Genomic DNA, 115,343 nt, shown 5'->3' with positions numbered 1-115,343 from the left:
CCGTGGACACCTTCACCCGCACCCTGGCCAAGACCCTCGGCGAGCGGGGCGTCACCGTCAACGCGGTCGCGCCCGGCATCATCGACACCGACCTCAACGCGCCCTGGCTGCGCGGGAACCCGGACGCCCAGCAGTACGCGTCCGGGTTCTCGGCGCTCGGACGGGTGGGCCTGCCCGACGACGTCGCCGACATCGTCGCCTTCCTCGCCTCCGACGCCGCCCGCTGGGTGACCGGGCAGGTCATCGACGCCACGGGCGGCTCGCACCTGTGAGTGGCCGGCCCGTGCCACCGGCCGCCCGTGGCCGGTGGCACGGGCGGCCGGCGCTCCTCAGCCCGCCGGCGTCACCCGCAGCGTCTCGGCGATCCGGTCCGCGGTCTCCACCAGGGCGTCACCCGCGGCCAGGGCGGTCCACGACACGAGGACGAGCACGGCCAGGTCGAAGCCGCGGGGCAGGACCCCGTACGTGAGGGTCTCCACCACGGGCCGTCCGCCGCCGGGGTACGCCTCCGCCCCCGCGAACCGTTGGCGCAGGCGCACCGCGGGCCCGGCCGGGAGCCTGGCGCTGAGGCTCTGCGCCGTCCCGAACTCGGGCGCGGTGAAGGCCTCCTCGAGCCACCGCAGGGTGATCTCGGGAACCGTGTCGTCGGGCTCGACGCTCGTCACCTCCAGGACCGCCAGGGCGTCGGGCAGGGCGTCCCGGTACAGCGCGAAGGCGTGGATCGGCGCCCGGGAACGGCTGTCCTCAGCCCGGCTCGCCAGGTCGTTCTCGAGCGCGCGGAGGAACTCGGGCTCCGGAGCGGCGTGACCGGCGAGCGCCGCGACGGCGGGCGCCTCGTGCCGCGCCCAGACCCACGGATCGACGTCCTCCGCCAGCGGCAGGGGGACCCAGTCCCGGGGGCAGGAGACACCGCAGTTCCACGAGCCGGCCACGACAGGTCTCACTCCTTCCAGCGCAACGACCCGGCAACGGCGTCGAACAGGTCAACCATGGCGTCGGCGAGCGCGTCCAGGGGCGTGGAGAACGACAGGAGCAGGAACGCGGTGCTCCTCGGCACGGGAACGTGGTAGTCGAGGCTCGTGACCGGAAGCGTGTTGCCCAGCACGGCGTCCCCGGCGTCCTCGGTGGGCACGGTCCGCAGCCGGGCGCGCACCGAAGGACCCGCGGGCAGGTCCTCGACGGTCACCTCGCGTTCCGAAGGGCCCTGCCGCTTCAGGTACTCGGCGAACGCGTCCACCGGCACGGCGGCCCCGCCGGGGTCCGGTGCCGCGAGCGTGACCACCAGGGACGCCGGGAGCGGCATGGGGCCGGCGGACTGCAGGCCCAGGTACAGCTCGATGCCCCCGCCGCGGTAGGCCTTCTCGGCGTGGGCGAGCATCTCCTCCCGCACCCGCTGCTTGACCAGGGGCGCGTCGTCCAGCCCGCGGAACTGCCGATCGACCAGTGCCCGCACCGACCGGTCCCGGCGGCCGGGCTCCAGGTCGATCCTGAACCAGTCCTCGGGGAGCAGCAGCCGGTAGTCGGTGGGCGGGCCCTGGACCGCGCCGTCCGTCATGGTGCCCCGACCTCCCTGGTGAGAGGCTGCTTGACGCCCAGCAGGTCGTCGAACACCTTCGCCTTGTCACCGATGTCCACCGCGGTGGCCGCCAGGGTGTTGCCGCCCCACACCACGGTCTGGCGCCGGATGGCGTCCATGTGCGTCCTGACCGCGTCGTCCGCGAACAGGGACGGGTTGATCCTCGCGAGGTCGTCGGCCTCCTTCAACAACCCGGAGTCCCCGACGAGGACGGAGGCACCGCGCCACGTCTCACCCTTGAACAGCGCGGGCACGTTCTTCAGGTCAGACAGGCCCCTGACCGACTGCCAGCTCTCCTTGGTGACCTCCACGGGGCTGAGGCCTGACCGGATGCTCGACCAGCCGGGGAAGAAACCCCTGGGGGACCTCGCCAGTGCCTCGGCCGCGTGCACCCCCCTGGGAGCGCCGGGCACCTGCCGGTTGGCGGCCCGCCACGACGCCTCCACCGCCCGGCGGTTGGCCGCGGTGCCCCGCCGCGCCGCCTGACCGGTGACACGCGACATGCCCCGCCCGAACGCTGCGCTCCTCGCGCTCGCCCTGGTGGCGGCGCTTGCCGCGCGAACCCCTCCCAGCGCCCCCCGGCCTATGCCGAACGTGGCCAGCGCCACGACGTCCAACCCGACGTCGAGCCAACTGCCCTCGCCCGCGAGGGCGAGCAGGAGATGAGCGCCGAGAGCCACCAGCGTCGCGATCAGCGCGATCGTTCCCAGGATGCCGGCGAGCGCCTGCCCGACCAACGGTATCCAGCCCACACACAGGGACAGGATTCCGCAGACGGTGGCGACCCACCCGGCGATATCGGCGATCTTCTTGATGAGATCGGCGTTGTCGTGGACCCATTTCTTGAACTTGTACCAACCGCCGTCCTTCAGGCCGTCGTGCGAGATCGCCTTTCGAATGGCGTCGGCGGCGGCCTTCGCGGCCTCCTCGTGGTGCTGCTTTGCGGCGAGCACCCGGTCGCGGGCTTCCGAGAGGACTTCCTGCGCGTTGTCCCGTTTGGTGGTGATCCTGCGGTACGCCGGGTCGTCGGAGGAGCCCTCCGGCAGGTGATCGAGCGCCTTGACCATCGACAGGTACTCGGCGTGGTGGTCCTTCGCGTCCTGCAACGCCTTGTCGGCCAGTCGCTGGGCCTCGTGGATTTCTCCGGCGTAGGCCTCCTCGACCCTGGTGCCGAGTGCCTTGGCCGCCGCGTCGTAACGGTGGAAGGCCTTGCGTAACTTGTCCGAGGCCTTCTCGGCCTGATCACGGAACTCGTCGGCGGCCTTGCCCTTCCAGGACTCGACGGACGCCATGGCCCTGAGTTCGTCCGCCTGCCTGACGATCGCGTCGGCCGTCCTGCGCAGCTTCGCGCCGAGGGCCGCGACCTGCATCGGGTCGCCGGGCACCGGGTCCGACGACTCGCCGACGACCTCCCAACCGGTCGGACGTGTCACGTTCGTCCTCCCTTGGCGCCGGCGTCGTTCCCGCGTAACGCGCGGGCCAGGTCAGAGTCGACCTTGTCGTAGGTCTCGGCTGCCTTCGCGGTGATGTCCGAGAGTTTCGCCAACTCCTCCTGGAGCCGTTCGCGGTGCGCCTTCCAGTTGTCGGCGAACTCCTCGAACGCGGAGGTGATCAGTGTGGAACCGAGTTCCGCGACGCCATAACCGCGAGTGGGCTCCGCGTTGTTCTTGAACTCGTCGTGGACGCGTTTCAGGTCGTCGGCGCACCGTCTGATGCGTGCGGTGTCCGCCTTGAGGTTGGGATCTCCCATCAAACCCCCCGTCTGATTTTCCTTCCCCTGACCCCACGAGCGGTTCGTACAGGGTAGCGGGAGCATGAAACAATCTGAACCCCGAACGGTCCCGCCCCTGGCCATCCGCTGTCCGGAGAAAAACAGAAGTGATCCGTGTCATCGCCGTCGCGCGTCCCACGGACCCACCGAGGTAACAGGAAAGCATTCGCGCCTCTCCCGTACCGTGGTCACCGCCGCACATCTGGGCCCACAGCGAATTCCACGCCCACCCGAAGGCCAGCGGGAACCGCTCCGTGGGACCCTCTGGGGAACGACGGACGCTCCCGGTTCCCGGGTCGCCGTTCCCGTCCCCGCTGACCCGCCAGAAGGACCCGCTGCCGTGCTCGTCGCCCGCTCCGTCACCCTGTTCGTCCTCGCCGCCCTGTTCGAGATCGGCGGGGCCTGGCTGGTCTGGCAGGGCGTTCGGGAAAACCGCGGCTGGATCTTGGTCGGTGCGGGAGCCGTCGCGCTCGGGCTGTACGGGTTCGTCGCCACCCTCCAGCCGCAGGGCGACTTCGGACGTATCCTCGCCGCCTACGGCGGGGTCTTCGTCGCCGGCTCGCTCGCCTGGGCCGCGGTCGCCGACGGCTACCGTCCCGACCGGTTCGACATCGCCGGGGCACTGGTCTGCCTCGTCGGGATGGCCGTCATCATGTACGCGCCGCGCGGGCACTGACCCCGGCAGGGGCACCGGGCCACCCGCCGCACCACCGGCCGACCCGGGGCCGCCGGCCCGCGACCGGGGGAGTGTCAGTGCCCGGTGGCAGACTCGCCCCATGGGAATGAGCGTGGCACTGCGAGCCGTGGTCGAGTCGGACCTGGAGCTGTTCTTCGAGCAGGAGCAGGACGAGGAGGCGGCCCGGCGCTCGCGGTTCACGCCCCGGGGCCGCGAGGCCTTCATGACCCACTGGACCACCCGCGTCCTCGGCGACCCCACCGTCCTGGTGCGCGCGGTGACGGTGGACGGCGAGCCGGCGGGGAACGTCGTGGCCTGGTGGGCCGGGGACCAGCGGTTCATCGGTTACTGGCTCGGTCGGAGCCACTGGGGGCGGGGGATAGGCACCGAGGCGCTCACCTTGTTCCTCCGGGAGGAGCGGACCCGCCCCCTGTACGCCGACCCCTTCGTCGGGAACACCGGCTCGGTCCGGCTGCTGGAGAAGCTCGGCTTCCAGCGCTCCGGCACCCTCCGGCACGGTGAGGACGACCACCTGCTGCTCGTCCTCAACGGCGACGGCGACGGCGACCGCTGAGACCCGGGACGGGTGGCCCGTTCCCGTCCCACCCGTCCCACGTCACCCGGTGAACGCCTCCACCACCGACCAGACGGCCAGGCCCGCCATGCACAGGCCGCCGAAGCGCTGCACCGTCCTCAACGGCACCCGCCTGGCGATGAACCGGCCCACCAGCAGGGCCAGTGCCGAGACGCTCATCAGCGCCGCGGCGGCGCCGACGGCCGTGGACGCCAGGCCGTTGGTGGCGGCGAGGTTGGCGGTGGTGATCTGGGTCAGGTCGCCCCACTCGCTGATGAAGACGGCCATGAAGGCGGTGGTGTAGACCGGCCAGAACCCCCTCGCCGCCCTGGCCCCCGCCTCCGCGCCCTTCTCGCCGTCCCCGTTCCGCAGCAGCATCACGGCGCCGAGGGCGAACAGGGCGGCGGAGACCAGCCGGACGGCCATGTGCGGCAGCAGGCCGATCAGGCTGCCCGCGCCCACGGCGATGCCCACGTGCAGCACGAACGCGGTCGAGGTGCCGAACCACACGTACAGCGGACGCATGCGGGTGCCCATGGCCAGCGACGCGAACATGGTCTTGTCCGGCAGTTCGGCGAGGAAGATCAGCCCGAAGGCGGTGGCCACTGCCAGGGGGTCGAGAGGCATTCCGGTGCTTTCTGTCTGAGGCCGGGCCTGGGGCCCTGCGCTCAGCACCCGCGACGGGCGACGGGCGACGGGAGGACCGTTCGGCCCGGCACGACGGACGGCACCCGCTGGAACGGGCACCGCTCATGCCATGGCCGAAGGTCTCGTCCACCGTCACTCGAGGGCGACGGCCCGGCGGCCGGGACGTCCGAGGACGTCCAGCATGTCGACCGACCGGTGTTTCGGGACTACTCCCCTTCGCTCGCCGCCCAGTGTAGCCGTCCCGCCGTGCCGGACGGCGGGCGCCCGCCGGCCCGCTCGCTGCCCCGTCCGCTCAGGACTGCGACTCCGGCGCGGTGGCAGCCGCGGCGGCCAACCACGAGGTGAGCTGGGACTCGGTGCTCGCCTTGTCGATTCCCAGACCTGTGAGCACCCCCTCGCCGTCCTCGAGTTCCAGCAGCGCGAGCAGGACGTGCTCGGTCCCGACGTAGTTGTGGCCCAGCCGCAGGGCCTCCCTGAAGGTGAGCTCCAGTGCCTTCTTGCCCCTTGGGTCATACGGGATCAGCTCGGGGACCTCCCCGGCCGCCGGCGGCAGCGTCGCGGCGGCGGCCTGCCGCACCTGGTCCAGCGAGACGCCCTGGACGACCAGGGCCCTGGCGGCGAGCGCCTCCGGCTCGCTGAGCAGCCCCAGCACCAGGTGTTCCGGGCCGATCCTGTCGTTCCCCGCGGCCCGGGCCTCGTTCTGCGACGCCATCACGACGTTCCGCGCCCGATGGGTGAATCGACCGAACCCCTGGCTGGGGTCCAGGTCAGGCGCCGCGCTGGACTCCTTGGTGACGAACCGCTTCTGCGCCGCCTGCCTGGTGACCCCCATGCTCTTGCCGATCTCCGTCCAGGAAGCGCCGGAGCGCCGGGCCTGGTCCACGAAGTGGCCGATCAGGTGGTCGGCGACCTCGCCGAGGTGCTCCGCGGCGATCACCGCGTCGGCGAGCTGGTCGAGGGCGTCCGGGCGCGCCTTCTTGATGGCGTCGATCAGGTCGTCGAGCCGGACGTGGTGGGACATCTGGATGGGTTCAACCATGCGTCAACCGTAGGTTGACGCTCCGGGACTGTCAACCGGAGGTTGACGAAAGTCCCGAGCAACGGCGACTCGGCATTCCGATGGTCGTGCCCACCGATCCGCGCGACGGTTCCTCGGTGGTCGAGGGGCAGACCATCGCCAGGCTGGATGCCCTCTCATCGCCGCCGACGACGGCCAAGTCGTGGACACCAGCGAGGGCCTGTCCGGCTCGCGGCGGACGATGTCACCCGGCCTCCCGATGAGCCGGCCTCACGGTCCACATCGCCGCCGGACATGGGTCCCCCCGTGACGGGCCCCAGGCTGTCACAGGGGGACCTGAACGTCACACCTGCCACTTCTCAATCAGGTAGTCGGCGCTGGACGCGAGAACACGATACGCTTTTTCGGAAACCATTTCACTCTGCCTCCGCTGGTCAAGCAGACGTTTGAAGAGCCTCATCTGCTCGACGGCTTTCTGCAGTTCTCCCTGCTTTTCGAAACCGCCGGCTACTGTCAGTATCGCCTCCAGGGAGCGAGCGCTGCCGTAGTTTCCGAATTCTCCCTCGCTGTCGTAACGTCCGATGAGTTCCTTCAGGGAGGTCACGTCGACGATGCGCTGGTCACTATTCCCGACGTAAAGCTCATTCACCTGGAGGTCGGAGTTGACTCCCCATTCCAGTTTGATCTCGGCGACCGGTGCATACTTGCGGAGATCAATGTTGTGATATGCGCCCGTGAATGTGCCAGCGTCGATCCACGCCGAATCCCCGGTCCCCGTCGCGTCGGCCTGCACGGACTTCCTGACCTTCAGTCCAACTTGCGACCCGCTATTCTTCATCAGGATCAGATTGGTCGCATCCGGAGTGTTGATGTTGTTGTAGGTCAGCTCGCCGCCGGTATTTCCAACGTCGACACCGCTGAAGATATCGAGGTCGAGCAACTTCTCCAGGCCGTCCAGGTCGCCCGAGAGAACGGAAGCGTCTTCCTTGACCGTAGTGTTGACCTTCACCTCGTGGATCTTGAGCCAGTTGCTCTGCACGCGGTCGGTCAGTTTCACATAGCGAGCTGATTTACCGCCGACATCCACAACATTGATGTTCCTCGCCCCAGCGAACGTGATTGGGTCGCGCCAGCTCACCCCGTCCGAACTCAACTCGATCTCACCGGAGGACAGGACGTCCTTGTCGGAGTTTATGAGCACGTCATAAACGGGGATCTCACTTCCCAGATCGAATATGAAATGCCTATTCCCACTCGATCCCTTGAGCCAGAGATATGTGGAGGAATCGCCGTCCACGATATTGCGCACACTCCCCGAGTAGACGCTGGCATTGTGAACAGTTGCCGACGGGGAAGTTGCACCGCCGAAGCTTACAGAAAGCTCCGCAAGTGCGAATTCCTTCGCTTCCTGAGAGGCATTTCGAACGCGAACGTACTTAGCCTCATTGACCTTTTGGTCCGACCAGGACATCGCGCTCCAGTTTCTCCCGTCTGCCGAGAACTCGGGGATCAGGAACTTGAGGCCATCGTCAATTCTCAGAGCGCGCGCGTTCTTCAGTCTATTGAATTGGAACCCGAAATAGTCGCCAGGTTCCAAGGTGATCTCAGCGACGTTCCGAAGTGCAGCGGAAGCGCCTTCGAACGTCAGCGTATGAGTCTTCAGCGTGGATACGTTGGTGTAGACCTCTGCGGGTTTTTCCACATTGACCTGAAACTCTTTGACCGACAGACCGCGATTCGGCGAGCCCGTGTTCTCGTCGGTGAACTCGTCAGTGGCACGGTAACGCAAGAACTGTGCGTCAATATTAAGTTCCTGCGCAGTGATCGTGCTCGTTTCGAATTCCGCAACCTTTGTCCAGGTGCGATTATCGACCGATGCTTCCAGCACGCCACTCTTATAGTACTTTGTGTCATCCATCGCGATGAGCAGGTTGTTGATATGCGTCTTCCTGCCCAGATTCACGCCGAAGTACGCGCCACGCGACACCACCGCGCCCGAGTCGGTCGCCGTCGCCATATCGCCATCCAGCATCCTCGTGTAGTCGAGCGTGGTACTGCCGAAACCGCGCATCTTGGGTGGCAGAGAGAGCCTTTCCATCAGCCGTATCTCAACCAGGGACAGGATCTCCTCGGTGAAGGGAACAATCTCCTTCTGTGCAACGACCCTACTCGAGGACGACACTGCAACCTTGAGCTCTGCTCTGCGCTCAGAGACCAGGTTCATGGCCGCCTGAACTGATGCCAGATCATCGGCGGAAATTTCTCCCAATCCCAATATGCCTTGCACAGTGTTCCTGCTCGCCTGCGCAATCTTCTTCATCTCGTCCAACCAAGGCGTGAGCTCTCTCGAGATACCATTCGTGCCCTGGTATGCCTTGAGCGTGTCCACGGCCTTGACGATGTCCTCGAATGATCGAGTCAGGGACGCGCCAGAGTCGGAAACGTCTTCGCCGGCTGCGAACTGCTGTTTGAAGGTTTCCAGCTGAGGCAGCAGGTAGAGGGATTCACCCGCGTCAAACGGGTTCAGGCCGTGCGACGCGTTCGCAGAGAAGGTACCCAACGCCTTTGCCGCCTGGGGATCATCCCGGATGACGTGGCCAAAAGAGTCGCGCCAGCTCTGCTCGTAATCATACTTGTCGGTGTTCCATGTGTAATCCGCGACACTGAACAGTGACACCTTGGATGCCTGTGCCTGGTTCATCGGGTTCGAGGCAAAACCCGACACGTTCTTCACGCCTGCCTGGAGCCCCCGGGACGGACCCATATGGACATAGTTTGCACGCCCCAGGTCATTTACCGGGTAGTTCCACCACACATAGACTGGCCTGTCGATATACTGGGTGACCCAGTCGATGACGCTCTGATTGACCGGCGAAACGACGTTATCGCCCGTCCACATGATTTGTACGTCCTTCGGGAACCTGCTGATATTCTTCAGGTAGTTGATCGTTGCCTGACTTCCACTGTCCTTGCGGTAATACTGTGGGCAGAAGATGATCGGCTTGACGTCGCCCTTGGGTTTTATGTACTCACTGTCCATCCGCGTGATGAAGTTCACAAGCTGGTCGTTGTTCGTTGCGGAGTCGTCAAAAAAGATTGCAAATTGTCTGACGCCGATTCCGTACATCTGGTCGAACTTGTTCTTGAGGGCCTGAACATCGGCTTCGGAGCCCAGGTCGATCTTGCCACCGACGTGGGCGGCCCAGACGAACTCGACGTTGGTTTCCAGACCCTTACCGACCAGCTCCTTCAGCTCGGCGAGCTTCTCGGCGGGATAGGGCTCGCGCCAGCGCGACGCATGATAGGGGTCATTCTTGGGTCCATACAGATAGGAATTCATCTTGTAGTCGCCGCCGAACGACATCAAGTCCTTGCGGTTCTCGTGCGACCAGGGTGTGCCGTAAAAACCTTCGATGAAGCCGCGGAATTTCACGTCTGCGTAGTCTTCGATCAGCGTGTCGGTCAAACCACCGTCCGCCTGCTCCAAGATCTGATCCAGCGTAGTGACCCCGTAGAACGCGCCGCTGTTGTCAGTGCCCATGATGGCGATGACCCTGTCCGCTGCGGAGATCCTGAGGGCATAGCCGTCATCTTTCTTCACCGAAATCGACGGCTCGAACTTTCCGTTCAGGTACTCGTGATCGGCACCTCTATTGTTATCGGTGCCGATCAGGACGTCGATATCGTCCCCTGACGTGTCCTGCGGAGCCTTCGTAACGGTGAAGCCGCGTTCCTCGAACAGTTTCTGCGCCTTGGCGGCGGTATTCTCGCCTATGCTGTCTTCCAGCACCAGATTGATTGTTCTCCCCGCGAGTTTCATCACCCGGTGTCCTGCGACGCAACTGTGAACCGCCGGGTACAGGGCGTACCCGCATTCGGCCTCTCCGTTCGTTGCAGAATCGGAAGTAGTCGTTTGGTGCTGCTCGGCAGACGCCACGTTCGCCGGTAGCATAGGTAGTATCAAAAAGGAGGCCAGCAAGGTTCCCAAGCTTGTTCTGCGTCTTGCGTTGATTCGCATTTCGCCTCTCCCGTCTGCTGTTTGAGCCAATATTTAGGGTCTTCTTGGCGAATCTGAGCTGGCCGGTGAAGCCTTCAAACCAATGAACAAGATGACGACCCAGCCGTGGTCCCAGACGCTCCGGTCGCAACGTGCTCGCTGGACTTGCGTTTCGGGGCGAGCCCTACGGACTCAGTCAGTGGGGCAGGACGTCCGTCCTCATTGAAGCGGTGGCCGGCAGTGGACTCGGAAGATCGTAGGAACACCGTCTTGGGGCACCTTCCGTGGGCTCCGCCTCGGTAGCCGCCGGCTGGCGTGTAGGTGGAACGGCGCCGAGAGGATCCCGGTCTAAAGACGTAACTCTCGCTGAACCTACGTGGAGGCTCGGAGCTGATGGAGCGAAGCTCCACACGCCATGGCGAATAGCTGAACCTGGGGGTGCGCGATCCCCCACGTCCGCAGATAGCTGTTCACTGCCGGTCGCCAGCTACGCACTCCGCTCGCTGAGCTCGGTGGCCTGCCCTTGGCCGGTACGGTCCGATCAGTGCTTGCGTGCCATATGTCGCTACGTGCGCACTTCCTCCTCGGGGGGAGATCGCGGGCCCTGCTCCTTACAGTGGTGTAGACCATAGGTCAGGAAGGCTTTGGCGTCGAGTACCTGTGAGCGCCCTGAATCAACCTCTATGCCTCCAGAGCCGCCTCGGGATCGGGTTTGATCTTGTTGTTGGCTCGGTGGGTGTCGGGGGTCGTAGCAGGTTCCGTCGCGCCAGCAGGCCCACATCACACGCAGCCAGGCGCGGGCGAGGATGCGGGCGGCGTAGCCGACGATGGCCAGCCGGGCGCGGTGGTTGGCCGCGTGGCGGTAGCTCACCACGCGGGACTTGCCCGAGGCCCGGGTCACGGGGACGACGCCGGTTCCGGCGGTGAACTGCTCGCTGGTGCGGGAGCGTTCCAGGATCGGTCCGATCTCGCCGGTGAGCTGCCCGAGGTTGATCGTGCCGATCCGGGGCGTGGTCGCGAGCAGCGGTGCGTAGGGGTGCGAGGCGACCGCGTCGGCGATGGCCGCATCCAGCGCCCGGATCGTCGCCCGGATGCTCGTGACCAGTTGGACCTGGACCACCGGGGCCTGACGGCGTCGCTCGACGAGGTCTACGGCCGGATGGTGTCCGTCCCCGGCCACCTGACCGAGTCGTATCTCCGGCAGCTCACCAAAAGGGCCACGCCGATGACACGCTCGGGACGCTGATCAGCAGCATGCTGGACTTCGCCCCCGACATCTCGGGGTGCGCAGTGTGGCTCAGCGGAACGGACTCCGTTTGATGGGCCCCCGCGGCCCCCCGCTGCGCCCGCGAGCGTGACCTGGGAAGGACGCCGACGATTACCTGGCTGGTAATCGCCTCCGCGGGACGACGCGGACATGCTGGAGGACATCCGAAGCGGCCCGGGTGACCAGGCCGAACCGATGGGAAGGGGAACGCCATGTCCGCGCACCAGGACGCCGTCCAGCGCTACTTCGCCGCCTGGAACGCCACGCCGGAGGAGCTGAACGAGGCGGTGGCCGCCGCGTTCACCGAGGACGCCACCTACACCGACCCGTTGATCGAGGTCAGCGGGCACGACCAGATCGCCGCCGCGATCGCCGGGGCCCAGCAGCAGTTCCCCGGGTTCGCGTTCACGCTGACCGGCACCCCTGACGCGCACCACGACCTGGCCCGGTTCACCTGGGACCTGGTCTCCAGGGCCGACGGCTCGGCCCCCGCCGCGGGGTTCGACGTGGTCACCCTGGCCGACGACGGGCGCATCCGCTCCGTCAGCGGCTTCCTGGACCGGCTGCCCGGCGCGTGAGGCCGCCCTCAGCCACGGGCCCTGAGGGCGGCGGCCGTCTCCGGGTCGGCGGGCAGGAAGGTCTCCACCGCCAGCTCGGAGACGGTGACGTCCATGGGTGTGTTGAACGTGGTGACGGTGGAGAGGAACGACAGCACCGCACCGCCCACCTCGATCCGCATCGGCAGCGCGTAGGGATGGGCGCCGGGTGACCGGTGCTCGCCCTCGCCCTGCCGGTCGGGCGCGGGGTAGGCGGAGACCTCGTCGTACAGCGCGCGCAACGCCACCGACGAGCGCAGGCTGGCCTGGTGCTCGATCCGCTCCAGCAGGTGCGCCCGCCACTCGGCGAGGTTGCGGATGCGGCCGGCGAGGCCCTGCGGGTGCAGGGTGAGACGGATGGCGTTCATCGGCGGGCGCAGCAGGTGGTCGGGCACGCCGTCGAGCAGCGCCAGGGCCCCGCGGTTGGCCGCGACGATGTCGTACAGGCCGTCCAGCACCAGCGCCGGGTTGGGCTCGTGGGCCTCGAGCAGTCGGTCGAGCACGGCGCTCAGGGCGGCCATGGACGGGTCCCGCAGCGGCGTCTCCCGGTAGGTGGGGGCGTATCCGGCCGCCACCAGCAGGGCGTTGCGGTCGCGCACCGGCACCTCGAGGTGCTCGGCGAGCCGGAGCACCATCTCCTGGCTCGGCCGGGAGCGGCCGGTTTCGATGAAGCTGATGTGGCGGGCGGAACTGTCCGCCTTCAATGCCAGGTCGAGCTGGCTGATACGCCGCTGCCTGCGCCAGTGGCGTATCAGGGTCCCCACCTGGACCTCGTCGGCCGTGTCAACGATGGCACTCGTCATGGCACCGACCCTATCTGGCCGAAGGCCCTGCTTCGCTGGAATTCGTAATGAACGGGACTAATCGGCTCTGTGATTCCGCTGGTCTCCCGTCCTAGGAAACCCCCTCGCCCGTCGAAGTGTTGAGTGCCATCATGCCCTCACCGGCTGAAGGAGCCGACAGAGGGGGGCAAGGGATTGACCGCGTCGAGGGCCGCACTGACCCGGGACGACCTGCGAGTGAGGATATCCGTGCAGCACGTGCGCCTGGGGGGCGTGGAGCACCGGGTGATCCGCCCGGCGCGCCCACTGCGGAACGGTGCCCTGTACCGGTCCCATTCCTTCTACGACATGTACGTGGACCGGGCTGATGGTCGCCGCATCGCCACCCTGTTCCTGCTGGCGGCACGGTCCCCGCGGTCCCTGGTCCACCTGCCCACGCGTGCCGCGCCGACCGCTCCCGACGTCGGCTGGCTGGGCGAGCAGCCGCTTGACTTGGTCCTGGCCCACCGGGCGACGCAGTTCCCGGTCACCCGCTGGAAGCGGTTGCGCGAGCGCCTGAACGCCGGTAACGCACCGCGTGAACTCCGCACCGCGCGGGTGCCGCTCGGCGATGTGCCGGCCGGGGAGGAGTCCTCGGGAACGCCGGTGGACGACCACTGGCGCAGGGACCCGCTGCGGCAGCACGTCCACGCCCGGACGCTGTTCCTCACCGGTGGCACGGGCGCGTTCCGGGAGGCGGCCCGGGACCTCCTCGACGTCACCAGGGAGGGTCCCCCCGCAGCCGCCACCAGGCTCTACATCCCCGGGAGCTGCAACTACCACGTGTGCCGGTTGCTCCACGCCTGGGAGGACCTTGACCACGGGCGGGAACAGTTCCACGTGGAGTTCTGCCCGACGTGGGCCAGGTGAGCCGGGCCTGAGGGAAGACGGCCACAGCGAATGGTGGGCGGACCAGTCAGGCGGTGTCGGACCTTCCGCCGGGCTGAGGCCCCGGCCGTTCCGTACGGGTTCCCGCCTATCCGCGGTGGTGCCTGCCTCCTCTTTGTACGGTCGTACGGACACTGTTCGGCGTCACCAGGAGCGCTCTCGTGGAACTCGAGGAAATTCCCGAGTGGTTCTGGGAGGTCCTGGACGCGACACGACCGCGTTTGTCGGCCCTTGCGTCCTGGCTGGAGTCGCAGCCACGGGAGGTCCTTGAGGCCTACGCCCTCGCGTACGGCGCCGCGATGTGTTCCCTGGCCGACTTCTCGCAGGGAGTGAGGGTCGATGGCGTGGTCTGGTCCGAGGACGACACCGAGGACCTGTGCGCCTGGGTGGTCGGCCAGGGCCGTGGCTTCTGGCACCCGACGGTGGCGGGGCAGCGGGACTTGGCAGAGGTCGCGCAGGCGTATCTGGGTCGGGTGTCGCCGTTCTCGGTAGAGGTGACACCGTGGGACACGGGCGTCTCGAACCCGGAGCACAGGGGCTACCAGTCTCCGGGAGCCATCGTCCAGGGTGTCTACCGGACGTGTTTCGCGCAGAGCCTGCACGACCGGCTTCCCGGCGTGCTCTGAGGCGTGTCTCCGAACTCCCGCGGGGCATGAGGGGTTTCGTCGGAACCACTGGGTTCCTGACGTGGCATTCGTGAGCACCCCGCACTCCTTCCCGTGATCGGAAGGCGCTGAGGGCGACGTCGGACGGCGTCGCCCTCTTCCGTCATGCGCTGCGGCGGTCCGAGCCCGTGCGCGGGCCGCCGCGGAGACCCTGGGACGTCCTCCCCCTCTTCCCGCTGGCTGACGAGGTGGCGGACGGTGCGAGGGAACCGGGGGAGAGGACCATCACATGGCAATGAAAATGATTATCGCTAGCATGTCGCAGGGCTCGCGCCGGCTGCTTCCCAGGTGAGGAGGCGTTGTCGGGCAGCCCTGGAGTCGTCGATCCCAAGCCCGGGAAGGGAAGCCGTGCCTCACCTGTCGGTGGCCGGGAGCCAGAGCGGTTCCGCGTTCCCCAGTGCCCTGCCCGGGCCAGGAGTCCAGCCGGGGGGAGGTGAACCGTGAGGCCCTGGCACGAGATGCGCCGTTTCCCCGTCGCGGTCCAACTCCTGCTGGTCAACCAGCTCGGCGTCAACACCGGCTTCTACCTCCTCGTCCCCTATCTCGCCACCCACCTCGGCGAGAACCTGGGCATGTCAGCCGTCGTCGTCGGCGTCGTCCTGGGCGTGCGCAACCTGAGCCAGCAGGGGCTGTTCGTCATCGGCGGCTCCGCGTCCGACCGGCTCGGGGCGCGCGGCGTCATCATCGCCGGTTGCGGCCTGCGCACCATCGGGTTCGCGCTGTTCGCGCTCGGTGACAACCTGGCCGTCCTCGTCGCGGCGTCCGTCCTCAGCGGCTTCGCCGGAGCGCTGTTCAACCCCGCCGTACGCGCCTACGTCGCCCAGGAGGCCGGCGAGCGCAAGGCCGAGGCGTTCGCCCTGTTCAACGTGTTCGCCACCGCCGGCGCGCTGATCGGCCCGTTGCTCGGCAGCGCACTGCTCCTGGTTGACTTCCGCACGTCCGCGCTGACCGCCGCGGGGATCTTCGCGGCCCTCACCGTCGCGCAGGCCCTGGTCCTGCCCGCGCGGAAGACGGAGCCGAGCGTGGGCACGGTGCTCGGGGACTGGCGGGAGGTCCTCGGCAACCGGGCCTTCCTGGCGTTCGCGCTCGCCATGGTCGGCATGTTCACCCTGGAGAACCAGCTCTACCTGCTGCTGCCCGACGGAGCGCGGCGGGCCACCGCGTGGGACGGCGCGACCGGACTCGTCTTCCTCGTGGGCACCCTCACCAACCTCGCCCTCCAGGTGCGGATCACCCGCGCCCTGAGGGAACACGGCGACAGGGCACGCTGGATCTCCACCGGACTCGGCCTGATGGCGCTGGCGTTCCTGCCGCCACTGGTGACGACCTCCTTCGACGCACCCCGCGGGACGGCCGACGCGGCACTGCGCCTCCTGCCCGTGCTGGCCGGGGCCCTGCTGCTCCACCTCGGGGTGATGGTCGCCCAGCCGTTCGTGATGGAACTCATCCCCGCGTTCGGCCGCCCCGAGCTGACCGGTACACACTTCGGGATCTTCTACATGGTCTCGGGCGTCGCCGCTGCCGTCGGCAACACCGCCGTCGGCTGGGCCATGGACACCGGGGAGCGCAACGGCGCCGGCTGGCTGCCCTGGGGGTGCTGCGCGCTGTTCGGCCTGCTCTCCGCCGCCGCGGTGGCCCGGCTGCGCCGACGGGGCTCGCTGCCGGCGACACCGGGGCCCACCCCGGTGGCAGCGGCCCGAGGGAAGGGCGCGACATGACCCCGCGATGACCGCAGGCACGCGGAACCAGGCGGTGGACTGCCCCGGCCCGGAGTTCCCCGATGCCTCCCCCACCCCTGACACCCCCCGACACCCCACGCACCACCACGACCTCAAGGGAACACCCCATGCACGACGACCCCTCCCGTCCCTTCTCCCGCCCGGACCGCCGCGGATTCCTCGCCGTCACGGGCGCTGTCACGGGCGCCGCCGCGTTCGGCGCCCTGGCACTGAGCGGCTGCGGTTCCCCGTCTCCCGACGCTCCAGGCAAGGGCGACGGCACGCCCAGACGCGGCGGGCGGCTGCGCGCCGCGTTCGCGGGCGGTGGCGCCAGCGAGACCCTCGACCCCCACCGGACCAACCTCTTCGCCGACGCCGCACGCGCCAAGGCGCTCTTCGACAAGCTCGCCGACCACGGCGCCGACCTGTCCGCCCAGCCCCGCCTCGCCTCGACGTGGGAGGCGAACCGGACGTTGGACCGCTGGCAGGTCACCCTGCGCGAGGCCACGTTCCACAACGGCGGGCCGGTGACCGCGCGGGACGTGCTGTACAGCTACCGGCGCATCGCCGACCCGAAGCAGACGTTCCGCGCCAAGGCGTCCCTCGAGCCGATCGACCTCGACGCCAGCCGCGCCACCGGCAACCGGACCATCGAGTTCGTCCTCAAACGCCCCACCGCCGAGTTCCCCAACGTCCTGGCGGCGTTCGGCGCCTACATCGTCCCCGAGGACTTCGGCGACGGCGACCCGGCCGCCTACGACAAGGAACCCGTCGGCTCCGGCCCGTTCCGCCTCGTCTCCTTCGCGCCCGGTCGCTCCACCGTCCTGCGCCGCCACGACGACCACTGGGACGGCGCCCCGCACCTCGACGAGTTGGAGATCGTCGTCGCCAACGAGGAGTCCGCCCGCGTCAACGCGCTCCTCGGCGGCCAGGTCGAGTACGCCCACGAACTCAACCCCACCACCGCCCGCGCCCACGAGGGCGGGGGACAGATCGAGATCGTGCGGCTGCGTCGCAGCGCCATGCAGGCGTTCGCCATGAAGACCGACCGGCCCCCCTTCGACGACCCGCGGGTGCGGCAGGCGTTCTTCCTCATCGCCGACCGCCAGGAACTCGTTGACGGTGCGCTCTCCGGCGCGGGCGAGATCGGCAACGACCTGTTCGGCAAGGGGTACGAGTACTACGCCGACGGCATCCCGCAGCGCGGGCAGGACCTCGCCCGTGCACGTTCCCTGCTGAGGCAGGCCGGCGCGGAGGGGCTCAGGGTCACTCTGAACACCTCGGCCGTCGCTGCCGGGTTCACCGAGGCCGCCAGCATCTTCCGCGACCAGGCGAAGGAGGCGGGAGTCACCATCGACATCACGATGGGCAGCAAGGACTCGTACTGGAGCGACATCCTCGACCACGGCACCCTGTGCTGCTACCGCTCCGGAGCCATGCCCATCGAGGCACACATCTCCCAGCGCCTGCTCACCGGATCGACCACCAACGCCACCAAGTGGCACCACGCGGACTTCGACGCCCTCTACCAGCAGGCCCAGTCCACCAGGGACACCAGCGGGCGCGCCGCCGTGTACGACCGCATGCAGCGCCGCCTGCACACCGAGGGCGGCTTCCTGGTGTGGGGCTTCGCGGACTGGATCATCGGTACCGCGCGCCGCGTCAGGGGAGTCGACCGCAAGGCACCCGCCAACACCCTCAACTGGGCCCGCTTCGACAAGGTGTGGCTGGCGTGAGCCAACTGTCCTTCGTCGCCCGGCGGCTGCTGCTCGGCGTCGCGCAGGTCGCAGCCGTGGTGCTGCTGGTCTTCGCGCTCACCGAGGCCCTGCCGGGCGACGCGGCGGTGGCCCTGGCCGGCGACCAGCCCGACCCCGCCCGGATCGAGGCCATCCGCGAGTCCCTCCGCCTCGACCAGCCCGCACACCAACGACTGGCGCACTGGGTGGCCGGGCTCTCCCACGGCGACCTCGGCACCTCCCTGGCCTCCGGCCGCCCCGTCAGCACCTACCTCGCCGACGGCGTCGGCCCCACCCTGCTGCTGGCCGCGCTCACCCTGGCGCTGCTCGTACCGGTCGGCTTCGGCCTCGGCGTGCTGGCCGCCCGCCACCAGGGGCGGCTCGTGGACCGCCTGGTGAGCTCCGCGACGCTCGCCGTGTACGCGGTCCCCGAGTTCGCCCTCGGTGTGCTGCTGATCACCGTCTTCGCGCTCGAACTGCGCTGGCTGCCACCGACCGCCATCGGCTACGGCCCCGACCTACTCGCCCACCCCACGGCGCTGGTCCTGCCCGTGCTGGTGCTGCTGGCCCGGCCGGCGTGCTCGCTGGCCCGGCTGGTCCGCGCCGGCATGGTCGAGGCGCTGGCCTCCCCGTACGTGGCGCAGGCCCGCCGCTACGGGGTGGCGGGCGCCCGCATCCGCTACGCCCACGCCCTGCCCAACGCCCTCGCCCCCGCCACCCAGCAACTCGCCCGCACCATCGACTGGCTGCTGTGCGGAGTGATCGTGGTGGAGGCCCTCTTCGTGATCCCCGGCCTCGGCACCGTGCTGCTGAACGCCGTCGCCGAACGCGACGTGCCCGTCGTCCAGGGCCTCGCCGTCGTGTTCGGCGTGCTGACCGTCGTCCTCAACCTCTGCGCGGACCTCGTCGTCCACCGACTGGCCCCCCGGGCGGGGGTGGCCGCGTGAGGACCGAGCCCGGCACCGGGCGACGCCCGGGCCGCTTCGCCCTCGGGCTGGCCGTCATCGCCCTGCCCCTGGCCCTCGCCCTGCTGGGCCCGGTGTTCGCGGGCGACTCGGGACCGCGAGCCGCGTCGTTCACCCCCGGCGACGGGCACTGGCTCGGCACCGACTTCGTGGGCCGCGACGTGTGGCACCAGGTGCTGCACGGAGGTCGCCCGGTGGTCCTGACCGCGCTCGCCGCCACCGCCCTGGCCTACCTCGTCGCCCTCCCCGCCGGCCTGGCCAGCGCGCTCACCCACCGCCGCTGGCTGGAGGAACTGCTCATGCGGCCCCAGGACGTGCTGCTCGCCGTCCCGTCCCTGCTGCTGATCCTCATGGTCGCCTCGGTGCTCTCACCCGGCGGCGTCGGCCTCGCCCTGCTGATCGCCCTGGTCAACGTGCCGGACGCGGCCCGCATCGTGCGCGCCGCCGCCGCGGAGACCGCGGCCCGTCCCGCGGTCGAGGCGCTGCGCATGCAGGGCGAGACCTGGTGGCGCGTCGCCGTCGGCTACGTCGGCCGTTGCCTGCTGCGCACCCTGGCCGCCGACGCCGGCACCCGACTGACCGGTGCGCTGTACCTGGTCTCCACGGCCGCGTTCCTCGGCGTCGGGGTCGCGCCGGACGCCGCGGACTGGGCGGTCATGGTGGACCGCAACCGCGCCGGTCTCCTCGTCCAGCCGTGGGCCGTGGTCGTCCCCGCGCTGCTGATCGTGGCCCTGACGATGGGCACCAACCTCCTGTTCGACGCCGCTCTGGACGACGGCCGCCGAAGCACCGGGACCCGCGCCTGGAGGCTCCGGAACACGACGACCAGGACCGCTCGACGCCGCGCGGAAGGTGGCGCACACCCGTGAGCACAGACGACGACCCCACGGAACGGAACGGCGCCGCGGCCCCCGTGGCCGAGGTCCGCGAACTGCGCGTCGAGATCGGCGGCAGGGCGATCGTTGACGGAGTGAGCCTCCGGGCCCTGCCCGGCAGGGTCACGGCCCTGGTGGGCGCCTCCGGAAGCGGCAAGACCACCACCGGCCTCGCCCTGCTCGGCGAGTACCCGCCCGGCGCCCGGGTCACCGGCGACGTGCGCGTGGGCGCCGGCGGCCCGGCCGGCTACGTCCCCCAGCACCCGGCGACCGTGCTCAACCCCGCCCGCCGGATCTCCGCCCTCCTGACCGACATCGCCCGCGCCCAGGTGCGGGACCTGCCGCGCGCCCGGCGCGGGACGGCGGCCCGCCAACGCGTCCTGCGGGCCCTCGCCGAGGCACAGATCCCCGACGGCGAAGCCCTGTTGCGGCGCTACCCGCACCAGCTCTCCGGCGGTCAGCAGCAACGCGTCGTGCTCGCCCAGGCCCTCCTGCTCGGCGCCCGCGTCATCGTCGCCGACGAACCCACCACCGGCCAGGACGCCCTGACCAAGAACCGCGTCGTCAACCAACTGGCGGACGTCGCGGAACGCGGGATCTCCGTCGTCCTCCTGAGCCACGACCTCGACGTCGTCCGAGCACTCGCCGACGAGGTCCACGTCATGCGCGCGGGCCGCGTCGTGGAGTCCGGCCCGGCCCCACGCCTGTGGCTGGCACCCCAGCAGCAGTGGACGCGGGAACTGCTCCGCGAACCGCCGGAGGTCCCGCGGCCCGGCGTCCCGGACGGCACCGGACTGCCCGTCCTGCGGGTCAGGAACCTCACCGCCCGACACCGCGACGGCACGCGCGGCACGGCGGTGGCGCTGCGCGTCCCCGCACTCGACCTGCGCACGGGCGAATGCCTCGCCGTCGTGGGCCGCTCGGGCAGCGGCAAGACCACCCTCGCCCGTTGCCTGGCCGGGCTCCACCGCGACCACGACGGAGAGGTCCTCCTCGACGGCAGCGCACTGCCCCGCAGTCTGCGCGGCCGCAGCCGTGCGGAGCTCGCGGCCGTGCAGTACGTCTTCCAGGACGCGCGTGCCGCCTTCGACGAACACCGCCCGGTCCTCGACCAGGTCGCCCGCACCGCGACACGCCTGCGCGGCGCCGCCCCGGAAACGGCCCGGCAGGAGGCCCTGGCGACCCTGGCCCGCCTCGGACTGCCGGAGGACCTGGCACACAGGGGCGTCCGGCAGCTCTCCGGCGGCGAACTCCAACGTGCCGCGCTCGCCCGCGCCCTGCTCGCCCGCCCCCGTGTCCTCATCTGCGACGAGATCACCTCCGGCCTCGACACGGTCGCCCGTCGCGGCGTCCTCGCCACCCTCAGGGGACTGCTCGGCGACCGCGACGGGCTGTCCCTGGTCCTGATCACCCACGACATGGACACGGCGCGCCTGGCCCACCGCGTGGCCGTCCTGGACGCCGGAGAACTCGTCGAGCAGGGGCCCACCCACCAGGTCCTGACCGAGCCGAGGCACCCGTCCAGCGTCTCGCTCGTGGCCGCGACGGCGAGCCCCGGACCGGGAGCCGTCCCCTGACGACCCGCTGGCGCCCCCGGGGCCGAGCCATGACATGGCGTCGGGGCCCGCCAGACCTCCCGATGCCGGGTGCCACGCCTGTGGAGCCGGTTCTTGCCCGCCTTCGGTTCCGGTACCTCGTTGAAGTGCGGAGCCAGGCCGCTCGGCAGCATGATCTCCGTTGAAGAGGCGGGCGCCATCGGGATTCCCAGTCCGGCATGGGCGTCGAACAGGGCCGGTCCACCGTTCGGCCTTCCGGAATACCGGGCCCGTTCGGCACCGAGCCCGGTTCGGCCGCTACCGCCGCCGTGGCCATCGACCCCGTGACCGCGGCTGGAGTACTCAGCCGACGAGGTGGTCGAACTCCCCGGCCTTCGCGGCGTGCAGGAACGCGGCGAGTTCGGCGTGGGTGTAGCGGAGCGGCTCGCGTTCGGGGCTCTTGGAGTCGCCGAGGGCCACGCCGCCGTCTATCGCCATCAGTTGGACACAGTCACCCCCGTTGCCCGCGCTGTGGGCAGATTTGATCCACTGGCCGTTCAGTGGCGCGAGATAGAGCTCTTCCTTCTCGTGCTTCATCACAACTCCCTCTTGATTTCTTCGATGCGGCGGACGCTCTCCTGTGGGCTCAACGCGTGTTCCGCGAGGTCTGCGAACTTGCGCCTTGCCTGCCGGACCTCGGCAGGAGCATCGCTAAGCACTTCGCCCGTAACCTTCTCCTGTGAGACGACGCTGTTGTTCTCTGGTCCGGGAAAGTCCACGATGGTGAAGGGGGAGCCGGAGGTGCTGGCGGCTCCGGCTGAGTAAGGGATGACTCGCAGGGTGACGTTGGGGCTCGCCGCCAAGCTGAGCAAGTACTCGAGCTGGTTACGCATCACCTGCAGTCCACCAACGAGTGCACGCAGCGCCGACTCCAGACACAGGGCGTCCAACAGGACGGGACGGCGTCTGGTCAGGATCGCCTTCCTCCGCATTCGAGACTCGGTGAACACCTCACGGCGCTCGGCACTCTCTTGTTTCTGCGCGAAGGCGGTGATGGCCTCCACGTACTCGCGCGTCTGGAGCAGCCCGGGAACATAGGTGCCTGAGTGGACGAACAATCGCTCGGCTGCATCTTCGATGTAGAAGTACCGGTAGGTGTCGCCATGGAAGTGCCTACGGAAACTCGCTTGTTCCCACCAGGCTCGGCCGTACGACTTACCTTGGTCGATCTTCGCTTGAACAGCAGCACGTTCCTCGACGCTCGCTTCGTACAGGGAGAGCAGCCTGGTGAGTTGCTGTTCTGTGGGGAATGCCCTGCCCCGTTCGATCTTGCTGACGGTGTATCGCGACACATTCAACATTGCGGCCGCGTCTTCCTGTCGCAGACCGGCGCGCGTTCGCATGCGTTGAAGTTCGTCTCCTACGTCGCGCATGGTGAAGATCGTGTTCGTGTTGATATTGACGGACACAACCCTCCCTCCCTGGTTGACGCGCTGCGGTACGCGGTCAGGGTAGCCCTCCTGTGCCCAACTACCCGGAGGATTACCACCTTCAGGGGGGCTTCTTCATCTGTGCTTGCGCGTGACTGGTCACGTGACCCATGCTGTGGATTGTACACACAGTGTCGCTGAGTGATTGCTGTGGGTGTATTCCTGATCGTGTCCGGTCGGACCCCGAGGTCCGTCCGTGCGGCTGGAGGGGCTGTTGATGGATGAGCGCAGGCACGTCCTGTTGGTCGGGAGGTATCCCCGCAGGGCCGAGGCGGTCGCCCGGGCCAGGCGTGGGGCGGCCCTGGCGTACGCCGCCTACCCGTGGATCGACGGCGACGTGGTGGAGCTGCTGGTCTCCGAGGTGGCGACCAACGCGGTGCGGCACGCGGACGGCAGCGGCTTCTACCTGCTGTGCCACTCGCCTTCACCGCTGGACGGGAGCGTCCAGGTGGAGGTGCACGACCGAGGGCCCGCGCTGCCGTGCCGGCCGCCCGTCGCGGAGCTGGCCGAGGGGGGCCGGGGGCTGGTGCTGCTCGACCGGTTGGCCCCCGGGTGGCGCACCGAGCGCACCGTGTCCGGCAAGAGCCTGGTCTTCACGCTGGACGGGGGTGGACGAACGGCGTGACGGTGCGCCCCTGCCGCCCAACCCCTGTGCGCGCCCCCGCCGGCCCCGCCGCGACGGACGCGGACCCGAACGGGAGGTCAGGCGCCCGACCCCGTGCGGAAGGCTCGGCGGTACTCGGTGGGGGTCGCGCCGACCTGGGCGGCGAAGTGGCGGCGGAGGTTGGCGGCCGAGCCGAGTCCGCTGCGGACGCCGACCTGGTCGATGGTCAGGTCGGTGGACTCCAGCAGGTGACGGGCGTGGCTGACGCGTTGGCCCAGCAGCCACCGCAGCGGGGTGGTGCCGGTGGTGGCGAGGAAGCGCCGGGCGAAGGTGCGGGGGCTCATCCGGGCCCGCCGGGCCAGGTCGGCGACGGTCAGGGGGCGGTCCAGGTGGGTGGTCGCCCAGTGCAGGACGGGTCCGAGGCCGGCGTCGTCGGTGCGCGGGACGGCGAGGTCCACGAACTGGGCCTGGCCACCGGGGCGGTGGGACGGGATGACCATGCGGCGGGCCACCTGGTTGGCGACGTCCGCGCCGAGGTCGCCGCGGACCAGGTGCAGGCACAGGTCGAGCGCCGCGCTGCGGCCGGCGCTGGTGAGCACCGTGCCCTCGTCGACGTACAGCACGGAGGCGTCCACCCGTACCCGGGGGTGCCGCCGGGCCAGGGCGTCGGCGTACATCCAGTGGGTGGCGGCGCGTCGGCCGTCGAGCAGGCCCGCGGCGGCCAGGGCGAAGGCCCCGCTGCACAGCGACACCATCCGGGCGCCGGCCCGGCCGGCCTCGACCAGCGCTTCGACCAGCGCCTGGGGGACCGGCTGTTCGGTCTCCACGTGGACGTACGGCAGCGCCGGAACGATGACGGTGTCGGCGCGCACCAGCTCGTCGAGGCCGTGCCGGGTGCCGATCGTGAAGCCGAACTCCGAGCGGGCGCCGTCGCCCGCCCGGTCGGCGCACAGGCGCAGCTCGTACCAGGGGTCGGCGAGGTCGGTGCGGCTGGGGCCGAAGACCTCGCAGACGATGCCCAGTTCGTACAGGGGCATGCCGTCGATCAGCGCGACGGCCACGGAGCCGGTCGTCATGGGCCCCAGGGTAGGTGGCAGGAACCGTGCGGGGATCGGCAGTCCCGCCACTCGTGGCCGGGGGACGGGGCTGCCAGGCTCACCGTGGCCCGTTCGACGCGCAGCGCGCTCGCCGGGCGCCGCCGGACCGGGATGCCGTGCCCGGCGGGGACGTCTCCGGAACGACCCACGGCGAGAACGGCAGGAGCACCACGATGAGTGACACGGCGCGGCGAACGACCAGGGAGCACTGGCCCGTGGTCGAGCTGAGGCAGTACACGCTCCACCCCGGTGCCCGGGAGACGCTGGTCGATCTCTTCGACCGCGAGTTCGTGGAGACGCAGGAGGACGTCGGCATGCGGGTCGTGGGCCAGTTCCGGGACGAGGAGGACCCGGACAGGTTCGTGTGGGTGCGCGCCTTCGCGGGCATGGAGGCCCGGGCGGCGGCGTTGACCGCCTTCTACCTGCGGGGTGCCGCCTGGGCGGCGCACCGCGCGGCGGCCAACGCCACCATGGTGGACTCCTCCGACGTGCTGCTGCTGCGGCCGGTGTCCCGGGGCTCCGGGTTCCCCCTGCCGGAGACCCGGCCGCCGGTGGGGACGGCGCGGGTGCCCGCCTCCCGCCTCACCGCGACGATCTGCCGCTGTGACCGGCCGGTGGACGACGACTTCGTCGCCTTCTTCCTGGAACGGGTCCGGCCGGTGTTGGCCGAGGCCGGCATCGTCCCGGTGGCCTGGTTCGAGACGGAGCCGGCCGAGAACACCTTCCCCCGGCTGCCGGTGCGGGAGGGGGAGCACGTCTTCGTCTGGTTCGCGGCGTTCCCCGACGCGGAACGGCGGCGGTCCGCCGAGGAGCGGTTGGCGCGGTGCGGACGGTGGAACGCGCAGGTGCTGCCGGCGCTGCGGGAACGCCTCGCCGCCCCGGTGGAGCGGCTGCTGCTGGCGCCGACGGCCCGTTCGCTGTTGCGCTGAGCGGTGCCGTGCCGACGGGCCGCCGTCACGGCCACCAGGTGCCGGCCGTTTCCTGTTCGGCGTCCCGGAGCGCCTGGTGCCGGTAGTCCCGCGGTGGGACCCCGTAGGCGGCGCGGAAGGCACGGCTGAAGTGGCCGGCGTCGGTGAAGCCCCAGCGGGCGGCGACGGCGTGGACGGGGCGCAGGCTCAGGCGGGGGTCGGCCAGGTCGTGGCGGCAGCGTTCCAGGCGGAGGTGGCGTATCCAGGCCGCGGGCGTGGTGCCCTCGTCGGCGAACAGTTGCTGGAGGGAGCGGACCGACACCCGGTGTGCCTCGGCGAGGGTGACGGGGGACAGGGAGGGGTCGCCGAGGTGCTGGCGGACGAAGTCGTGGACCTGCACCCGCAGGGTGCGTCTGCGGGACTGCGGGGTCATCGTCTCCCCGGTGTCGAGGTGACGGCCGAGCAGACTGGTGAGCAGGTCGGTGGTGATCGAGGCCAGGGTCGGGACGTTGGCCGGGGTGAACCCGCCGGCGTTGGCGGCGAGGTCGGCCAACCAGCGGTGGAACACCCCGCTCATGCCGTGGGTGGCGGGGATGGGAGTGGCGACCAGTCGCCGTACGGCCGTCCAGGGCAGGGGCAGCAGGGCGCGGGGAATCCGGGCGACCACCGTGGCGACGCGGTCCGGGGCGGCGTCGAGCCACACCCGGAACGGCCGGGAACTGTCCAGCAACACCAGGTCCCCGCTGCGGAACGTCGCCTCGTGCCCGTCCTGGGACATGCGGCCGCTGACCGCGAGGACGGAGTTGATCTCGTAGACCTCGGGATCGCCCTGGCGGATCAGTTTGGGTGTCCGCACGACTTCCAGGTGCGGATAGGTGAGTGCGGACACCTGGAGCTCCCCGAGTTCCAGTACGCGCATCCGGGCCCGGAAGTCGTCCTGCTGGTTGCTGCGCAGCACGGTGCGTATGTGCGACTGGGTGGCGAACGCCTCGAACGAGGCGAACCGGTCCCGTGGTGCCACGTCCCCGGTGCTGAACTCGGTCACCAGCACGGCCAGTCCTCCTGATGGGACTCCTGGGGTGGCACATGCTAGGCGCGGAGGGTCGCGTCGTCGAGGAAGACCTCAGTCGTGCCCCACCGGCCCGCGTCCGGGCCAGAAGCGGCCCTCGACGCGTCACCCCCGACGGGCGGTGCCCTCCCGCACCCGGGAAGTGCCCCCGCGAGCTGGCCGAACCGGCTCCTGGGGCGTTCGGGTGCGTGGAGGTCGGTAGGATCCGACCGCAACGGGAGGTCGGGGGCGACACGGGGGAGATGGCTGGATCTGATGAAGTCACGATCCGCGACCCGCACGCGTGCGGGTGACGTGGCGGGCTATCTCGTCGCCGTGGTGATCCTCGTCGCCGGGGGCGCGGTCTTCACCCGGAACATCCTGACCTTCAACCGGGGGCCGGCGGTGGCCGTGGCCGCGATCGTGCTGACGGGGTGGGTCGTGGACCGGGTGTGGGGGCGCCGCACGGGGCGGGACGAAGAGGACAGGGCGGGCCTTGACGGCCGGGAAGGCCAGGACACGTGAGTTGGGCGGCCCACGAGCTGGAGAGCTACATCCTCCACGGGCACACCAAGACCAAGGTCTCCTACCTGGCGATCCTGCTGGGCTGCTTCCTGCCCGACATGGGCACCAAGGGCACGGTCTACGGGTTCTCGATCTTCGGGTACTCCTTCAAGCCGGAGCACGCCTGGGACTACCACCGGGGGTGGCCCGGTGTCGGGTTCACCCACACCCCGATGTGGGGCGTGGTGCTGGCGCTGCTGGTGCTGTGGTTGTTCAAGAGCCGCGAGTGGGCGCTCGGGCTGCTGATCGGGCAGTGGGCGCACGCCCTCACCGACTGCTTCGACAGCGTCGGGGTGATGCTCTTCTTCCCGTTCACCACCCAGCACTACTCGACCGGCATGTGGGCCTACGCCGCCCAGGAGGGCCGGTACGGTGACGCGGCGGCGTACTACGGCAGCCTCGGTCTGGCCTGGGACCTGTTCTGGCTGGCGATGCTGCTGCTCAACTGGCGGACGCTGCGCCCGTCGTACTTCTTCGACAAGGTCTATCCCGCCGACCCGGCCTGGGGGTGGATGCGGCGTCGGCTGCGGATGTCCGACCGGTTCCTGGTGGCCCTGTACCACGCGTACTTCCTGTACGGCGCCTGCCGGATCTTCGCCTGGACCATCTGGGCGCAGACCTCCGAGGACGCGCCGATGGACTGGACCTGGGGCGGCCCCTACTGGGTGGACAAGGCGACGGTGGACCACCCGTCGGCGCTGGAGTTCGCCTCCAACACCCTCCTGGGGCTCACCGGGCTGCTCGTGCTGTGCTGGGTGACGTGGCTGGCCGTCGGCCGGCGGCTGTGGTGGAGGACACCGCCGTTCACGCAGGTGGAGGTCGTCGGCGTGCCCGCGGTGGAAGCCGGGCTCCCCGGGGACGGGGCGGGCCCGGACGGCGGGGCGGACCAGGACGGCGGGGCGGGCGTCGAGGGGGTTGTGCCGCTGGCCGCCGGGGAGGCCCCCGGGGCGAAGGCGCAGAGCGCGACGTGACGCCCCGCGCGGCGCCGGCTCGGCCCGCTCGTTCGCGTGGGGGCGTGCCTGGGGTGGGCGGGGTGTTTGCCAGACTGGCCCGCGGACCCACGGCGGACGACCGGGAGGCGAGTGGTGGCAGGGCAGAAGGAGCGGATGCTCGCCGGTGAGCTGTACATCGCCGACGACCCGGAGCTCGAGGCGGACGTGCGGCGGGCGACAATCCTCACCGACCGGTTCAACGCCTCGTCGATCGACGACCTGGACGCCCGGCGGGCGTTGCTCGCCGAGTTGTTGGGGGAGCTCGGCGAGGGCGTCGTGGTGCGGCCACCGTTGCGGGTGGACTACGGGTACCAGATCAGCATCGGCCCCCGGTCGTTCCTGAACTGCGGGGCGGTGCTGCTGGACGTCGCCAGGATCACCATCGGTGCGGACGCGCAGATCGGGCCGAACGTGCAGCTCCTCACCCCGACCCACCCGCTCGACCCGGAGTTGCGGCGCGCCAAGTGGGAGGGNGGCGAGCCGATCAGCATCGGCGACAACGTGTGGCTCGGCGGCGGGGTCATCGTCTGCCCCGGCGTGACGATCGGCGACAACACGGTCGTCGGGGCCGGCGCGGTGGTCACCAGGGACCTCCCGCCGAACGTGCTGGCGGTGGGCAACCCGGCCCGGGTGCTGCGGGAACTTTGACCCCCAACACCCCCAACACCCCAAACACCGCCAACACCCCCAACGCTGCCGACGGCCCGGCCCCGCTTCCCTCGCCCTGGCAGTGCCGGCAGGGGCGGGCGGGGCGGGCAGGGGCTGGGGCTCAGCCCCGGGCCAGGTGGCGGCTGATCACCAGCCGCTGGATCTGGTTGGTGCCCTCGAAGATCTGCATCACCTTGGCCTCGCGCATGTACCGCTCCACCGGGAAGTCCCGGGTGTAGCCGTAGCCGCCGAGCACCTGGACCGCGTCCGTGGTGACCCGCATCGCGGCGTCGGTGGCGACCAGCTTGGCGATGCTGGCCTGCTGCGAGAAGGGCAGCCCGGCGTCGCGGCGCCGGGCCGCGGACAGCACGGTGGCCCGCGCCGACTCCACCGCCGCCGCCATGTCGGCGAGCATGAAGCCCAGACCCTGGTGGTCGATGATGGCCTTGCCGAACTGCCGGCGCTGACCGGCGTAGGCCACCGCCTCGTCCAGCGCCGCCTGGGCCACCCCGACGGCCACCGCGCCGATGCCCAGGCGACCGGAGTCCAGGGCGCTCAGGGCGATCTGCATGCCCTGCCCCTCGGCGCCGACGAGGCGCTCTGTGGGCACCCGGACGCCGTCCCAGTTGACCGTGGTGGTGTGGGAGCCGTTGAGGCCCATCTTCCGTTCGGGGGCGCCGAAGGAGAGCCCGGACACGGCGGTGGGGTCCACCACGAAGCAGGACAGCCCGTGCCGGGGGTCGTCCGAGGTGCGGGCGAACAGGGTGTAGCTGTCGGCCTGCCCGCCGTGGCTGATCCACGCCTTGGTGCCGGTGACGGTGAAGCCCTCGGCGTCCTTCTCCGCCCGGGTCCTGATCGCGGAGACGTCGGAGCCGGCCTGGGGTTCGGACAGGCAGTAGGCGCCCAGCAGGTCGCCCTCGAGCAGCCGGGGCAGCAGCTCCCCGCGCTGCTCCTCGGTGCCGAACGCGGCGACCGGGTAGCAGGACAGGGCGTGCACGCTCATCCCCACGGCGACCCCGGCCCAGCGTGCCGCGACCTCCTCGAGGACCTGGAGGTACACCTCGTACGGCTGGCCGCCCCCGCCGTACTCCGGGTCGAACGGCAGGGACAGCAGTCCGGCCCTGCCCAGGGTGCGGAAGGCGTCCCGGGGGAACCGCCCGTCCGCCTCGTGCTCTGCGGCGACGGGTGCCAGCTCGCGATCGGCGATGTCGCGGGTCAGCTCGATCAGGTCGCGGGCTTCGGGGGTGGGAAGCAGGCGGTCGACCGGCAAGGGGGGCCTCCGTAGGGGGTGCCTGACGGGTGGGGAGTGCCTGACGGGTGGAGCGGCCGGGCGGTGATCAGGACCGGCGACAGTACTGTAGAACGTACGAGAGTACTGTCAAGCGTAGGCCAAAGGTTCACGTCCGGGCGGGGTCGAGCACGGGAACCGGTCGTTAAGGTGGCACCATGACCAGCATTTCCTGGGCTTCGGCCGAACGCTTCGGGGGACGCGGGCTGACCGGACGGCAATCCGAGTTGTTCGACCAGCTCGTCGCCCTGTTCCTCGCCAACGGATTTGCCGACTTCACCCTCGACGAGCTGGCCGGGAGGCTGCGCTGCTCGAAGTCCACGCTGTACGCGCTCGCCCGGAGCAAGGAACAGCTCTCGGTCGCCGTGGTGAAGCACTTCTTCCGCAGGTCCGCCGAGCGGGTGGAGGAGTGGACCGCCCGTGCGGTGGGGGCCAGGGACAGGGTCGGCGCCTACCTCACCGCGGTCGCCCGGGAGCTGCGGCCGGCGTCCGCGCGGTTCTACGCCGACCTCGCCGCGTTCCCCCCGGCGCTCGAGGTGTACGAGCGGAACACCCGCATCGCCGCGACCCGGGTGCGGGAGCTGGTGGACGAGGGGGTGCGCAGCGGCGCCTTCCGTGACGTGCACGCCGCCTTCGTGGCGGAGATCGTCAGCACCGCGATGGTCGCCATCCAGCGCGGGGAGATCACCGAACGGACCGGCCTGCCCGACGCCGACGCCTACCAGGAGCTCGCGACCCTGCTGCTGCACGGCATCGCGGCCCCGTGACGACCCCGGCGCCGAACGCCGCCGCCCGGGCCGGCGCGGGCTTCAACGCCCCAGGCAGTCCACGAACCTGACCTGGCCGGCCTCGGCGGCGCCGCTGAGCACCGCGAAGGAGTTCACCGGGTGGTTCCGGAACAGGCACATGTCGTAGCGGGCCACCGACCGTCCTGACGGGATCGGGTCGGCCACGGTGTACTGGTGCCGTCCGGTGAGCTGGCACGAGTCGTAGCGGACCAGGGGGCCGCGCGGACCGATCCGGTACCGGTGCGGACGGACGCCGTCGGAGAAGTCCTTGAACGCGTTCGCGGTGTCGTCGCAGTCGTTGAAGTGCACCGTGCCGCTGCCCCAGGCACAGTCGATCACCAGCACGTCGGGGTCGCGGACCTCGAAGCGGATGTCCTCGGCGTGGAAGCGCTGCACCGCGTCGAAGTGCCTGGTCCTCGGGAAACGGAAGAAGGTGCTGGTGCGGCCGTACTCCTCGGTGTCCGTCGGACGCCGCCCGGTGACGATGTAGGAGCCGCCCCGGCAGGTGATCGAACCGCCGTAGGGGAACTCCAGGAAGTTGCCCCACTCGTACTCGACCTTCATGTCGGTGAACCAGTAGTTGAGGAACTGGTCCTGCCGCTGCGGGTCCCGCGCCCGCTCCGACAGGCCCGAGTAGAGGAACGCCCTTCGGTACGCGCCGCCCACCCGGCAGGCCTCCCAGCGCATCTCGGAGTTGGTGTTGCTGCCGTCCAGGGCGAGGCCGTACGTCCACTCGCCGGTCCACTCGCACTCGGTGAACCGGTAGTCCTGGGCCTGGCCGGTGGAGTACGAGTGGAAGAACGAGGCCCCGGGCGTCGCCGAACGGAAGCGCAACTGCTCGAACATCAGGTTGGCCCACATGTCGTCGTTGCGGCACAGGTAGGCGTCCTTCGAGGTCGCCGGGGCGAACACGATCTCGGTCATCCGCTTGCCGGCGCCCCGGAACCGCAGGCCGTTCGCCTTGCGGTCCGGCTGGTCCCCGTCGAGCAGCGCCGCGGGGCGGCGGATGACGTAGCTGCCCGGCGGGATGTCCAGCACGGTGCGCCCCACGTGGTCCCACACCCGGGACGCCGCGTACCGGTACGCCCTGGAGAACGCCTCGCTGTCGTCGGTGCGCCCGTCGCCCCTGGCGCCGAAGTCGGTGACCACGTTCACCGTCCCCTCGCCGGCCGGCTGCCGTCCGCGGACGGCGGGTGCGGACGGGGCGTAGCTGGGGCGGTCGGTGGGCGCGGGCGCGGGACGGCCGCCGTCGCAGCCGGCGAGCAGACCGGTGGCGGCGAGCGCGGCGCCCCCCGCGAGCAGCGCCCTGCGGCCCCTGGCCGCCGTGGTGTCGCTGACGGCGGTGGCGTCGCGGACCCGTGTGCTCTTCCCGGACGGGCGTTGGGGACCTGCCATCATGATTCCCTTCGGGGCGGCGGGTGATCGGGAGGGGCGGGAGATGTCCGGGTTCGGCCAGACCCTCAGGGAACTGGCGGCGGCGCAGAAGTCGGGTAAGGGGGTGTCGTTCTACTCCCGTCTGGTCAACCGGCCGGCGGGCCGGGTGTTAGCCGCCGCCGCGCACCGGTTGGGGCTCACCCCCAACCAGGTGACGCTGGTCAGCGCCGGCTGCACCGGCGGGGCCATCGCCACCATCGCCGTTGCCTCCCCCACCCGCCCGGTGGCCGTCGGTGTGTTCGCCGCCCTGGTGGTCGGCTTCGCCCTGGACTCGGCGGACGGCCAGCTCGCCCGGCTGACCGGGACCCAGCACCCGTCGGGTGAGTGGCTGGACCACCTGGTGGACTGTGCCAAGCTGCTCTTCCTGCACATGGCGGTGCTGATCTCGTTCTACCGGTTCTTCGACCTGCCGGACACCGCGTTCCTGCTGGTCCCCATCGTCTTCCAGGGCGCTGCCGTGCTGGTCTTCTTCGGGGGAGTCCTCACCGAGCAGTTGAAGCGGGCCGCGGCGGCCAACGCGCCGGTGGCGCCGCCCCCCGCACCCCCCTCCACCCTGCGCTCCCTGGCCCTGCTGCCCGCCGACTACGGGCTGTTCTGCGCGGTCTTCCTGTTCCTCGGCGACCACGACGTGTTCCTCGTGCTGTACTGCGCGTTCCTCGCCGCCCAGGTGCTGTTCCTGGTGGCGTTCTGCGTGAAGTGGTTCCGGGAGCTGTCGCGGGTGTGACGCGGGACGGCGCCGCCCGCCCGGCCTGGCGCGGCCGGCCGGGCGGTGCCGCCGGGGTGCCGTCAGGCGCTGTCCAGGAGCTGGTGCAGCGCCCGGCGCAGCAGGGTGCTCGAGGTGTGCACGGTGTACGGCAGGTACACCACCTCCACCCCGACGGTGGCGAAGTCCCGTTCCAGCCGGTCGCCCTTCTCGGTGCCCCGCCAGTCGTCACCCTTGAAGATCACGTCGAACCGGACCTGCCGCCAGGTCTCGAGCTTGTCCGGCACCGTCTCGACGAACGCGGCGTCCACGAACCGCACGCTGCGGACGATCTCCAGCCGCTCCGGGAGCGGCACCACCGGCGCCCTGCCCTTGGCCAGGGCCGCCATCTCGTCGGAGACCACGCCCGCCACCAGGTGGTCGCAGCGGCTCCTGGCGTGCCGCAGGATGTTCAGGTGCCCGACGTGGAACAGGTCGTACACCCCCGGCGCGTACCCCACGCGTCGCGTCATGTCACCCCCTCACAGGTCAGCCCAGCGCGGTGACGTACACCGGGCCGTTGCGACCGGACATGTTCTCCCCGTCGGTGACCTCCAGGGAGTACCGGTGCTGGGAGCCGGGCGTGACGGTGTCGGTGTAGCTGATGGTCGGCCGGTCCCAGTACCGCGAACTGCGGCTCAGGGCCTTGAGGAACACCCCGTCCCGGTAGAGCCGGTAGGTGAGCGTCCCGTCGTCCCGGTCCCAGGATGCCTTCCAGGACAGGGTGATCTTCCCGGCTGCGGTGCTGGCCCCGCTGAGGATCGGCACCTGCGGGGCGCCGGTGTCGGGGGAGGCCGGGAACCGGGTCAACCCCTGCTGCGCCTTCCCGTTCACCGAGGTGAACTCGCCGCCGACCCAGAGGATCTCCCCGGTGGTCATGGTCATGGCCCGCGGGCCGATGCCCTCGCCGATGCCGTCGTTGGTGTCGGGGAACCACGGCAGGATCGTCTTGTCCGCGACGGACTGCGCCAGCAGGTGCTGCCGGTTGCTGTGCTCGGGGAAGCCCCCCGGCGTGGTTCCGCAGTTGTGCGCGTGGGAGACGCTGTACAGCACCCCCTTGTGCGGCAGCACCGCCTGGGTGGCGCCCAGGCAGGCGTCCCGCCACTTCATCGCCCCGGTGGAGAGCACCCCGGCGATCCGCCCGTCGAAGCTCCCGGTGCCCTCCGCCGCCAGGTAGAAGTAGGTGCCGTCGTTGGCCAGGCCCTTGACCGCGGACGCGCTCGGGAGCCAGTTGGGAAACGTCTTCTTGGTGGCGCCCGAGGTGGGGTCCAACGCCGCGAGCGCCCGCGACGAGGCGCCGTTGACCACGTTGAAGTCCCCTCCGACCAGCACCTTGCCGTGGGCCGGGGACGCGGTGATCGCCCGCACCGGGGCGTCCAGCGTGGCCCGGAACGGCAGCAGGGAGCCCGTGCCGGTCACCGCGGCCACCCGCTGCCTGGTCTGCCCCTGCACGGCGCCGAAGTCACCGCCGAGGTAGACCGTCGAGCCGGAGGACTCGATCGCCCGCACGGTGGCCGTGACCACCGGACGCCAGGACGTGGCCACGGTGCAGTCCGCGGTGTTCACCGCGGCGGCGTTGGAGACGCTGACCGTACCGGCCCGGCTGAACGAGCCGCCGACGTACAGCCGTTTCCCGTCGGGCGACACCTCCAGGGCCCGGACCGTGCCCGCGCCCCCGGTGAACGCAGGCGCGCAGTCCAGCAGCTTGCCGGTGGTCGCGTCGAACGCGGCGAAGTTGGTGCGGGCCACCTCGCTGGTGCCGGGCGCCGCGCCCGGCGGCCGGACCTTGCTGAAGGTGCCGCCCACGTAGACCACGCCGTTGGCGTGGGCCAGCGTCCACACCACGCCGTTGGTCTGCCAGGTGCTCATGGGGTCGGCGGTGATGGTGGGCTCCCCGGCCGCGGCGGCCGGTCCCGCGGCGGTGCTCAGGGCGGCGACGGCGAGGGTGGTCACCGCCACCGACGCGGCGGCGAGTCGTGGTCTTCGGCTGGTCACGGACACGGTTCCCCCCTGGGAAGCGGGACGGTGGAACGGGTGCGGTGCAGCTCGTGCGGTTGTGGGCGGTGCGGTGGAACGGTGGCGGGGGCGCGTGCGCGGCGTCCCAGGCGCACCGTCGTCACGGCAACTCCCGCGCGGGCCGCTGCCTCAGGGCACCCAGGAACTCCGCCGCCCCCAGCGCCTCACGATAGCGCCAGGTGCCCACCGCCACGGCGCCACAGGCCAAAACGGCGGCGGCCACCAGACCCGCCGGGCCGTCCCCGGCGAGCAACCGCGTCGGCAGCGCCACCGCCGCCACCCCGCACAGGCCGACCCCGGCGGCGGCGGCGTACCCCCGGTCCACCGTGGTGAAGCGCAGCCGCCGGCGGACCAGCAGCGCCGACGCCACGTTGTCCAGCACCATGGCCGCGGCGAACGCCAACGCCGCCCCCAGCACCCCGTGCCGCGGCACCAGCACCACCGCGCACCCCACCTGCACCACGGACGCGGCGCCGGCCACCGCCAGGTTCCAGGTGCTGCGCCCCGCCATCAGGATCACCGTCTGGGCGTTGCCCACCGCGACGTTGACCGCGCAGGCCACGCTGAGCACCGCGAGCGCCGTGGCGCCGGAGGCGAAACCGGCCCCGAAGATCCCCAGGGCGGTCCCCGGGAACGCCGCGAGCAGCACGAACAGCGGCCAGGAGAACAGCACGATCCACCGGGTGGACAGGCGGTGCAGGTGCTCCGCCCCGGCCAGGTCGCCGCCGGCCATGGTCCGGGAGATCTGCGGGGCCACCGCGAGGCGGACCGCGAGCTGGAGCAGTGTGCCGGCGGTCACCAGGCGCCCGATCGCCGTGTAGATCCCGGCCTCGGCGCTCCCGCTCACCGCGGACAGGACCAGCACCCCGATCCACACCGCGGCGATGTCGCACACCGACGACACCGCCCGCGGCCCGGAGAAGGCCCAGAACGCGCGGGACTGGCCGGGCGGGGTGGCCGGCCCCGGTCCCAGGGCCCGGGTGAGCCGGCGCACCGCGAGGGCGGCCGCCACCGCGCCGAGCAGCGACGGCAGCAGCCAGGCCGCGGAAAGACCCAGCACCCCGGGGGCGAGCACCGCCACGGGCAGCGCCAGCAGCACCCGCAGCACCGGCTTGCCCACCTGCTCCACCCCGACGAACGGCAGCACCGTGCCGTGGCCCCGGGTGGCGCCCAGCAGCACCAGGGACACCGTCGTCACCGGCCAGCACACCGCGAACATCCGCACCACCGACCGCGCCTGACCCGGGGAGAGCTCGGGCAGCAGCCCCGTCGCCAGGTCGGGCGCCGCCAACAGCACCACCGCTCCCACGGTGCTCAGCGCGGCGCCCGGCAGCACCGCGGTGCGCAGCAGCGCCGGGACCCCCGCCCCGCCGGTCGTCGCCAGGTCCCGGGAGACGAAGCGCACCAGACCGGTGTCCGCGCCCAACTTGCTGGCGTGCGTGGCCACCGTGAACGCCGCGACCCCGGTGAACACCGCGCCGGCCTGCGCCGCCCCCGCCGCCCTGGTGACCACGGTGACCAGCAGGAACCCGAAGACCGCGGTCACCGCGGAACCCAGGAAGCCGAACCAGCCGCCGCGCACCGTGCCGCGGACACCGCTGCGGTCCGTCCCGCCGCGCGTGCCGCGCCACGTGCCCGACCGGCTCAACGCCGGTACGCCAGCGGGCCGTCGTCGCCGTGCCACCCGGCGGCCCCGCCCCGGTGGGTGGAGGCGTCCGCCGGGCCCCGCCACGGGTCGCCGCCCCTGCGGGGCGTGTGCTGGGCCGGGCCCGCGTCCACCAGCCGGCGCAGCGGCCCCCGCCGGTCACCCGGGACCAGCACCGCCCCCAGCACCCGCCCGCCGGCCCCGGTGATCAGCTCGGCCATCCGGTCCAGGTCGTCCCGCCTGGTCTCGGTGAGGTCGCAGACCACCAGCACCCCGTTCACCCGTTTGGCCATCGCCAGTCCGTCGGCGTGGACGAGCAGCGGCCTGGTGACCACCACCACCGACTGCTCGGGGCCGGCCGGCGCCGCCAGCACCCGCCCCATCTGGGGGGAGGACAGGGCCCTCGCCACGTTGGGCACCCGGCGTCCGGGGATCAGGCCGAACCTGCCGGCCTCGCCCGCGTCCACCGGGAACGGCCGGGCCTGGGGCCAGGCCGCCACGTCCGGCGTCGGCGGCACCCCGATGACCGGGAGCTGGGTGGCGAGCCTCGGGTTGCGCAGGTCCGCCTCGACCAGCACCACCTCGTGGCCGATCTCGGTCAGCGCGCCGGAGAGGTTCACCGCCAGGGCCGCGGCGTCGCGGTTCTCCCGCAGGTCCCGCGGCGCGACCACCAGCAGGCTGCCCCGGCCGCCGAACCCCTGGTCGTGCGCGATGCGGAAGGCCACCGTGCGGTACGCCTCGGCGAGCCCGCTGTGCCGGGCGTGGCCGACCACCAGCAGGCCGGTCTCGCCGCGGTCCCTGGGCAGGACGCCCAGGACGGGCGCGTGCAGGATGCGTTGGACGTCGGTGACCGAGCGCACCCGGGGCTCCAGGACCGAGCGCACCCAGGCGAGCAGGAGCCCGGTGGCCAACCCCAGCACCCCGCCGACCAGCAGCAGCATCGCCAGTCCTGGCCCCGACGGGTAGGCCGGGGGCTCTCCCTCACGGACCACGTCCCCCGGCGTGGTGTCCAGGGACTTGAGGTTGGAGATGCGGTTCTGCACGCCGGTGATGTAGGTGACCAGGCTGCTCCGCTCGGCCTCGGCGGTGTCCTTGGCCGGCCCGTCGGAGGTTTCGGCGATCTTCCGGTCCAGTTCCTCGCGCTGCTCGACCAGGGGCCGCAGTTCGTCGTCGAGCTTGTCCACGGTGGTGTTGATCCGCCGCACCGCGGCGTCCTCGCGGTACTCCAGGTAGGAGTCGACGAAGGCGTTGACGAGTTCCGCCGCCCGTTCCGGGGAGGACGCGGTGTACTCGAACCGCAGGGTCTGGGTGTCCGGCGGGTTGCTCACCCGCAGTCCGCGGCGGAGCGCCGCCGGTCGCTCCCCGCCGCCGAGCCTGCGGGCGGCGCGGGAGGCCACGGTGGCGCTCTGGGCTATCCGTTTCTCGGTGCCCATGGAGAGCTGCTTGTCCGCTGACACCCCGCCGGTCTCGAACGGGGCCGTGCTGATCGCCTGCACCACCACCTCGCCGGTGGAGGTGTAGTCGTCCGAGCCCGTCACCGACACCGCGCCGGCACCGAGCAGCCCGAGCAGCAGGCCGAGCACCACAAGCCCTCGGTAGCGCAGGAGCTGCCGCAGTTGGTCGCGGAGCTGGTCCGGCTCCTCGTAGGCGTCGTCGAAGCGCGTGGCGCGGGTCACCGGGGTGGCCCTCCCCTCTCCTGTGAACCCCGGGCCGTGGGACCGGTCGCCGCGGGCCCCCGCCGCGGGACCGGGACCCTGGGGGTCGGACGGTGGGTCGGTTCGGAGGCGGCCGGCGGGGCCCGGTGGGACACCGCGGTGGACAGGCACAGCGGGATGAGCACCAGCAGCACCAGCGGCCCCATCGCCGCCATCAGGCTGCCGCGCAGCAGGATCAACTGGTAGAAGGCGAACGCCGGGACCAGCAGGGCGGCGAGGGTGCCGGGCCGCCCGCGGAGCCGTTCCCGCGCCCGGTCGATCCGCCGCCCCACCGCGCCGATCAGGGCGAACACCACCACCACCGCCGGGGTCCCGGCCCACAGGTAGCTCTCGATCCACAGCGGCGCGGAGAGGTTGTCGAACTCGTAGCCGGCGTGCCGGGCGATCAGCACCCCGGCGTCGCCCGGCTTGTCCGGCCACATCGCCCGTGGCACGAAGAACACCCAGGGGCCCAGGGCAGCGGACGGCGTGTGCCCCTCCTCCTGGACCTGGCTCAGCCCGGTCTGGATCTGCTGGTACGCGTCGTAGTCCCCGTTGGTGGTGAACTGCTCGGCCAGGGACACCACCCGCACCTGCTCGCGTTCGTCGTAGCGGAAGTAGTCGCTGTACGGGAAGACCGCGAGCACCGTCACCATCAGCGCGGCCGCGGCGTAGCGGAAGACCCGGGGGCGGCGCAGCGCCGGAGCGGCGAAGACCAGCGCGAGCAGCGCCGTCCCGGCCCAGAACCTGGGCTGGCTCACCGGGTTGTTGACCACGACGTTCAGGGCGAGCAGGGCCGGCAGCAGGAGGCGGCGCAGCCCCCGCAGCAGCCGGTCCCCGCGGTCCAGCCGGGGAACGTGGGCCAGGGCGAGTAACGCCCAGAACGCGGGCACGGACAGCCCCCAGGCGGCCAGGGCCCGACCGGGGGAGCCGCCGGCGCCCGCGGCCCCGCCGGCCTCGTTGGCGGCCTGCCGGCTGGCGAAGAACGTGCTGACGCCGCCCAGCCGCGGGACCAGCACCACGGCGAGCACCAGGGTCAGCCCGCACAGCAGCAGCACCCGCACCGGGGCCACCCGGCGGGCCAGCACCGGCTCGATCACCGTGGACCCCCGGTGCGCCCGCAGCGCCCCGAGGGCGGAGCCGGCGCTGTACGCCAGCAGGCCGGCCTCGACGACCGCGGTGGCGGTGAACGCGGTGCGGTCGTCCACGAGGAAGCCGCGCGGGTAGCTGTCGGTGGTGAGCATGGCCAACGGCGCCAGGCCCAGCCAGACGTAGGAGAACAGCCAGAAGCCGAACGCCACCAGACGGACCGTGGTGTCGGTGAGGACCCGGGCCAGGGCCGCGCCGCTGTGGGCGACCACCACGCACTGGAGGGCGAGGGCCGCCCCGAACCTGGCGTCCAGCGCGTGCAGGACCAGCGCGGGCAGCAGCACGACCAGCACCGTGCCCCAGCAGGCCACGGCCCCCACGCCGCGGACCTGATCGTGCTCCGTCACCACGCCCCGCCCCCGGCCTCCCGATCCGGCCCCGTGCCCGCCCCCCGGTGCCCCCGCTGCCGCGTCCGGCCCCCCGTCGCGAATCGCCGATCCGCCCCGCACGGGGACGATCCCGATCTAGTATGAGCCCGCTTCGCACATCCCTTGGCCGCTTCGTCGGGAGAAGCCAGCTCATGGTGGACGATCCGCTCGCCGGCCGGCGCGTGTTGCTGGTCTCGACCAACTACGCGCCGGAGCACGCGGGGATCGGCCCCTACTCCACGCAGATAGCCGAGCACCTCGCGGCCCTCGGCGCGCGGACCCACGTGCTCGCCGGGTTCCCGCACTACCCGGCGTGGTCCACGGACCCGGCGTACCGCGGGCGTTGGCGGATGCTGGAGCACCGCGGCGGCGTCGCCGTCCACCGCCGGCGGCACACCGTGCCGTCCCGGCAGACCGCGCCGCACCGGGCGCTGTACGAGGCGAGCTTCCTGGCGCACGGCGCGCTCGCGCCGCCCCGGGTCCGACCCGACCTGGTGCTCAGTCAGGTCCCCGGCCTCGCCGGTGGCCTGCTCGGGGCGCGGGTGGCCCGGCGGTACCGGGTGCCGCACGTGGTGGTGGTGCAGGACCTGATGGGTGCCGCCGCCGCCCAGAGCGGCATCCCGGGCGGGGGCGGGCTGGCCGCGTCCCTGGCCGGCCGGCTGGAGGGCCGGGTGCTGCGCGGCGCGGCCCTGGTGGGGGTGGTCCACGAGTCGTTCGCCGCCCGGGTGGTGGGGATGGGGGTGCCCGACACGGCCGTCAGGACGGTACCCAACTGGACGCACGTCGCCGCCCCCACGGCCGACCGCTCCGCCACCCGCGCCCGGCTCGGGTGGGCGCCGGACCAGACGGTGGTGCTGCACTCGGGGAACATGGGGCTCAAGCAGGGCCTCGAGGTCCTGGTCCGGGCCGCCGGGGCCGACCCCGGGGTGCGGTTCGTGCTGATGGGCGACGGCAACCAGCGCGAGTTCCTGCGGGCCGAGGCGGCCGGGTTGCCCAACGTGGACGTGCTGCCGCCGGCCCCGGACGCCGACTACCCGGACGTGTTGGCCGCGGCCGACGTCCTGGTGGTGACCCAACGCGCCTCGGTGCTGGACATGAGCCTGCCCTCGAAGCTCACCTCCTACTTCGCCGCCGGCCGGCCGGTGGTCGCCTCCGTGGCGGAGCACTGCGGCACCGCGGAGGAGGTCCGGCGCTCCGGGGCCGGCCTCGTGGTGCCGCCGCAGGACCCGCACGCGCTGCTCGCCGCGGTCCGTGCGCTGGCCGGCGACCCGCACCGGGCCGCGGAGTTGGCGGCGCGCGGACCGGTGTACGCCCGGGAGCGGCTCGGCCGGGAGGCGGGGCTCGCCAGGGTGGTGGGCGTGCTGCACGAGGCGTTGCGGGGCGTGCGCCGGTAGGGGCCGTCAGGCGCGCACGCCGGTGGCCTTCCGGGGAAGCGCCGCCCCCCCTCGGACAGGTGAGTGAACTTGGGCAAAACCGAGCGGAACTACGGTGTCGTGCCTTACCGTTCGGCCGAGACACACCCCTGCCGGTCGTTTGGGGAGACGGCGGTGGGGTCGACAGTTCCGGTCGAGCCAGCAGGGGGGTCCATGCGGCTGTTCGGGAACGCGGACGCGGGAACGCCCGGCACCGGCGTTCCATGGAAGAGATCGTTCCGCAGACGGGTTCCGGCGCCGGCGGGGGGCCAGCACCTCGCCGTCCACCGCCCGGACGGCTCACGGGTGAACCGCGAGCGGGCGAACCACCACCCGCAGCAACCCGGCCAGCGCGAAACCCAGCGCCCGTCAGGGCACCGGGGCGCCGGACAACAGGCGGCTGCGGGGCACCCGCACGGCACGTCGCGGACCGAAAGCCAGCCCCTCGTGCGCCCACCGGGCTCCGGAGCAGCCGGTCAGCCGGGGGCGGAACCGTGCTGCGCAGCGAACGGTCACGGGGGCGCCCCCTGCCGTGCCGGCGCGCCCCCGGCCGGGAAGGCCGTCCGCTCCGCCGGGGCCCGCCCCGCGGACCGGGTCAGGCACCGGCCGCCGGGCGGCCCCCACCCCCTCGCCGCGCCCGCCGTGGACGCGGCCGTGACCACGGCGTCGGTCGCCGCGGTCCTGCACGCGGCGGGCGGGGCCCACCCCTGGTGGTGCGCCCTGGTCGCCACCGGGGCGTGGTTACTGGTCCGCGCCGGCCGCGGCCGGTACACCAGCGACCCCTGGGGCCGGCGCGACGCCCCGGCCCGGGTGGCCCGGGACTGGCTCACCCTGATCGGGGTCCTCGCGGTGCTGCACGTGCTGCTGAGCCCCGCGGTGACCCCGGCCGTGGCGTTCGCCGCGCTGGTGCCGTCCGCCCTGGCCCCCCCGGCGTTCCGGTGGGCCGTGCGCAGGCCGCGGTCCGGCCCGCGCGCCGGGGCGGCGCGGCGGGTGCTGGTGGTCGCCGAGGCCGAGGCCGCGGACGACGTGGTGGCGCGCCTTGCCCGGCGCACCGACCACCCGTTCGCCGTCGTGGGCCTGTGCGTCCCCCGCGGAGGCCGCCCGGCGTGCGGGGTCCCGGTCCGCGCGGAGCTGGACCGGCCGGGCGCCGGCCCACCGCCGGGGGACGCGGACGCCGTGCTGGCCGCGGCCGGCGCCGTCGGCGCCGACCTGGTCTTCGTGGTGCCGGGCCGGTGGATGGCCGGCGACCGGCTGCGCCGGTTGTCCTGGGCGCTGTACGACACCGGACGTCCCCTGGTGGTGCTGCCCGGTCTGACCCAGGTGGCCCGGCGCAGGGTGCGGGTGTCCACCGCCGCGGGCCTCACCCTGGTCCTGGTGTCGCCGCCGGCCCGCGGGGGGCCTTCCGCGGTGGCGAAGGTGGTGATCGACCGGGTGGGCGCCGCGCTGCTGTTGGTGGCGCTGGCGCCGCTGCTCGCGGCGCTGGCCCTGGCGGTGCGGCTCAGCTCACCCGGTCCTGTCCTCCACCGGCAGGTCCGGATCGGTCAGCACCGCCGCCCGTTCCGCATGTGGAAGTTCCGCACCATGGTCCAGGACGCCGAACGGCTCAAGGCCGAGCTGGTCCCGGCCAACGAGCGGGAGGGCCCGATCTTCAAGATGCGCCGCGACCCACGGGTGACCCGGGTGGGCCGGCTGCTGCGCCGCTCCTCCCTCGACGAACTGCCGCAGCTCGTCAACGTGCTGGCCGGCCAGATGTCGCTGGTGGGCCCCCGCCCCCCGCTGCCCGAGGAGGTGGCCAGGTACACCGAGGTGGAGCTGCGCCGGCTGCTGGTCAAACCGGGGCTGACCGGGGTGTGGCAGGTCAGCGGCCGGTCGGAGCTGCCGTGGGACGAGACGGTGGCCCTGGACCTGGGCTACGTGGACAACTGGTCGTTGGGCTGGGACGCCGACCTGCTGGCCCGCACCGTGCGGGCGGTCATCGACGGCCGCGGCGCCTACTGAACCGGTCAGCGGCGCCGGCCCCGTCGGCCCCGCGGCGGGCGAGGGCACGGTCAGGTGGTCGCCACCAGCAGTTCCTCCGAGCTCGACGGCCGAAGGCCGTCCGTCCTGCCGGTGAAGTAGCGGTGGGCAAGGTCCACCGCGGACACCAGACGGGCCTTCTTGAACCCGGCTTCACGGGCCAGCGCCAGCATCTCCGACGGGGCGTAGAAGCTGACGAAGGGTGTCCCGGCTGCCCGCGCACCCTCCTCCGAGGCATGCCGGAGGGGGCGCTCGTCCGGTTCGACGGACTCCACCGGCAGCATGAACGTCATGGCCAGGGTGGAACCCGGGGCGAGCGCTGCGACATGGCGCAGCGTGGCCAGGACCGCGTCCCCGGTGAGGTACACGCTGACGCCGGTGGACGCCACGACCGCCGGCCGGCCCGCGTCGAAGCCGGCCGTCGCCAGCCGCTCCCACCAGGACCAGCCCGCCTCGAAGTCAACCGGCACGAGCCGCAGCCACTCCGGGATGCCGAAGCCGAGCTCGATCAGCCGCCGCTGTTTCCACGCCTGGGGCGCGGGCTGGTCGATCTCGAACACCCGCAGGCCGGAGGCGATCTCCGGCCTGCGCTGGGCGAAGGTGTCCAGGCCGGCTCCGAGGATGACGTACTGGCCGACGCCGTGGGCGCTCCGTTCCACGACCAGGTCCTCGATGAAGCGTGCACGGGCCACGATGGATGCCCGCGAACGGCTCGTCGCGTGCTCGTCCATGTCCGGACGGCGACGCCAGCCGTCGTCCGGGGCCGCGAGCCGCAGGCCGATCTCGTCCTGGAGGACGTGCGGCGGCGGATCAACCCGTACGTGCATGGCCCGCCACAGGGCGACCCGCTCCGCCGAGCTGTCCGGTGCGACGGTCCGCTGGTCAGTCATGGGACGCTCCGCTCCTTGGTGGTCAGTTCCCGGCCGGCGCCTGGAGGTTCCAGAGCCGCCCGTCGGGGTCGCGGACGGTCATCTCCCTGGTCCCGTAATGGGTGTCCTCGAACGGAGTGACCACCTCGACGGTGGGATCGGGGTGGAACGCCTCCGCGTCCGGCACCTTCAGAACGATCTGCGTCCGGGGCTCCCGGTCCTGGGGGACCTCGGCGATGAAGAGGTAAGGACCGTCGCCGTTGCGGAGCCGGCCGGAGTTGTGGTCGGTCGAAAACTCCAGTTCGAAGCCGAGCGCCTGGAAGAACTTCGCCGCCTTGCCCCAGTTGTGGGTCTCGAGGAACACGGCCTCGATTCCTTCGGTAGTCATGTCAGGTTTCCTTTCCGGACGGTTGCTGCCGCTTCGGGTGGGGGTCGTCGTCGAGATAGGCGCGCAGCGCGTCGGCGACCAACGCCGAAAGTGACAGCTCCGATTCGATGGCACGGTGCTTGACCTGCTTGATCAGCCCGATCGGCAGGTACACGTTGAACTGTTTGACGTCCTCATCGCCCACGAGAGGATGCTAGCAAGCTAACTGCCTAGCTGCTAGCCGCTAGCCATAGTCGCTACTCCTCGCCCCGTGGGAGCCGTGCGGACGGGCTGGGCACGTGTCACCGGGATTCCCGCGTGGGGTCCCCCCGCTCGGGCGGGGGAGGACGCCGTGGTCCGGCCTCCGGTGAGGTCGGTCGGTCGGTGGGCGGGGCGGCGGCGTCGGCACCGTCGGCCGGCCGTGGATGACGTTCGAGGGTGACCAGGGCGATGCCGCCGCAGCAGCAGGCGAGCAGCGCCGTCTCCGCGGCGGACGGCGCCGGAGCCGAGCCCAACGCCCAGTCGCCGAGCCGCACCGCGAACGGCACGGCCAACTGGACGGCGGCGGTGAGGACCGGTCCGCGCAGCAGGATCAGCCGGTGCTGCACCAGGTAGGCCGGCGCGTACACCACCGCGCCGAGTACCGCGACGCCGCCGCACTCGGCCGGTGTCGGCGGATCGGCGAGCACCTCGGGCAGCGCCACCGGCACCAAGGCGAGACTGGCCGCGCCGAGCAACACCGGCAGTGCCGCCAACGGCGCGACGTCGGCCAGGGCCCGGCGGTACAGGTGTCCGTAGCAGGCCAGGCCCAGCATCGCGGCGACGGCCAGCATGAGGCCCGGGCCGTCCGGGGTGCCGCCGTCCGCGGCGTAGCCCACGGCCGCCGCCGTGGCCACCCCGGCGCCGAGCACCGTCCGACGGGTCGGACGCCCGTCGGGGAGCAACGCGCCGAGCAGCACCGCGGCGCACGGCAGGAGCGCCACCACCAGGTTGGTCAACGAGGCGCCGATGCGGGGGATCGCCAGCAGGGTCCCCGTCGCGTAACCCCCGAACCCCAGCAACCCCAGGCCGACCGCCCGCCCCGGGCGCCGCACCACGGTGCGGACCTGGCGGCGCAGCTCGGCGGTGGTGGCGGCGAACCCGGCGAGGACCACGGCGCACACCACGGTGCGGCCCGCCGCGACGGTCAGCGGACCGGTGTCCTCGACCAGCGCCGCGGACACCAGCCAGGTCCCGGCGAGCAGCAGCACCAGGGCCACCGAGAGCAGGGGGACGGGGGTGGTGCCGCGACGGCGCCCCTCGGACCGGCGCACGGCCGTGGGTTGGTCCGTCAGCAGTCCCCGACCGCTCCCGCGAACAGCGCCGCGGCCTCGTCGAGCGCGGCGGTCAGCGCCTCCGGCTCCGGCGAGAGCCCGGCCAGGACGTCGTCCACGCCCCGCAACCCGGCACGCTCCAGCAGGGTCTTCTCGTTGGTGACCCACTGGCCCCTGGCGGCCATCACGGCGTGGGCCGTCTGGCAGGCCGCGGTGGCGATCGCCCCGGCGCAGTCGCCGAGGTGCCCCCGCTCGGCGTGGGCGGCCCGGGCGTAGGCCAGGGTGAGCCGGGCGTCGCCCCACCACCGTTCACGGGCGCTGCGGCGGAGCGCGTCGGGGTACTCGGGGCGGGGGAGCGCTCCGTGGAGGACCCGGTTGACGGCCAACTCCGCGACCACCAGGTACGTCGGGATGCCCGCCAGGTGGAACAGCAGCCGCTCGACCGAGAAGCGCCCCTGCCGCGCCTCGGCGACGTGGTGCTCGACGTCGTCCAGGTCCCGGTAGTGCAGATCGACGCGCCGGTCACCGACGTGCAGCCACGCCCCGCCGTTGAACACCCCGCCGCCCCAGTCGCCGATGCCGGAGACCTCTCCCGGCCAGCCCAGGGCCCGTACGCTCTCCACCGAGAACGCCCCGCGGTAGTAGACGGCGAAGTCCCAGTCGCTGTCGGGCCGGTGCGTCCCGGTCGCCCGGGAGCCCCCCAGCGCCACGGCCTCCACCCGGGGCAGCGCGGCGAGTCGCGACGTGACGTGGGCGAGGAACGATGTGTCGTCGTGCGGCGTCATGGGCGCCAGCGTAGGCGCGGGGGCCACCCGGGGCGGGCGCGGGTCCGTCAGCGGCCCTCAGCCCGTGCCAGTGGTCAGCCACCAGCGGTAGGTGTCCACGATCCCCTGGCGCAGCGGGATCTCCGGGGCCCAGCCGAGGGCGGTCATCCGGGAGACGTCGAGCAGCTTGCGGGGCGTCCCGTCCGGCCTGCTCGGGTCGAAGGTGATCCGCCCCCGGTAACCGACCGCCTCCGCCACGAGCTCGGCGAGCTCCCGGATGGTGAGGTCCTGCCCGCAGCCGACGTTCACCACCTCGTCGCCGTCGTAACGCCGCAACAGCGTCTCGCAGGCCACCGCCAGGTCGTCCACGTGCAGGAACTCCCGTCGCGGGGTGCCGCTGCCCCAGACCTCGACGACCTGCCGCCGCTCCTGGACCGCCTCGTGGAAACGCCGCACCAGCGCGGGCAGCACGTGCGCGGTGTGCGGGTCGAAGGTGTCGCCCGGGCCGTAGAGGTTGGTGGGCATGGCGGCCACGAAGGACGCCCCGAACTGCCGCCGGTAGGCCCTGAGCTGCACGATCCCGGCGATCTTCGCGATGGCGTACGCCTCGTTGGTGGGTTCGAGCGCACCGGTGAGCAGCGCCTCCTCGCGGATGGGCTGGGGCGCGAGCCGGGGGTAGATGCAACTGCTGCCCAGGAACAGCAGCCGGCGCACTCCGGCGCCGTGCGCCGCGGAGATGACGCTGAGCTGGATGCGCAGGTTGTCCTCGAGGAACTCCACCGGGCGGGTGCTGTTGGCCAGGATGCCACCGACCCTCGCCGCGGCGAGGACCACCGCGTCGGGCCGGGTCCCGCGCAGGTACGCCTCGGTGGCCGGTCCGTCCCGCAGGTCCAGCTCGGCCCGGGTGCGGGTGAGGACGTGGTAGCCGCGGTCGGTGAGCCGGCGGGCGACCGCCGACCCCACCAGGCCCCGGTGACCGGCGACGAACACCCGGGCGGGCGGCGGCAGCAGGTCCGTGTCCCCACCGACGCCCGTGTCCCCACCGACGCCCGTGTCCCCGGCGTCGGGGACGGCGCCCGGTGGGACGGCGCCGTGCCGACCGGTGGCGTCGGCGGGCGGGCCGTCGGGCCGGGAGCCCGGGCCGCCGGGCCGGTCGTCGCTCTCGGGGGGAGCCGGGTCGCCATCCGGGTGCATGGCGCGGATTCTGCCAGGGGAACGCTCCTCACGCGGCAGAAAACAGACATCGACCGACTGGAACGATCGCCGCCCGATAGCGTCCGGACGGGGGAGTTGGCCGGACCAGTTGGGGAACCGGGGGGAACAGCCGTGGAGACCACCCAGACCGCGCCCAGCGCGGGGAAGACCGCCGTCATCACCGGCATCACCGGCCAGGACGGCTCGTACCTCGCCGAGCTGCTGCTGGGCAAGGGCTATACCGTGCATGGCCTGATCAGGCGCTCGTCCAGCTTCAACACCGAACGCATCGACCACATCTACCAGGACCCGCAGACCCCCGGCCGCCGGCTGGTCCTGCACCACGCCGACCTCTCCGACGGGGTGGCCCTGGCCAACCTCCTGCGCGAGGTGCGGCCCGACGAGGTCTACAACCTGGGGGCGCAGTCGCACGTCCGGGTCTCGTTCGACGCGCCCCTCTACACCGGGGACATCACCGGGCTCGGCACCCTGCGGCTGCTCGAGGCCATCCGCGCCAGCGGCGTCGAGACCCGGCTGTACCAGGCGTCGTCCTCCGAGATGTTCGGCTCGAGCCCGCCGCCCCAGCACGAGGGCACGCCCTTCCGGCCGCGCAGCCCCTACGGCTGCGCCAAGGCGTACGCCTACTGGTCGACGGTGAACCACCGGGAGGCGTACGGGATGTTCGCCGTCAACGGCATCCTGTTCAACCACGAGAGCCCCCGGCGCGGAGAGACGTTCGTCACCCGCAAGATCAGCCGGGCCGTGGCCCGGATCCGGGCCGGCCTCCAGGACGAGCTCTTCCTCGGCAACCTCGACGCGGTGCGGGACTGGGGCTACGCCCCCGAGTACGTCGAGGCGATGTGGCGGATGCTCCAGCGGGACGAGCCCGACGACTACGTGGTGGCCACCGGCACCTCCGCCACCGTGCGGGACTTCCTGGAGGCCGCGTTCGGCTGCGCCGGGCTCGACTGGCGCCGGCACGTGCGCTTCGACGCCAAGTACCAGCGGCCCTCCGAGGTGGACGCGCTGATCGGGGACGCCTCCAAGGCCGAGGACCTGCTCGGGTGGGCCCCCCGGGTGCGCTACCGGGCGCTGGCCGAGATCATGGTGGAGGCGGACACCAGGCAGTTGGCCGACGAGCTGTCCGGGGCGCGGGTCAGGGTGGACCGGTGACCGCCCCCCGAGGCGCGGCGCGTTCCCTGCGCGGCTTCACCGGGGCCGGCTACCACCGGGGGCGGCCCCTGGCCGTGCAGGTGCTGTGGTTCGCCGCGCTCAACCTGCTCTTCGTGCGGTGGTGGTTCCCGGCGCGGCTGCGGCCCCCGCTGCTGCGCGCGTTCGGGGCGGAGGTGGGGCGGCGGGTGCTGATCCGGCACCGGGTGCGGGTGCACTGGCCGTGGAAGCTGCGGGTGGGCGACGACGTGTGGATCGGCGAGGGCGCCTGGCTGGTCAACCTCGAACCCATCACCATCGGGCACGACGTCTGCGTTTCCCAGGGGGCCCTGCTGTGCACCGGGAGCCACCAGCGGCGCTCACCGACCTTCGAGTTCGACAACGCCCCGGTCACCCTGGAACCCGGCTCCTGGGTCGCGGCCCGCGCCGTGGTGCTGCGCGGGGTCACCGTCGGCGCCGGGGCGGTCGTCGGCGCCGGCGCCGTGGCCCGCGCGGACGTGCCCCCCGGGGCGGTGCTCACCACCCCGACGGCGCTCACCACCCCGGACGGTTCCGGGGCCGTCGCGGCGCGGCGGACCGGTCCGCGGGACGGGGGCCGCCGGTGAGGATCGTCCACGTGGTGACGCTGGTCAGCGACGACGGCGCCTACGGCGGCCCGGTCAGCGTCGCCACCGGCCAGCTCACCGAACTGGCCGCGCGGGGACACCAGGTGCGTCTGGTGGCGCTGTGGCGGGGCCGTGGCCCCGCGCCCGACCGGGTCGCCGGGGTGCCGGCGCGGACCCGCCCGGCCAGGACCCTCGTCCCCGGCCAGGGCTTCCTCGGTCTGCTGCACCCCCGGCTGCCGTTGGACCTGTGGCGGCTCGCCGGGCGGGCTGACGTGCTCCACGTGCACGCCGGCCGGGACCTGGTGAGCCTGACCGCCCTGGCCGTGGCCGCGCTGCGCCGCCGTCACCTGGTCGTGCAGACCCACGGCATGGTCCAGCCCCGCCGGGCACCGCTGGCCCGGGTCTTCGACGCGGTGTACCGGCCCCTGCTGCGCCGCGCCTCGACCCTGTTGGCGCTCACCGACCGGGAGCGCGCCGACCTCGCCGAGGTCCTCGGCCCCCGCTGCCCCGCGGTGTGCGACGTGCCCAACGGGGTGCGCCCCGCACCGGAGCCGGCCAGCCCGCCCGAACCCGGCCCGCCCACCGTGCTGTTCCTGGCCCGCCTCCACCCCCGCAAACGCCCCGACGCCTTCGTGGAGGCCGCCGCGCTGCTCCACGCGGACCTGCCCGACCTGCGGTTCCTCCTGCACGGCCCGGACGAGGGCTGCCTGGGCCGGACGCGGGAGCTGGCCCGCCGGCTGGGGCTGGAGGGGGTGGTCGCCTTCGGCGGCGCCCTGGACCACGCCGGCGCCCTGCGGGCCCTGGCCGCCGCCGCGGTGTACGTGCTGCCCAGCGTGGACGAGCCGTTCCCGATGAGCGTGCTCGAGGCCCTGGCCACGGGCACCCCGGTGGTCTGCACCGACCGCTGCGGCATCGCCGCGGACCTGGCCGGCCGGGGCGCCGCCGTGGTCACCGACGGCACCCCGCGCGCCCTCGCCGACGCCGTCCGTGCCCTGGTGAGCGACCCCCGGCACCGCGCCGAGGTGGTCGCGGCCGGCCACCGCGCCGTCCGTGAGGTGTTCTCGGTGACCGCGGTGGCTGACCGGCTTGAGGAGCTGTACGGGGGCGCCGGCACCCGCGGTTGACCGGCCGCGCGACGCCCCCGGGCAGGGGCCGCGACCGGGCGGAAGGAGGCCCCGCGCCGGCCCGTGCGGACGCCCGGGTTCCCGGAACGGCCGTCGCCCACATGCCGGCCCGTCGATCCGGGGGCGTCCGAACCATGGAGATCCTTCCCGGCTGCCTCTACTCTCTCGGCCACCGTGCTCCCGGCCGCGTGCGACCTGTCACCCCGGGTGAACGGCCGCCCTGCGGTGCCCCGTTGCGGCGTTGTGGATGAGACGTGGAGGTCGGAGTGAGTGTCGAGCAGACCAGCAGACCCGGGACCGGGCGGGACAACCTGCTGGCCCGGGTCGCCCTGAGGTTCACCGCGTTCACCGAACGGTGGCTGCCCGACTCGTTCGGCTTCGTGCTGGTCGGCACGTTCGTGGTGCTGTTACTCGGGCTGGCCACGGGCGTGTCGCTCATCGGCAGCCCCGACGACCCGAAGGCGACGACCGGGTACGGGCTGGTCGATGCCTGGGGCGAGGGGTTCTGGTCGCTGATCCCCTTCACCCTCCAGATGACGATGATCATCATCGGTGGCTACGCCGTCGCGGTCTCGCGGCCCGTGGCCCGGCTGATCTCGCGGCTCGCCAGGGTGCCGAGCCACCCTCGGACCGCCATCGCCTTCACCGCCGCGATATCCATGGTCACGGCCTACCTGAACTGGGCGTTCAGCCTCGTGTTCACCGCCATCCTGGCCAAGGAGACCTCCCGGCTGGTGCGCGGCGTGGACTACCGGGCCATCGGGGCCATGGCGTTCCTCGGCCTGGGCACCGTGTGGGCGCAGGGGCTGTCGGGGTCGGCCGCGCTCCAGGTCGCGAGCGCCGAGGCCAGCCCGGAGGCGGTGCAGGAGGTGATCGCGGCCGGTCGGGGAACGGGTCTGATCCCGCTCACCGACACGATCTTCCTGTGGCAGGGCCTGGTGGCCACGGCCGTGGTGTTCGTGGTGGCCGTGACGCTCGCCTGGTTCCTCGCCCCTTCTCCCGAGCGCGCGAAGACCGCCGAGGACCTCGGCATAGCCCTCAAGCCGTTGCAGGTGGACAAGGACGAGACGCCGACCCGGCGGCGACCGGGTGACTGGCTCGAGCACAGCCCGGTGTTCGCGGTCGCGATCTTCCTGCTGGGCACCGGCTACCTGGTGCGCTACTTCGCGACGGCGGACGGCAACGTGCTCAACGCCCTGGACCTCAACACGATCAACCTGATCCTCATCCTGCTCGCGCTGATCCTGCACTGGAGGCCGGCCCGGCTCGTGGCAGCGGTGCGCGAGGGGACCGTGGCGGCCTCGGGGGTGCTGATCCAGTTCCCGCTGTACGGCGGGATCTTCGGCATGATCGCCTTCACCGGCCTGTCGTCCACCATCGCCGGCTGGCTCACCGACGTGTCCAACGAGTTCTTCTTCCCGCCCCTGATCGCCGTCTACTCCTGCGTCCTGGGGGTGTTCGTGCCCAGCGGCGGGAGCAAGTGGGTGATCGAGGCCCCCTACGTCATCGACGCGGCGAACCAACTCGGGGTGCACCAGGGCTGGATGGTGGTCGTCTACGACCTGGGGGAGGCGAGCGCGAACCTCCTACAGCCCTTCTGGATGCTGCCCACGCTGGCGATCCTCGGGCTGAAGGCCCGGGACATCATGGGCTACACGTTCGCGGTGTTCCTGGTGTGCTTCCCCACCGTCCTGGTGACCGTGACGCTGCTCGCGCAGACCCTGAGTCCCTGACGGCCGGGGCCGTGCTGGCCGGTCGGGTGCCGGCCAGCCGGAACATCGGTCAGCGCAGTTCGGCGGTGCAGCACTTCACGCTGCCGCCCGCCTTCAACAGCTCTGACAGGTCGAGGCCGATGGGCTCGAAGCCCAGCTCGCGCAGCCGGTCGGCGAGCGCGGTCGCGGCCTGGGGGAGCAGGACGTGACGTCCGTCGCTCACCGCGTTGAGGGCGAACAGCTCGGCGTCGGCCTCGGTGGCGATCAGGGCGTCGGGGAACAGGCTGCGCAGCACCGCCTGGCTCCCGGGGGAGAAGGCGGCCGGGTAGTACATCACCAGGTCGCCGTCGAGGACCGCCAGGGCGGTGTCGAGGTGGTAGTAGCGGGGGTTGACCAGTTCCAGGCTGATCGTGGGGCGCCCGAAGAACTCCTGGGCCTCGGCGGACGCCAGCGGGCTGTTGCGGAACCCCTGCCCGGACAGCAGCCAGGACCGGGTGACCACGAAGTCGCCCTCACCCTCGTTGACGTGCTCGGGCTCGTGGACCTGGGTGTAGCCGTGGTCGCGGTACCAGTCCAGGTGTGCCGGCGCCTCCCGCTGCCGCTGGGCGTTGGCGAAGCGCGCGCCGAGCACCCGGCCGTCGATGACCGTGGCGCCGTTGGCCGCGAAGACCATGTCCGGCAGGCCGGGCACCGGGTCGAGCAGGTGCACGGTGTGGCCGAGGGAGAGGTAGCGGTCCCGCAGGTCCTCCCACTGGGCGAGGGCGAGGTCGGGATCGACCGGCTTGCGGGGGTCCATCCAGGGGTTGATGGAGTAGGTGACCGTGAAGTGGGTCGGCCGGCACATCAGGTACCGCCGGGGTGTGGCGGTTCTGACGGGTGCATGCTGTGTGTGCAACGAAGGGCTCCTGTACGTCCTACGTGATGGTGGTCCGGGTGGGACACCGGTGCCCGCATGGTGGCGCCACGACCTCTAGAACGCATAGAGGGAAACCACGAAATCACCGCACGTCACGGGGCATGCGCCGGGGGTGCGGTCCGTGGCTGGCGCCGGCTGCGGTACCGCCCGTCAGTCTCACACGGCCCGCGGAACCGCTCGCGCCTCACCCCTTGACATCCCCATGTCAGTGCGGCCACGTTGTTCTCGCACGTTGACAACGTTGTCCAAGTCAGTTGCCTACCGGGTTCCCTGACCCCGATTGGAGAGGTGGGTATGGAGCGCAGAGTACGACGCAGACCCAGACGCGGACGTTCGGCCGCGCTGGTGTCGGCCGTCGCGATGGTGGTGACGGCGCAGGGCGTCGCGGTGGCCGCGCCCGCCGCCGCGGACACCCCGCAGCAGGAGTTCGCCTCCTCGTTCGAGACCAGTGATCCCCAGCCCACCTGGCGGAACACCGTGGAGACCGGCCCCGACGGCGCCACCAGGGCCTCGGGGATGGACGGCGCGGTGAGCGAGGGCATACCGGGCAACGTCACCGACCGGGTCACCGAGGTCCGGGCCAACGGGGAGTACCCGGCGTCCAACGAGGTCAAGGAGAACCTCGTTGACGGCGACCCCGGCAGCAAGTGGCTGGTGTTCGAGCCCACCGCCTGGCTGGAGTTCGACCTCGAGGAGCCGATCGCGGTCGTGCGGTACGCCCTCACCTCCGCCAACGACGCGGCCGAGCGCGACCCCAAGGACTGGAAGCTCCAGGGCTCCAACGACGGCACGACGTGGAACACCCTGGACACCCGCACCGGGGAGGTCTTCGAGCAGCGGTTCCAGACCCGGGAGTTCTCCTTCGAGAACACCACCGCCTACCGCCACTACCGCCTGGAGATCACCCGCAACGCGGGGGCCGGCCTCACCCAGCTCGCCGAGGTGCAGTTCTCCAACGGGGACACCACCCCGCCGCCGCCCTCCCCGATGCGCAGCCAGGTGGGCCGCGGCCCCGGCGGGTCCCCCACCGCCAAGAGCAACAAGGGCTTCACCGGCCAGCACGCCCTGCAGTACTCGGGCACCCACAAGCCCGAGGGGCGCGCCTACTCCTACAACAAGGTCTTCGACGTCGACGTGGCGGTGACGCCGAGGACCCGCCTGTCGTACCGGATCTTCCCCGCCATGGGCGAGACCGACCTGAAGTACCCGGCCACCTACACCTCGATCGACCTGGCGTTCACCGATGGCACGTACCTCAGCGACCTCAACGCCGTTGACCAGCACGGCGCCCGGCTCAGCCCGACCGGGCAGGGCGAGTCCAAGACGCTGTACGTCAACCAGTGGAACCACAAGGAGTCGTTGATCGGCGCGGTCGCCGCGGGCAAGACCATCGACCGGGTCCTGGTCGCCTACGACGCGCCCAAGGGACCGGCGAAGGTCCGCGGCTGGGTGGACGACGTCTCGATCGCCCCGGCCCCGGTGGAGAAGCCGGCCGAGCACCTGTCCGACTACGTCTCCACCGTGCGCGGCACCAACTCCAGCGGGAGCTTCTCCCGGGGGAACAACTTCCCGGCCACCGCGGTCCCGCACGGCTTCAACTTCTGGAGCCCGATGACCAACGCGGGTTCCACCTCCTGGCTGTACGAGTACGCCAAGTCCAACAACGACGACAACCTCCCCACCATCCAGGCGTTCACCGCGAGCCACGAGCCCAGCCCGTGGATGGGTGACCGGCAGACCTTCCAGGTGATGCCGTCCGCCGCGTCCGGCACCCCGGACGCCTCCCGGAGCGCCCGCGCCCTGCCGTTCCGGCACGAGAACGAGTCCGCGGGCCCGCACCGTTACGCGGTGACTTTCGAGAACGACCTGAAGGCGGCCGTCGCGCCCACCGACCACGCGGCGCTGATGCGGTTCACCTTCCCCGGCGACGACGCCTCGGTCATCTTCGACAACGTCAACGACAAGGGCGGACTGACCCTCGACCCGGACACCGGCACCTTCACCGGCTACTCCGACGTCAGGAGTGGCCTGTCCACCGGGGCGACCCGGCTGTACGTGTACGGCGAGTTCGACGCCCCGGTGACCGACAGCGGGATGCTCCCCGGCGGCGGGGGCAAGAACGTCACCGGCTACTACCGGTTCGACGCGGGCTCCGACCGCACCGTCAACCTGCGCATCGCCACCTCGCTGCTCGGCACCGAGCAGGCCAGGGCCAACCTGGAGCAGGAGATCTCCGCCTCGGACACCCTGGACTCGGTGGCCGCGCGGGCCCAGCGGGCCTGGGACGACACCCTCGACGTGATCGAGGTGGAGGGCGCCAGCCGGGACCAGCTCGTGACCCTCTACTCCAACCTGTACCGGCTGTTCCTGTACCCCAACTCGGGATTCGAGAACACCGGGACCAAGGACGCCCCGCGGTACCAGTACGCCAGCGCGTTCTCCCCGGCGACCGGCGAGACCACGCCCACCAGGACCGGGGCGAAGATCGTTGACGGCAAGGTCTACGTCAACAACGGGTTCTGGGACACCTACCGCACCACCTGGCCGGCGTACAGCCTGCTCAGCCCCAAGAAGGCCGGGGAGATGGTGGACGGCTTCGTCCAGCAGTACAAGGACGGCGGTTGGATCTCCCGCTGGTCCTCCCCGGGCTACGCCGACCTGATGACCGGCACCAGCTCCGACATCGCGTTCGCCGACGCCTACCTCAAGGGCGTGGACTTCGACGCCGAGGCCGCCTACCAGGCCGCGGTGAAGAACGCGACCGTCGCCCCGCCCAACTCCGGGGTGGGCCGCAAGGGCATGGACACCTCGGTCTTCCTCGGCTACACCAGCACCGACACCCACGAGGGCATGTCCTGGGCGCTCGAGGGCTACCTCAACGACTTCGGCATCGCCCAGATGGCGGAGAAGCTGTACCAGAAGACCCACAAGCACCAGTACAAGGAGGACGCCACCTACTTCCGCAACCGCGCCCAGAACTACGTCAACATGTTCGACGACTCCGTGGGCTTCTTCCAGGGCCGGGACAAGGCGGGCAACTGGCGCAAGTCCCCGGACGCGTACGACCCGCGGGTGTGGGGCTACGACTACACCGAGACCAACGGCTGGAACATGGCGTTCACCGTGCCCCAGGACACCGCGGGCATGGCCGCCCTGTACGGCGGACGGAAGAAGCTGGCCGAGAAGCTGGACGACTTCTTCGCCACCCCGGAGACCGCGTCCCCGGAGTTCAAGGGGTCCTACGGCGGCGTCATCCACGAGATGACCGAGGCCCGGGACGTGCGGATGGGCATGTACGGCCACAGCAACCAGCCCTCGCACCACATCCCCTACATGTACGACGCGGCCGGCCAGCCCTGGAAGACCCAGAAGCTGGTGCGCGAGGCGGTGTCCCGGCTCTACCTGGGCAGCGAGATCGGCCAGGGCTACGCGGGCGACGAGGACAACGGGGAGATGTCCGCCTGGTACGTCTTCAGCTCCCTCGGCTTCTACCCGCTGGTCATGGGATCGCCCGAGTACGCCATCGGCTCCCCGCTGTTCACCAAGGCGACGGTGCACCTGGAGAACGGCCGTGACCTGGTGGTCAAGGCACCGGAGAACAGCCGGGAGAACGTGTACGTGCAGGGCGTGCGGGTCAACGGCAGCAACTGGACGTCCACCGCGCTGCCGCACAGCGCGATCGCCAACGGCGGCACCATCGAGTTCACCATGGGCCCCGAGCCCTCGAGCTGGGGCAGCAACCGGGGGCCGAGCTCGCTGACCCAGGGCACCAAGCCCCCCACTCCGCTGGCCGACGCCACCGCGGCGGACACCACGGTCACGGTGGACCAGGACGGCGACGGCGCCGCGCTGGTGGACAACGCCTCGAAGACCGGCACCACCCTGAGCACGGCGCGGGTGGACCTGGGCGAGACGGCCCGGCCCACCTACTACACGCTCACCTCGTCCGACCGCGCGTCGGCGCCCACGGGTTGGGTGCTCAAGGGGTCGGTTGACGGCACCACCTGGCAGACGCTGGACAGCCGCTCCGGGCAGACGTTCACCTGGGACCGGCAGACCCGCGCCTTCCGGATCGACGAGGCCGGCGACTACTCCGCGTTCCGGCTGGAGCTCACCGGGGGACCGGCGTCCCTCGCCGAGCTGGAACTGCTCGAGTAGCGCCACCGGGTCCCGGGCCTGTCCGCCCGGGACCCGGTGCGTTCCGGGGGGACCGTCGGCCCGCGGGCCGACGGTCCCCTTCGGACGCCTCCGCCCCGACCCGGTCCGGAATCCGGGGGTTCGTGGCCGAACCGCCGGTACGGCTCGCTCATGTGTCCAGATGTCCCGGGGGTGGTGTCCCCGGGGACATAGGATGCGTGGTCACGGTCCGAGGGGGCCGTCCCGACGAACGGGCGAGCGGAGGCTGGCGTGCCGGACCTGCCGGAGGACACACCGGACTGGATGAAGCCCTGCGGAGGCCGGCGCAAACCCTTCGATCTACGCACCGAGGTGGCGCACACCGCGCGGGTGTACGACTACGTGCTCGGTGGCAAGACCAACTACGCCGCCGACCGCGAGGTGGCCAGCAAGCTCATGGCCATCGAGCCCGGGCCGCTCACCGCGATGCGGGAGAACCGCGCGTTCATGCACCGGGTGGTCCGCGAACTCGCCGGCCGCGGGGTGCGCCAGTTCCTGGACGTCGGCACCGGCATACCCACCTCCCCCAACCTGCACGAGGTGGCGCAGTCCGTGGCCCCCGAAGCCCGGGTGGTGTACGTGGACAACGACCCCATCGTGCTGGCCCACGCCCGGGCGCTGTTGGCCTCCGCCCCCCGGGGCAGGACCGCGTACCTCGAGGCCCCCGTCCAGGAACCCGAGCAGATCCTCAACTCCCCGATGCTCAAGGGCACCCTCGACCTGGACGAGCCGGTGGCGGTGACCCTGATCGCCATCCTGCACTTCCTGCCTCCCGACCCCGAGCCCCGGGAGATCGTCCGCCGGCTGCTGGAACCGCTGCCCGCGGGCAGCTACCTGGCGGTCAGCCACATGACCGCGGACTTCGCCCCGCGGGCGGTGCGGCGCGGGGCGCAGGTGTACAACAGCGCCGCCGAGGTCTCCCTGCACCCGGCGGACCGGGCCGAGATGGAGGCCTTCTTCGACGGCCTCGACCTGCTCGACCCCGGGGTGGTCCCGCTCCACCGGTGGCACCCGGACGGCCCGGTGACCGTCGAGGACGAGGTCATCTCGATGTACGGGGCGGTCGGCCGCAAGCCGTGACGCCCCCGGCCGGACCACCCGCCGGGGAGGGAACCACCCGCGGGGCCCGTCGGCCCGCCGGGGGAAAGGGGCCGCTGACGGGGTTGACCCCGGGTGCGGCGCGGGCCACGTCCCACGGCAGGATGAACAGAACGCCATCCGTGGTTTCCCCTTCGTGCGCCGTTCCGGCTCCGTACTGTGGACCACGGGGAGCGGCTGAGGAAAGGGGCTCGATGGAGCGCAGGAGCAAGGTGTCAGAGTGGTTCCGACGCCGCCGCCGGACGGACGGGGGCGAGGACGCGGCACACCGCGACCAACTGCTGCTCGACGCCGTCGCCGCCGCGTTCCCGGTGGCGCCCGCCGCCCACCCCTTCGAGTACGGCTGCTCCTGCGACCGGATCGGCTGCCCCTCACCGGGCATGCACCCCGTCTCCTTCGCCTGGCAGACCCAGGCCACCACCGACCCGGAGCAGGTGCGGCGCTGGCTGCGGGCCCAGCCGCAGGCCAACTTCGTCACCGCCACCGGCCGTTCGCACGACGTGCTGGACGTCCCGATGGGCGCCGGGGCGATCGCCCTGCGGATGCTGGAGGAGCGAGGACTGCCCGTGGGACCGGTCGCCGCCTGCGGCCCGGACCGGTGCCTGTTCTTCACCGCCACCCGCGGCACCCCGGCCGACGAGGACGAGTGGTGGCCCTGCGAGCTGGACTGCCATCCGGAGACGCTGGAGGACCACCCGGGCCTGCGCTGGCACTGCCGGGGCAGCTATGTGCTGCTGCCGCCGTCCCGGCACCCGGCGGGGGGAAGGGTGACCTGGATCAGCGGCCCCCAGGAGCCGTTGCCCGACCCGCTGCCACTGCTCGAGGTGCTCGCCGACGCCTGCGCCGCGGTGGCCGCCGCCGACAGCCCCAGCGAGCGGCTGCTCGGCAGGTGAACGGGCCGGGCACGCCCGGGTTGGCCGTCGCTCACTCGCCGCGGGCGGAGATCACGCCGGAGATGCGGTTGACGACCGTCACCGGACCCGAGCCCTTGGGCACCACCGCGGCCTGCTCGGCCAGCGCCGTCCGGGTCACCGACCGCTTCGGCGTCCCGGACATCAGGACCTTGGTGAAGTCGTCGGTCGGGGGCAGCGGAACGCCCTGGGCGTAGGTGATCTTCCAACTGTGCCGCGTGGTGAACATGACCAGCGCACCTCCGTCCGCGGTGCGCAGGGCCAGCGGGGCGAACCGCTCCTCGGTGACCGGCTGGTCCACGAACTGGGTCACGTACCGCGCCGTCTTCCTCTCCTTCTGCCGGGCCTCGCGCAGCTCGGAGGTGGCCGGCCCGTCCTCGAAGGTGTCCGGTGTCCGGTCGGCGGCCAGGTAGTCGGTGTAGGTCTCGCTGAGCCGGCCCGGTGCCACCGCGAGGCCGGTGGCGTTGACCGGGACCGCCTGGGCGAGACCGTCCTCGTCCAGCTCGAACTCCGGCATCTCGTCCTTCTCGAACGCCGTGAGGTACGTGGCCCGCCAGGGCTGGTCCTTGCCCTCCCGGACGAAGGCGAAGAGCCAGCGGTCGTCACCCCGGTTGTTGGCGGTGTCCGCCATGAACCACTTGGGCCAGTCCCCGCCGCGCAGTTCGGGCACCAGGTAGGTGGTGTCGGAGAGCTCCAACGGCTCGAACTCCGGGTCGCCCTCTGGCTTCTTGGACCGCCGGACCTTCAGGCTGGCCTCGTCGATGGCCGCGAGCACCCCGGCCTCCACGGTCGCGTTGAGCTCCGCGTCGAGGTCCCGGTTGACCCGGTTCGACGTGGTGGCGAAGTGCCGAACGACCTTCGCCGCCTCGGCCTTGTCCACCGCGGGCACCATGGCGTCCTCGCCGTGCACCGTCACGCATCCGGAGGCCATCAGCACCACCGGGGCAACCGAAACGGCGGCGCGGCGCAACAGCCGCCCCGCGCTCGTCGAACGAGCCCTCGCCATCGTCCTCGCCATTGTTCTGGGCCGCGTGGCTGCGCGGCCGGGAGCCGGGGGGTCACCCTACTGCGCGGTGTTCGCGCGGGGCGCCCCGGGGAGCGCGCCCGCCCCCTCGACGCCGGTCAGGGAAGGGTCAGCACCTCTGCCCCGGCCTCGGTGACCACCAGGGTGTGCTCGAACTGGGCGGTGCGCCTGCGGTCCTTGGTGACCACCGTCCAGCCGTCCTCCCAGATCTCGTACTCGTGGGTGCCCAGCGTCAGCATCGGCTCGATGGTGAAGGTCATCCCCGGGCGGATCACCTTGGTGGCGCGGGGGTCGTCGTAGTGCGGGATGATCAGCCCGGAGTGGAACGAGGTGTTGATGCCGTGTCCGGTGAAGCCGCGCACCACGCCGTAGTCGAACCGCTTGGCGTAGGACTCGATGACGCGACCGATGACGTTGATCTGCCGGCCGGGCCGGACCGCCCTGATCGCTCGGTTGAGCGACTCCCGGGTCCGCTCGATGAGCAACGACGACTCCTCGTCCACGGTGCCCACCGGGTAGGTGGCGTTGGTGTCACCGTGCACGCCGTGGATGAAGGCGGTGACGTCCAGGTTCACGATGTCGCCTTCGCGCAGCACCGTGGAGTCCGGAATGCCGTGGCAGATGACCTCGTTGACGGAGGTGCAGATCGACTTGGGGAAGCGCCGGTAGCCGAGGTCGGAGGGGTATGCCTGGTGGTCGCACAGGTACTCGTGGGCGATCCGGTCCAGCTCGTCGGTGGTGACACCGGGCGCGATGTGCTTCGCGGCCTCCTCCATCGCCCCGGCCGCGATCCGCGAGGCGATCCGCATCCGCTCGATGATCTCCTGGGGCTGCACCTCTGGGCCGTCGTACGGCGTGGGGGCGTCCTTCCCCACGTACTCCGGTCGCGGGATGCTCGCCGGCACCGAACGTGTGGGGGAAAGCTTGCCGGGAACCAGAACAGACATGCATCGGAGTGTAACCGCGGTGCCGCCGGCACCGACGGGGGACCAACGACGGGAGATGGGCGGCCCACCATGAAGCTGCGCCGGACCAGGGGAAAGCCGGGGGAGTGGTTCTACTGCCTGAGGCACCACACGGTGGAGGAGGGACCGGACTGCCCCGCGAAGAACCGCTTCGGACCCTACGCCAGCAGGGACGAGGCCGAGCACGCCATGGAGACCGCGGTGGAGCGGAACCTCGAGTGGGAGAACGACCCGCGCTGGCACGACACCGACCCGGCCCGGCGGGGGGACGGTGAGCACCCGGGCGACCAGCCGGGCGGGTAGGGGGCGGTCAGGGGGCGGACCCGGCCCCCTCGGCCCCGCGCCGGGCGCGCTCCCGCACCGCGTGCTCGTTGGTCCTGTCGTCGTACGACATCAGCGCGGGCAGCGCCGCGGACAGCGCGCCCGCACAGGTGACACAGGCGAGCCCTCCGAGCCACACCGAGGGCCGCAGCCCGGTCAGGGCCGCCATGCCGCCCACCCTGACCTGCCCCAGTTGGGGGCCGCCCGCGTAGCTGAGCATCTCGATCCCGGCGAGCCGGCCGCGCAGGTCGTCGGGGATGGTCTGGTTCCAGATGGTGGTGCGGAACAGGCCGCTCACCGCGTCGGCGCCCCCGGCGAGCAGCAGACACCCCAGGACCAGCCAGATGTTCCCCGCCCAGCCCGCACCGGCGATGGCCAGGCCCCACCCGGCGGAGGCGTACAGCACCAGTCGGCCGTGCCGGTGCACCCGGGACGTCCAGCCGCTGGTCACGTTGACCAGCAGGGAACCCGCGGGGATCGCCGCGTACATCAGCCCCAGCGCCCAGTCGGCGCCCAGGTCGTCGGCGAGGAAGGGGAACACCGCCAACGGGAAGGCGAACAGCATGGCGGCGATGTCCACCACGTAGGTGCCCAGCAACTCCGGCCGGCTCCAGGCGTAGCGGGCCCCCTGGGCGATCGCCCGCACCGAGGGTTTCTCCGCCTGCTCCCCGGGCGGCGACGGCCTCAGCTTCGCGACCAGGACCAGGGAGATAGCGAAGGAGAGCAGGTCCAGGGCGTAGGCGGGGCGCAGCCCGGCGACGGCGATGAGCAGCCCGGCCAGCGCCGGGCCGGCGATGGCGCCGAGCTGCCAGCACAGGCCCTTCAGCGCCGCCGCGGCGGTGAGCTGGTCGTGCGGCACGATCCTGGGCAGCAGGGCGTTGAGTGCGGGCCGCTGCATCCCGGTCAGGGCGCTGCTCAGCGCGGCCACCACGTACAACGGCCACAGCATGGGGTCAGGCAGCAGTGTGTTGAGCAACAGCAGCGCGGCCAGCACCGCCAGTGCGGCCTCCGTCCACAGGATCAGCGTCCGCCGGTCGAGGGCGTCGGCGAGCGCGCCGCCGTAGAGCCCGAAGACGATCAGCGGAACCAGCTCCACCACGCCGATCGCCCCGACCGCGAAGGCGGAACCGGTCAGCTCCTTGATCTGGACCGGCAGGGCCACGAAGGTCAGGAAGCTCCCCAGCATGGTGACCGCCCCCGACCACCACAGCAGCCGGAAGTCGCGCGAGGAGTGCCAGGGGCGGGTGTCCGGGAGCAGCGCCCGGCGCCGCGGGGGCGCCGTGGCCGGTTCCCCCACGGCGGGCGCCCCGGGCGCGGGTGACTCCACGGCGGGCGGGTCGGCGTCCGTGCTCCGCGGCACGGGCCCTGACCCGCCGGCCGCACCGTCAGGACCGCGGGTCCGCGACGGTGCCCCCGTCGTCCCCTGGTCCCCCACCCCCACCGGGGGGCCGGCTTCTGCGGCGTGGTCGTCGAGCGGCGCGGAGGACGGCATGGACGCGGAGCCTGCGCCCTGGCGGCCCGGTGGCGCAACCGGTTTTCCGTCCGACCCGGCGGTGACCGGCCACCCCGGCGGGGGCGGGCCCGTGGGTCAGCCGGCGAGCAGCCCGCCCTCGACCAGCGCGGTCCGCACCCGCTCGACCGCGGACGCGTCCAGCGGCACCTGCGGTGCGGCGGTCGCCGGGCAGTCGATGACGCCCAGCAGGTGCAGCGCGGCCTTGAACGCCCCGAGGGCCGAGGAGCCGCGTCCCATGGCGGCGGGGTCCCCCGCGTCGGTGAGCGCGAACAGCGCGGCCAGCCGGTCCTGCTCCTGGGCCGCGGCCGACCAGACGCCCTCGCGGGCCGCCCGGAAGAGCCGCAGGTAACCGTCGGGATCGACGTTGCCGAGGCCGGGCACCACCCCGTGCGCCCCGGCGAGCAGGGCCCCGTCCACGGCCAGTTCCGAGCCGGTGAGCACGCTGAACGAGGAGTCGAGGCCGCGTCGGCGCAGGGCGACCAACAGCCGCCGCAACGAGCCCTCGTCGCCGCTGCTGTCCTTCAGGCCGGCGAGGGTTCCGTCGGCGGCGAGGTCGAGCACCGTGGCGCGGTCCAGCTTGGTGTGCACGGTCGCCGGGTTGTCGTAGGCGAACACCGGGAGGCCGGCGCCGGCACGGACCCTCCGGAAGTGTTCGGCGATCTCCACCGGGTGGGTGGGGGCGTACAGCGGCGCGGTAACCACCAGGGCGTCCGCCCCGGCGTCCACGGCGGCACGGGCCGCGTCGAGGACCCGCGCCGTGCCCGTCTCGATCACCCCGGCGAGTACCGGGACCCGTCCGGCGACGGTTCGCGCGACCGTTTCCAGCACCGTCTGCCGGCTGGCGCGGGACAGGTGGGACGCCTCTCCCGTGCTGCCGAGGGGGAACACCGCGTGAACGCCGCGGTCCAGCAGCCGTTCCACCAGGCGGCGCAGCGAGTCGGTGTCCACCTCCCCGGTTGGGGTCAGCGGGGTGCACAGCGGCGGCACCACGCCGCGCAGCGGAGTCTGGGTGGTCAAGGGGCGCTCCTGGTTCGGTGACGTGACTGGGAAGGAGGGGTGACGGTGAGCGACGCGGCGGCTCAGGGAGGACCGGACACCGGACGCGGGACAGGGGACAGGGAACGTAGGACATAGGACGTAGGACGTTGGACCTCTGACTGGGGGAGAATGTGACACCGCGAGGACCGTGTCAAGTGCGAAGGAGCTGGCGAGGTTGAACAGGGCGGCGGACGGCGCGGGGCCGTCGGGGGGCATCCAGGGCCGGATCAAACGGCTGATCATCGACGAGAACCTGGAGCCCGGTGCCCCCCTGCCCACCGAGGTCGAGCTGGTCCAACGGCTGGGGGTGAGCCGGAACTCGGTGCGCGAGGCGCTCAAGGCGCTCCAGGCGGTGGGGATCGTGGAGGTCCGGCACGGCTTCGGCACCTTCGTGGGCTCGATGTCCCTGGAGCCCTTCGTCGAGGCCCTCACCTTCCGCACCGTGCTGGGTCAGCGCCAGGGCCGGCAGAGCCTGCTCGAACTGCTCGAGCTACGGGAGGCGGTGGAGGCCGGCCTGGTGCGCCGGGTGGTCGGCCGGATCCCGGAGGACGACCTGACCCGGCTCCGGCACCTGGTGGGGGTCATGCGGCAGGACGCGGAGAGCCCGGAGGGGCACGCGCGGACCGACCGGGAGTTCCACGTCACCCTCTACCAGGCACTGGACAACCCGCTGCTCAGTGAGGTGCTCGACGCCTTCTGGGACGCGCTGCACCAGGTCAGCGGTGATCTGGCGCAGCCGCACCGGCCGTCGGAGACCTGGCGGGAACACCAGGAGATCCTGAAGGCGGTGCGGGCGGGGGACGCGTCCCGCGCGGAGGACGCCGTGCGCCGGCACTTCGACGACATCCGGGCCAGGCTGACCCGGACCGCCGCGGCCGGGTGACCCCCGGCCGCCCCCGTCCCGCGGGCCGTCCCGCTGGGGCGCCAGACCGGGTCCGACTGGCAGGATCGTCCCCATGACCGAACACACAGCGTCCCCCGCGCCCCGTCCGCACGACCTCCCCGACGTGTCCGACCTGGTGGTCGGGGTGCTCGGAGGCACCGGAGACCAAGGGCGGGGCCTGGCCCTGCGCCTGGCCGGGGTCGGCCAGCAGGTGCTGATCGGCTCCCGCAGCGCGGATCGGGCACGGACCGCCGCCGCGGAGATCGGCCCCGGGGTGACCGGGGCGGACAACGCCGAGTGCGCCCGCCGGGCCGACATCGTGATCGTCGCCGTGCCCTGGGAGGGCCACCGGGACCTGCTCACCGCGCTCCGGGAGGAGCTGGCCGGGAAGATCGTCGTGGACTGCGTCAACCCGCTGGGCTTCGACAACAAGGGCGCCTACGCGCTCAGGCCGGAGGAGGGCAGCGCGGCGGAGCAGGCCAGGGACCTGCTGCCGGACTCAAGGGTGACCGCGGCGTTCCACCACCTGTCCGCGGTGCTGCTCCAGGACCTGACGATCGCCGAGATCGACACCGATGTGCTGGTGCTCGGGGACGACCGGGAGGCCACCGACACGGTGCGGGCGCTGGCGGCGCGGATTCCCGGGATGCGGGGCATCTACGCGGGGCGGCTGCGCAACGCCCACCAGGTGGAGGCGTTGGTCGCCAACCTGATCTCGGTCAACCGCCGGTACAAGGCTCACGCGGGGCTGCGGGTGACTGACGTCTGACCCCGTCGCCACGGCACCGCCGGCCGGCGGGAGACGGGGAATCCGGTCGGGGGACAATGGAGGTGTCGCACCACCCGTGCCACCCGCCGAGGAGATCCCGCCGGGATCGGCGGACCGCCGTCTCACCTGCTGGAGCCGTCCCCCATGCCCCGTACCGGTATCGCCGTCTTCGCCCTGCTGGTGTGCCTGCTCGCCGCGGCCGCGGCCGCGGTGTCGTTCGCGCAGGGGAGTCTGGTCGGGATCGTCTGGGTCCTGCTCGCGGGGCTGTGCAGCAACATGGCCCTGTACTACTACCGCAAGGCCAAGGGGGAGCGGGCCGCCCGCCGCGGCTGACGGGCGACCCCTCGGGGGCGTACGGAACCGGCGCGCCGGTGCCCGCGGGAGGCGGGGCACCGGCCGCCGGTCGGACCGCCGGTCACCGGCGTCGGGGCGCCGCGGTCAGTGGAAGCTGTGCTCCTCGGTGGGGTAGGCCCCCCCGGCGACGTCCTGGGCGAACGCCGTGGCCGCTTCGGTCAGGGCGCCCCGCATATCGGCGTAGCGCTTGACGAAGCGCGGGGTGCGGCCGGCGGTCATCCCGGCCATGTCCGTCCACACCAACACCTGGGCGTCGCAGTCGGGACCCGCGCCGATGCCGATGGTGGGGATGCGGAGCTGCTCGGTGATCTGGGCGGCGAGCTCCGCCGGCACCAGTTCGAGGACGAGGGCGAAGGCCCCCGCCGACTCGGCCGCCTTGGCGTCGTTCAGCAGCCGCTGGGCGGCTTCCTCACCGCGTCCCTGCACCGGATAGCCGCCGAACGCGTGTACGGACTGGGGGGTCAGGCCCAGATGGGCCATCACCGGGATGCCGGCCTGGACCAGCGCCGAGGTCTGCGGCAGCGTCCGCTCCCCGCCCTCCAGCTTGATCGCGCCCGACCCGGCCTCCTTCATGAAGCGGGTCGCGGTGCGCAACGCCTGGACCGGCCCCTCCTGGTACGAGCCGAACGGCAGGTCGCTGACGACCAGCGCCCGCCGGGTGCCGCGCACCACCGCTGAGGAGAGCACCAGCAGCTCCTCCACGGTCACCGGCACCGTGGTGTCGTAGCCGAGGTGGCAGTTGCCGGCGGAGTCGCCCACCAGCAGCACCGGGATGCCGGCATCGTCGAACGCCGAGGCGGTGAGCGCGTCGTAGGCGGTGAGCATGGGCCACTTCTCGCCGCGCTGCTTGGCGGCTGCGATGTCGCGCACGGTGACACGTCGGGTACCCGTCCCCCCGTACAGCCTGGGAGTGCTGTCGGAAGGTGTCTGGGCAGCCTTGACCTGGGTCATGGCTTTGCTCCTCATCGTCGTCTCGAGGCGCCCTGACGGCGTCCCCGGATCACCTCCATGCTGACACGCGGACGCCTGAGGCGAAAGGTCGGGCGGGTCGGCCCGGTGGGGCCGAGCCCGCGCGATGACCGGCGCGGGGCGCCGCACTGTCGGTAGCGTGGGCGGTATGCCTGACAAGGACAGGTCTCAGCGGGTTTCTGACGCGGTGCACCACCGCCGGTGGCTGATCCTCACCATCCTGCTGTTCAGCTTGTTCGTGGTGGTCCTGGACAACTCCATCCTGAACGTCGCCCTGAAGACCATCGCCGCCCCGCCACCCACCGGCATCGGGGCCAGCCAGAGCGAGCTGGAATGGGCGATCAACTCCTACACCCTGGTCTTCGCCGGCCTGCTGTTCACCGCGGGACTGGTCGGCGACCGGGTGGGCCGCAAGGGGACCCTGCTGTGCGGCATGGTCGTGTTCGGTCTCGGCTCGCTGCTGTCCGCCTTCTCCGGTTCCCCGGGCCAGCTCATCGGCTTCCGCACGGTGATGGGCCTCGGCGGCGCCTTCGTCATGCCGGCCACCCTGGCGATCATCATGAACGTCTTCGAGCGGGCCGAGCAGCCCAAGGCCCTCGGGATCTGGTCCGGAGCGGTCGGCCTCGCCATCGCCGTGGGGCCGATCACCGGCGGGCTGCTGCTCGAGCACTTCTGGTGGGGCTCGGTGTTCCTGGTCAACGTGCCCATCGTGATCACCGCCGTGATCGCCATGGTCCTGGTCGTCCCCGACTCCCGCGACCCCCATCCGGGACGGCTCGACCCGCTCGGGGTGCTGCTCTCCATGGGCGGCCTGGTCCTGCTGGTCTACGGCATCATCAAGGGTGGCCAGCTCGCCTCCTTCGGCTCCCCCCTGGTGTGGGCCACCATGCTCGGCGGACTGCTGGTGCTGGGCCTGTTCGTCCGGCACGAACTGCGTGTCGAGAACCCGGCGCTGGACATGCGCTACTTCCTCGACCCACGGTTCAGCGCGGCGATCTGCGCCGTCGGACTGGCCTTCTTCGCGCTCATGGGAGTCACCTTCTTCATGGTGTTCTACCTGCAGAGCGTGCTCGGCCACAGCCCGTTGCAGGCCGGGTTGCTGCTGCTCCCGCTCGCCGCCGCCCAGATGTTCTTCTCCCCGCGGGCGCGCCTGGTCGTCGACCGCCTCGGGACGCGTGTCGTCTGCGGAGGCGGCCTGTTCCTGGTCGGCCTCACCTTCCTGGGCTTCCTGTCACTGGACACCGCGAGCGACCCCTGGCTGCTGTGCCTGCTGTTCTTCTGCCAGGGCGTGGCCATGGCCCACGTGATGCCCCCGGCGACCGTGTGCATCATGTCCAACCTGCCGCGGAGCAAGGCCGGGTCCGGTGCCGCGGTCAACAACATCTTCCGGCAGGTCGGCGGCGCCATGGGCGTGGCCATCCTCGGCTCGCTGCTCTCCACCAGCTACCGGCACGGCATCGAGGGCCACCTCCGCGTGGTGCCAAGGTCCCAACGGGACACGGCAGGCGAGTCGGTGACGGCGACCCTGGCGGTGGCCCAGCGCCTGGGCCCGGCCGGCCGGGCCCTGGTGCAGCCGGCCAAGGACGCCTTCGTCCACGCCATGCACGTCACCGCGGTCGGGGCGGGGTTGGCGGCGTTCCTCGGTGCCGCGGTGGTGCTGGCGTTCCTCCCCGGCAGGGGACGCGGACCGTGTGCGGACGACGACCGCGCGACCCCCGGAAGCCCTCCCGCGACCGGGCGGGACGAGCCTGATCTCTGACGTCCGGCGGCGTGGCGGACCACCGGACGCGCTGGTCGGGATCACGGGACCGGAGAGCCTCGCCCTCCCCGCCCGCCGCCCGCCGCCCGCCGTCGGGGAGCTTTCCAGGTTCGCCGACAACCACACACATCGGATCTCTGGTCGGCCCACCGCCGCAGATTCGTTGACTGCCCTCCTCTGGAGGTGCATACTCCTGATCCAAGTCGCCAGCCGGCCACGTAATTCACCCGATCTCTATGTCCCCAGATCCCCGTCGCTCAACGACGAGACCACGTGAGGGGAAGGCAGTGCCAGGCGCTGCCAGTGCCCGCTCGAACGGGTCGGGCGGTCCCGGAGGTGGCGGGGCCGTCGCTCCGGCCCACCGGGGCCGAGCACGTCGGTCATCCCGTGATCGCCACTCCGATAGAAGCCAACATGAACATGCGAAGTAGATTCGTCCTCGCTCTCAGAGCGCTGGTGGTGCTGCCCTTGCTGGCGTCCGCCATCGCGGCCCCCGGCGCTCTCGGGGCGCCCCTCGACCAGACGGAAACCACCGCGCACGTCGCGGACCCAAAGGGAAACCCCCTGCGTATGTGGTACACCAACCCGGTGTCCGACTGGGAGAACCAGGCGCTGGTGCAGGGCAACGGCACCACTGGCCTGATGGCGTTCGGTAACCCCGGTCGGGACCGCCTCCACTTCAACGAGAAGACGCTGTGGAGAGGAGGACCCGCTCAGGGGCGTACCTACCTCGGTGGCAACAAGGCAACAGCGATCACGCCTCAGCAACTGAACGACTACCGCCTCGCTCTCGACAACAAGTCCACCAACGTCTTCGGCCTCCCGCCCACCGGCGTCGGCGGCGCCAACCAGCAGCTCACCAGCCTGATGTTCGGCAACACCGGTGGAATGGGCATGTACCAGGACTTCGGTGACCTCTACCTGGACTTCGGCGCCACCGGCATCACCGACGCGACTGCGTCGAACTACGTTCGCGACCTGGACATGAGCACCGCCGTCTCGACGGTGGAATTCGACCACGACGGCGTGCACTACCGGCGTGAGTACTTCGTGAGCTATCCGGACCAGGTCGCCGTGGTGCGCCTGAGCGCCTCCGAACCAGGCAAGCTCACCTTCACGACGTCGACGGCGGCGGCGAGCGGACTGACCACCACCGCCACCGCGGATCCGAACGAGAAGCGGATCACCCTCGCCGGCCAGGTGAACGACAACCAGATGCGGGCCGAGATGCAGCTCAAGCTGCAGAACGAGGGCGGAACCGTCTCGAGCAGCGACGGCCGCACGCTGACGGTCAACGCCGCCGACACCGTCACGCTCGTCTACTCGACGGGCACGAACTACAAGAACGACTACCCGACGTACCGGGGCGAGGACCCGCACGACAAGATCACGCAACGCGTGGACTCCGCCATCGCCAGCGGATACGGCGCCCTGCGCGACAGGCACCTGGCCGACTACCAGGAGCTCTTCTCGCGTGTGAAGTTCGACGTGGGCGCGACCGTGCCCGACATCCCCACCGATCAGCTCATGAGGAACTACCGCACGGGATCGCACGATCTCGCGGTCGACCAGATGGCGTACCAGTTCGGTCGCTACCTCAGCATCGCCGGTTCGCGGGACGGCGACCTCCCCACCAACCTCTGCGGTCTGTGGATGATCGGCAGTGCGGGCGCCTTCTGGGGAGCGGACTACCACTTCAACGTCAACGTCCAGATGAACTACTGGCCGGCGATGATCACCAACCTCGCCGAGACCCAGGTGCCGTTCAACGAGTTCGTCAAGTCGCTCGTGGTTCCGGGCCGACTGACGGCTGAGCGGTCCGCGGCGGTGAAGACCGAGGACTTCGCCAGCGCGCCGCTCGGGACCGGCAAGGGATTCCTCATCAACACCCAGGTGAACCCGTTCGGGCACACCGCGCCGATCGGTTCGCAGGAGTACGGCTGGAACATCGGCGGATCGTCGTGGGTGATGCAGAACCTCTACGACTACTACCTCTTCACCGGCGACGAGACGTTCCTGCGCGACACCGCGTACCCCATGCTCAAGGAGATGGCCGCGTTCTGGGACGAGTACCTCTGGTACAGCCCGTACCAGAAGCGACTCACCGTGGCGCCGGGCGTCTCGGCCGAGCAGGGCCCGACAGCCGTCGGAACCACGTACGACCAGTCCCTGGTGTGGGAGCTCTACCGCATGGCGATCGAGGCCTCCGAGAAGCTCGGGGTCGACGCGGACCTGCGCGCGGTGTGGCAGGACAAGCAGTCGCAGCTCGACCCGATCCTGATCGGGGAGCAGGGTCAGGTGAAGGAGTGGTTCGAGGAGACCAGCCTCGGCAAGGCCCAGGCCGGCGATCTCCCCGAGGTGGGCATCTGGAACTTCGGTGCCGGTGGCAGCGCCAACCAGGGCTCTGTGCACCGCCACACGTCGCAGCTCGTCGGGCTCTTCCCCGGCACGCTGATCAGCAAGGACACGCCCGAGTGGATGGACGCCGCCATCAAGTCGCTCGAGCAGCGCAGCCTCAACGGCACGGGTTGGTCCAAGGCCATGAAGATCAACATGTACGCCAGGACCGGCCGTGCCGAGGACACCTACTCCATGGTGCGCGCGATGCTCGCCGGGAACCGGAACGGCCTGATGGACAACCTGCTGGACTCCCACCCGCCGTTCCAGATCGATGGCAACTTCGGGCTGACCGCGGGCATGACCGAGATGCTCGTGCAGAGCCAGCTCGGCTACACCCAGTTCCTCCCGGCACTCCCCAGTGCGTGGAAGGACGGGAACGTCGACGGCCTCGTCGCGCGCGGGAACTTCGTCCTGGGCATGGAGTGGGCAGACGGCGCAGCCACGGAGTTCCGGGTTACGGCTCGCAACGGCGGCACGTTCGTCGGTGAGTACCCGGGTATCGCGCGGACGGTGGTGAAGGACGCGGACGGCAACCTCGTGGCCGCGAAGGCCAACGGCTCGGACAAGATCTCGTTCGACACGACCGAGGGGCAGACCTACACCATCGCCTTCGAGCCGGTGGGTGTGGGGTTCGCCAACGTCTCCTGGCACGTCGACCGTGCCGAGACCGTGGGGGAGCTCACGAGCTCCGCCGCGAAACAGGTCCGGCAGCACATCGCGCAGGCACAGCGCCTCGCCGAGTCGCCCGCGTCGAACCGCGCGGTCATCGTGCAGCTCGACGACGCGGCACGAAAGGGCAGGGCGAGTGCGGAGTTGGTGAAGGCGCTCGACGCGCTGGCGGCCACCTTCCGCTGAACCACCGGGGCGCGTGCCCGGCGACGTCGGTCGCCGGGCACGCGCCCTTTTGTTGGCCGGCCCGCCGACAGGGAGTTCGGACAGAGGCGTTGACGTGTTTCGCCTTGGGCTCCTACTGTGCAAGCGCTTGCAAGCAAGCGCTTTCTATCCTCGACGATGCCGGAGCGTGCTCATGAAGCGCCGTGCCTTCATCACCGGAACCACTGCCTCCGCTGTTGCCGTGGCCGGGCCCCTCCTCGCCGCCCAGCCGGCCGCGGCGGACACCGGACCGACCGTGCGCCTCGTCATCGACGGCGTGCCCAACGACCTGCCGCCGACCAGCGTGTACAACACCACACTCGCCGCCACCGGCACCGCCGGACAGGCCCGGGTCACCATGACGGGCAAGTACAGCGAGTTCTCGGTGGCGTTCCCCAGCCCGTACCAGCCGCACCTCGCCCGGGTGTCGGTGTGGCTCACCGGCGTCACGCCGAAGAAGGGCAACCTCTGGCTCAAGCTCTTCGACCAGGACAACGAGGAGTGGGGCACCCTGGCCAGCCGGATCGACCCCACCGGTTTCGACGGGCGGACCAGGGTCACCTTCGAGCCGCAGCGGCTGTCCCGGATGACCTGGAGCGGGAAGGGCGACGGTCGGGTCACGTACCCGCTGCGCCGACTCGTGCTCGTGTTCTTCCCCGACGACAAGCAGTCACCCGAGCCGTTGGTCCTCGACGTCGACGCCATCGAGGTCGTCGGTGACGGTGGCCCGGTGGCCACCTGGAGCCGGGCCGGCGCGCTGGAACTGACCCGGGGCGAGGACCGGGTCCTGATCGACGGGCGGGGCCGGCTGCTCGACTGGACGTGCCGCGGCCGGGTGCAGTCCCCCGGGGTGCTGCCGCTGGCGGTGTACTACGACAACGGCACCGGCGTCTTCTGCGACGAGGCCACGGTCACCGTCACCCGGATGGCGGCCGACGAGGCCGAGGTCAGCTACGCCGTCCCCGGGTTCTTCACCGTCGACATGGCGGTCCGGCTCCGGGAGGGGTGCCTCGAACTGCACCCGAAGACCGTGCGGAACCTGTGGTCCCGGCCGATCTCCCGCATCACCTACCCGGAGGTGGCGTACCGGACCATCCCGGAGGCCGGCACCATGCTGGGCATCGCGCCGAAGTGGGGCGGGATCGCCCACACCAAGACGTTGCTCGCCGGCGGCTTCTACGCCAACTACGGCATGCCGACGGCGACCCACGACCTGATCCTGTTCGAGGAGGACGACTCGGCGCTCGGCGTGTACTCGGTGCAGCCCGCCACCGTGAAGCCCTACCGCCCGACGCAGTTCGGCTTCGTCGGCGCCCGGGCGCGCGACGAGGCCCTGACCGGCCTGACGCACCGGGTGGACGTCTGGATCGGCCCCGACCGGTCCGGCGGGCTCCCGGCGACCCGGCTGGCGGCGGGCGGGAGCGCGTTCGACCTGTTCGCGGGGTACCGGACCGACAACGGGATGAACACCTGGCGCGCCCTCGCCGACAAGCTCGATCCCCGGTTGCGGACCGGGCTGGCCACGTCGGTGCACCTCAAGGTGGACCTGTGGCAGCCGACCGGCGGCACGTCAGCGACCGGCCAGCCGGCGGTGGCGTTCGACTACCTGCGCGCCGTGCCCGGCGGGCCGTACAGCGTCGAACTCGCCAGCTACTACGCCGACGGCCAGCACGACCACCACTACCCGGACTTCCTCACCTTCGACTACCTCGGCGGGCCGGCGCAGTTCCAGCGGCTCATCGACACCATCCACGCCCGGGGGAACTACGCCAGCGCCTACACCAACCCCACCTGGTGGCACCCGGACAGCCAGGCGGTGGTGGCGCTCGGCGGCGTGGAGCGGATCGGCATCCGCGACGCGCGGGGCAACCTGGTCACCAAGACCCACACCAACAACCTCGGGTACCTCATCGGGGGCTGGCGGGCCAAGCCCCGGGCGCTGATCCTCGACCAGCTCCGCACCTTCCGCGACACCTACGGCCTGGACATGATGTTCCAGGACGAGATCGCGCGCCGGGAGTACGACCACTCCGCCGACTTCGGGGCACCGCCGTACGCGTACTGCGAGGAGCTGGTGGAGCAGACCGCGCAGTCCGCGGCGATCCTCCCGATCGGCACCGAGGGGGTCGGCGGTGACCGGATCTTCCAGGACCTGACGTCGAGCCTCGGCTTCTACCTCAACACGATGCAGCGCGACCGCACCGACACCTACGACAACCCCAACCGCAACGGCGTCGTCGTCCAGCAGTGGCCGCTGGGCACCGCGGTGATGCACGACAAGGTCGCGTTCTACCCGCACAACCTCGACCGCGGCATCGACACCACCGAGAACCTGAGCTGGGCGCTGGCGTTCGGCCTCAACATGCACTACCAGGCCCAGCACACGGAACGCGACTTCCAGACGGGGCGCGGCTTCGAGCTGCTCAAGGGCCTCTCGCTGGTCCAACGGCGGGTCGCCAGCCGGTACTTCGGGCGGGCGATGACGGCGTTCCGGTACCTGACCGCGGACCTCAGGGTGTCGCGGACGACGTTCGACGGGGGCGTGGAGATCGTCGCCAGCCACGACCTCCAGCCGCGCGCGCTGCCGCTGCCCGGCGCCCTCGGCACGGTGACCGTCGCGCCGCACGGCTTCGTCGCCAGCGTGAAGGGGGTGCCGACGTACGCGCTGATCGACGACGCCCACCACCAGCCGGGGTACCTCGCTCGCTGGGCGGACGGCCGGTTCGTGCCCGAGATCGCGTGGTGCCCGGCGGACCTGGCCGGATACCGGTCCGACGTGATCCGTCCCGACCTGAGGCTCACCGCCACGCCGGCCGAGCTGCCCGCCGGCGGCACCTCCCGTTCCGCGCTCACCCTCGCCGCCTGGGACGGCACGGACACCGACCTTACCGGCGCGGAGATCACCTGGGAGCTCGACGGCGAGTCACTGGCACACCTGGAGACCGATGCCGACGGAAGCGTGTGGCTCGCGCCGAACCGCGGCGGCGGGAAGGGCTGGGTGACCCTCCGTGCGGTCGTCACCCGGGACGGAGTGCCGGCGTACAGCGGCGTGCAGCTCGTCACACTCGTCTCCTGACCGGCGAACCGCGGGGAACGGCGGCCCCCGCCGCGGCACCGGTGTGCGCACCGGCCGGCGGTGTGGGGCCGCCCCCGTCACCCCGCGGCACCCGGCGCCGGCTCGCCCCCGGAATCGGCTCCGGGTCGCGGTGAGCGCGCGGCACAACCCGTCAATGCTGTTCCGTCCTGATTTGATGGTTCCTGACATATCCGGGAACCTCCGGTCGTCACTTCTGCGTCCGGAACGGGTACGGGGAAATGTTCGATGCGGGCACACGGGCCCCGTCGGGCCGGGGCAGGCCCGAGCGGGGCAGGAGACGGACGGTTCATGGCGGAGACCACCACGGCCAGTACGCCCGAGAGCGGGACGACCGACCGCTCCGGGCCGTGGGGGCCCTGGCGGCTCCGGCGGCTGCGGTTCCCGTCCCGGGAGTCCTGGCTGCGCTCGCTGCGCCGCGGCTGGATCGTGGCCGGCCTCGCGCTGCTCTTCGGCGCGCTGCTCCTCGGCCACGGCCTGGTGCCGAACACCGTGGGCAACCTGGGCAGTCTGCTGGAGACCTTCCTGCCCTGGCTGGGCCTGGCCGTCCCCGTCCTGTTGGTGTGCGCCCTCGTCCGTCGTTCCGTCACCGCGCTGGCCGCGCTGCTGCTGCCCGCGGTGGTCTGGGCCGACCTGTTCGGCGGCCTGGTGATGCCGGGCAAGGGCGGCGGCCCGCACAACCTGCGGGTCCTCACCCACAACGTGGACGCGGGCAACCCGGACGCGGAGGCAACCGCACGGGACGTGGTCGCGGCCCGGGCCGACGTCGTCGCCCTGGAGGAGCTGACCGAGCAGGCCCGGCCGGTGTACCAGCGGGTCCTGGACCGGGAGTACCCCCACCACGTGGTGCGCGGCACCGTCGGACTGTGGAGCCGCTTCCCGATCGCCCAGGGGCGCACCGTGGACATCGGCATCGGCTGGCCCCGGGCGCTGCGGGCCCAGGTGGAGACCCCGCACGGACCGGTCGCCTTCTACGTCGCGCACCTGGCGTCGGTGCGGGTGGGGTCCAGCGGCTTCACCTCCGACCAGCGCAACCGCACCACCGAACTGCTCGGGCGGCAGATCAACACCGACCCGCTGGACCGCGTCGTGGTGATGGGCGACCTCAACGGCACCGCCAACGACCGCAGCCTGTCCCCCATCACCTCCGGCCTGCGCTCCGCCCAGGGCGCGGCCGGGGACGGGTTCGGCTTCAGTTGGCCGTCCGGGTTCCCCATGGCCCGGATCGACCACATCCTGGTGCGCGGCATCACCCCCGCGCACTCCTGGGTGCTCCCGGATTCCGGCAGCGACCACCGGCCGGTCGCCGCCGACCTGTACGTGAGGTGAGGCGCGCATGGGATCGGGCACGAGCGGGTGTCCGTCCCGGCGCGCCGTGCTCGCCGGCGGTCTCGGGGCCGGCCTGGTCGCCGCGTCCGGGGTTCCGGCCGCCCTCGCCTCCGGCCGGGGGAGCGGTGGGGCGGCGCGGAGGTTGCGTGTCCTGGAGCGGGAGCACGGGGTCCGGCTCGGGGCGTTCGGGTGGAACACCACGACGGGGAGGCGGGTCGCCCATCGCGGCGATGAGCTGTTCCCGATGTGTTCGGTGTTCAAGACGGTGGCCGTGGCGGCGGTCCTGCGGGACCTCGACCGCGACGGGACGTTCCTCCCGAGGGTCGTCCGTTACACGAGCCGGGACGTCGAGAGGGCGGGCCACGCGCCCCTCACCGGTCTTCCCGGGAACCTCGCCGCGGGGATGAGCGTCGGGCGCCTGTGCGGTGCGGCGGTCTCCCACAGCGACAACGCCGCCGCCAACCTCCTGCTGGAACAGCTCGGCGGACCGGCGGCCGTCACGGCGTTCTGCCGCTCCGTCGGGGACGACGTGACGCGGCTCGACCGGTGGGAGCCGGAACTGAACTCGGCGGAGCCGGGACGCGTGACCGACACCACCAGTCCCGAGGCCATCGGGAGGACCTACGCGCGGCTCGTGGTCGGGAAGGCCCTGGACCCCGGCGACCGGGAACTGCTCGCCGGCTGGCTGCTGGGCAACACGACCGGTGGCGGGCGCCTGCGTGCGGGGCTGCCCCGGGGCTGGACCGTCGCGGAGAAGACCGGCACCGGCGGCTACGGCACCACCCACGACGTCGGGGTCGCCTGGCCGCCCGGCGGCGGACCGGTCGTGATGGCCATGTTGTCCGCCACACGTGACGCCGACGCGGCGGCGGACGAGCCCGTGATCGCGAGGGCGGCCACCGTAGTGGCGACCGCGCTGACCCGAGGTGCCGCGGCCTTCCTGGACGTTGGGCCGTCCGGGTGGGGGCGGGTCAGGCGTGTTCGCGCCAGCGGTTGGTGATGGGGAGGCGGCGGTCGCGGCCGAAGGCCTTGAGGGAGATCTTGGTGCCCGGCGGGTACTGCCTGCGCTTGTACTCCGCGGTGTCCACCAGACGCAGGATGCGGTCCACCAGTGCTGGGTCCAGGCCCCGGGCGATGATCTGGGCGCGGCCCAGGTCCTGCTCCACGTAGAGGTCGAGCACCTGGTCGAGGAGTGCGTACTCCGGCAGCGAGTCGGTGTCCAATTGGCCGGGCCGCAGCTCGGCGCTCGGCGGCTTGGTGATGGAGTTCTCCGGGATCGGCGGGGTCTCGCCGCGCTGTGCGGCGGCCTCGTTGCGCCACCGGGCCAGCCGGAAGACCGAGGTCTTGGGCACGTCCTTGATCGGCGCGAAGGCGCCGACGGCGTCGCCGTAGAGGGTGGAGTAGCCGCAGGCCAGCTCGGACTTGTTGCCGGTGGCCAGGACCAGGTGGCCCTCCTGGTTGGAGATGCCCATCAGGGTGGTGCCCCGGACCCGGGCCTGGAGGTTCTCCTCGGCGAGTCCGGTGAGGCGCAGGGAGGCCATGTAGGCGTCCACCATCGGCGCTATGGGAACGGTGCGGTAGTTGAGGCCGGTGCGGCGGGCCAGGTCGGCGGCGTCGCTGACCGAGTGTTCCGAGGAGTAGGTGGACGGCATGGACACGCCGTACACGTGCTCCGAGCCGAGCGCGTCGCAGGCGATGGCCGCGCTGAGCGCCGAGTCGATGCCGCCGGACAGGCCGAGCAGCACCGTGCGGAAGCCGTTCTTGGCGATGTAGGCCCGCAGCCCGATGACCAGCGCGGTGTACACCTCCTCGTCGTCCCCGAGCCGGTCCGCCTGGCCTCCGAGGACGCGGGACTCGTAGCGTGGCAGCGGCTCGGCGGACAGGATCACGTGCTCGATCTCCAGGCCGTCGTCCGCGGTGCCCCGCGGGGCGGGCCCCGCCGCGGGCAGGTCCAGGTCGAGCAGGACGCAGCCCTCCTCGAACTGCGGGGCGCGGGCCAGGACCTCCCCCGCCGGGTCCACCACGATCGAGTCGCCGTCGAAGACCAGCTCGTCCTGACCGCCGATCATGGCCACGTAGGCCAGGGTGCACCCGGCCTCCTGGGCCCGCTTGCGGACCAGCTCCAGGCGGGTGTCGTGCTTGTTCAGCTCGTACGGGCTGGCGTTGAGGGAGATCAGCAGCCCGGCGTTGACCGCGCGGGTGGCCGGCACCCGGCCGCCCTCCTGCCACAGGTCCTCGCAGATGGCGAGGGCCACGTCCACCCCGTGCACCCGGATCACCGGCTGGGTGTCCCCGGGGGTGAAGTACCGGTACTCGTCGAAGACGCCGTAGTTGGGCAGGTGGTGCTTGGCGAACCGCAGCACCACCCCGCCCTGGTGCAGCACCGCGGCGGCGTTCAGCGGGGCGCCGGCCGGCTGGCCGTAGCGGGGCTTGGCCTTCTCGCTGCGGTCCAGGTAGCCCACCACGACGGGGATCTCGCCGAGGCCCTCCGCGTGCAGCCGCGCGGCGAGGGCCTCCAGTGCGGCGCGGGACGCGGAGACGAAGGACGGGCGCAGCGCCAGGTCCTCCACCGGGTAGCCGGTCAGCGCCATCTCGGGGAAGGCCACCAGATGGGCGCCGCCGTCCGCGGCGTGGCGGGTCCAGCGCAGGATCGCCTCGCTGTTGGTCACGAGGTCGCCGACGGTGCTGTCGATCTGGTTCAGGGCGAGACGTAGTTGGGGCACGGGACCAGGGTAAGCGAGGGGTTGTGCGCTGACGGGGAGGGTTCGTGTCAGTGGGACGACAAAAGTGCGCCGGTGGGGCGCCGGGCTCGTGGCGCACCCGTGGGGGCGTTGCCGTTGCCGGCGACGACGGATCGTGGTCCATGATGGGCTGGAGGGGCCACCCGCGTAACACGCACGCAAAGATCAGAGGTGACACTGTGCCCATGGACAAGCAGCAGGAGTTCGTGCTCCGCACCCTGGAGGAGCGCGACATCCGGTTCGTGCGGCTGTGGTTCACCGACGTGCTGGGCTTCTTGAAGTCGGTCGCGGTGGCTCCCGCCGAGCTCGAGCAGGCGTTCGACGAGGGGATCGGCTTCGACGGCTCCGCCATCGAGGGGTTCGCCCGGGTCTACGAGTCCGACATGCTCGCCAAGCCCGACCCCGGCACCTTCCAGATCCTCCCGTGGCGCGCCGAGGCCCCCGGCACCGCCCGGATGTTCTGCGACATCCTGATGCCGGACGGCTCCCCGTCCTACGCGGATCCCCGCCACGTCCTCAAGCGCATCCTGGCCAAGACCTCCGACCTGGGGTTCACCTTCTACACCCACCCGGAGATCGAGTTCTTCCTGCTGAGGTCCAAACCGGTGGACGGCAGCCGCCCGGAGCCGGCGGACTCCTCGGGGTACTTCGACCACACCCCCCAGCGGGTCGGCCACGACTTCCGCCGTCAGGCGATCACCATGCTGGAGTCGATGGGCATCTCCGTGGAGTTCAGCCACCACGAGGGCGCCCCCGGCCAGCAGGAGATCGACCTGCGGTACGCGGACGCGCTGTCCACCGCGGACAACATCATGACGTTCCGGCTGGTGATGAAGGAGGTCGCGCTCGAGCAGGGGGTGCAGGCCACCTTCATGCCCAAGCCGTTCTCCGAGTTCCCCGGTTCCGGCATGCACACCCACCTGTCGCTGTTCGAGGGGGACCGGAACGCCTTCCACGAGTCCGGCGCCGAGTACCAGCTCTCCAAGGTGGGCAGGTCCTTCATCGCCGGGCTGCTCAGGCACGCCGCCGAGATCTCGGCGGTGACCAACCAGTGGGTCAACTCCTACAAGCGGATCTGGGGCGGGGCCCAGCGCCCCGCGGGTGCCGGCGGCGAGGCCCCCTCGTACATCTGCTGGGGCCACAACAACCGCTCGGCGCTGATCAGGGTTCCCATGTACAAGCCCGGCAAGATCGTCTCCACCCGGGTGGAGGTGCGGTCCCTGGACAGCGGTTGCAACCCCTACCTCGCCTACGCGGTGCTGCTCTCCGCCGGCCTGAAGGGCATCGAGGAGGGGTACGAGCTGCCGCCCGGCGCGGACGACGACGTGTGGGCGCTCAGCGACTCCGAGCGCCGCGCCCTGGGCATCGAGCCGTTGCCGCAGAACCTCGGCCAGGCCATCGACCTGATGCAGCACAGCGAACTCGTCGCCGAGACCCTGGGCGAGCACGTGTTTGACTTCTTCCTGCGGAACAAGCGGCAGGAGTGGGAGGAGTACCGCTCCGAGGTCACCCCGTTCGAACTGCGCAAGAGCCTCCCCGTGCTCTGAGGCCCGGCGACGGGCCCACGGGGCCGCTGACTCGGGGGAGGAACCAACGAACGGGAGGGACGTGGAAGGCCACCGCGCACCCCAGGGCCGCAGGAGCAGCCCCCATTCGCGGCTGCTGCGCTACGGGTTCACCGACCCGCAGGCGGCGGCCCGCCTGCTGGACACACCAGAGCTGGGCCCGGTGCACTCGGACCCGGTGCTGCTGGCCGCGCTCAGCGCCACCGCCGACCCGGACCTGGCGCTGACCGGCCTGGTCCGCCTGGTCGAGGCGCTGGCCCCGGCGGACCGGCAGCCGCTGCTCGACACCCTGGTCACCGCCAAGCCGCTGCGCGACCGGCTGCTGGGGGTGCTCGGCGCGTCCGCCGCGCTCGGCGACCACCTGGCCCGGCACCCGGAGGACTGGCGGACCCTGCTGACCTACGAGGTCGCCGACATTCACCCGGGGGAGACCGAGTTCGAACGGATGCTCCGTGACCGGGTGTGGCACCGGGCCCTCACCCTCGCCGAACGGCCCGGGGCGCTGCGCGTCGCCTACCGGGGCTGCCTGCTGGCGATCGCCGCGCGCGACGTCTGCGGCACCAGCACCGTGACCCAGACCGCCGCCGAACTCGCCGACCTGGCCACCGCCACCCTGCGGGTCGCCCTGGACATCGCCGCGGAGACCGAACCGCACGACGCCCACGCCTGCGCCCTCGCCGTGATCGGCATGGGCAAGTGCGGCGGCCGGGAGCTGAACTACGTCTCCGACGTGGACGTGGTCTTCGTGGCCGAGCCCCGCCAGGGCGTGAGCGAGGCCGCGGCGATGCAGGCCGCCACCCGGATGGCCTCGGCGATGATGCGGATCTGCTCCGACACCACCCCCGAGGGCACCATCTGGCCGGTGGACGCCAACCTGCGCCCCGAGGGCAGGAACGGCCCCCTGGTGCGCACCCTGTCCAGCTACCTCGCCTACTACCGGCGCTGGGCCAAGACCTGGGAGTTCCAGGCGCTCCTCAAGGCCCGTCCGGTGGCAGGTGACGAGGCGCTCGGCCAGTCGTTCATGGCCGCGGTGGCCCCCCTGGTGTGGAAGGCCTCGGAGCGGGAGAACTTCGTGCCCGACGTGCGGCAGATGCGCCGCCGCGTGGTGCAGAACATCCCGCCCGGCCAGGTCGAACGGGAGCTGAAGCTCGGCCCGGGCGGGCTGCGCGACGTCGAGTTCGCGGTGCAGATGCTCCAGTTGGTGCACGGCCGCGGCGACGCCTCGCTGCGCAGCCCCACCACGCTGACCGCGCTGCGGGAGCTGTCCGACGGCGGGTACGTGGGCCGGGCGGACGCCGCGGCGCTGGACTCCGCGTACCGGTTCCTGCGCCGGATGGAGCACCGCATCCAGCTCCACCGGCTGCGCCGCACCCACCTGGTCCCCGAGGACGAGGCCGACCTGCGGCGGCTCGGTCGCTCGCTGGGCCTGCGCACCGAGCCCGTCCAGGAGCTGCGACGGGAGTGGCGCAGGTACGCCGTGGAGGTGCGACGGCTTCACGAGAAGCTGTTCTACCGGCCGCTGCTCGACGCGGTGGCCAGGCTGGCCCCGGGGGAGACCGGGCTGAGCCCGCGGGCGGCGCTGACCCGCCTGGAGGCGTTGGGCTACCAGGACCCGGCGGCGGCCCTCCGCCACCTCCAGGCCCTGGCGTCGGGGGTCAGCCGCAGCGCCGCGATCCAGCGGACGCTGCTGCCGGTGCTGCTCGGCTGGTTCGCGGACTCCGCGGACCCGGACGCGGGGCTGCTCAACTTCCGCCGGGTCTCCGAGGCGCTCGGGCGCACCCCCTGGTACCTGCGGCTGCTGCGGGACGAGGGAGCCGCAGCGGAGAACCTGGCCCGGGTGCTGTCCTCCGGCCGGCTCGCCCCCGACCTGCTGCTGCGCGCGCCCGAGGCGGTGGCGCTGCTCGGCGCCCCGGACGGACTGCGCCCCCAGTCGAGGGAAACACTCGAACAGGAGCTCGGGGCGGTCGCCGGCCGCACCCAGGACCCGGAACGCCTGGTCGCCTTCGCCCGCGGGGTGCGCCGCAGGGAGCTGTTCCGCACCGCGGCGGCCGACGTCACCGGGCGCTTCGAGGACGACCCGGGGACGGTGGGCCGGGCGCTGACGGACATCAACGCGGCGACCCTCGCCACCGCCCTGGTGGCCGCGGGGAACGCGGTCCGGCAGGAGTTCGGCGGTACGCTGCCGACCCGCCTCGCGGTCATCGCCATGGGCCGGTTCGGCGGACGCGAACTGAGCTACGGGTCCGACGCCGACGTGCTGTTCGTCCACGAGCCGGTGGACGGCGCGGACCCCGACGCGGCCACCCGGGCGGCGCTGCGGCAGGCCAACGAGATGCGCCGGCTGCTCCAGGTGCCCAGCGCGGACCCGCCGCTGCTGATCGACGCCGACCTGCGGCCGGAGGGCCGCCAGGGCGCGCTGGTGCGCACCCTGGCCTCCTACGCCGCGTACTACCGGCGCTGGTCCAAGACCTGGGAGCGGCAGGCGCTGCTGCGGGCCGCGCCCGTCGCGGGGGACCCGGAGCTCGGCGCCCGGTTCGTGGCCCTCGTGGACCCCCTGCGTTACCCCGCCGAAGGACTGTCCGACGACGAGGTGCGGGAGATCCGCCGGCTCAAGGCCCGGATGGAGAACGAGCGGCTGCCCCGCGGCGCAGATCCGACCACCCACACCAAGCTGGGCCGCGGCGGCCTGTCCGACGTGGAGTGGACGGTCCAGCTCACGCAGCTCCAGCACGCCAGGGAACACCCGTCCCTGCGCACCACCGGCACCCGGCAGGCGCTCGCCGCGGCCCGGGACGCCGGGCTGGTGGACGAGCGGGACGCGGCGGTGCTTGACGAGGCGTGGCTGCTGGCCACCCGGGTCCGCAACGCGGTGATGCTGGTGCGCGGCCGGCCCGGCGACACCTTCCCCGCGGACGCCAGGGAGCTCGCCGGGGTCGCCAGGTACCTCGACTACGAACCGGGGCACCTCGGCGAACTCCTCGACGAGTACCGGCGGACCACCCGGCGGGCCCGGGCCGTGGTGGACCGCCTCTTCTACGACTGGGCCCCGGACGGCGCCGGACCGTAGGACCGGGCGTCGGGCTCACCCGTCGGCGCGGGAATCCTGGGGCGCGGCCCCGGACCGCCCGGGTCGTCCCCGGCCACCGGCTCCCGCGGCACCCGCCGCGGCAGGTCGTGCGGCCACCGGCCGTACACCAGGCGGACCACCCCGGACCCGACGGACAGGCAGAGCACCCCGCCCACCGCGTCCAGCCAGAAGTGGTTGGCGGTGGAGACGATCACCGCGAGGGTGGTGACCGGGTAGACCGCGCCGAGCACCCGCACCCAGCGCCGTCTCGCCAGCACCACCAGGGCGATCCCGCACCAGGTGGACCAGCCGATGTGCATCGACGGCATGGCGGCGTACTGGTTGGACACGTTCGCCAGGTCGCCCGACGCCATCGAACCCCACGTGTGGTGGGCCAGCACCGTGTCCACGAAGTCGGTGTGCTCGGCTAACCGCGGCGGGGCCAGCGGATAGAGGTAGTAGCCGACCAGGGCGATGCCGGTGGTCACCAGCAGCACCATGCGCGCCGCGGCGTACCGGCCCGGGTGGCCGCGGAACAGCCAGACCAGGACGGAGATGGTGACCACGAAGTGCAGCGTGGCGTAGTAGTAGTTCATGGCCACGACCAGCCAGGTGACGTCGTTCACCGTGTGATTGACGGATCGTTCGACCGCGAGCCCCAACGTCTGTTCCAGGTCCCAGACGTCCCGCGCGTGTCGCATCGCGGCACGGCGGTGCTCGGGCACGGCGTTGCGCACCAGTGAGTAGAGCCAGTACGAGACCAGGATCAGCACGATCTCCAGCCGGAGCCGGGGCCGGCTGGGGGAGCGGACGCGCCGTCGCAGGCCGGTTATGGCCCCGCGGGGCGTCATGGAGGCCCTTCGCACGCCGCGTTGGCCGGCGGCTCGGTGCGACGGGCTGACGGTACGCTTCAGTGAGGCGGCGGCCTTCCGGCCGCTGTGGGAAATCACGGCAGGTACCCCCATAGCGGTCCAGTCTGCCAGAGACGGACATACCTGCCGATCATCCCTCGGGTGGTTCCCGTGCCTCCCGTCTCCGTCCTGCGAGCGATGGGGTTTCGGCCACCGTGCGAAGTGGCCGGAACGTTGCTACCGTGCCTCGCCGCGCACGGACGCGGTGGAGCCGCGGACCACCAACTCGGGAAGGAACACGAACTCGCCGTGCGGGGCCGGGGTCCCGGCCACCTCTTCCAGCAGGACCCGCACGGCCGCCTGCCCCATGGCCGTCACGGGCTGCCGGACGGTGGTGAGCGGAGGGTCGGTGAAGGCGATCAACGGGGAGTCGTCGAACCCCACCACCGAGACGTCCCGCGGCACCGCCAGGCCCCGCTGCCGCGCCGCCCTGATCGCCCCCAGGGCCATCAGGTCGCTGGCGCACACGACCGCGGTGCACCCGTCGTCGAGCAACGCCGACGCCGCCGCCTGCCCACCCTCAAGAGTGAACAGCGAATGCTGGATCAACGTCTCCGCCTCGTCGCGGGGCATCCCCAGGACGTCGTCCACGGCGTCGAGGAAACCCTCGATCTTGCGCAACACCGGCACGAAACGCCTCGGCCCCACGGCCAGACCGATCCGCCGGTGGCCCAGCGCGGCCAGGTGGGTCACCGACAGCCGGACGGCCGCCCGGTCGTCCGGCGAGACGAACGGCGCCGCCACCCGCTCGCTGAACCCGTTGACCAGGACGAACGGCACGCCCTGTCCGATCAGCCGGTCATAGCGCGCGGTGTCCGCGGTGGTGTCGGCGTGCAGACCGGACAGGAAGATGATCCCCGCGACCCCCCGGTCCACCAGCATCTCGGTCAGCTCGTCCTCGGTGGAGCCGCCCGCGGACTGCGTGCACAGCACCGGGGTGTACCCCTGGCGGGTCAGCGCCTGACCGATCACCTGGGCGAACAGGGGGAAGATCGGGTTTTCCAGCTCCGGGGTGACCAGGCCCACCAGCCCGGCACTGCGCTGCCGCAGCCGCACCGGCCGTTCGTAGCCCAGCAGGTCCAGTGCGGTCAGCACCGACTGGCGGGTGGTGGAGGAGACCCCCGGCTTGCCGTTGAGCACCCGGGACACCGTGGCCTCGCTGACCCCGGCCTGGGCCGCTATGTCAGCGAGCCGTGCGTTCATCGGAATCTCCTTGCGTGGATGCCTCCGCCTGCGGGCGGGGAGGAAGCGGACGCCTGCGGAGCAGGGCAGCAAAAACGGTCTGGTCGCCACAGGGTAGAACGGCGCCGCCGACACACCGTGCGGTACCGGTCCGTGCACCCGGGGCACGGGACCAGGGCCGGGACCCGGCGGGTTCCGTGCCGGTGCGCTGCGCACCTCAGACCACCCACCACACGCAGCAGTCCCCGGGCAGCCGTACCCGCCCGCCGGTGAACTCCACCGCCGCCGTCCCGAGCACCGGACGCCCCGGCACCGGCAGTTCCACCTCCCGCTCGCCGGTGTTCGCGGTCAGCACGAACCCCGGGCGGGTGAACGCCAGCACCCCCTCCGGCGCGTCCAGCCAGGTCATCTCCCCGTCACCGAGGCCGGGCAGCTCCCGCCGCAGCCGCAGCGCCGAGCGGTACAGCTCCAGCGTGGACCGCGGGTCGCCGCCCTGAGCCTCCGCCGTCAGGTCCCGCCAGTCCGCCGGCTGCGGCAGCCAACTGGTGCCGGGACCGAAACCGAACGGTGGCTGGGTGCCGGACCACGGCAGCGGCACCCGACAGCCGTCCCGCAGCCCGTCCTGCCCGTTGTCCCGGAAGAACGACGGGTCCTGCCGCACCTCGTCCGGCAGGTCGAGCACCTCGGGCAGCCCCAGCTCCTCCCCCTGGTACACGTACGCCGAGCCGGGCAGCGCCAACATCAGCAGCGCCGCCGCCCGTGCCCGCCGCAGCCCGCGCTTCCCCCCGCCGAACCGGGTGACGTGCCGCTGCACGTCGTGGTTGGACAGCACCCAGGTGCTGGGCGCGCCCACCTCGCGGGTCGCCGCCACCGACTCGTCGATCACCGCCCGCAGTTCCGGCGCCGACCACGGGGTGTTCAGGTAGTGGAAGTTGAACGCCTGGTGCAGTTCGTCGGGGCGGACGTACCGGGCGAGCCGCTGCTGGTTCGGCGCCCACGCCTCGGCGACCGCGATCCGCTCACCCGGGTAGCGGTCCAGCAGCCGGCGCCAGGAACGGTGGATCTCGTGCACCCCGTCCTGGTCGAAGAACGGCAGGGTCTGCGCGCCGATCAGCTTGACCTGCTCCCTGCGCCCGATGTCCGGCAGCCCCGCCGCCTTGACCATGCCGTGCGCCACGTCGATCCGGAAGCCGTCCACCCCCAGCTCCAGCCAGAACCGCAGGATCGACTCGAACTCCGCCGCCACCTCCGGGTTCTCCCAGTTCAGGTCCGGCTGCCGGGGGTCGAACAGGTGCAGGTACCACTCCCCGTCGTCGAGGCGGGTCCAGGCCGGGCCGCCGAACACCGACTCCCAGTCGTTGGGCGGCAGCTCGCCACCCGTTCCCCGGCCGGGACGGAAGTGGTAGCGCTCCCGGGCCGGGGAGCCCGGGCCGGCCGCCACCGCCTCCACGAACCAGGCGTGCCGGTCCGAGGTGTGGTTGGGCACCACGTCCACGATCACCCGCAGCCCCCGCGCGTGGGCCTGCCGCACCAGGTCGTCGGCGTCGGACAGGTCACCGAACAGCGGGTCCACCGCCCGGTAGTCCGCCACGTCGTACCCGCCGTCGGCCTGCGGCGAGGCGTAGAACGGGGTCAGCCACACCGCGTCCACGCCGAGCTCCGCCAGGTAGGGGAGTCGGCTGGTGACGCCGCGCAGGTCGCCGACGCCGTCGCCGTCGGAGTCCGCGAACGACCGCACGTACACCTGGTAGATGACGGCGCTGCGCCACCAGCGGGTGGGGTCCTCGGCGGGGTCCTCGGCGGGGTCGTCGCGGACGGAACGGGCGAGGTCCTGGGTCATCGGGATTCCTTCGCTGGGGTTCGTGGGGGCGGTGGGCCGCGGGAGGGCGACCCGGGGGCACGCGGGAGGGGTCAACCCTTGGTCCCACCCGCGGTCAGGCCGGAGACCAGGTGCTTCTGGGCGAAGAAGAAGACCAGGCCGGCCGGAACGGTGATCATGATGGAGGCGGCGGTCATCAGCCCCCACTCCTGCTTGTGCTGGCCGACGAACGTGCCGAGGCCGGCGGAGAGCGTCGCCATGTCCTCGCTGTTCATGAACGCCCGGGCGAAGGCGACCTCGCCCCAGGCGGTGAGGAAGGTGTAGAAGGCGGTGACCGCGAGACCGGGCCGGGCCAGCGGCAGCACCAGCCGGTAGAAGACGCCGAACGGGGTGAGCCCGTCCACCCGCCCGGCCTCGTCGATGTCCACCGGGATGGTGTCGAAGTAGCCCTTGAGCATCCAGGCGCAGAACGGCACCGAGACCGAGCAGTAGCTGATGACGAGGCCGGTGTACGTGTTGAGCTGCCCCAGGTCGCCCAGGATGTTGTAGAGCGGCACGATCAGCACCGCGACCGGGAACATCTGGGTGACCAGGAAGGTCCACATGAGCGGACGCCGCCCGGGGAAGGCCATGCGGGAGATGGCGTAGCCGGCGCTGGCCGCGATGAACACGCCGACCACCATGGTGCCGCAGGCGACGATCACCGAGTTGGCGAACCAGCGCGGGAACTCCGTCTCGCTCAGCACGTGCCGGTAGTTGTCCAGGCCGAGGCCGCCGGACACCCCGGTCGGGTCCTGCCAGCCGTTCCGGTCCTTCAGCGAGATGAAGAAGATGAACAGCACCGGGAAGACCGCGATCAGGCAGGCCCCGATCAGCGTCGCGTGCAGGGCGACCGACGCCGCGGTGCTGCGCTGCCCGCGCCGGCGCACCCGTGCCGGGGCCGGGGCGGCGCCGCTGCTCCGCCGGTCGGAGGGGGTGGACACGGTGGCGGTCATCGCACGGCCTCCCGGCGCCTGGTGGTCCTGGGGCGGCCCCCCGGGGACTCGTCGCTGATCGCCTTCCGGTAGAAGACCGAGAAGACCAGCAGGATGGACAGGATGCAGATGCCGTAGGTCGCGGCGCCGGCGTAGTCCCGGACACCGGCGAACGCGAGCCGGTAGGCGTAGGTCACCAGGATCTCGCTGTCCGCGCTGTTCCCCTGACCCAGCATCAGGAAGATGATCGGGAACATGTTGAACGTCCAGATGGTGCCGAGCAGGATCACCGTGCTGCTCACCGGGCGCAGCCCGGGCAGGGTGACGTGACGGAACCGCTGCCAGGCGCTCGCGCCGTCCATCTCCGCGGCCTCGTGCAGCTCACTCGGGATGGACTGCAACCCGCCGAGCAGCGCCACCATCATGAAGGGCACGCCCAGCCAGACGTTGACCATGACCACCGCTACCTTCTGGCTGGTGGGGCCGTTGAGCCAGTCCACCGGGTCCATGCCCAGGTCGGTCAGGATCGCGTTGAACACCCCGTACTGGCTGTTGAACATCAGTCGCCAGGAGAACGCGGCGACGAACGCGGGGACGGCCCACGGCAGGATCAGCAGCACCCGGTACAGCGCCCGGAAGCGCATCCTGCGGTTGAGCAGCAGGGCGAGCCCGAGCCCGATGGTGTAGTGGAAGAAGACGCAGGAGACGGTCCACACCACGGTCCACCACAGCCGCGGGTAGAAGTTGCCCTCCTCGCCGGACAGGATGTGCCAGTAGTTGTCCAGGCCGATGACGTCGTAGGTGGCCGGTACGTGGTTGACGCCGATGTCCTTGGCGACGTTCATCTCGTTGGCGTCGGTGAACGACAGGTAGACGCCCCAGCCCAGCGGGTAGCCCACCAGCACCCCGAGGACGACGACCACGGGCAGCACCATCGCCCAGGCGTACCAGTACCGGCGGTACGACCGCCGGAGCCAGGTCCAGGCGCCGGTGCGCCGCGGCGGTGGGTGGTCGGCCCCGGTCGGGGCGGCGACGTCCCGGGGGGGACGGGCGGTGGCTGTCTTCATCGAGGGGCCGCCTCTCGCTGTGCTGGCTGTCTGCGGACTGTGGGCGCGTCGCTCCGTGGTGACGGGGGAACCGGCCCGGCCGGCCGGGCGCGTGGAGCCCGCGGACGGACTCCCGGCCGGCCGGACCGGAGCGGGGAGGGACTACTTCGTGGAGTAGTCCTTCAGCACCTGCTGCTTCCACTGGTCCGCGGTGTCGTCCAGCCCCTCGCTGGGTGAGGAGGAACCGCCGAGGATCTTGATGTAGTTCTGGGTCCACACGGTGAACAGGTCACCGGTCCCGGGCACCGTGGGTCGGGGCTGGGCCTTCTCCAGCACCTTCTGGAACGCCGCCTTCACCGGGTCGGAGGTGACCTTGGTGGTGTAGGCCGAGGTCCGGGTCGGCAGGGTGCCGAGCTTGTCGGAGATGAACTCCTGGCTCGACGACGACGTCATGAACTCGATGAACAGGTAGGACGCCTGGAGGTTCCCGGAACCGGCGTAGGCCACCAGGTTGTGGCCGCCGACCGGGGAGGCACTGGCCTTGGAACCGGCCGGGACCGGGGCGATCCCGAGGTTGGCCTTGTCCTTGAACGCCTTGCCGCTGAGGTCGTCGGCGACCGACCACGGGCCGTTGATCACCATGGCGACGTCGCCGTTCTTGAACGACGCCTGCATGTTGTTGTAGCCGTCGGTGAAGTCCGGCTTCACCGCGACCCCGGAGTCGATCAGGTCCTTGACCACCTCGACGCCGCGCACCGACTCCTCCGTGTTGACCAGGATCTTCTTGGCCTCGGTGTCCAGCATGCCGCCGCCCTCGCCCCAGACGAACGGCAGCGCGAAGTAGCTGTCCGGGTTGAGGTAGATGCCGTCGGCGCCGGTCTTCTTCTTGATCTTCTCGGCGGTCTGCTTGAGCTCGTCCCAGGTGGTCGGCGGGGAGGTGACGCCGGCCTTGGCGAACAGGTCCTTGTTGTACAGCAGGCCGAGGGCGTCGGTGACCTGCGGGACGCCGTAGGTCTTGTCGTTGAAGGTGGCGCCGGAGAGGGGACCGGTGAGGAAGTCGCCGGTGTCCTTCAGCGCGGGGGTGCCGTCCAGCGGGGCCAGGTACTGGTTGGCGGCGAACCCGGGGGTCCAGCCGACGTCGGCGCGCATCACGTCGGGCGCGCCCTTGCCGCTCTGCGCCGCGGTCTTGAACTTCTGCTCGGCGTCGGCGAAGGGCACGTTGGTGTACTTCACCTTGATCTTCGGGTACTTCGTCTCGAACTGTTTGATCAGCTCCTTGTAGGCGGGCGCCTCGTTGGTGGCATCCGACGTGTCCCACCAGGTGATGGTGCCGGACACGTCCGCGGGGTTCTTGGCCTCGGCCGCCTTGTCGCCGTCGTCGTCTGAGCCGCAGGCGGTGGCCGCGAGGCTCAGGGCGGCCACCGCTGCCAGGATCGATATGCCACGTCGCATGGGTAACTCCTTGGTGAGGCTGACCCGACCTCGGGCTGCCGAGGAAGGTACCTCGTTTGCCGTCCTTGTGAAAGACCTTGCAAGGAATTCTCGGGCGCGTTGACGGACCGTGAGGAGAACCGGCCACATGCGCCGAATCCCGTTGCGGCAACGGTTCCTGTCGGTGGGGAACTTGCGCGTGCGAGGAGTATTGACGGCCCAGGAACGTCGCCCTAGCGTCTCCATGCGACCACATTGTCGCCATGTCGGCGACAGTCTTCGCAAGATCTGCCAGTGGCCTTACAGGCGCGGCGCGTCGCCTTGCAGGCTGATCCGTCACCCGTACCTCCGCCAAGGAGACACCGTGACCATCAGACCTCTCGCGGGAACGTTCACCCTGCTGCTCGGCGCCGCACTCGGCGTCGTCGCGCTGCCCCAACCGGCCGCCCACGCCACCCCACCCGGCTCCAGGGACGTCACCGCCACCCTGTTCCAGTGGACGTTCTCCTCCGTCGCCAAGGAGTGCACCCAGACCCTCGGCCCCAAGGGCTACGGGTTCGTCGAGGTCTCCCCGCCGCAGGAGCACATCCAGGGCGGGCAGTGGTGGACCTCGTACCAGCCCGTCAGCTACCGGATAGCCGGGCGCCTCGGTGACCGGGCGGCGTTCCAGAACATGGTCAACACCTGCCACGGCGCCGGGGTGAAGGTCATCGCCGACGCCGTGATCAACCACATGGCCAACGGGAGCGGCACCGGCACCGGCGGCTCGTCGTACAGCAAGTACGACTACCCGGGGTACTACCAGAACCAGGACTTCCACTCCTGCCGCTCCCCGATCACCAACTACCAGGACCGGTACAACGTCCAGAACTGCGAACTGGTGAACCTCCCCGACCTGGACACCGGCTCCGACTACGTCCGCGGCAAGATCGCCGGGTACCTCAACGACCTGCTCTCGCTCGGCGTGGACGGCTTCCGGATCGACGCGGCCAAGCACATGGCGGCCGGCGACATCGCCGCGATCAAGTCCAGGACCAACGGCGGCTACTGGGTCCAGGAGGTCATCCACGGCCCCGGCGAGGCCGTGCAGCCCGACGAGTACACCGGCAACGGGGACGTGGACGAGTTCCGCTACGCCCGCGACCTCAAGCGGGTCTTCCTCAACGAGCAGCTCTCCTACCTGAGCAACTACGGCGAGGGCTGGGGCTACCTGCCCAGCGGCAAGGCCCGCTCCTTCGTGGACAACTGGGACACCGAGCGCAACGGCGAGACGCTCAGCTACAAGGACGGCGCCACCTACACCCTGGCCAACGTGTTCATGCTGGCCCACCCCTACGGGTCGCCCAACGTGTACAGCGGCTACGAGTTCAGCGACCGCGACGCCGGGCCGCCCAACGGCGGCAACGTCAACGCCTGCTACAGCGACGGCTGGAAGTGCCAGCACAAGTGGCGGCAGATCGCCAACATGGTCGCCTTCCGCAACGTCTCCGCCGGCACCGGCGTGACCAACTGGTGGTCCAACGGCAACGACGCCATCGCCTTCGGCCGCGGCGACAAGGCGTACGTCGCCATCAACCACGAGGGCGGCCCGATCACCCGTACCTTCCAGACCTCGCTGCCCGCCGGCACCTACTGCGACGTCCAGCACGGCGACCCGACCAGTGGCGGCGGCTGCACCGGCACCACCTACACCGTCGGCGGCGACGGCACGTTCACCGCGACCGTCGGGGCCAACGACGCCGTGGCGCTGCACGTCGGCGCCAAGGGGGACGGCAGCGGCAACCCGGACCCCACCACCGGGGCCTCGTTCAACGTCAACGCCACCACGACCCTCGGCCAGAACATCTTCGTCGTCGGCGACCACCCCTCGCTCGGCTCCTGGGACCCGAACCGCGCGCTGGCCATGTCCTCGGCGACCTACCCGGTGTGGCGGCTCGACGTGTCACTCCCCGCGGGCACCACGTTCCAGTACAAGTACGTCCGCAAGGAGGGCACCTCGGTGACCTGGGAGTCGGGAGCCAACCGCTCGGCCACCGTGCCCCCGAGCGGCCTGGTGACCCTCAACGACACCTGGCGCCCGTGAACCGCTGACCCGCCCGTCCCGATCCCGTGCGGCGGGGCCGCTGGACCCGGCCCCGCCGCACGGCGTGCCCGTCAGGCGGGACGCGCCAGGTGCCCCCGGGCGCGCTCGTAGAGTTCGCGGGCCCTGGCGTTCCCCAGGTGCGGCCGCAGCAGGCGGACCATGGTCGCCATCTGCCGGTCCACCCGCCCGCTGCGCACCAGGGGGTACTCGTCCAACGACGCGTGCCAGGTGGCGCAGGCCGCCTCCAGGTGGCCGAACTGGAGCTGGTACTCGGCGAGCGTGTTGCGTTCCTTCACCCTGCCGCGGCGGTGCGTGGAGCAGCACAGCCGGTCGGACTCCTTCATCGCCCGCACCGCCCGGGGCAGGTCACCGAGCGCGTGGTGGACCTGTCCGAGGTGGTACTGGAGCGCCGCCTGGTCGTAGGAGGCGAACAGCCTGGGCGGGGAGTCGGCCCGCTCCAGCGCCGCCTCCGCTTCCCCCAGGTGCTTCCACGCGGCCCCGCGGTCACCCACCGCGGCGCAGGCGTGCGCCCGCTGCCCGGCCAGCGAGGCCCTCCGGCGCGGCTCCGCCTCCGGCCAGGCGGCACTTGCGGCGTCCGCCAGCCGCTTGGCCGTCCGGCCGTGCCCCAGGTCCACCGCCTGCACGCTCATGACCCGCAGGGTGGTGCAGTAGGCCAGGTGGTCCTCCCCGGCCCCGGCCAGCTCGAGCGCCTTGACGTAGTACCGCTGGGCCAGTCCGTGGCTGCCCTCGTCCACCGCCATGTACCCGGTGAGGTAACACAGGTAGGACGCGGCGGACAGCATCTGCTTGCGCACCGGCTCCGCCGCCTCGGCGCGCAGGTACGGGGCGACGGTGTTGACCAGGAACGCCGCGGCCATCGGGCGCGCGTACCGCCCGCCGAACTCGTCGTCGAGCTCCGAGATGCGCTCGCTGAACGTCGAGACCACCCGCACGTCCGGCTCCCCGATCCGCTGCGCCCGACCGGTCCGCACGGCCTCCGCGCGGCCCACCAGGTCGGGCCAGTCCGGGACGGCGAGCGCCGCGGAGAAGAGGCTGGCGCCGAGCACGGTGCGACGGGACGGGTCCATGTCCTGGCTCCCGAGGTCGATGAGTCCTTCCACGGTACCCGCGTGCGCCGCCCCGGAGGAGCGGGGGAATCCGGCCTCGGCGTGGGTGACCGGGCGGCGCAGCCGGCGGGAGAGGGCCTCCAGGACCACCGGGCGGGCCGACTCCCTCGGCAGGTGCCCGGCGAGCCACTGGTGGACCGAGGGCTCCCGGTACCGCAGCGGAGTGCCCCGCTCGGTGCCGACGCGGTTGACCTCCTGGGCGAACTGGCGCATCGTCCAGCCGCTCTCCAGGTACAGCAGTCGCAGGGCCGTGTTGGGTGCCGGCATGTCCATCCGCCCGTCCCGTGCCTCGTTCCATCGCGTGCGCGCGAAGACGCCGGCACCGTAACGCCGGGTGGCACCCGCGGGCCCCGGAACGCGAACGGTGTCACCCGTGTGGCGGTACGGCGGCGTGTGCGCTGATCACTGACGTAGCGTCAGCTCAGGAGTGACCGTGCCGCGGGCCCGGTCGGGGGGCTCGCGGCACGGAGGCGTACGGATGGTGTCCGGTCTCAGTGGTTGAGGACGGAGCCGAAACGGTTGCCGGTGAAGGTGAGGCCGAAGTCGACCGGGTCGTAGGACCGGGACCCGGTGGCGGTGACTCCGGTGGTGGTGCCCGGGAGCACCCACACGGCGCCGTTCCCGGCGTCCTCGTACGGGGCCGTGACGGCGAGGTCGCGCCGGCCGTCCCCGTTGGCGTCGTACAGGCGGACCGCCTGCCCGAACCTGTCCCCGGCCTCGACGGTCCCGGGGACGCCCGTGGTGCCCTGGTGGAACGACTGGGCGGTGGGCGGGTTGGGCCCGGCGCTCCTGATCAGCACCACGCTGCCGGCGTCGGCCGTCGTTCCGACGTCCTCACCGGGGGCGCCCACGGCGATGTCCGGGAGGCCGTCCTGGTTCACGTCGCCGACGGAGACGGAGGCCCCGAACCGGTCGCCCGGCTCGTTGGTGCCGATGCCCAGGCTGGCCTGGGTGTGCACCAGCCCGACGCCCTGGTTGGAGGGGCCGTTGGTGTCGCCGAGCCAGACCTCGACCTGCCCCGCGCCCTGGTTGGCGTCCGGTTGGCCGACGACGAGGTCGATGAAGCCGTCGTCGTTGACGTCGCCGCCGATGTCACCGACGGGCCCGGCCGCCAGGTCCCGTTGGAAGACCAGCCCGTTCGAGGTGCCCTTGAAGTACCCGGTGTACGGGGTGGCGCCCGAGGTGCCGAAGACGACCAGGTCCTCCTGGGGGAAGCCGTTGATCTCGCCGGCCGCCGCGTCGTTGACGGTGACGCCCTGGAAGGCCGGCCCGCCGCCGGGCCCGGGGACCTCCTTCAGGGAGGTGGCGCCCTGCCGGGTGACCCCGGAGAACACGAAGAGCTGGGTCGCGGTGAGGACGGCCATGTCCTGGTGGCCGTCCCCGTCGAAGTCGCCGGTGGCGAGGCCCCGGCCGAAGCCGGCGCCCACGGTGCGGTCGGGTTCGAGGAAGGCGGTGCCTCCGGTGAGTCCGTCCGGACCACCCCAGACGACGCCGAGGGAGCCCTGGTCGCTGGGGACGTTGAGGTCCTCGCCGGGGGAGCCCACGATCAGGTCGGCGTAGCCGTCGCCGTCCAGGTCGGCGCTGGTGACGCTGGCGCCGAAGCGGTCCCCGGCCTCCGCGGCGCCCGGGAAGCCGGCGGTGTTCTGGGTCAGCGTGGTGCGTTTGGTGGCGTCGATGCCCGCGGCCGTTCCGTAGGTGACGACGACGGAACCGGCGTCGGCGTGCCCGGCGACGGTGGCGTTCGGGGTGGCCACGGCCAGGTCCACGTAGCCGTCACCGTTGAAGTCGTCGCTGAGGGAAGCGTTCTTGGGGGCGGCCTGGTCGGCCTGGGCCGCGTTCTGGGCGGTGACGAGGGAGAGCAGGCAGGCGGCTGTCACAGTGGCTGCCGCTATGGGTCTCTGGCGCACGGAACCTCCGAATGGTAGGGACCTGGCTGACTCCCCAGGGCACCGAAAGGTTGTGCTGCCACCACGCGGTGGCCGCTCAGACCGCCGGAGTGTCCGGGGCGGGTTCGTCCTGCGGGCGGGGCTCCCGGCGGGGACCCTGGTCCGCGGCCCGGCCGGAGCCGTGGTCCCGGGCCGGTTCGGGTCCGGCGAGGAGCTGGTAGGTGCCGGTGGTCCGCAGTACCCGCAGCGGTTGGCGGGAGGCGCCGACGACGCGGAGGGTGGCGCCCCGGCCGGTCGCCAGGGAGCGCAGGCCCAGCAGGCAGGCCAGGCCGTAGGAGTCGCAGAAGTACAGTCCGGTCAGGTCGAGCAGGAGCAGTTGGTGGCCCGCGCCCACCGCGTCGGTGAGCTTGGTCACCAACGCGGAGCCGTTGCCGTAGTCCAGCTCCCCGGACAGCCGTGCGTACACGGTGCCGTCGGACCGGTGGTTCAGCCGGATGTCGAGGTGATGGGACATACCCGGTCCTCCTCCTGGGGCCAGCGCCCCAGGTGATCCCCGTCACCCGGTGCCCCTGCCCCGTCTGTAGCCTGTCCCGTGCGGAAGGCGGGCATGTCGCAGAAGTCGGCCATGTCCGTGGGTGTTGGTGGATCACCGGGTCGCCGGTCCCTCGGACCGCCCGGTGGTGACCGGAGCGCACCGCGTTGACGTGGGGGGACGGTGTGACAAACGATGCCCCCCGGGACAAGCCGTACAACGAGAGGTGACAGCGTGCGCATCGGACTGCTCGGCACCGGCCCCTGGGCGAGGATCGCCCACGCTCCGGCCCTCCACCAGCACCAGGACCTGGAGTTCGTCGGGGTGTGGGGGCGCCGCCCGGAAGCGGCGGGCGCGCTCGCCGCCGAGTTCGGGGTACGCCCCTACGAGGACCTGGACCGCCTGTTGGACGAGGTGGACGCGGTCGCCGTCGCCCTGCCCCCGCGGATACAGGCCGACCTGGCCGAGCGCGCCGCCGCCGCGGGGTGCCACCTGCTGCTGGACAAACCGCTCGCGCTCGGCGTGCCGGATTCCCGGAGGGTGGTTGACGCGTGCGAGGCCGCGGGTGTGGCCTCCGTGGTGTTCTTCACCCTGCGCTTCATCGAGGAGTGTGAGGCGTGGGTGACGGAACAGGCCGCGGCCGGTGGCTGGTTCACGGCCCGCACCACCTACGTCAGTTCGGTGTTCTCCGGGGAGAGCGAGTTCGCCGACTCGCCGTGGCGGCGGGAGAAGGGCGCGCTGTGGGACCTGGGCCCGCACGCCCTGTCGGTGCTGCTGCCGGTGCTCGGGGACGCCGAGGAGGTCACCGCCGCCCGCGGGCCCCGCGACACCACCCACCTGACCGTCCGGCACTCCGGCGGGGCCCTGAGCTCCTCGATGCTGAGCCTCACCGCGCCGCCCGCCGCCTCGTCGCCCATCGAGTTCGAGTTCCGCGGCGAGTCGGGCGTCACCACGATGCCGGAGGGCCTCCGCGACCCGGTCGCCGCGTTGCGCCGGGCCGCTGACGCGCTCATCGAGGCCGCGGGGACCGGCCGGCCGCACCCGTGCGACGCGTCGTTCGGGCTGCGGGTCGTGCAGGTGCTCGCCGAGGCGGAACGCCGGCTCGCCGCCCGCGTCGAGGAGGAGGAAGCGGAGAACTGGACCCTCTGACCTCCCGCTCCCCCCGCCGTCCGCCCTCGCCGCGTTTCGCGGTGCGGGCGGACGGCGTCGTCGTTGTTTCCCTTAATTATCAATTATTATTGACTTATGTGTCCTGCTGAGTCAGAGTCGTGGGGGAGGCGCCGCGCCGTGCCCGGAGGACGGCGCCCGCCCGGTACCGTCCCCACGGGCACCCACCCGCGCGCCACGGACGCGACACCGCCCGCCCGCTGGTCACCGCCCCCGGGAACAACGGCTGGAACTCGACCACGGCGTGCCGCCGGTCGGCGCCGTCGCCCCGCTTCCGCATCCAGCAGTGAGAAAGGCACCGCGAGATGACGCGCTACGCCCGCCGCGGCGTCCACGGCCAGACCGTGGAGAACCTCGCCCGTCGCGTGCTCAGCGGCGAGTTCCCCGAGGGCGCCACCCTCGACCTGGTGGCCCTCCAGCGGGAACTGGACGTGAGCCTGACGGCGCTGCGGGAGTCGCTGAAGGTCCTCGCGGCCAAGGGCATGGTGGACGCCCGGCAGAAGCGCGGCACGTTCGTCCGGGCCCGCGCCGACTGGAACCTCCTCGACGCCGACGTCCTGCGCTGGCGGTTCGAGGGCGGTGCGGGCTCCGACGCCGACCAGGCGCTGCTGGGCAACCTCGCCGAGGTCCGCGCCATCATCGAACCCGCCGCCGCCCGCCTCGCCGCCGAACGCCGCACCGACGACGACCTCGAGGTGCTGCGCACCGCGCTCGGCGCCATGGAACAGGGGCAGGGCAGCGCCGTCCGCGCCGTCGAAGCCGACCTCACCTTCCACCGGGCCCTGCTCGCGGCCACCCACAACGAACTGCTGCAACGCATGGAGCTGGTGCTGGAGGCGGGCCTCGCCCACCGGGACCGGATCGTGCACAGCGCCCCGGACACCGACGACCCGGTGCCCAGCCACCAGGCCGTGTTCGACGCCGTGTGCGCCGGTGACCCCCCGGCCGCGGAACAGGCGATGCGCGCCCTGCTCGAGCAGTCGGTGCGCGACCTGTACCGGATCAGCGGCCCCGCCGACGCCGCCGGCCCCGGGGCCCCGCCGTCCTGACCCCCGCCGTCGTGACCCCTGCCGTCCTGACCCCGCCGTCGTGCCGGGACCGACAGCCGCCGGCCCGCCCACGCCCACCACCGCCCGAGGGGACCACAGTGGACCTGCCCGCAGCCCTGACCGCCCACCGACTGGTCGCCATCGTGCGCGGCACGGACGCCGACGCGGCACTGCGGACCGTGCTGACCCTGGCCGAGGAAGGCATCGAACTGATCGAGGTCTCCCTCACCGGACACGACGCCCTGGACGTCATCGCCCGGGCCAGGGCCGCCCTCGGCCCCCAACGGCCCCTGGGCGCCGGCACCGTGCTCACCGCCCAGGACGCCCGCGCCGCCCACCGGGCCGGCGCCGACTTCGCGGTCACCCCGGCCCTCGGCGAGGGCGTCACCGCGGCCCTGGACCTGGGCATGCCGGTACTCGGCGGGGTGATGACCCCCACCGAGATCGTCGCCGCGGGGCGCCTCGGCGTCACCGCGATGAAGCTCTTCCCGGCCGCGCAGGCCGGCGGCGTCGCATACCTGCGGGCGCTGCGGGGCCCGTTCCCGCGCACGCTGTTCGTCCCCGTCGGCGGGGTGGACGCGCAGGCCGCCCGGGACTACCTGGCGGCGGGCGCCACCGCCGTCGGCGTCGGCACACCCCTCGTGGGCGACGCCGCGGACGGCGGTGACCTGGCGGCGCTCCGCCAACGCGCCAGGGACTTCCTCGCCGTCACCGCCCGGCCGGGGCAGGCACGGCAGTGACCGCACCCTGGCGCCCCGCCCCCGGCCCGGTCGTCTGCGTCGGCGAGACCATGGCGGCGCTCGCCCCCGACCCCGTCCGCCCCCTGCGGAACGCCGACGCCCTGCGACTGGACGTCGCCGGCGCCGAGTCCAACGTCGCGATGTACCTCGCGGACCACGGCGTGCCCGTCCGCTGGGTCTCCGCCGTCGGCGACGACCCGTTCGGACACCGCGTCCTGACCGCGGTGGGCGCGACGGGCGTGGACACCTCCGGCGTCCGGCTCGACCCCGACCGCCCCACCGGCCTGCTCGTCAAGGACCCCGGCCCGGACGGTACCCGGGTGCACTACTACCGGCGGGGCTCCGCCGCCTCCGCCCTCGGACCGGACCTGCTCGACCACCCCTCCGTCCGCGACGCCACCCTGCTCCACCTCACCGGGATCACCCCGGCGCTCTCCGCCTCCTGCCGCGACCTGACCGTCCGGGCGCTCACCGACCCGGAGTTCCGCGCCCGGCGCACCGTCAGCTTCGACGTCAACCACCGACCCGCGCTGTGGACCGGGCGCCCCGCCGCCGGGGAACTCCGCGACCTCGCCGACCGCGCGGACATCACCCTGGTCGGTCTCGACGAGGCCCAGGACCTGTGGGGGCGGGCGCTGACCGTCACCGACGTGCGGGAGCTGCTTCCCCACCCCCGCGTCCTCGTCGTCAAGGACGGCGCCCGCACGGCGACCGCCTTCGACGGGGACGGCGGTGTCCACGTCGTTCCCGCCCTGCGGGCCACCGTGGTGGAACCCGTCGGCGCCGGCGACGCCTTCGCCGCGGGCTTCCTCGCCGGGCTGCTCCGCGGCCACGACCCGGACCGCGCCCTGCGTCTCGGCCACCTCACCGCCCGCTGCGCGCTCGCCGTCACCGGGGACCACGGCCCCCTGCCCGCCCCCGAGGACCTCGCCAGGCTGCTCGCCGTGCCCGACCACGAGTGGGCCACCGCGCCGCAGCCCTGACCCGTCACCCCCGCAGGGTGTGCGACGGGGGCTGGCCGTACCGCTCCCGGTACAGGGCCGAGAACCGCCCCAGGTTGGAGAACCCCCATCGGTAGGCGACCTGGGTCACCGTCAACCCGGGAGCGCCGCCGTCCTTGAGCTCGTCGTGGGCGCGCGCGAGCCGCACCTCTCGCAGGTAGCCCAGGGGAGTGGTGCCCAGGTGGCGGCGGAACGCCTCCTGCAACGCCCGGGTGCTCAACCGCGCCGCCGCGGCCACCTCGTGCACGGTGACCGGCTGGTGGGCGTTGTCCTCCAGGTAGGCCGCGGCCCGGCGCACCGCGGCGTGCCCCACCACCCCGTCGCGTCGCACCGCGACCCCGTCGGTGGTGATCTGGTGGGTGGCGACCAGGGTGGCCGCCGCGGTCTGTGACAGGGCCGCCGCCACCAGCGGGCTGCTGGTCGCCGCCCCGCCCTCCAGCACCTCCTGCCGCAGCGTCGCGGAGATCCGCGCCCAGGACCGCGCGGCCGCCGCGGAGACGGCCGGTTGGAGGGTGAACCTGGTCCGCACCGGCTGGTCGAGGCCGAGCGAGTCGGCCGCGGCCCGCTCGACCAGTTCCCTGGACATCCGGATGGTGGTCATCCGGGCGCCGGGCTGCCAGTGCACCCGGAAGGAACGGTGCGGGTCCAGGACGTACAGGCTGCCCGCTGCCACGTCGCGCTCCTCGCGGTTGGGCGACATCACCCTGACCCGGCCCGCGGTGACCTCGCAGACCAGCAGGTACGAGGTGAGCGGCTCCGGAGCGACCAGCGTCTCCGCGCCGTACGCCAGCCCGGAGACGGTGATCCCGGGGAACCCGCCCTCGGCGTACCAGGCGGAGAAGTCCTGCGGCCGGCGCAGACAGCTCAGCTCGTACGGACTGTAGGCGCCGCTGATGATCTCCCGCGTCTCGTCCAGGTCGTGGCTGTCCACGAGGGTCCGCAATCCCCGCCGTGCAGCGAGCTGTTCCGACATGTGACGTCCTCACAGGAGACCGCGTTTTCTGGCCGGGCACCGCGCTGGGCGAGTAGCTGGCCGGCGGCCCCGTGAGTAGCGTTCCCCACCGTCGGGGGTCGTGGCACCACTTTTGGACCCGTTGTCGAAGCGGTGCTGCCCGTCGCGCTTCCCGCGGCGGCCGACGCCCGCGGCGAACCCCGGTCGGACGGCGACCCTGCACCTACGGGGGAGTGCACGGACGCCGTCCCGGCCGGCCCGCGGGCAGCGGAACCATCGCCTCCACACCCACCGCGGCACCGCGGCGGCCGGGTAACCGGGATGTCACCAACCGGACCCACGGCCGAAACGCCACCGTGGACCCCGCGTGACATGCTGCCTTCCGGGTCCGGTGAGACGTGTCGGGAGGTGGCGGGAATGAGGATCGCGGTCGATGACCTGTCCGGTCCGCGGATCGCGGAGTTCCTTTCGGAGCACGTGGCGAACATGCGAGTCATCTCGCCACCGGACAGTGTGCACGCCCTGGACCTCGACGGCCTGCGCGGGCCCGAGGTGACGTTCTGGTCGGTCCTCGACGGCGAGGACGACGCGGTGGTCGGCTGCGGGGCGCTGAAGCTGCTGGGTTCCGGGCACGCGGAGCTGAAGTCGATGCGCGTCGCGGAGCGGCACCGGCGGAGCGGCGTCGCCTCGGCCCTGCTGGCGCACATCATCGCCGAAGCGCGGCGGACGGGCCTCGGACGGCTCAGTCTGGAAACCGGATCGGCCGACTTCTTCGCCCCGGCCCGCGCGCTGTACGGCAAGTTCGGCTTCGAGTACTGCGAGCCCTTCGCCGACTACCGCCCGGACCCGCACAGCGTCTTCATGACCCGGTCCCTGTGACCTCCTCGCCCCACGACCCGTGGGTCAGCGCCCCCGCCGTGAGCCGGAAGCGCGCCCGCCCCGGGTGCCCCCGCGACGGGGAACCGGCTGTTCCCTCGGGCTCTTGACGGGTTGTGGGGGAGGGCACAAACTCACTACTGGGAGACAACAGCACCAATCAGCACTGTGGAAAGCCGTGGCACCGCACCCGGTAGGAGCACGGGGAAGCTTCGGATGAGCAGTGGCGACTCCGTGTAGGGCGTTGTGCGCTCGGCGGCAGGCGGTGTTGGTGCTCCGCGTTCCCGCGTCCGCATCCGCTCCGGCGAGCTGGTCCCTTGCCGAAGATTGTCATGCGCACGCCAGGCTACTGTTCCATCGCATGTGGCTCTCGCTCCGTGATCCGGCCGGACGGACCAGTCCGCCGTCCGGTCCCGTCCCCAGTCCGCGTGCCCACCGCGCGGCAACCGAAGGAGTACACATGACCAACACCCCCCGCACCACCCTGCGGGCCGCGGCCGCGATAGGCGCCCTGGTGGCCGCCGGGGCCCTGGCGGGGCCGGCCGGGGCGAGCCCGGCGCCCGCCGCCGACACCGCGACCGTCCACGGAGCGGCGCAGTCCCAGGCGGCGCAGGAGGAGGTCAGTTCGTTCTGGACGGCCGAGCGGATGCGGCAGGCCACGCCGCTGGACCTGCTCGACGTGTCCGAGAGGGTCAGCCCGACCGACGTGACCCGCGGCACGCCGCACACCGTCCCCGCCACCTCCGGCGACGTCGGCACCCAGGCGTTCCCGCAGGGCGGCGGGCCCTGGACCGGCGGCGGCAAGGTCGTCACCACCTCGGGCCGGGTGTTCTTCACCTTCGACGGCCGCACGGCCTCCTGCTCCGGCAACGCCGTCACCAGCACCAACGGCAGCACCGTGATCACCGCGGGCCACTGCGTGAAGTACCAGGGGAGCTGGCACACCAACTGGGTCTTCGTGCCCAACTACCACGACGGCCAGGCCCCCTACGGCAGGTGGACCGCGGCCAAGACCATGAGCACGCCCCAGTGGGTGGCCAGCGAGGACATCAACTACGACGTCGGCGCCGCCGTGGTCAACCAGCTCGACGGCAGGCGCCTCACCGACGTCGTCGGCGGCCAGGGACTGGCGTTCAACTCCGGTTACAACAAGGCCATGTACGCCTTCGGCTTCCCCGCGGCCGACCCGTACGACGGTGAGAAGCTGACCTACTGCAGCGGCAACTCCATCAAGGACTTCCTGCTCTCCACCGACCACGGCCTGGACTGCGACATGACCGGCGGCTCCAGCGGCGGACCCTGGTTCGAGAGGTTCGACGAGGCCACCGGCACCGGCCTGCAGTCCTCGGTGAACAGCTTCGGCTACACGTTCCTGCCCGGCATGATGTTCGGCCCCTACTTCGGCAACGACGCGCAGAACCTGTACAACCAGGCCCAGTCCTCCTGAGCCCGCGGCCCCGGCCCCGGGCCCGCGCCCGGTGCCCGGGGCCGCCCCGGTGACCCGTGCGCTCCCCGGTGCTCCAAGCACCACCCTCCGCGCCTTCTGCCCACCCCTCGTGTGCGTGCAACGTGGGGTGCTGTCACACACGACCACCAGACGGTACGAGGGAGGAACGTCATGGCGGGCACGCAGTCGAAGTGCGGTGCTTGGACCAAGGCAGGTGGCCGCTGCCAGCGACTGGCGATGAAGGGGACCTCGCGCTGTAGCGCGCACCAGGGGGAGTGGTCGTCCTACGCCGTGGCCAAGCGGAAGCAGGCCGCCGGCAAGAAGACGAGCGGCAGCGGCAGGAAGCGGAAGAAGTAGGCAGAGCGACGCCCTGCCGGTGCGCCGGTCTCCCGCCGTGCCGCCCACCTGCCGTCCGGGGTGGCGACGCGCCCGCGGCGACGGGAGCACCGCCGGGTCGGCGAACGGCGTGGGCCGCCACCCGCACGGGTGGCGGCCCACAGCGCCGTTCCTGACCTTCTCGTCGGGTCCCGCCGGTCACGGACGGTCTCCCGCGTCCCCGGCCGTCGGACCCCGAACTCCTAGAGGTCGAAGTACATCTCGAACTCGTGCGGGTGCGGGCGGAGCTGGACGGGGAGCACCTCGTTGGTCCGCTTGAACTCGATCCAGGTCTCAATGAGGTCCTGGGTGAAGACCCCGCCCTCGAGCAGGTACTCGTGGTCGGCCTCGAGGGCGTCGAGGACGGCCGGGAGGGAGGCCGGCACGCGGGGGACGTTGGCGTGCTCCTCGGGCGGGAGCTCGTAGAGGTCCTTGTCCACCGGCTCGGCGGGCTCGATCTTGTTCTTGATGCCGTCGAGGCCGGCCATCAGCAGCGCGGAGAAGGCGAGGTACGGGTTGGACGACGGGTCCGGGGCCCGGAACTCGATGCGCTTGGCCTTGGGGTTGGCGCCGGTGATCGGGATGCGGATGGCCGCCGAGCGGTTGCGCTGCGAGTAGACCAGGTTCACCGGGGCCTCGAAGCCCGGCACCAGGCGGTGGTAGCTGTTCACCGTCGGGTTGGTGAAGGCCAGCAGCGAGGGGGCGTGCCGCAGCAGACCGCCGATGTAGTAGCGAGCGGTGTCGGACAGGCCGGCGTAGCCCTGCTCGTCGTAGAACAGCGGGGTGCCGTCGGTCCACAGCGACTGGTGGACGTGCATGCCGGAGCCGTTGTCACCGAAGATCGGCTTCGGCATGAAGGTCGCGGTCTTCCCGTTCCGCCAGGCGACGTTCTTGATGATGTACTTGAAGAGCATCAGGTCGTCGGCGGCGGCCAGCAGGGTGTTGAACCGGTAGTTGATCTCGGCCTGTCCGGCGGTGCCCACCTCGTGGTGCTGCCGCTCGACCTTCAGCCCGGACCGCTCGAGCTCCAGGGACATCTCCGCGCGCAGGTCGGCGAAGTGGTCGACCGGCGGGGCCGGGAAGTAGCCACCCTTGTAACGGACCTTGTAGCCGCGGTTGTCCTCCCGCGCGCCGGTGTTCCACGCGCCGGCCTCGGAGTCGATGTGGTAGAACGACTCGTTCGCGCTGGTGGAGAAACGGACGCTGTCGAAGACGTAGAACTCGGCCTCGGGACCGAAGAACGCGGTGTCGGCGATCCCGGAGCCGCTGAGGTACGCCTCCGCCTTCTTCGCGACGTTCCGCGGGTCACGGCTGTACTGCTCGCCGGTGAGCGGGTCGTGGATGAAGAAGTTGATGTTGAGGGTCTTGTCCGTGCGGAACGGGTCCACCCGCGCGGTGCTCAGGTCGGGTACGAGCCCCATGTCGGACTCGTGGATGGCCTGGAACCCGCGGATCGACGAGCCGTCGAACATCAGGGTCTCGGCGGGGTCGAAGGTCTGGGCCGGGATGGTGAAGTGCTGCATGATGCCAGGCAGGTCGCAGAACCGCACATCCACGAACTTGACGTTCTCGTCGGAGATGAACTTCGTCACCTCGGCGGCATTCTGGAACATCCACATCCTCCTCGCCCCGGCACGCGGGGTCCGATCACGACCTGTGGGCCGTCCCTGCTCTCCGACGAAGGTCACGGAACGCGGCCCGGCACGATGCCGACCCTAGGCATTCCCCATTTCTCGAGCGTGACCCAGATGTTTCACCCACGTTAACCAGCCCTGTGGCGTATCCCACTTATGGGTGCACGTTACCGTGGGGATATGGACACCAGACGAGCGATGGGATCGTGGCTCTCCGGTCCCCGGGCCGCGGCCGAGGACATGGGTGTGGACTTCGGCTACCGCGGCGAGCGGCTGGGGCTGCCGGAGTCCGGTCCGGGGTCGGTGGCCCCCGTGGGACGGCGCCTGGCCGCGCTCTTCGTGGACTGGGGGCTGTGCGCGCTGATCGCCTACGGGCTGATCTCGCGGGACGACATGCAGGTCGCCAACGTCTGGGCCAGCGTGGTGTTCTGGGCGATGAGCACGGCGTTCCTCGGCACCGTCGGCACCACGCCGGGCAAGCGCCTGCTCGGCCTGCGCCTGGTCCGGGTGAAGGAGGGCCCCCTCGGGCCGCTCCAGGCGGCGCTGCGCAGCCTGCTGCTGGTCCTGGTCATCCCCGCGGTCATCTGGGACCGGGACAGCCGCGGCGCCCACGACAAGGCGGCAGGCGTCGTCCAGGTGCGGATCTGACCGTCGGGCCTCCGGCCCACGGGTCGGGTGATGGGCCACATGGCTGCGGGTCCACCTGGCTGGGGGTCCACATGGCTGCGGGTGGTGGCCCCGCGGCTTGCGGGTGCCACCACCCGCGGGGTGGTCGGGACGGTGCCGGTCGGGACGGGCCGGTCAGCGGCCCTTGGGCATCCGGATGTTCTTCGGCATCGGCCCCTTGGGGATCGGCATGTTGCTGATCAGGTCGCCGAGCGCGCGGAGCCGGTCGTTGACGGTGCGCACCTCGTTCTTGGTCATCACCCGGGGCAGCTTGAGCAGCGCGGTCTGGAGCTTGCGGAGTGGGACCTGGCCCTCCGCGTCCCCGACGACGATCTCGGTGACCGGGACGTCGGCGACCACCCGGGACATCTTCTTCTTCTCACCGGCCAGCAGGTGCTTGACCCGGTTCGGGTTGCCCTCGCCGACCAGGACGATGCCGGGGCGGCCGACCGCCCGGTGGATCACGTCCTGGTGCCGGTTGGCGGCCACCGCGGGGGTGACCACCCAGCCGCCGCGGCGGATGTTGTTGAGCACCGCGGCCGCCGCCCCCGGCTGACCCTCCATCTGCCCGAAGGCGGCCTTCTCCGCCCGGCGCCCGAAGATGATGGCCATGAGCAGGAAGGCCAGCAGGAAGCCAAGGATGCCGGCCCAGATCGGGTGGTCGATGAGGAAGCCGATGGCGAGGAACGCACCGAAGGTGACGATTCCCACGGCCGCGACAATCAGCCCGACCTTGGGGTCGACCCGCTTCGTCATCTGGTATGCCAGGCGGATCTGCTTCAGCCGCCCGGGGTTCTCACTCTCGGATGTTTCCTTCCTCGCCATGCCGCTCAGGATAAGGCCCTGGCTCGCCCGTGACGAAAGGAGCCCTGGCGCCCGGCAGGCAGGCCGATCAGGTGCGGTCGGGCCCGGCGGTGGGGCGGACCGCGGAGTCGAGGAACACCTGGGCCTCCCAGCGGTCCCGGGCGCGCCGCCGGTCCTCACGGACGGCGTTCCAGGCGTTGCGCCGGGCGGTCTGCTGGCCGCCGCCGCGCAGCAGGTAGGTCTCCACCGCGCGCAGGGCCCCGGCCACCGGCAACCTCGAGGTGACGCCCGTACCGGTGCCCCGCGGGCCCCGATCACCACGTACCGCGTCGACTCGCATCGTGCCCTCCTCCGGGTGGTGTCTGGAGAACCAGTGTCACCACCTCTTGTTATCGGCCGGTGACCAGCTCGTCAAACGAACGTCAAATTCCTTCGCTCCCATGCGTAACCCGATCCGGGCCGCCCTTGACACGCGGTGCCCCGGACGGGCGAACGGGGGCGGGCAGGGCGGGGCTCAGCCGGCGGCCTGGGCGGGCAGGGCGGCGTTCCGCCGTTCGACCGCCTGCTTGTACAGCCGGCCCGCCCGGTAGGAGGAACGGACCAGCGGACCGGACATCACCCCGGCGTAGCCGATCTGCTCGGCCTCCTCGTTGAGCTCCACGAACTCCTCCGGCCTGACCCACCGCTCCACGGGGTGGTGCCGCACGCTGGGCCGCAGGTACTGGGTGATGGTGATCAGCTCGCAGCCCGCGTCATGGAGGTCCCGCAGGGCCTGGCTGACCTCTTCGCGGGTCTCGCCCAGCCCCAGGATGAGGTTGGACTTGGTGACCAGACCGGCCTCCCGGGCGCGGGTGATCACGTCCAGCGAGCGCTCGTAGCGGAACCCGGGACGGATGCGCTTGAAGATCCGCGGCACCGTCTCGACGTTGTGCGCCAGCACCTCCGGGGAGGACGAGAAGACCTCGGCGAGCTGCTCCGGAACGGCGTTGAAGTCCGGGATCAGCAGCTCCACCCCGGTGTGGCCGCCGTCCTGGTCCGCGGTGAGCGCGTGGATCTGGCGGACGGTCTCGGCGTACAGCCACGCGCCGCCGTCCGGCAGGTCGTCCCTGGCCACCCCGGTGATCGTGGCGTACCTGAGCTCCATGGTCCGCACGGACTCGGCGACCCGGCGCGGCTCGTCCCGGTCCAGGGGAGCCGGCCTGCCGGTGTCGATCTGGCAGAAGTCGCACCGCCGGGTGCACTGCTCGCCGCCGATCAGGAACGTCGCCTCGCGGTCCTCCCAGCACTCGAAGATGTTGGGACAGCCCGCCTCCTGGCAGACCGTGTGCAGACCCTCCCGCTTGACCAGGCCCTGGAGCGCGGTGTACTCCGGCCCCATCCTGACCCGGGTCTTGATCCACTCGGGCTTGCGCTCGATGGGGGTCTGGCTGTTCCGGACCTCCAGGCGCAGCAGACGACGGCCGTCGGGGGTGGGCGCGGCGGATCCGTCCGGGGCGGCAGCGGACACGTTCTAGCTCCCTTGGCTTTGTTTCCTCGGCGAACACCAGGGTACGCCCTTGTTTTTGCGCTGTTCTGCGCCGATCAACCCCGCCGAAGACGGGGACATTCCCCAGGAGCCGGCGGGAGCCACGGGGCTGGTCCGGCGGCACGTCGGGCCGGCGGCACCGGCCCGGACACGGTGGCGGGCCTCAGCTCGCGCGGGGCAACGGGACCGCGGAGCACAGCACCTCGGTGAGGTGGCGCTCCACGACCGGCAGCACCTCGGCGACGGTGACCTGGCGGCCCAGCTCGGCGGAGAGCGAGGTGACCCCGGCGTCCCGGATTCCGCACGGCACGATCCGGTCGAACCAGGTGTTGTCCGACGCGCAGTTCAACGCGAAGCCGTGCATCGTCACCCCCTTGGCGACGCGGATGCCGATCGCTGCGAGCTTGCGGTCCTCGCCCCGCTGGCCGGCGTTGGAGGGCGCGTACTCGGGGCCGGCCAGACGCGGGTCGAACTCCTCGTCGTCCGGGGTCGAACCGGGGACCCCCGGGCTGAGCCTGAGGTCGAGCCCGCCGAGCTCGGCCCGGTCCGGGGACGGGCGCTGCCGCTCGGGCACAGGGTCGCCGAGCACCCACACCCCGCTGCGCCCCTCCACCCTGCTGGTCTCCAGACCCAGCTCCGCGCAGGCGCGGATCAACGCCTCCTCCAGCCGTCGGACATGGGCGACCACGTCCACCGGCCGGGGCAGTTTGAGGATCGGGTAGCCGACGAGCTGACCCGGGCCGTGCCAGGTGATCTTGCCGCCGCGGTCCACGTCCACCACCGGGGTGCCGTCCACCGGGCGCTCGTTGTCCGCCGTGCGCCGCCCCGCCGTGTAGACGGGCTGGTGCTCGAGCATGAGACAGGTGTCCGGGATCTCGTCGGCGAACCGGGCGGCGTGCACCCGGCGCTGCTCGTCCCAGGCCCACTGGTACTCCACGGCCTCCGGGCCGAACCCGAGGTGGACGAAGCGGAGGTCGCTCATGCCGCCCGCACCTCGCCCCGTCCGGAGGCACTCGCGTGACCCGTGCCCTGGCTGCCGGCTCGCTTCGTCCGCTCGCCCATCGCTTCTCCTTGGCGCCGACTGCCGGCCCCTGCCGGCAGCGAGGGGGTGATCGACCCCCACCCGTCACTGCTGGTCGTGCTACGCGCGCCGGGGTCCGGAGGTGCCGTGCGCGTCCGGACCGGGTGCTGCGCGCGTACCCCGCTGGGACCGCCGTGATCCACCGCGCCCGCCGGGGCACACAGCAACTGTACGTCCGGCGTCGCGCGCCCCCCGCAGGGGGCGTCGGGTCAGGGTGGGCGACCGGGGAACGGCGGGGGGAGCCGGACGGGCAGCGACGAGAACGCCGATGTCACGGGCGCGGGCCCTGGTTCCTCGCGCGCGTTCACCCGTTCCGGCGAATCTGGGGCAGACGTGGTGAGTCGGGCGCGGCCTGCCGTTACATTCACGCCGACCTCACCCGGTGAGGCAGTGAACGGCTTTTCTTCCCGATCCACCCCTTCAGCTCCGGCACCGTTCCGCCACAGCTTCGGACACAGCCGTGCTCGAAAGACAGGAGACGGCACCACGATGACCGACCGATCCGCCCAGCGTTCCCCGAACCACCAACTCGCCGCGCTCATCGCCGAGGCGGGGTTCTCCAACGCGGGACTGGCCAGACGAGTGGACCAGCTCGGCATCGAGCACGGACTCGATCTGCGCTACGACAAGACCTCCGTAACCCGCTGGCTGCGCGGTCAGCAGCCGCGCGGCACCACCCCGGCGCTGATCGCCGAGGTGTTCACCCGGCGCCTCGGCCGCCGCCTGACCGCCCAGGACCTCGGGCTCGACGCCTGCGCCCCGGTCTACGCCGGCCTGGAGTACGCCGCGAGCCCAGAAGAGGCCATAGACATCGTCAGCGGGCTGTGGCGCAAGGACACCGGGACGCACGCGGAGCTGCGCCGGATCGCGTTCACCCCCGCCGGCCTGGTGGTGCCGAGCCGGGACTGGCTGATCGGCCGGCCCGACGAGCGGGTGGCCCGGGAGCCGCGCCCGGTCAACCGGGGGCGCATCCCGGCGCAGGGCGGCGGCCAGGACGGGGCGCCGCAGCGCCCACGACCTGCCGACCGGGTCCGGGGGACCCGGGTGACCTCCGGGGACATCGCGGCGCTGCGTGCGATCGGGGACCTGTTCCGCACCCTGGACAACGCCTACGGAGGCGGACACGCCCGGCAGGCCCTCGTCCGGTACCTGGAGAACGAGGTGGACGGCATGCTCCGCGGCAGCTACGGCGAGGCCGTGGGCAGGGCCCTGTTCGGTGCCGTGGCCGACCTGACCAGGCTCGCCGGGTGGACCTCCTACGACATGGGCGCGCACGGCCTGGCCCAGCGGTACTTCGTCCAGGCCCTGCGGCTCGCCCAGGCCGCGGGCGACCGGGTGTACGGCGGGTACGTCCTGGTCACCATGAGCCGTCAGGCCGTCTACCTCGGACACGGGCGGGAGGCGGTGCAACTGGCCCGGGTCGCCCAGCAGGGCGTCGGGTCCGCCGCGCCGCACGCCGTGCAGGCGCTGCTGTGCGCCGCCGAGGCGCGCGGACACGGACTGCTCGGGGACGCCCGAGCCTGCGCCTCCGCGCTGATGCGGGCGGAACGGGCCCTGGAGACCGCCCGCCCCGGCGACGAGGTGCCCGGCTGGGCGCGCTTCTTCGACGAGGCCCAGCTCGCCGACGAGTTCGGGCACTGCCACCGCGACCTGGAGCAGTACCGGGCCGCGGTGCGCCACGCCGAGCGCTCGCTCCAGCTCCGGCCCGCGGCGTACGCCCGCAGCCGGGTGTTCTGCCGCACCGTGCTCGCCTCCTCCCGGCTGGGCCTCGGCGACGTGGAACAGGCGTGCGCGGTCGGCACCCAGGCGCTCAGGGAGGCGGTGGAGATGCGGTCCACCAGGGCGACCGAGTACGTCTACGAGTTCGGCCGGCAACTCCTGCCCTACCGGGACGTCCCGGCCGTCCGGGCCTTCCACGAACGGGCCGCGGCGGCGGGCATGGCCCTCCAGCTCGGGGCCTGACCGGCCCACCCGTGGGGGAGGGCCACGGGACACGGACGAGGGCTGGCCCACCGCCGCACGGCGGACCAGCCCCGTACCGCGCCGGTTCGCCGCGTGGCCGGTGGTCGCGGGGGTGTCGCTGGGGACGGCGCCGGCTCAGGCAGCGGCCAGGTTCCGTTGTGTGTCCTCCGGCCGGAACCGGACGCCCAGGTCGCGCAGCAGGTGGTGGGCCGCCCTGCGGCCCGAGTACAGCGCACCCTGCGCGGTGCTGATGTCCCGGTGGTCGCCGCACACGTAGAGCCCGGACAGCAGCCGCACCGGACGGCGCACGTGGTGCGGGGCACGCATCGCCGGTACCGCGTCGCGTTCGTGCCGCAGCGCCATCAGCTCCCAGCCGTCGGTGTCGGTGCCGTACAGGTCGGCCAGGTGGCCGCGCACCTCCCGGTCCAGCCGCTCCGCGTCGGCGACCCGGCCCCCGGGCAGGGGACCGAGCACCGTGCTGGACACCAGCGCCCTGCCGTCCAGGGCGCACCCCGGATCGACCTCGCTGGCCACCACCGAGTACGCCACGGGCCCCCGGCGGTCGGCGGCCAGCACCAGCGCCGGCTCCCGCAGGGGCGCCTCGGCGACGGCGTGGTGCAGCGTGGTGACCGGGTGGAACTCCGGCACGTGCAGGCCCGGCAGGAGCCCCGCCGCCCGCCTGGCACCCGTGGCCACCACCACGGCACGGCACCTGACGGCGGGGTGCCCGTCGACGGCCACCTCGTTGGTGGACACTGAAGTGACGTTCCTGCCCAGGTGCAGACTGCCCGGGGGCAACGCCTTGGCCAGCAACTCGGGCACCGACGCCGACCCGCCCTCCGGCACACACAGCCGACCCCGGGCGAACCCCCGCAGCACCAGGTCGGCGCAGCGGCTGCTGGTGGTCAGCGCCGGATCGCTGAGCAACGCGGCGAGCAACGGGCGCAGGAAACCGTCCACCATCCGCGGGGAGAAGCCCCGCGCCGCGAGCGCCTCCGCCGTGGTCGTCTCCGGCCTCGCCAACAGCCGCGCGGTGGACGTGCCGGCGAGCCGGGCCAACGTCGCCCCCAGCCGCGCCCGCTCCAGCGTCGCGCTGAACGGTGTCCTGGACCCGCCGATCAACAGCGACAGGCTGTCCCGCGCCCGGCGCTGGTCCCCGAAGACCCGGTAGTTACGGCCCCCACCGCGCACCAGGACACCGGGCGAGAGCTGCCGCATCCGCAGCCCCGCCAGCCCAGGGGTGCGGTGCAACTCGGGGAACGAGGTGTTGAGCAGATGATTTCCCGGATCGAGCCGGAAACCGTCCACCGTGTCGGTGGCCATCCGCCCACCGATGCGGTCGGACCCTTCGAGAACGATGACGGTCAGCCCCGCGGCGACCACATGATGCGCTGCACTGAGGCCGGCGAGCCCGGCGCCGACGACGACTACATCAGCATGTCGAGCGTGATTGAGCACGGTTCTGGCCCTCCCCGAGGTCGGGTGTTCCCCGCATCCACCGACAGTCATGCCCCGTTCAACACCGCACAATCTTCTTGTGTTCGCTCGCCGCCGGGGGTCTCTTTTTGTGTTCGCTCGCCGCCGGCCGCCTTGGGGTGCCCCTGCCGGCGTTCCTCGTCGTGCGGTCGCTCGTTCCTCGCGACCTTCTCCTCGTCTCTTCGGCAGGGGCGCGGCCTTTGGCTCGCTCACGTCTTCGCGTCGTCGGGGTTCGGGTGCATGACACTGCGGCCCTTCTGGTGTTCGCTCGCCGCCGGCCGCTGATGTCACTGCGGCTCGCTCACGTCCCCCGCGTCGTCGGGGCGGGGGTGCACGACGCTGCGGGGTGGGCGGGGGTGGTCAGGTCGTGGGGGTGGGGAGGGCGGCGTGGATGGCGTCGTCGATCCGGGGGTGGGTGAAGGTGAAGCCGGAGTCCAGCAGCCGGCGTGGCAGGACCCGCTGGCTGGACAGGACGTCGTCGGCGAACTCGCCCAGGGCCAGGCGCAGTGCGGGCGGGGGCACGGTGAGCAGGGTGGGGCGGTGCAGGGCGCGGCCCATCGCGGCGGTGACCTCGCGGTTGGTGACCGGGTGGGGGGCGGTCAGGTTGACCGGGCCGGAGACGCCCTCGGCGCCCAGGAGGTGGCGCAGCGCCGCCAGCTCGTCCTTGAGGGAGATGAAGCTCCAGTACTGGCGGCCGCTGCCGAGACGTCCGCCGAGGCCGAGCCGGAAGAGCGGGAACAGCCGTCCCCACGCCCCGCCCCGGGACGACACCACCAGGCCGGTGCGGGCGAACACGGTCCTGATGCCCGCCTGCTCGGCTGGGGCCGCCGCGGCCTCCCACTCCTGGCAGAGGTCGGCCAGGAAGCCGGCCCCGGGCGGCGCCGACTCGTCCACCGGGGTGTCCGCGGTGTCGCCGTAGAAGCCGATGGCGCTGCCGCTGACCAGGACCCGGGGCGGCGGGTCCAGGGCGGCGACGGCCTCGGCGAGAGCGGCGGTGCCGAGGACCCGGCTGTCCCGCAGGGTCTTCTTGTACGCGGCGGTCCAGCGGTGCTCGGCGACCCCGGCGCCGGCCAGGTGGACCACCGCGTCGGTGCCGGTGAGCCGGTCGGTGTCCACCACCTGGCGTGACGGGTCCCAACTCACCTCGTCGTCCGCCCTGGCCGGGCGCCGGACGAGGCGGAGCACGTCGTGGCCGTCCGCCCTCAGGTCGTGCAGCAGGGCCGAACCGATCAGACCGGTGGATCCGGTGACAGCGATGCGCATGGGGACATCCTCCCGGCGGGGGGCGGGTGGGCGCGAGCAGGGAGCCGGCGGGTCGCGGGGAGGTACCGGTCCTAGGGCCTGTCTGATAAGTGGCGCCGTCCGCCCGGGGGGCGGGGGTCGCGGCGTCTGGTGCGTGCGATCGCAAGGCGGAGGGTCGTCCTCGTACTGGGCGTACGTGGACGATCCCGACAACGCAGCGAGCGTGCGTGCCAGGCGTCACGA

General features: G+C 71.9%; 98 protein-coding genes (1 of these 98 running past the window's edge). 48 read left to right on the top strand and 50 right to left on the bottom strand.

The genetic code is table 11. The features are described 5' to 3' along the window. Positions 1 to 272, top strand: partial view of an SDR family oxidoreductase gene (locus tag A3IG_RS0104810; protein ID WP_018382409.1) — the final stretch only. It extends 496 nt beyond the left edge of the window; only the last 272 of its 768 coding nucleotides appear in the window; the start codon falls outside the window, past its left edge; it ends in the stop codon at positions 270 to 272. 57 nt (positions 273 to 329) lie between these two features. Here the strand turns inward: A3IG_RS0104810 and A3IG_RS0104805 are convergent, their stop codons facing one another. From A3IG_RS0104805 to A3IG_RS0104790, 4 genes are read right to left on the bottom strand one after another with little or no spacing between them, the layout of a single operon-like run. Further along, entirely contained in the window at positions 330 to 932 is a 603-nt protein-coding gene (locus tag A3IG_RS0104805) for a hypothetical protein (RefSeq protein WP_018382408.1), read from the bottom strand. 8 nt (positions 933 to 940) lie between these two features. Further along, entirely contained in the window at positions 941 to 1,555 is a 615-nt protein-coding gene (locus A3IG_RS0104800; RefSeq protein WP_018382407.1) for a hypothetical protein, read from the bottom strand. Further along, positions 1,552 to 3,009 (bottom strand): WXG100 family type VII secretion target, encoded by a 1,458-nt coding sequence (locus A3IG_RS28595; RefSeq protein WP_018382406.1) that lies wholly within the window; start codon positions 3,007 to 3,009, stop codon positions 1,552 to 1,554. The genes A3IG_RS0104800 and A3IG_RS28595 overlap by 4 nt, the downstream gene beginning before the upstream one ends. Next, positions 3,006 to 3,326 (bottom strand): type VII secretion target, encoded by a 321-nt coding sequence (locus tag A3IG_RS0104790; protein WP_018382405.1) that lies wholly within the window; start codon positions 3,324 to 3,326, stop codon positions 3,006 to 3,008. Before A3IG_RS0104790 ends, A3IG_RS28595 begins: the two co-directional genes overlap by 4 nt. A gap of 361 nt (positions 3,327 to 3,687) precedes the next feature. Between A3IG_RS0104790 and A3IG_RS0104785 the strand changes: the two genes are divergently transcribed. Together A3IG_RS0104785 and A3IG_RS0104780 are read left to right on the top strand one after the other, a co-directional pair. Next, the gene (locus A3IG_RS0104785) at positions 3,688 to 4,023 is read left to right on the top strand and encodes a YnfA family protein (protein WP_018382404.1); all 336 of its coding nucleotides are present in this window, start codon (positions 3,688 to 3,690) and stop codon (positions 4,021 to 4,023) included. Positions 4,024 to 4,123: 100 nt separating this feature from the next. Next, on the top strand, positions 4,124 to 4,597 hold the full coding sequence (locus A3IG_RS0104780; protein ID WP_040910805.1) for a GNAT family N-acetyltransferase: 474 nt from the start codon (positions 4,124 to 4,126) through the stop codon (positions 4,595 to 4,597). A 42-nt stretch (positions 4,598 to 4,639) separates the two neighbouring features. On the opposite strand, the gene A3IG_RS0104775 is transcribed toward A3IG_RS0104780, so the two are convergent. The 4 genes from A3IG_RS0104775 to A3IG_RS28590 form a co-directional block, all read right to left on the bottom strand. After that, positions 4,640 to 5,224, bottom strand: a complete 585-nt coding sequence (locus A3IG_RS0104775) for a TMEM165/GDT1 family protein (protein WP_026219898.1) — start codon at positions 5,222 to 5,224, stop codon at positions 4,640 to 4,642. A gap of 313 nt (positions 5,225 to 5,537) precedes the next feature. After that, on the bottom strand, positions 5,538 to 6,284 hold the full coding sequence (locus A3IG_RS0104770) for a Clp protease N-terminal domain-containing protein (protein ID WP_018382401.1): 747 nt from the start codon (positions 6,282 to 6,284) through the stop codon (positions 5,538 to 5,540). Between the two features lie 322 nt (positions 6,285 to 6,606). Next, entirely contained in the window at positions 6,607 to 10,200 is a 3,594-nt protein-coding gene (locus tag A3IG_RS0104765) for a beta-N-acetylglucosaminidase domain-containing protein (protein WP_158676900.1), read from the bottom strand. A gap of 625 nt (positions 10,201 to 10,825) precedes the next feature. Beyond that, complete coding sequence (locus A3IG_RS28590; protein ID WP_018382399.1) at positions 10,826 to 11,440, bottom strand: transposase; 615 nt, start codon at positions 11,438 to 11,440, stop codon at positions 10,826 to 10,828. A 299-nt stretch (positions 11,441 to 11,739) separates the two neighbouring features. Between A3IG_RS28590 and A3IG_RS0104755 the strand changes: the two genes are divergently transcribed. Beyond that, the gene (locus tag A3IG_RS0104755; RefSeq protein WP_018382398.1) at positions 11,740 to 12,105 is read left to right on the top strand and encodes a nuclear transport factor 2 family protein; all 366 of its coding nucleotides are present in this window, start codon (positions 11,740 to 11,742) and stop codon (positions 12,103 to 12,105) included. An 8-nt stretch (positions 12,106 to 12,113) separates the two neighbouring features. On the opposite strand, the gene A3IG_RS0104750 is transcribed toward A3IG_RS0104755, so the two are convergent. After that, complete coding sequence (locus A3IG_RS0104750; RefSeq protein WP_018382397.1) at positions 12,114 to 12,926, bottom strand: helix-turn-helix domain-containing protein; 813 nt, start codon at positions 12,924 to 12,926, stop codon at positions 12,114 to 12,116. A gap of 228 nt (positions 12,927 to 13,154) precedes the next feature. On the opposite strand from A3IG_RS0104750, the gene A3IG_RS0104745 reads away from it, so the two are divergent. The 7 genes from A3IG_RS0104745 (at position 13,155) to A3IG_RS0104715 (ending at position 21,368) form a co-directional block, all read left to right on the top strand. Beyond that, positions 13,155 to 13,814, top strand: coding sequence for a hypothetical protein (locus tag A3IG_RS0104745; RefSeq protein ID WP_236719300.1), 660 nt, complete (start codon positions 13,155 to 13,157; stop codon positions 13,812 to 13,814). Positions 13,815 to 13,993: 179 nt separating this feature from the next. After that, positions 13,994 to 14,458 (top strand): hypothetical protein, encoded by a 465-nt coding sequence (locus A3IG_RS0104740; protein WP_018382395.1) that lies wholly within the window; start codon positions 13,994 to 13,996, stop codon positions 14,456 to 14,458. Positions 14,459 to 14,937: 479 nt separating this feature from the next. Then, entirely contained in the window at positions 14,938 to 16,215 is a 1,278-nt protein-coding gene (locus A3IG_RS0104735) for an MFS transporter (protein WP_018382394.1), read from the top strand. Between the two features lie 128 nt (positions 16,216 to 16,343). After that, positions 16,344 to 17,951 carry an ABC transporter substrate-binding protein gene (locus A3IG_RS0104730; RefSeq protein ID WP_018382393.1) on the top strand — a complete coding sequence of 536 codons (1,608 nt, stop codon included), beginning with the start codon at positions 16,344 to 16,346 and terminating at the stop codon, positions 17,949 to 17,951. Next, positions 17,948 to 18,898 carry an ABC transporter permease gene (locus A3IG_RS0104725; RefSeq protein WP_018382392.1) on the top strand — a complete coding sequence of 317 codons (951 nt, stop codon included), beginning with the start codon at positions 17,948 to 17,950 and terminating at the stop codon, positions 18,896 to 18,898. The genes A3IG_RS0104730 and A3IG_RS0104725 overlap by 4 nt, the downstream gene beginning before the upstream one ends. Continuing rightward, a complete protein-coding gene (locus A3IG_RS34970; protein ID WP_018382391.1) occupies positions 18,895 to 19,785 on the top strand; it encodes an ABC transporter permease in 891 nt (296 codons plus the stop codon). The genes A3IG_RS0104725 and A3IG_RS34970 overlap by 4 nt, the downstream gene beginning before the upstream one ends. Beyond that, on the top strand, positions 19,782 to 21,368 hold the full coding sequence (locus A3IG_RS0104715; RefSeq protein ID WP_018382390.1) for an ABC transporter ATP-binding protein: 1,587 nt from the start codon (positions 19,782 to 19,784) through the stop codon (positions 21,366 to 21,368). The genes A3IG_RS34970 and A3IG_RS0104715 overlap by 4 nt, the downstream gene beginning before the upstream one ends. A gap of 321 nt (positions 21,369 to 21,689) precedes the next feature. Here A3IG_RS0104715 and A3IG_RS0104710 read toward each other — a convergent pair whose 3' ends face one another. Together A3IG_RS0104710 and A3IG_RS0104705 are read right to left on the bottom strand one after the other, a co-directional pair. After that, positions 21,690 to 21,923 carry a DUF397 domain-containing protein gene (locus tag A3IG_RS0104710; RefSeq protein WP_018382389.1) on the bottom strand — a complete coding sequence of 78 codons (234 nt, stop codon included), beginning with the start codon at positions 21,921 to 21,923 and terminating at the stop codon, positions 21,690 to 21,692. Continuing rightward, a complete protein-coding gene (locus A3IG_RS0104705; RefSeq protein WP_018382388.1) occupies positions 21,923 to 22,795 on the bottom strand; it encodes a helix-turn-helix domain-containing protein in 873 nt (290 codons plus the stop codon). The genes A3IG_RS0104710 and A3IG_RS0104705 overlap by 1 nt, the downstream gene beginning before the upstream one ends. 238 nt (positions 22,796 to 23,033) lie before the next feature. Here A3IG_RS0104705 and A3IG_RS0104700 point away from each other — a divergent pair, with 238 nt between their 5' ends. Next, positions 23,034 to 23,441: an ATP-binding protein gene (locus A3IG_RS0104700; RefSeq protein ID WP_107103067.1), complete on the top strand. Its 408-nt coding sequence runs from the start codon at positions 23,034 to 23,036 to the stop codon at positions 23,439 to 23,441. Positions 23,442 to 23,518: 77 nt separating this feature from the next. On the opposite strand, the gene A3IG_RS0104695 is transcribed toward A3IG_RS0104700, so the two are convergent. Next, positions 23,519 to 24,496 (bottom strand): helix-turn-helix domain-containing protein, encoded by a 978-nt coding sequence (locus tag A3IG_RS0104695; protein WP_018382386.1) that lies wholly within the window; start codon positions 24,494 to 24,496, stop codon positions 23,519 to 23,521. Positions 24,497 to 24,690: 194 nt separating this feature from the next. Between A3IG_RS0104695 and A3IG_RS0104690 the strand changes: the two genes are divergently transcribed. After that, on the top strand, positions 24,691 to 25,446 hold the full coding sequence (locus A3IG_RS0104690; protein ID WP_051087389.1) for an NIPSNAP family protein: 756 nt from the start codon (positions 24,691 to 24,693) through the stop codon (positions 25,444 to 25,446). 25 nt (positions 25,447 to 25,471) lie between these two features. Here A3IG_RS0104690 and A3IG_RS28585 read toward each other — a convergent pair whose 3' ends face one another. After that, positions 25,472 to 26,476: an AraC-like ligand-binding domain-containing protein gene (locus A3IG_RS28585; protein ID WP_018382384.1), complete on the bottom strand. Its 1,005-nt coding sequence runs from the start codon at positions 26,474 to 26,476 to the stop codon at positions 25,472 to 25,474. Positions 26,477 to 26,749: 273 nt separating this feature from the next. On the opposite strand from A3IG_RS28585, the gene A3IG_RS28580 reads away from it, so the two are divergent. The 3 genes from A3IG_RS28580 (at position 26,750) to A3IG_RS0104670 (ending at position 28,677) form a co-directional block, all read left to right on the top strand. After that, positions 26,750 to 26,998, top strand: a complete 249-nt coding sequence (locus A3IG_RS28580) for a hypothetical protein (RefSeq protein ID WP_051087386.1) — start codon at positions 26,750 to 26,752, stop codon at positions 26,996 to 26,998. After that, on the top strand, positions 26,995 to 28,008 hold the full coding sequence (locus A3IG_RS0104675) for a metal-dependent hydrolase (RefSeq protein WP_018382382.1): 1,014 nt from the start codon (positions 26,995 to 26,997) through the stop codon (positions 28,006 to 28,008). Before A3IG_RS28580 ends, A3IG_RS0104675 begins: the two co-directional genes overlap by 4 nt. Before the next feature lie 135 nt (positions 28,009 to 28,143). Then, positions 28,144 to 28,677: a sugar O-acetyltransferase gene (locus A3IG_RS0104670; protein WP_018382381.1), complete on the top strand. Its 534-nt coding sequence runs from the start codon at positions 28,144 to 28,146 to the stop codon at positions 28,675 to 28,677. Positions 28,678 to 28,798: 121 nt separating this feature from the next. Here the strand turns inward: A3IG_RS0104670 and A3IG_RS0104665 are convergent, their stop codons facing one another. Continuing rightward, on the bottom strand, positions 28,799 to 29,947 hold the full coding sequence (locus A3IG_RS0104665; RefSeq protein ID WP_018382380.1) for an acyl-CoA dehydrogenase family protein: 1,149 nt from the start codon (positions 29,945 to 29,947) through the stop codon (positions 28,799 to 28,801). Between the two features lie 176 nt (positions 29,948 to 30,123). Here A3IG_RS0104665 and A3IG_RS0104660 point away from each other — a divergent pair, with 176 nt between their 5' ends. Beyond that, the gene (locus A3IG_RS0104660) at positions 30,124 to 30,732 is read left to right on the top strand and encodes a TetR/AcrR family transcriptional regulator (protein WP_018382379.1); all 609 of its coding nucleotides are present in this window, start codon (positions 30,124 to 30,126) and stop codon (positions 30,730 to 30,732) included. Positions 30,733 to 30,774: 42 nt separating this feature from the next. Here A3IG_RS0104660 and A3IG_RS28575 read toward each other — a convergent pair whose 3' ends face one another. Continuing rightward, a complete protein-coding gene (locus A3IG_RS28575; RefSeq protein ID WP_104530661.1) occupies positions 30,775 to 32,148 on the bottom strand; it encodes a glycosyl hydrolase family 28-related protein in 1,374 nt (457 codons plus the stop codon). 43 nt (positions 32,149 to 32,191) lie between these two features. Here A3IG_RS28575 and A3IG_RS0104650 point away from each other — a divergent pair, with 43 nt between their 5' ends. After that, the gene (locus A3IG_RS0104650; RefSeq protein WP_026219896.1) at positions 32,192 to 32,911 is read left to right on the top strand and encodes a CDP-alcohol phosphatidyltransferase family protein; all 720 of its coding nucleotides are present in this window, start codon (positions 32,192 to 32,194) and stop codon (positions 32,909 to 32,911) included. 62 nt (positions 32,912 to 32,973) lie between these two features. Here A3IG_RS0104650 and A3IG_RS0104645 read toward each other — a convergent pair whose 3' ends face one another. From A3IG_RS0104645 to A3IG_RS0104625, 5 genes are all read right to left on the bottom strand, one after another. Continuing rightward, positions 32,974 to 33,402, bottom strand: coding sequence for an adenylyltransferase/cytidyltransferase family protein (locus tag A3IG_RS0104645; protein ID WP_026219895.1), 429 nt, complete (start codon positions 33,400 to 33,402; stop codon positions 32,974 to 32,976). A 16-nt stretch (positions 33,403 to 33,418) separates the two neighbouring features. Continuing rightward, positions 33,419 to 34,924: a hypothetical protein gene (locus A3IG_RS0104640; protein WP_051087385.1), complete on the bottom strand. Its 1,506-nt coding sequence runs from the start codon at positions 34,922 to 34,924 to the stop codon at positions 33,419 to 33,421. A 121-nt stretch (positions 34,925 to 35,045) separates the two neighbouring features. Next, positions 35,046 to 36,593 (bottom strand): oligosaccharide flippase family protein, encoded by a 1,548-nt coding sequence (locus A3IG_RS0104635; RefSeq protein WP_026219893.1) that lies wholly within the window; start codon positions 36,591 to 36,593, stop codon positions 35,046 to 35,048. Then, positions 36,590 to 38,266, bottom strand: coding sequence for a lipopolysaccharide biosynthesis protein (locus A3IG_RS28570; protein WP_051087384.1), 1,677 nt, complete (start codon positions 38,264 to 38,266; stop codon positions 36,590 to 36,592). Before A3IG_RS28570 ends, A3IG_RS0104635 begins: the two co-directional genes overlap by 4 nt. Then, positions 38,263 to 39,780 carry a hypothetical protein gene (locus A3IG_RS0104625; protein ID WP_236719301.1) on the bottom strand — a complete coding sequence of 506 codons (1,518 nt, stop codon included), beginning with the start codon at positions 39,778 to 39,780 and terminating at the stop codon, positions 38,263 to 38,265. The genes A3IG_RS28570 and A3IG_RS0104625 overlap by 4 nt, the downstream gene beginning before the upstream one ends. Before the next feature lie 173 nt (positions 39,781 to 39,953). On the opposite strand from A3IG_RS0104625, the gene A3IG_RS0104620 reads away from it, so the two are divergent. Beyond that, positions 39,954 to 41,195: a glycosyltransferase gene (locus tag A3IG_RS0104620; RefSeq protein ID WP_018382372.1), complete on the top strand. Its 1,242-nt coding sequence runs from the start codon at positions 39,954 to 39,956 to the stop codon at positions 41,193 to 41,195. 672 nt (positions 41,196 to 41,867) lie between these two features. Continuing rightward, positions 41,868 to 43,211, top strand: a complete 1,344-nt coding sequence (locus A3IG_RS0104615; RefSeq protein ID WP_018382371.1) for an exopolysaccharide biosynthesis polyprenyl glycosylphosphotransferase — start codon at positions 41,868 to 41,870, stop codon at positions 43,209 to 43,211. A 50-nt stretch (positions 43,212 to 43,261) separates the two neighbouring features. On the opposite strand, the gene A3IG_RS0104610 is transcribed toward A3IG_RS0104615, so the two are convergent. The 6 genes from A3IG_RS0104610 to A3IG_RS0104585 form a co-directional block, all read right to left on the bottom strand. Next, entirely contained in the window at positions 43,262 to 44,119 is an 858-nt protein-coding gene (locus tag A3IG_RS0104610) for a class I SAM-dependent methyltransferase (protein WP_018382370.1), read from the bottom strand. 22 nt (positions 44,120 to 44,141) lie between these two features. Beyond that, entirely contained in the window at positions 44,142 to 44,486 is a 345-nt protein-coding gene (locus tag A3IG_RS0104605; RefSeq protein WP_026219892.1) for a VOC family protein, read from the bottom strand. Between the two features lies 1 nt (position 44,487). After that, the gene (locus A3IG_RS0104600; RefSeq protein ID WP_018382368.1) at positions 44,488 to 44,670 is read right to left on the bottom strand and encodes a ribbon-helix-helix domain-containing protein; all 183 of its coding nucleotides are present in this window, start codon (positions 44,668 to 44,670) and stop codon (positions 44,488 to 44,490) included. Positions 44,671 to 44,767: 97 nt separating this feature from the next. Continuing rightward, complete coding sequence (locus tag A3IG_RS0104595) at positions 44,768 to 45,778, bottom strand: DMT family transporter (RefSeq protein ID WP_018382367.1); 1,011 nt, start codon at positions 45,776 to 45,778, stop codon at positions 44,768 to 44,770. A 17-nt stretch (positions 45,779 to 45,795) separates the two neighbouring features. Continuing rightward, positions 45,796 to 46,563: a nucleotidyltransferase family protein gene (locus A3IG_RS0104590; RefSeq protein ID WP_018382366.1), complete on the bottom strand. Its 768-nt coding sequence runs from the start codon at positions 46,561 to 46,563 to the stop codon at positions 45,796 to 45,798. 57 nt (positions 46,564 to 46,620) lie between these two features. After that, positions 46,621 to 47,736, bottom strand: a complete 1,116-nt coding sequence (locus A3IG_RS0104585; protein WP_018382365.1) for a GDP-L-fucose synthase family protein — start codon at positions 47,734 to 47,736, stop codon at positions 46,621 to 46,623. A 132-nt stretch (positions 47,737 to 47,868) separates the two neighbouring features. Here A3IG_RS0104585 and gmd point away from each other — a divergent pair, with 132 nt between their 5' ends. From gmd to A3IG_RS0104565, 4 genes are all read left to right on the top strand, one after another. After that, positions 47,869 to 48,909 (top strand): GDP-mannose 4,6-dehydratase, encoded by a 1,041-nt coding sequence (gene gmd, locus A3IG_RS0104580; protein ID WP_018382364.1) that lies wholly within the window; start codon positions 47,869 to 47,871, stop codon positions 48,907 to 48,909. Further along, positions 48,906 to 49,511, top strand: coding sequence for an LbetaH domain-containing protein (locus A3IG_RS0104575; RefSeq protein ID WP_018382363.1), 606 nt, complete (start codon positions 48,906 to 48,908; stop codon positions 49,509 to 49,511). The genes gmd and A3IG_RS0104575 overlap by 4 nt, the downstream gene beginning before the upstream one ends. Next, positions 49,508 to 50,635: a glycosyltransferase gene (locus tag A3IG_RS0104570; protein WP_018382362.1), complete on the top strand. Its 1,128-nt coding sequence runs from the start codon at positions 49,508 to 49,510 to the stop codon at positions 50,633 to 50,635. The genes A3IG_RS0104575 and A3IG_RS0104570 overlap by 4 nt, the downstream gene beginning before the upstream one ends. A 266-nt stretch (positions 50,636 to 50,901) precedes the next feature. After that, positions 50,902 to 52,368: a short-chain fatty acid transporter gene (locus A3IG_RS0104565; RefSeq protein ID WP_104530659.1), complete on the top strand. Its 1,467-nt coding sequence runs from the start codon at positions 50,902 to 50,904 to the stop codon at positions 52,366 to 52,368. A 49-nt stretch (positions 52,369 to 52,417) separates the two neighbouring features. On the opposite strand, the gene ddaH is transcribed toward A3IG_RS0104565, so the two are convergent. Beyond that, entirely contained in the window at positions 52,418 to 53,242 is an 825-nt protein-coding gene (ddaH, locus tag A3IG_RS0104560) for a dimethylargininase (protein WP_407701007.1), read from the bottom strand. A gap of 315 nt (positions 53,243 to 53,557) precedes the next feature. Here ddaH and A3IG_RS0104555 point away from each other — a divergent pair, with 315 nt between their 5' ends. The 3 genes from A3IG_RS0104555 to A3IG_RS0104545 all read left to right on the top strand — a co-directional run bounded on the left by A3IG_RS0104555 (position 53,558) and on the right by A3IG_RS0104545 (position 59,430). Continuing rightward, positions 53,558 to 57,421 (top strand): GH92 family glycosyl hydrolase, encoded by a 3,864-nt coding sequence (locus A3IG_RS0104555; RefSeq protein WP_040910802.1) that lies wholly within the window; start codon positions 53,558 to 53,560, stop codon positions 57,419 to 57,421. Between the two features lie 249 nt (positions 57,422 to 57,670). Beyond that, positions 57,671 to 58,519: an SAM-dependent methyltransferase gene (locus A3IG_RS0104550; protein WP_018382358.1), complete on the top strand. Its 849-nt coding sequence runs from the start codon at positions 57,671 to 57,673 to the stop codon at positions 58,517 to 58,519. A gap of 212 nt (positions 58,520 to 58,731) precedes the next feature. Beyond that, positions 58,732 to 59,430, top strand: a complete 699-nt coding sequence (locus A3IG_RS0104545) for a bifunctional DNA primase/polymerase (protein ID WP_018382357.1) — start codon at positions 58,732 to 58,734, stop codon at positions 59,428 to 59,430. Positions 59,431 to 59,461: 31 nt separating this feature from the next. Here A3IG_RS0104545 and A3IG_RS0104540 read toward each other — a convergent pair whose 3' ends face one another. Both A3IG_RS0104540 and map read right to left on the bottom strand, forming a co-directional pair. Then, complete coding sequence (locus A3IG_RS0104540; RefSeq protein WP_078500039.1) at positions 59,462 to 60,454, bottom strand: hypothetical protein; 993 nt, start codon at positions 60,452 to 60,454, stop codon at positions 59,462 to 59,464. Between the two features lie 116 nt (positions 60,455 to 60,570). Next, positions 60,571 to 61,419, bottom strand: a complete 849-nt coding sequence (map, locus tag A3IG_RS0104535) for a type I methionyl aminopeptidase (RefSeq protein WP_040910801.1) — start codon at positions 61,417 to 61,419, stop codon at positions 60,571 to 60,573. A gap of 69 nt (positions 61,420 to 61,488) precedes the next feature. Here map and A3IG_RS0104530 point away from each other — a divergent pair, with 69 nt between their 5' ends. Beyond that, positions 61,489 to 61,740: a hypothetical protein gene (locus A3IG_RS0104530; protein ID WP_018382354.1), complete on the top strand. Its 252-nt coding sequence runs from the start codon at positions 61,489 to 61,491 to the stop codon at positions 61,738 to 61,740. A gap of 7 nt (positions 61,741 to 61,747) precedes the next feature. On the opposite strand, the gene A3IG_RS0104525 is transcribed toward A3IG_RS0104530, so the two are convergent. Both A3IG_RS0104525 and A3IG_RS0104520 read right to left on the bottom strand, forming a co-directional pair. Then, positions 61,748 to 63,085, bottom strand: a complete 1,338-nt coding sequence (locus A3IG_RS0104525) for an MFS transporter (RefSeq protein WP_407701008.1) — start codon at positions 63,083 to 63,085, stop codon at positions 61,748 to 61,750. A 261-nt stretch (positions 63,086 to 63,346) separates the two neighbouring features. Then, the gene (locus A3IG_RS0104520; RefSeq protein ID WP_018382352.1) at positions 63,347 to 64,288 is read right to left on the bottom strand and encodes a dihydrodipicolinate synthase family protein; all 942 of its coding nucleotides are present in this window, start codon (positions 64,286 to 64,288) and stop codon (positions 63,347 to 63,349) included. 196 nt (positions 64,289 to 64,484) lie between these two features. Here A3IG_RS0104520 and A3IG_RS0104515 point away from each other — a divergent pair, with 196 nt between their 5' ends. From A3IG_RS0104515 to A3IG_RS0104505, 3 genes are all read left to right on the top strand, one after another. Continuing rightward, positions 64,485 to 65,192, top strand: coding sequence for a FadR/GntR family transcriptional regulator (locus tag A3IG_RS0104515; RefSeq protein WP_018382351.1), 708 nt, complete (start codon positions 64,485 to 64,487; stop codon positions 65,190 to 65,192). A gap of 73 nt (positions 65,193 to 65,265) precedes the next feature. Further along, a complete protein-coding gene (gene npdG, locus A3IG_RS0104510; protein WP_018382350.1) occupies positions 65,266 to 65,961 on the top strand; it encodes an NADPH-dependent F420 reductase in 696 nt (231 codons plus the stop codon). Positions 65,962 to 66,105: 144 nt separating this feature from the next. Then, positions 66,106 to 66,294 carry a hypothetical protein gene (locus A3IG_RS0104505; protein ID WP_018382349.1) on the top strand — a complete coding sequence of 63 codons (189 nt, stop codon included), beginning with the start codon at positions 66,106 to 66,108 and terminating at the stop codon, positions 66,292 to 66,294. Positions 66,295 to 66,399: 105 nt separating this feature from the next. On the opposite strand, the gene panB is transcribed toward A3IG_RS0104505, so the two are convergent. Then, on the bottom strand, positions 66,400 to 67,266 hold the full coding sequence (panB, locus tag A3IG_RS0104500; protein ID WP_018382348.1) for a 3-methyl-2-oxobutanoate hydroxymethyltransferase: 867 nt from the start codon (positions 67,264 to 67,266) through the stop codon (positions 66,400 to 66,402). A gap of 166 nt (positions 67,267 to 67,432) precedes the next feature. Here panB and A3IG_RS0104495 point away from each other — a divergent pair, with 166 nt between their 5' ends. From A3IG_RS0104495 to bla, 5 genes are all read left to right on the top strand, one after another. Then, a complete protein-coding gene (locus tag A3IG_RS0104495; protein WP_040910799.1) occupies positions 67,433 to 69,043 on the top strand; it encodes a DHA2 family efflux MFS transporter permease subunit in 1,611 nt (536 codons plus the stop codon). 414 nt (positions 69,044 to 69,457) lie between these two features. Further along, positions 69,458 to 72,298: a glycoside hydrolase family 95 protein gene (locus A3IG_RS0104490; RefSeq protein ID WP_244885036.1), complete on the top strand. Its 2,841-nt coding sequence runs from the start codon at positions 69,458 to 69,460 to the stop codon at positions 72,296 to 72,298. A 220-nt stretch (positions 72,299 to 72,518) separates the two neighbouring features. Beyond that, a complete protein-coding gene (locus A3IG_RS0104485) occupies positions 72,519 to 75,392 on the top strand; it encodes a hypothetical protein (protein ID WP_157862367.1) in 2,874 nt (957 codons plus the stop codon). A 309-nt stretch (positions 75,393 to 75,701) separates the two neighbouring features. Beyond that, the gene (locus A3IG_RS0104480) at positions 75,702 to 76,739 is read left to right on the top strand and encodes an endonuclease/exonuclease/phosphatase family protein (RefSeq protein WP_018382344.1); all 1,038 of its coding nucleotides are present in this window, start codon (positions 75,702 to 75,704) and stop codon (positions 76,737 to 76,739) included. Between the two features lie 7 nt (positions 76,740 to 76,746). Beyond that, positions 76,747 to 77,739 (top strand): class A beta-lactamase, encoded by a 993-nt coding sequence (bla, locus tag A3IG_RS28565; protein ID WP_078500035.1) that lies wholly within the window; start codon positions 76,747 to 76,749, stop codon positions 77,737 to 77,739. On the opposite strand, the gene A3IG_RS0104470 is transcribed toward bla, so the two are convergent. Then, positions 77,711 to 79,462 (bottom strand): NAD+ synthase, encoded by a 1,752-nt coding sequence (locus A3IG_RS0104470; protein WP_018382342.1) that lies wholly within the window; start codon positions 79,460 to 79,462, stop codon positions 77,711 to 77,713. The genes bla and A3IG_RS0104470 overlap by 29 nt on opposite strands. Positions 79,463 to 79,665: 203 nt before the next feature. On the opposite strand from A3IG_RS0104470, the gene A3IG_RS0104465 reads away from it, so the two are divergent. Further along, on the top strand, positions 79,666 to 81,027 hold the full coding sequence (locus tag A3IG_RS0104465; RefSeq protein WP_018382341.1) for a glutamine synthetase family protein: 1,362 nt from the start codon (positions 79,666 to 79,668) through the stop codon (positions 81,025 to 81,027). Between the two features lie 61 nt (positions 81,028 to 81,088). After that, on the top strand, positions 81,089 to 84,112 hold the full coding sequence (locus A3IG_RS0104460) for a bifunctional [glutamine synthetase] adenylyltransferase/[glutamine synthetase]-adenylyl-L-tyrosine phosphorylase (protein WP_018382340.1): 3,024 nt from the start codon (positions 81,089 to 81,091) through the stop codon (positions 84,110 to 84,112). Here the strand turns inward: A3IG_RS0104460 and A3IG_RS0104455 are convergent. The 6 genes from A3IG_RS0104455 to A3IG_RS0104430 form a co-directional block, all read right to left on the bottom strand. Then, a complete protein-coding gene (locus A3IG_RS0104455; RefSeq protein WP_018382339.1) occupies positions 84,079 to 84,963 on the bottom strand; it encodes a phosphatase PAP2 family protein in 885 nt (294 codons plus the stop codon). The genes A3IG_RS0104460 and A3IG_RS0104455 overlap by 34 nt on opposite strands. A gap of 237 nt (positions 84,964 to 85,200) precedes the next feature. Then, on the bottom strand, positions 85,201 to 86,226 hold the full coding sequence (locus A3IG_RS0104450; RefSeq protein ID WP_018382338.1) for a LacI family DNA-binding transcriptional regulator: 1,026 nt from the start codon (positions 86,224 to 86,226) through the stop codon (positions 85,201 to 85,203). Between the two features lie 196 nt (positions 86,227 to 86,422). Further along, positions 86,423 to 88,045, bottom strand: coding sequence for a glycoside hydrolase family 13 protein (locus A3IG_RS0104445; protein WP_018382337.1), 1,623 nt, complete (start codon positions 88,043 to 88,045; stop codon positions 86,423 to 86,425). A 71-nt stretch (positions 88,046 to 88,116) separates the two neighbouring features. After that, positions 88,117 to 89,019: a sugar ABC transporter permease gene (locus A3IG_RS0104440; protein WP_018382336.1), complete on the bottom strand. Its 903-nt coding sequence runs from the start codon at positions 89,017 to 89,019 to the stop codon at positions 88,117 to 88,119. Then, entirely contained in the window at positions 89,016 to 90,065 is a 1,050-nt protein-coding gene (locus tag A3IG_RS0104435; RefSeq protein ID WP_018382335.1) for a carbohydrate ABC transporter permease, read from the bottom strand. Before A3IG_RS0104435 ends, A3IG_RS0104440 begins: the two co-directional genes overlap by 4 nt. 141 nt (positions 90,066 to 90,206) lie before the next feature. Then, the gene (locus tag A3IG_RS0104430; RefSeq protein ID WP_018382334.1) at positions 90,207 to 91,496 is read right to left on the bottom strand and encodes an extracellular solute-binding protein; all 1,290 of its coding nucleotides are present in this window, start codon (positions 91,494 to 91,496) and stop codon (positions 90,207 to 90,209) included. A 343-nt stretch (positions 91,497 to 91,839) separates the two neighbouring features. On the opposite strand from A3IG_RS0104430, the gene A3IG_RS0104425 reads away from it, so the two are divergent. After that, positions 91,840 to 93,558, top strand: a complete 1,719-nt coding sequence (locus A3IG_RS0104425; RefSeq protein WP_018382333.1) for a carbohydrate-binding module family 20 domain-containing protein — start codon at positions 91,840 to 91,842, stop codon at positions 93,556 to 93,558. A 71-nt stretch (positions 93,559 to 93,629) separates the two neighbouring features. Here A3IG_RS0104425 and A3IG_RS0104420 read toward each other — a convergent pair whose 3' ends face one another. The 3 genes from A3IG_RS0104420 to A3IG_RS31745 all read right to left on the bottom strand — a co-directional run bounded on the left by A3IG_RS0104420 (position 93,630) and on the right by A3IG_RS31745 (position 97,085). Next, the gene (locus tag A3IG_RS0104420; RefSeq protein WP_018382332.1) at positions 93,630 to 94,958 is read right to left on the bottom strand and encodes a hypothetical protein; all 1,329 of its coding nucleotides are present in this window, start codon (positions 94,956 to 94,958) and stop codon (positions 93,630 to 93,632) included. Between the two features lie 218 nt (positions 94,959 to 95,176). Beyond that, the gene (locus tag A3IG_RS0104415; protein WP_026219885.1) at positions 95,177 to 96,592 is read right to left on the bottom strand and encodes an FG-GAP and VCBS repeat-containing protein; all 1,416 of its coding nucleotides are present in this window, start codon (positions 96,590 to 96,592) and stop codon (positions 95,177 to 95,179) included. Positions 96,593 to 96,668: 76 nt separating this feature from the next. Next, on the bottom strand, positions 96,669 to 97,085 hold the full coding sequence (locus A3IG_RS31745) for an STAS domain-containing protein (RefSeq protein WP_018382330.1): 417 nt from the start codon (positions 97,083 to 97,085) through the stop codon (positions 96,669 to 96,671). A gap of 252 nt (positions 97,086 to 97,337) precedes the next feature. Between A3IG_RS31745 and A3IG_RS0104400 the strand changes: the two genes are divergently transcribed. The 4 genes from A3IG_RS0104400 to A3IG_RS0104385 all read left to right on the top strand — a co-directional run bounded on the left by A3IG_RS0104400 (position 97,338) and on the right by A3IG_RS0104385 (position 101,042). Then, a complete protein-coding gene (locus tag A3IG_RS0104400) occupies positions 97,338 to 98,252 on the top strand; it encodes a Gfo/Idh/MocA family protein (RefSeq protein ID WP_018382329.1) in 915 nt (304 codons plus the stop codon). Positions 98,253 to 98,575: 323 nt separating this feature from the next. Next, positions 98,576 to 99,319 (top strand): FadR/GntR family transcriptional regulator, encoded by a 744-nt coding sequence (locus A3IG_RS0104395; RefSeq protein WP_018382328.1) that lies wholly within the window; start codon positions 98,576 to 98,578, stop codon positions 99,317 to 99,319. Positions 99,320 to 99,417: 98 nt separating this feature from the next. After that, entirely contained in the window at positions 99,418 to 100,059 is a 642-nt protein-coding gene (locus A3IG_RS0104390) for a bifunctional 4-hydroxy-2-oxoglutarate aldolase/2-dehydro-3-deoxy-phosphogluconate aldolase (protein WP_018382327.1), read from the top strand. Next, positions 100,056 to 101,042: a sugar kinase gene (locus tag A3IG_RS0104385; protein WP_040910798.1), complete on the top strand. Its 987-nt coding sequence runs from the start codon at positions 100,056 to 100,058 to the stop codon at positions 101,040 to 101,042. The genes A3IG_RS0104390 and A3IG_RS0104385 overlap by 4 nt, the downstream gene beginning before the upstream one ends. Before the next feature lie 4 nt (positions 101,043 to 101,046). Here the strand turns inward: A3IG_RS0104385 and A3IG_RS0104380 are convergent, their stop codons facing one another. Next, the gene (locus A3IG_RS0104380; RefSeq protein ID WP_018382325.1) at positions 101,047 to 102,033 is read right to left on the bottom strand and encodes an AraC family transcriptional regulator; all 987 of its coding nucleotides are present in this window, start codon (positions 102,031 to 102,033) and stop codon (positions 101,047 to 101,049) included. 396 nt (positions 102,034 to 102,429) lie between these two features. Between A3IG_RS0104380 and A3IG_RS0104375 the strand changes: the two genes are divergently transcribed. From A3IG_RS0104375 to A3IG_RS0104365, 3 genes are all read left to right on the top strand, one after another. After that, positions 102,430 to 102,891, top strand: coding sequence for a GNAT family N-acetyltransferase (locus A3IG_RS0104375; RefSeq protein ID WP_018382324.1), 462 nt, complete (start codon positions 102,430 to 102,432; stop codon positions 102,889 to 102,891). Between the two features lie 457 nt (positions 102,892 to 103,348). Further along, the gene (locus tag A3IG_RS0104370; RefSeq protein ID WP_018382323.1) at positions 103,349 to 104,335 is read left to right on the top strand and encodes a trypsin-like serine peptidase; all 987 of its coding nucleotides are present in this window, start codon (positions 103,349 to 103,351) and stop codon (positions 104,333 to 104,335) included. 171 nt (positions 104,336 to 104,506) lie between these two features. Continuing rightward, complete coding sequence (locus A3IG_RS0104365) at positions 104,507 to 104,692, top strand: hypothetical protein (protein WP_018382322.1); 186 nt, start codon at positions 104,507 to 104,509, stop codon at positions 104,690 to 104,692. 221 nt (positions 104,693 to 104,913) lie between these two features. Here A3IG_RS0104365 and glnA read toward each other — a convergent pair whose 3' ends face one another. Further along, complete coding sequence (gene glnA, locus A3IG_RS0104360; protein WP_018382321.1) at positions 104,914 to 106,323, bottom strand: type I glutamate--ammonia ligase; 1,410 nt, start codon at positions 106,321 to 106,323, stop codon at positions 104,914 to 104,916. A 201-nt stretch (positions 106,324 to 106,524) separates the two neighbouring features. Between glnA and A3IG_RS0104355 the strand changes: the two genes are divergently transcribed. After that, positions 106,525 to 106,992, top strand: coding sequence for an RDD family protein (locus A3IG_RS0104355; protein ID WP_026219884.1), 468 nt, complete (start codon positions 106,525 to 106,527; stop codon positions 106,990 to 106,992). A gap of 153 nt (positions 106,993 to 107,145) precedes the next feature. On the opposite strand, the gene A3IG_RS0104350 is transcribed toward A3IG_RS0104355, so the two are convergent. The 4 genes from A3IG_RS0104350 to lipB form a co-directional block, all read right to left on the bottom strand. Then, positions 107,146 to 107,835: a DUF4191 domain-containing protein gene (locus tag A3IG_RS0104350; protein ID WP_018382319.1), complete on the bottom strand. Its 690-nt coding sequence runs from the start codon at positions 107,833 to 107,835 to the stop codon at positions 107,146 to 107,148. A gap of 67 nt (positions 107,836 to 107,902) precedes the next feature. After that, the gene (locus A3IG_RS0104345; RefSeq protein WP_018382318.1) at positions 107,903 to 108,154 is read right to left on the bottom strand and encodes a hypothetical protein; all 252 of its coding nucleotides are present in this window, start codon (positions 108,152 to 108,154) and stop codon (positions 107,903 to 107,905) included. A 174-nt stretch (positions 108,155 to 108,328) separates the two neighbouring features. Beyond that, positions 108,329 to 109,321: a lipoyl synthase gene (gene lipA / locus A3IG_RS0104340; RefSeq protein ID WP_018382317.1), complete on the bottom strand. Its 993-nt coding sequence runs from the start codon at positions 109,319 to 109,321 to the stop codon at positions 108,329 to 108,331. Positions 109,322 to 109,502: 181 nt separating this feature from the next. Further along, positions 109,503 to 110,321 (bottom strand): lipoyl(octanoyl) transferase LipB, encoded by an 819-nt coding sequence (gene lipB, locus A3IG_RS0104335; RefSeq protein WP_018382316.1) that lies wholly within the window; start codon positions 110,319 to 110,321, stop codon positions 109,503 to 109,505. Positions 110,322 to 110,909: 588 nt separating this feature from the next. On the opposite strand from lipB, the gene A3IG_RS0104330 reads away from it, so the two are divergent. Then, on the top strand, positions 110,910 to 112,382 hold the full coding sequence (locus tag A3IG_RS0104330) for a hypothetical protein (RefSeq protein WP_018382315.1): 1,473 nt from the start codon (positions 110,910 to 110,912) through the stop codon (positions 112,380 to 112,382). Between the two features lie 135 nt (positions 112,383 to 112,517). Here A3IG_RS0104330 and A3IG_RS0104325 read toward each other — a convergent pair whose 3' ends face one another. Both A3IG_RS0104325 and A3IG_RS0104320 read right to left on the bottom strand, forming a co-directional pair. After that, on the bottom strand, positions 112,518 to 113,840 hold the full coding sequence (locus A3IG_RS0104325) for an NAD(P)/FAD-dependent oxidoreductase (RefSeq protein ID WP_026219882.1): 1,323 nt from the start codon (positions 113,838 to 113,840) through the stop codon (positions 112,518 to 112,520). Between the two features lie 378 nt (positions 113,841 to 114,218). Further along, entirely contained in the window at positions 114,219 to 115,121 is a 903-nt protein-coding gene (locus A3IG_RS0104320) for a TIGR01777 family oxidoreductase (protein WP_018382313.1), read from the bottom strand. Positions 115,122 to 115,343 lie beyond the last annotated feature (222 nt).

The sequence above is a fragment of the Wenjunlia vitaminophila DSM 41686 genome (genome assembly GCF_000380165.1).
GTDB lineage: Bacteria > Actinomycetota > Actinomycetes > Streptomycetales > Streptomycetaceae > Wenjunlia > Wenjunlia vitaminophila.
The sequence above is the reverse complement of the archived record's forward strand: the minus strand, read 5'-3'. Positions and strand labels throughout refer to the sequence as shown.

Bases quoted from the DNA above. Each gene is read 5' to 3' on its own strand.
- A3IG_RS0104370 (WP_018382323.1), top strand. From the start codon at position 103,349: ATGACCAACACCCCCCGCACCACCCTGCGGGCCGCGGCCGCGATAGGC.
- A3IG_RS0104490 (WP_244885036.1), top strand. From the start codon at position 69,458: ATGAACATGCGAAGTAGATTCGTCCTCGCTCTCAGAGCGCTGGTGGTG.
- A3IG_RS0104545 (WP_018382357.1), top strand. From the start codon at position 58,732: ATGGAGCGCAGGAGCAAGGTGTCAGAGTGGTTCCGACGCCGCCGCCGG.
- A3IG_RS0104480 (WP_018382344.1), top strand. From the start codon at position 75,702: ATGGCGGAGACCACCACGGCCAGTACGCCCGAGAGCGGGACGACCGAC.
- A3IG_RS0104800 (WP_018382407.1), bottom strand. From the start codon at position 1,555: ATGACGGACGGCGCGGTCCAGGGCCCGCCCACCGACTACCGGCTGCTG.
- A3IG_RS0104790 (WP_018382405.1), bottom strand. From the start codon at position 3,326: ATGGGAGATCCCAACCTCAAGGCGGACACCGCACGCATCAGACGGTGC.
- A3IG_RS0104455 (WP_018382339.1), bottom strand. From the start codon at position 84,963: ATGACGCCCCGCGGGGCCATAACCGGCCTGCGACGGCGCGTCCGCTCC.
- A3IG_RS0104345 (WP_018382318.1), bottom strand. From the start codon at position 108,154: ATGCGAGTCGACGCGGTACGTGGTGATCGGGGCCCGCGGGGCACCGGT.
- A3IG_RS0104750 (WP_018382397.1), bottom strand. From the start codon at position 12,926: ATGACGAGTGCCATCGTTGACACGGCCGACGAGGTCCAGGTGGGGACC.
- A3IG_RS0104365 (WP_018382322.1), top strand. From the start codon at position 104,507: ATGGCGGGCACGCAGTCGAAGTGCGGTGCTTGGACCAAGGCAGGTGGC.
- A3IG_RS0104420 (WP_018382332.1), bottom strand. From the start codon at position 94,958: ATGGACATGCCGGCACCCAACACGGCCCTGCGACTGCTGTACCTGGAG.
- A3IG_RS0104590 (WP_018382366.1), bottom strand. From the start codon at position 46,563: ATGACGCCGCACGACGACACATCGTTCCTCGCCCACGTCACGTCGCGA.
- map (WP_040910801.1), bottom strand. From the start codon at position 61,419: ATGTCTGTTCTGGTTCCCGGCAAGCTTTCCCCCACACGTTCGGTGCCG.
- A3IG_RS0104445 (WP_018382337.1), bottom strand. From the start codon at position 88,045: ATGACCCAGGACCTCGCCCGTTCCGTCCGCGACGACCCCGCCGAGGAC.
- A3IG_RS0104395 (WP_018382328.1), top strand. From the start codon at position 98,576: ATGACGCGCTACGCCCGCCGCGGCGTCCACGGCCAGACCGTGGAGAAC.
- A3IG_RS0104430 (WP_018382334.1), bottom strand. From the start codon at position 91,496: ATGCGACGTGGCATATCGATCCTGGCAGCGGTGGCCGCCCTGAGCCTC.
- A3IG_RS0104440 (WP_018382336.1), bottom strand. From the start codon at position 89,019: ATGACCGCCACCGTGTCCACCCCCTCCGACCGGCGGAGCAGCGGCGCC.
- A3IG_RS28580 (WP_051087386.1), top strand. From the start codon at position 26,750: ATGAAGTCACGATCCGCGACCCGCACGCGTGCGGGTGACGTGGCGGGC.
- A3IG_RS0104730 (WP_018382393.1), top strand. From the start codon at position 16,344: ATGCACGACGACCCCTCCCGTCCCTTCTCCCGCCCGGACCGCCGCGGA.
- A3IG_RS0104710 (WP_018382389.1), bottom strand. From the start codon at position 21,923: ATGAAGCACGAGAAGGAAGAGCTCTATCTCGCGCCACTGAACGGCCAG.
- A3IG_RS0104755 (WP_018382398.1), top strand. From the start codon at position 11,740: ATGTCCGCGCACCAGGACGCCGTCCAGCGCTACTTCGCCGCCTGGAAC.
- A3IG_RS0104320 (WP_018382313.1), bottom strand. From the start codon at position 115,121: ATGCGCATCGCTGTCACCGGATCCACCGGTCTGATCGGTTCGGCCCTG.
- glnA (WP_018382321.1), bottom strand. From the start codon at position 106,323: ATGTTCCAGAATGCCGCCGAGGTGACGAAGTTCATCTCCGACGAGAAC.
- A3IG_RS0104690 (WP_051087389.1), top strand. From the start codon at position 24,691: ATGAGTGACACGGCGCGGCGAACGACCAGGGAGCACTGGCCCGTGGTC.
- A3IG_RS0104375 (WP_018382324.1), top strand. From the start codon at position 102,430: ATGAGGATCGCGGTCGATGACCTGTCCGGTCCGCGGATCGCGGAGTTC.
- A3IG_RS0104780 (WP_040910805.1), top strand. From the start codon at position 4,124: ATGGGAATGAGCGTGGCACTGCGAGCCGTGGTCGAGTCGGACCTGGAG.
- A3IG_RS0104330 (WP_018382315.1), top strand. From the start codon at position 110,910: ATGACCGACCGATCCGCCCAGCGTTCCCCGAACCACCAACTCGCCGCG.
- A3IG_RS0104505 (WP_018382349.1), top strand. From the start codon at position 66,106: ATGCCCCGTACCGGTATCGCCGTCTTCGCCCTGCTGGTGTGCCTGCTC.
- A3IG_RS0104620 (WP_018382372.1), top strand. From the start codon at position 39,954: ATGGTGGACGATCCGCTCGCCGGCCGGCGCGTGTTGCTGGTCTCGACC.
- lipB (WP_018382316.1), bottom strand. From the start codon at position 110,321: ATGAGCGACCTCCGCTTCGTCCACCTCGGGTTCGGCCCGGAGGCCGTG.
- A3IG_RS31745 (WP_018382330.1), bottom strand. From the start codon at position 97,085: ATGTCCCATCACCTCGACATCCGGCTGAACCACCGGTCCGACGGCACC.
- A3IG_RS0104465 (WP_018382341.1), top strand. From the start codon at position 79,666: ATGGACAAGCAGCAGGAGTTCGTGCTCCGCACCCTGGAGGAGCGCGAC.
- panB (WP_018382348.1), bottom strand. From the start codon at position 67,266: ATGACCCAGGTCAAGGCTGCCCAGACACCTTCCGACAGCACTCCCAGG.
- A3IG_RS0104650 (WP_026219896.1), top strand. From the start codon at position 32,192: ATGTCCGGGTTCGGCCAGACCCTCAGGGAACTGGCGGCGGCGCAGAAG.
- A3IG_RS0104610 (WP_018382370.1), bottom strand. From the start codon at position 44,119: ATGACTGACCAGCGGACCGTCGCACCGGACAGCTCGGCGGAGCGGGTC.
- A3IG_RS0104530 (WP_018382354.1), top strand. From the start codon at position 61,489: ATGAAGCTGCGCCGGACCAGGGGAAAGCCGGGGGAGTGGTTCTACTGC.
- bla (WP_078500035.1), top strand. From the start codon at position 76,747: ATGGGATCGGGCACGAGCGGGTGTCCGTCCCGGCGCGCCGTGCTCGCC.
- A3IG_RS0104435 (WP_018382335.1), bottom strand. From the start codon at position 90,065: ATGAAGACAGCCACCGCCCGTCCCCCCCGGGACGTCGCCGCCCCGACC.
- A3IG_RS0104700 (WP_107103067.1), top strand. From the start codon at position 23,034: ATGGATGAGCGCAGGCACGTCCTGTTGGTCGGGAGGTATCCCCGCAGG.
- A3IG_RS0104645 (WP_026219895.1), bottom strand. From the start codon at position 33,402: ATGACGCGACGCGTGGGGTACGCGCCGGGGGTGTACGACCTGTTCCAC.
- A3IG_RS0104695 (WP_018382386.1), bottom strand. From the start codon at position 24,496: ATGACGACCGGCTCCGTGGCCGTCGCGCTGATCGACGGCATGCCCCTG.
- A3IG_RS0104380 (WP_018382325.1), bottom strand. From the start codon at position 102,033: ATGTCGGAACAGCTCGCTGCACGGCGGGGATTGCGGACCCTCGTGGAC.
- A3IG_RS28575 (WP_104530661.1), bottom strand. From the start codon at position 32,148: ATGGCAGGTCCCCAACGCCCGTCCGGGAAGAGCACACGGGTCCGCGAC.
- A3IG_RS0104775 (WP_026219898.1), bottom strand. From the start codon at position 5,224: ATGCCTCTCGACCCCCTGGCAGTGGCCACCGCCTTCGGGCTGATCTTC.
- A3IG_RS0104495 (WP_040910799.1), top strand. From the start codon at position 67,433: ATGCCTGACAAGGACAGGTCTCAGCGGGTTTCTGACGCGGTGCACCAC.
- A3IG_RS0104585 (WP_018382365.1), bottom strand. From the start codon at position 47,736: ATGCACCCGGATGGCGACCCGGCTCCCCCCGAGAGCGACGACCGGCCC.
- npdG (WP_018382350.1), top strand. From the start codon at position 65,266: ATGACCGAACACACAGCGTCCCCCGCGCCCCGTCCGCACGACCTCCCC.
- A3IG_RS0104540 (WP_078500039.1), bottom strand. From the start codon at position 60,454: ATGGCGAGGGCTCGTTCGACGAGCGCGGGGCGGCTGTTGCGCCGCGCC.
- A3IG_RS0104605 (WP_026219892.1), bottom strand. From the start codon at position 44,486: ATGACTACCGAAGGAATCGAGGCCGTGTTCCTCGAGACCCACAACTGG.
- A3IG_RS0104350 (WP_018382319.1), bottom strand. From the start codon at position 107,835: ATGGCGAGGAAGGAAACATCCGAGAGTGAGAACCCCGGGCGGCTGAAG.
- A3IG_RS0104355 (WP_026219884.1), top strand. From the start codon at position 106,525: ATGGACACCAGACGAGCGATGGGATCGTGGCTCTCCGGTCCCCGGGCC.
- A3IG_RS0104770 (WP_018382401.1), bottom strand. From the start codon at position 6,284: ATGGTTGAACCCATCCAGATGTCCCACCACGTCCGGCTCGACGACCTG.
- A3IG_RS0104450 (WP_018382338.1), bottom strand. From the start codon at position 86,226: ATGAACGCACGGCTCGCTGACATAGCGGCCCAGGCCGGGGTCAGCGAG.
- A3IG_RS0104660 (WP_018382379.1), top strand. From the start codon at position 30,124: ATGACCAGCATTTCCTGGGCTTCGGCCGAACGCTTCGGGGGACGCGGG.
- A3IG_RS0104555 (WP_040910802.1), top strand. From the start codon at position 53,558: ATGGAGCGCAGAGTACGACGCAGACCCAGACGCGGACGTTCGGCCGCG.